Consider the following 115343-nt stretch of genomic DNA (forward strand, 5'->3'; position numbering starts at 1 on the left):
CCCAAGTACTCGGAATCCTTCGAAGGTGAAGTTATCTCCCATTACAATGCTAATCAGTAAAGAAGAGAGAATGGTTCCCAGGTATCTTGAGGTATTGAATATTCCAGATGCTACACCAATAATTTCTTTTGGTGAACTTTTGAATAAGGCCGCTTGCATAGCGACACTGTTCAACCCGTTACTAATACCGAATGCAGCTAAAGCCAGACAAACACTGATAACTGGTGAAGTCTGATCCAGTGTCACGATCCACACGGACCCAAATGTTATCAGCATTCCGGACATAAGCAATGCTGGTCGAGGTCCTGATTTATTGATCCATCGTCCTGCTATTGGAGAAGCAATGAGCGAACACAAGCCTAAGCTTAGCATGAGCATCCCTGTATGAAACTCGCTGACATGACGTACGATTTGCAAGTAGGACGGAAGCCCGAAAAAGAGAGAGTAAAAAAGTAAGTTAACGACCATGAATTCGACATTGATCCAAGTCATTGCTGGATATTTAGCGAATGTCCGTAAAGGAATAAAGGGTGCCTTCGCTTTTAACTCATATCGCACGAAAGCTCCAAGTCCAACGAAGCCAATCAGTACGACAATAACGTTATTAAATGAAATTTGACCAGATGATTTTGCGGACAATAATCCAACGAGCAGAGCAACCAGACCCACGGTGAATAGCAGAACTCCTGAGGCATCAATCAATTCAAACCATTTGCGAAAGGACATGTTGCGAGCAACGGATGTCGTAGACGGATCATCCTTAGGAATATGCTTCCAAGCTAATAAAAAGCTTGTTACCACGAAAGGAATATTAACCAAAAAGATAGCAGGCCAGCCCCACCAGTGAATGATGACCCCGCCAATAAAGGGGCCAATCGCTGCCGCTCCGGATAGGAATATGGACAAGACTGACAGTGCAGTCGCTTGTTTCTCCCTAATATGAATTCGCACAATGGCCATTCCAACCGCAAGCATCATGCTTGTTCCGATGGATTGCACAATACGGAACACGATGAGCCAACCAAAGTTTGGGGATAGTGGAGCTAATAATGATGCAACGAAGGATACAACAAGTCCGCTAAGAAATATCCTCCTCCTACCAAATAAATCGCTGGCTTTTCCCATGATCGGTTGAGCGATAGCACTCGCAATGTAGAAAGAAAAAATGATCCAGGATACCACTGTAAAGTCGAGTTGGAACACATTTTGCAGCCTTGGAATAGCAACTGAAATCATTGAAGAATTTAATGGGTTCAATAGAATCCCTAGTCCAACGGAGATCATCAACCACCTACTGCGAATACTCATTTCAATCCCCCACTCTGTATGTTAGTGTCATCATCGTACTTGAAATCATTTATTTATTCCAATGCATTTTATGTTATGATTTCATTGACTCAAGGGAATGAGCGGAGGGTGAAAAATGGAACTTCTACAACTGAAATATTTTCTCGAGGTAGCTCGTTTGGAACATATGACCGAAGCAGCACGAAGTCTGCATGTCACTCAATCATCACTAAGCAAAACGATTGGTCGCTTGGAAGAGGATTTGGGAGTCCCGTTATTCGATCGAGTAGGGAGGAAACTGCGATTGAATGAGTTTGGAAGCAGATTCTATTTCCGTGCAGAAAGGGCGTTGTTTGAATTAGAACAAGGGAAGCAGGAGATTAGCGATTTGTCCAGCCCAGAACATGGCACACTCGAATTGGCGGTGACCACAGCAAGCACATTGCCTCAGATCCTTCGAGAGTTTCGGAACAAGCGTCCCGATATCCAATTTCATGTGCAAATGCTCACCACGCAGGAAATGGTTACGCTTCTTCATAGAGGAGAGGTTGATTTTTGCTTGTCCTCACCTCCAATAAAAGGGGAAGATATTGAATGTCAAATCATGTTCATCGACCCGATTCTTGTAGCCGTTCCCAAAGGGCATCGGCTTGCTGACCGAAACAGCATATCTTTGACTGAGCTAAGGGATGAATCTTTTGTTGGGGTAAAAAGAGGCTACGGTACTCGCGATCTGGTGGATTCTATATGCAAATCAGTGGGATTTATACCTACATATGTGTATGAGGGTGACGAACCTGCAAGGCTAAGTTCTCTAGTAGAAGCGGGAATTGGCATAGCCTTTATACCAAGTACGGCAAGGTATTCTGGGGAACATATCAAATATCTCAAAGTAGAGAATCATGAGTTGGTACGGGAGATCGCTTTGTTATGGCACAGGAATCGGTACATTTCACGGGCGGCTCTCGAATTCCGTGAGGTAGTTGTAGAATATTTCGGGACGATATCCAAACAGACCCTTTAATTATCCTTCATAAAACCCAGAGAAGCAGTTCACCATCATGATCGTCTGCTTTTGATGAACAAAATTTTGGAAAAAAACAAAATTTGTCGGGGGACAACATGATCCCATAGAAAGTCGCTAATTTAGCGGCTTTTTTGTTTTATCGGTACAAGTTCTTGTCCCGAATCGAGGGCGAGAACTTGTATCGATTATCGATTAGACAAGTATATAACTATGTTTCCATGCAATTTCATAATGTTTCAAAGGATAGCTCGAGATAGCAGAGGAGGGTGCTTTAAAAAAACATGTTCCAAGCTGGGAATATTTCTGTGAGATAAAGGAATCCAGTTTTCCAAAATGCGCATTTAATATAAAAAAACAGCTGATCATACGTGTATTGAATATTATCAGTACATGAATCCGCATAAAAAAGAACTATATGATCGTCCGAATGATACTATAAAAAAACGAAAAAAAGTAAGAAGTATGAAGAGCTACCTACCACTAAATTTGCAATGAAGGCCCCTCCTCCAGATGGTGCAGAGCGGAGTTGGCTCCTGCATTCTGCCGAAAATGCTGCTGGACAATCTTCACAATTCAGACATCAAAGTCTTGGACCTGAGGCATCCTACGCCATCTCAGGACTTTTGTCTAATTTACCGCAACGACAGATATGTCGGATACGCCATGCGCACGTTCATCAAGACTTTGAGAGCCTACATCTAGACCGCTATCAATGATTCGAAGTCCTAATGCAGCATAGGGTTTTACCTGATCCAGCCAACGATTAATAGCACACTTGGGGTAATCTAAAGCCCTTAAATAAGGTCCAGATATTATCGGTATAGGGGATTGCGATTAACGGAATTGAATAGCTGTTTCAGAGCATTTATCAATCCTACCGTGAAGCAAAACTTATCACCGCTGATTTTTGCGATATTTACATGGATAGAGATATCAAGTAATATATAAAATGACTGACTGGGTCAGTACCATGAAGAAGGGGGATTACATTGAAAAATCAAATCCATAATAGTCTATATCAAAAAGGAATTAACTATGATGCGGGAACCAACTTTAATCCCGGTTCTCTTACACGCAAAATTTGGCGCAAAGATTTATTGGAGCAAGAAATTCGAATCATCAGCGAGCAGTTGCATTGCAATTCAATTCAAATTTACGGTACAGATATTAACAGATTGATGGAGAGTGCAATAGTTGCCTTACGAAATGGACTTCACGTCTGGCTTCAACCACGTTTAGTTGAAGGCAACCAAGAAGAAACACTGGCACATTTATCGATGGTTGCACAAGCAGCTGAGGAACTTCGGAAGCAATACCAGAACATTGACCTAAATATAGGCTGTGAACTTTCTATCTTTTCTTCCGGTATTATGCCGGGAAGCAATTTTGAACAAAGAGCCTCAAAATTGTTCAGTAAATGGTGGTTGCTGCCCTGGTATAACAAAAAATTGAACGATTATCTTAGAAAAGCTTGCGCAACTGCCAGAGCAAGCTTTAATGGGAAGCTTAGCTATGCAGCGGCACTTTGGGAACAGGTTGACTGGAAAGAGTTTGATATCGTTGGTTTGAATCTCTATAAGATGTCCTATAACGAATCTAAATACGTGAAGAATTTACGGAAGTTCCATCGTTACAATAAGCCCGTTACCATATTTGAATTTGGGTGCTGCACCTTCGAGGGAGCAGATAAGAAGGGGCCTTCGGGGCATGAGATTGTAGATACTACTGGGGCTGTCCCTGAAATAAGAGGCAATGCAGTGAGGAGTGAGAAAGCCCAAGCAAATTACATTTTGGAGCTTCTTCAAATCTATAAACTAGAACATATATACGGCGCATTCGTTTATGATTTTATTATGCCCAATAAACCTCATTCTCCAGACCCTCGTTATGATTTGGATATGGGGAGCTATGGTATAATTAAGGTCTATCCAGAAGACTCTGATCAGCCTTACTCAAGTGGCTATTGGGAACCTAAAAAAGCTTTTCAAGAGATTTCGAAATTTTATAAAAATAATTAAATTCAAATAAAAGGAGAGGGAGAGTACCATGGCATCACAAGAAGGGAGTAACCCGATTCGCAATGATCGAAGAGAACAAATACTTCGTGCAGCGCTACAAGTCTTCTCGCGAAAGGGTATCATCGAAACCAAAATGAGTATGGTTGCTGAAAAGGCAAGAATCAGTAAGGGTCTTTTATACAATTACTTTACATCCAAAGACGAACTTTTCACGACTCTCGTTGAATTGGCGTTAAGCGAATCACATAGAACAATGACTTACGCTTATATGTTGCCAGGAAGACCGATTGAGAAAATCAGAGTCCTTACGGAAATGATTCTCGCTGAAGGCGACGGAACCTATTTTATGCTTATACACCAGGCACGAACATCTGATGAGACTCCTGAGAAGGTGAAAGAGCTCCTTAAACAATACTCTATGGATACCTACGTTGATGAATTGCTTCCGATATTCCTAAAAGGGCAGCAAGCAGGCGAAATAATTGATATAGAACCAAGAAAACTTATAGCTGGATACTTGTCTGTCATCTCCGGCCTTATGCTGTTGGGTATACCAGAAGATGGTCATTTTCAACAACCGGATGCTGATTTGATCTTGCGAATGATAGCATCCAATCAGTAAGTACAGTTACAAACTGTGAAGTATTGCCGATTGTTGGCAATGTGAATGTCGAGGGACAAGAACATATTCCCATTGAAGTCGCTATTTTAGCGGCTTTTTTATGTTATCGGTACAAGTTCTTGTCCCGAGCCAAGGACAAGAACTTGTACCGATTGCCGTAAAGGACAAGAACATGGTCCGATTACCGATTAGAAAAGTATCTAATTGTGTTTCCATGCAATTTCATTAAGCTAACGGGCAGAATAATATAATACGCAAAATATAATTGTGTAATTATTCTGGAGGATATTTATATGTAGCTAGGTGAGTATGATTAATCAATTTAACCCTAGGTCCAGAAGAAATTTCATAGGTCATTCGGTCCTTCCCTATTGGGATCCAGTGTCCACCATCGGTAGGTTCGATTTCAAATGTAATTTCCAATATAAAGCCACGGAAATGATTTACCCTTCTTGTTTCAATCACTTCAATTTTCCATGGAGCGATAACAGGTGAGAAATCACTAAAAATCTTCGGATAATAATAGTTATGCAAATCATTCTCAATAAAAGGAGAAAGCAAGTTCATAAGCATATCCTGTAACCTAAGCTCTTCAGAGTCATGAGTTGGTTTGTCTGAAGAAAAGGTTGTTGTTTGAAAACTATTAATACAAACAAGGGATAGCATAAAAGTGAATAGGATCCTTTTCATTTTTCAATACACCTCTTAACGACTTCATCAAATAAATTAATTATATTGTTACCTTTTCTGAATAAAGTATGTGTTTGCCAAATACGCTTCTGAATTACAGCCTAGACTATATCTTATTATTCAATTGGCTCATCCAAAGAGTAGGAGACTTGGTTGTTAAAGCACAAAGTCAAAAGGATCTCCAATTGGGAGATCCTTTTATGCCACTTGTTAAATTAAATCTACTAGTTGGCCTAATAAGATTGTATTTCAGACATTACTGCTTTTAATCTGCCTAGACTATCAATTTTAAATAGTTTTTCCCTAAAAGAAATAAACTCATTAGCCGCCTTAAGAATTTCAGATAAAAATTCTTCTTCAACAACAATGTTTTTCGTCTCTTTGTAAGCTTCGTAAAGGTTTGTACCTTCAAAAATCAACGGATTTCTTTTTACTCTAAATAATATCTTGTTCTCTGGTTTTGTAATGATTCTTTTGACACTCCACTCATGGCTATTCATGGCCATAATGTGCTCTCCAAAACCCGTTTTTTTATATTCCAAAGTCATTTCTAAAACACCGATCCACATCAAGTCAATATCATCCCAATCCATAAAGTTGGTGATTGTAGTATCAGACGTTTTAATATTTACTACACCATCTAACTTATGGCCTTTATGCTTGTTTAATTGTCTGTTAGCCACCTGGATTGATAAACTATCTTTCAATGAAATAAAATAGTCTTCAATATTATCTTGACTAAAGTAAAAAGAATCTATAGTCTTCTTTTCAATGTATGTGGTTATATTTAGCATAAACTACTCCAAAAACTAAAGGTATGTTGTAACTTAATCAATAAGGGTAAAGGAGAACGAAACAATGAAAAAGTACATACTCTTCGATCATGATGGTGTTCTGGTTGATACTGAATTCTGGTATTACAAAGCAGGAGAACGTGCTCTGGCTGACATTGGATTTACCTTGGATAAAGATCAATACCTCCGCGACATGACCCAGTCATTGGGTACTTGGTCCCAAGCTAGGGCGGCAGGTATTGATGAACAGACCATCAGCAAGCAACGTGAGGTCCGCAACGTCTATTATCAGGAATATCTAAGAACAGAAGCCATAGAGATTGAAGGCGTTGTTGAAGCTCTAGCCGAACTGTCAAAGTACGTCCGCATGCCATCGTGACGACTGCAAAACGTGCGGATTTTCAACTTATTCATGAAAAGCGCCAAATTAGACAATTCATGGAATTCGTCCTTGTTCGCGAAGACTACGGGCGCACCAAGCCGCACCCGGAACCATACTTGACTGGCTTAAAGCACTTCGGAGCTACCAAAGAAGAGACCCTGGTTGTAGAGGATTCAAACAGAGGGTTGAACTCAGCCGTGGCGGCTGGTATCGACTGTGCTATTGTCCATAACGACTTCACAAAAACACATGACTTCTCACAGGCCAGCTATCGAATCAAGACTCTGATTGAACTAAAGGACATTATCCTGAATGTAACCTGAGAGAGCATTCGCCAGCGTGTCCCTTACTCACTTTAAAAGTGAAGAACAGTGCGGGCGGCGGCGCGTACTGTGATCCTGATAATGATGCGCCATGTGCGGCATCATCTGTCAATTGAACAGATCCCATTATTCCACTCTTAAATGGTGCGTTAGCTGTCGGGTGACAAAAACATAGTAACATTAGAAGCCGCTAATTATGCGGCTTTTTACATTTATGTTATCAAGTTCTTGTCAAAACACAATGACAAGAACTTGATAACATTCCCGACTGATGACAAGAACATGGTTACATTCTCGATATAATTTCATCGACGGCGGCAGACGTCCTTTTATTAAACTAACGGGCAGGATAGTTTAATAAATTCACGAATACTCTACAATTGGAATAATTTACGAAGTTCGTATTAGACTATTTACGGGCACCTATAAAACTTGGCTTTACGATCGGATAAGATATTGGTTGGAAGATGCGAAGATGTATTCCGTAATTACTCCCAAAGATATTGAATGGGTAGAGAAATTATTATTAATGTGTGAAGAATCGTTTAATGCTTTAAATTCACCGACATTTGTAATGGGCGACTTTAAAGCTGATAATGTGCTGGTTCAACGATCAACTGAGGACTGGATGTTATGTGGAATCTTTGATTTTACAACCGGATATTTTGGCGATGGCATAGCTGACCTACCAAGAATAGTTATCATGTATATAGATGAAGATGAAGAAGAACTGGCCAAGCTTTTTATCAGAGAGTTTTTCAATCGTTGTGAAGACAAAGAAGGCTTCAAATAAGATTTAAAGTTCATATGCTTCATCAAAGAGTGTTGGATTGGGGATGTGCCAAGGCAATTGGCGAGGTAACTTGGATGACAGAATTCCCTTTTCGGAATGGGCTGAAAAATATACGAAGTTTGAGATCTTATAAAATGTCGAAGGACAAGAACTTGTACCGATTGCCGTAATGGACAAGAACATGAGCCGATTACCGATTAGATAAGTATCTAACTGTGTTTCCATGCAATTCATTAAGCTAACGGGCAGGTTAGTGGAACAAGGCAGCGAGTATTTAATCCAGCTGCCTTTTTCTCAATTTAGTGCCGACTTTGTTTGGTAGAACACTCAGATGCACGAAGTGTCCATTGAGTAAGCAAGAAGGATTCCGAAAATAAACGATATTGGAACGAACATTGTGTGTATTTTAACGCCGAAGGTGCATCTATTATAGCTCCAGATTTCACAGCCCACCCCCCGTAAATAGGGTCAATGATGGGCATTATAATTGATAACCAGTAGTTCAGACGTTAACTGCTGTCTCCCAAAATAACGCTTGCCTTAAAGTGTACTATAAGGTTTAGGATGAGGAAGAACCAGCCGATTCCGTCTGAAAATAACCGATAAGGAGCGATCCGGCCAATGGCATTCACGATCAAAGAAGCTTCAGAGCGGCTTGGTTGCCCGGCTCATACGATTCGTTTTTACGAGAAGGAGGGATTGCTCCCTTACATTAAGAGAGATAAGAACGGGAATCGACTGTTCGAACAAGATCACCTAGATTGGATCCGGCTGATGACATGTTTCCGGGCGACAGGGATGAAACTGTCGTTGCTGAAGGAGATGGTGGATCTTGCGCTCGACGCCGTCAATAACAAACTGTCGATATACGAAGACATCGAGAAAAGGAGAATCCCATCCGAGAGCCAGTTGTTAATCAAAATGGAGGAGTCAGAGCGACAATAAACATAGAATGAGGGATTAACAAATGCAGCAAAGAATTTTGGGCAATAGCAATATCCTCGTCTCTTTGATCGGACTGGGAATTATGGGAATGTCCTCAGGCATTTACGGGGAGACTAACGACGAACAGTCAATCCAAACGATCCATCGCGCTTTGGACATTGGCGTCACGATGTTCGATACCGCGGACGTGTACGGGAACGGGCATAACGAAAAGCTGCTCGGCCGTGCTCTTCAAGGGCGCCGCGAGCAAGCCATTATCGCCACCAAGTTCTCGTACACCCCAAATTACGAGAGCATCAATGGCCATCCTGATTACGTTAAGAAAGTAGTGGAGGATAGCCTTCGCCGTTTAAATACGGATTACATCGATCTATACTACCAACACCGCGTCGATCCGCAAATCCCGATAGAGGAGACGGTCGGAGCGATGGCAGACTTGGTCAAGGCAGGCAAAGTTCGGGCGCTCGGCCTGTTCGAGGCTTCCGCTTCCACCATTCGCCGCGCTCATGCCGTGTATCCGATCTCCGTGCTAGAGAGTGAGTATTCGCTCTGGAGCCGTGACATAGAAGAGGAGATACTCCCCACCGTAAGAGAGCTGGGGATTACCCATGTGGCTTACAGTCCACTGAGCAGGGGCTTTATCTCCGGCGAGCTTCGCACTTTCGAGGATCTGGCCGCCGACGATCTTCGCAGATGGATGCCGCGGTTCCAAGGAGACAACTTCCGGAAGAACATTGAGGTTGTCGACAAGATTAAGGAGATCGCTATGGAGAAGAACTGTACACCATCCCAATTGGCCATTGCCTGGACGATTGCCAACGGGGCGCTGCCTATCCCGGGTACGAAGCGTATCAAGTACCTGGAGGAAAATGCGGCCGCGGCTGATATCCTTCTCATGAAGGAGGACCTCGAACGAATCGATCAGGTCAGCCCCAAGAATGTCGTTCACGGCTCGCGTTATATGAAAGAACAGATGACGCTGCTGGGCGGCTAGACTATAATCAGAAGAAGCAGTGGTCCACGGGCTCCGTGGACCATTTGTCCCGAGCCAAGGACAAGAACTTCTACCGAGCTAATCAGTATCTGTTGGCCAAATAACAAAAAAAGAGCAGGCTATCGAAAAGATAGCCCGCTCTTTTTTTACGCAAACGAATAAAAAGTTGACAAGCAGATGAAGGTGTGTGGTGAAGCCCCTTGAAAAAATGAGGAGGTTTCACCAATGAATGAGTAGCCGAATTCGCTAAAAGAAATGCGACATCCTTTATACGAGAAAGTGCAGTCGTATCTGCACCTTTTGTCAAAAAACCTGAAAAAGATTGTACTCGAAAGAAAAAGATACCCTTTGAAACGGTCATGCAACTCCTGATCTCCATGGGGGCAACCGCCTCTATAAGGAACGCTTGGAATCTCAGGGCTATGACGTAAACACCGCAAGCATTCTGCTTTTGTCCAACAGAGACATAAAGTTCTGCCGTCTGTTGTGGAATTCTTGTTTCACCAGTTTACGCAATCGTCTAAGGATATTAAGAAATAGCTCAGGAAAGAAGGACCTACGCCGGATCGCCGGCCGAGATGTGAATCCTAACAAAATACCTGCCAAGGAGACGCCTGGAACTCCGTATTTTTCAAAATATCGTTTTGCTTTTATTGCGCGTTTACTTGGTCCTTTATTTTTCTTTATCTTAACAATTTTCGAGCGGAGCTTATTAACGACCCAGATAAATGCCATTACGGATACGATATTACCTGCAATCGCGGATAAAATGAGGGGTATCGAAGGGAACCCCAGAACGATTAGCAATGGTATTGCGCCGTAGGATTCAAAAAACGTAATTAATGAAAGAATATAGATGCTTGCTATTTGTAAAAATAAATTTCCTTCCAGTCCGGGTATTAAACTTAAATAGAACTCGCGAAGTTCCTGGATCATATAGTGCCCTCCCGTGTGATGATATTTTTGAAGCGCATATAATGCGCATAGCAAGGATAAAGAAAAATGGCCATAGGAAATAAACCTGCTGAAGTTGGCAAGTCGTTGTTATCTGTTTGTGCATCTGATTACGAATGACCGCCTGTTCAGTATAATTTCCAACACTGCCACACTTGAAGAATTGATGGAGATTGCAAAGCAAATTCATGAATAAGCACATTAAAAAAAGCAGCTCTTAATCGGGCTGCTTTTTAATGGCTTCATTTATCATAGTGAATTGTCATCCACTGATATTATTTCATCAATTTTTTATCCTGACATTTACCTTCAGTTATAGATAATTTCATTTCCAGATTGAAAGTACTGTGAATTGCCTAACCTATCCCCACAAAGTTCAATGAAAGATACTTATACCCCAATTACCTTCCCAATACATTACCAAATACATGAATCGTTCATCTCGGTACCAAGGTTTAGTAAAAATCTTATCTGGCTCCCCATAAACAATCGGTGAGAACGGGATACAAACTTGCATTCGGCAGGGGTCCCCAATTAACTACAGATACAGTAAGTTTATTCTCATCTGCAGTAACACAATAGCTTACATTATCTACTGGATCCACATAATTGAACTGGATGTTAGGTTGCAGTTGTGCTTCGCGGATTAATTTGAAGATCTCATTCTTCAGATAGCTCTTCACAAAAAAACTGGAGTCATCTCATCTTCAATTTCAGGTTGCAACCTGGGGTTGCGAGGTGAAGTAACCAAAAAGTTCTTTTCATTTTCATTCGGTCACACTAATATTAGCTTATAAATTATAGGAAGGCAGTGCTGCTATGATCTTCGGAGAGAAGTTAAAAGCTGAGAGAAATAAAAAGGGCTGGACACAAGATGAGTTAGCCGAGAAGTTGTTTGTGAGTCGACAATCAGTTTCGAAGTGGGAGAATGGTCTGAACTACCCAAGCATTGAAATTATTATTAGAATAAGCGACCTGTTTGGTTTAACGATCGATGAGTTATTAAGGAGTGATGAAGAATTGACAAAACAGGTGATAAAAGAAGGTAAGCAACTGGCTCATCCGAGATTAAAATTCATATTCGATGTTCTATTTTTAGTAGGTGTTGTTCTTCTGATGGTCAAATTAGGCGTTCTCATTCTGAACAAAATTGCTTCGCTGGACATTACACTGCTTGGTGGGAAACTTCTTTGGAATCTTGGACCCCTGATTCTAATGATTATCGCGGGAATCGGTTCAAGCATGCTTAAGGAACAATACAAACAAGATTGAGATGAAACCATAAAAAAACCTTGCCGTTAGAGATGCATGTAGCGATTAATTATTTTTCTGGGCAAAGTTTTCTGGTTCGGGATTTTTCTACATTTTGTTGAAACATTAACGTTATTGGTCCAGTGTCTTATGCTGTAATCTTTACAACTAGACAAATGAAGAGGAAGTACCTATATTTACATTAATCTGAACTTAGGTTATATTTGTGTGAGCAAACAATTATTAATTAAAGAAACGAGGTACCGAAATGCTGGATATTTACTTCAAAGAGTGTTTATACTTCACAGTTAACCGTCTTGGGAGGATCCTCACCAAAATGGCCGAGGACTCGTTTGCCGCAACAGGGTTGTCTCCTACCGCCGCTTTTCTGCTCATGACACTGTATGAGAAAGACGGGATTTCCCAGAAGGAACTGGGTCAGCACCTCCATCTCCAGCCCTCCACCGTGACGCGTGTCATTGAGAAGCTTGCAGCCAAAGGATTGCTGCACAACCGGGTGGAGGGTCGGTTGTCACTAATTTACATCACGGATAAAGGTAGGGCACTTGAAGATGTCATACACCAAGGTTGGCAGCAGCTGAGGGACCGATACACAGCCATAATGGGAGATGAAGGGGATAATCTTTCCCTCCGTCTTGATGAAATAAGTAACCAGCTTGAAAAAGTCGAATGAGCAATCATTTGATTTTATAAATTAATTGCTTGCACAAACAATAGATGGTGGAGGTGGTAACCCCTATCTTAGTCTAGCAGATGCATGGAAAAAAACTTTTATGGTCGTAATTGTTTTGGCCGACATGGTGCAAGGGTTTGTCCGTTATGCTGACCGACATGTGGGCGAGTTTCCACAATGCAGGTCGTTTTCCGCTGAGTGAATAGCGAAGTGTCAACTGAGTAATAAATACGAGGAGGGACTAACAATGACTTTGAAAATTAAAGCTTATTCCGATTTTGTTTGTGCGTGGTGCTTTGTCGGAAAATTTCCACTAGCAGAGGCTATAAAAGATAAAGATGTGGAAATCGAGTGGATGCCTTACGAATTGAGTCCCAGCCCAGGGCCGACAGTTGATATCAAAAACGATCCGGTGAAGTCAGGCGGGATAAAAAGCATTATCTTCCCAATTGCTAAAGAGCTTGGCGTTACCATGAATCTACCTCCGGTTTCACCCAATCCCTATACCCATCTGGCTTTTGAGGGGTATCAATATGCGAAGGCGCATGGGAAGGGAGGAGCGTATATTCATCGTGTCTTTGGCGCCTACTATCAGGAGGAAAAAGACATCGGTAAAGTTTCCGTACTAATATCATTGGCCGCTGAACTTGGTTTTGATGAAATGGAATTCAAGAAAGCATTGGAGACAAGACGTTACCAAGAAGCTCATCAGAAAGCGCTGCATCATGCTTACTATGAAAGTGGAGTTCGAGCCGTGCCCACTTATATCATTGGTAACCAAGTGCTCCAAGGGTTCCATCGTAAAGAGGCCATTGAAATGGCAATTCAAAAAGAGTTAGATACATCTGATTTGTCTAAAACCGAAGGGGAAAGTTGCAGGATGGATGATCATTGTCTGTAAACGATGATAATATAATGCCTATCCAGTAGTAATGACTTCAATCTTCATTGCTGTAAAGGAGAGTGGGTAGGGTACTAATTCGGTTCTGGTGCACATCGATCCACTAATAGAAGATAGAGAAGACCCAATTGGTTATGGATGTAGTTATGCAAGACAGATGATAGGGTAAAATGCCTAAAAAAGATTTTAAAACGAGTGATCCACACGAAAGGAGGAGAGTGAACATTATGCATGAAAAGCAATATACTGAACCTGACCATACGGCAGTCCGGGTTGCATTGTGGCGAGCTTTGCATGTTCTTGTCGATTCACCGCCGTATGTGCTTATAGATGAGGTTGGTCTACGACTGGTTGACCCGGATAATGAATGGCGACAACGACCTGACATGGATCCTATGTTTTCCAGAGGATTCCGGGGATCCATTGTTGCCCGTGCTCGGTTCATTGAGGATTTGGTCACCGAAAAGGTCGACCACGATGTCACTCAGTATGTAATCCTCGGCGCCGGCCTCGATACCTTTGCACAGCGCCGACCGGAGATCGCCTCCAGGATACGAGTCTTCGAGGTCGACCAACCTGGCACACAGGCGTGGAAGAAACAACGTTTAATTGATCTTGGCTTTGGCAACCCCGAGTGGCTGCGCTTCGTTCCAGTCGATTTCGAAGCAGGCTGGTCCTGGTGGGAGCAACTGAGGGACGCTGGTTTCGACGTTAGCCGTCCAGCTGTGGTGGTCTCGACCGGCGTCACACAATATCTCACTAAGGACGCGATCACTTCGACGCTGCGTCAGGTTGCGAAACTCGCCCCCGGCTCCACGCTGGCCATGACATTTTTGTTGCCTTTTGAGCCGACGGAACTCGAGGAGAATTCTGAGGTTGATACGGCAGAGAAAGGGGCACGAGCTAGCGGCACGCCTTTCATAAGCTTCTTTACGCCGCCGGAGATGTTGGAGATGGCCCGAAAGGCAGGTTTCCAAGAAGTTCGGAATGTATCCTCGTCCGATCTTAACCAGCGCTACTTTACCGGACGAAACGATGGCATTTGGCTACCAAGAGGAGAGGAGTTCCTGGTAGCGACTACTTAGAGTTAAGTTTATCAAGTAAAAAACCCAATTTCTCTGCATTTTAATATTGGGACTGACCCATAACTTGAGACAATAAAAAAACACATTCAAGAGAATGCATTTTGAGTTTGGCGGATTACCGGACACGAAATTTACGCATCAGGAACCCCGAATGGCTGCTAAACATCGCTTTCCAGCTGCATAAACCCTGCTTCAGAACGACATACTATCTCGCAAGAGGTGGTAAAATTTGCAACGGACCGATCGCTATACACTTGAACGAATGGAGCAGCAGCTTCAGGAACGTTTTCGCAAGAGCTCCGATTTTGCGTGCAAGCAGCTTCAGGTGGCTGGCGAAGCTTGCTCTGCCTATTACTTGAATTCCTTAGTCGACATTGAGAGCACGTTCACCATGATGAATCAATTGGCACCCGGTGAGGAGCTCGGCTCCTTCCTTCATTCGAACGGTTGGGCCATAGATGTGTCCTCTTGGAAGGCATCTCAATATAGCGAGGCTTTGCTGCATGGAAGAATGATCTTGTTTCTCGGTGGACGCCTATCCGTGGTCGTCGATCCGTTAGTGCCAGAACTGTCCCGATCGGTGACGATTCCGAACAGCGAGAATCCGCTCCAGTCGTCGTTCGATGCATTTACAGAAGACATCGATACCAACATCGGTTTGTTGCGGAAGAAGATGATTTCCGATAATCTAGTGATCGAAACGCGCTCTACAGGTACAAAGTCCGCCAAAAAACTGGCCGTTGTTTATTTGGAAGGGACTGCGCAGGCTAAGGTAGTACAATCCATCATGAAGAAGCTGGAGGACAACCGGGGACTGGAACTGACGAATGTTCGGGACCTGACCCGAATTTTAGGGCATCCTCAATTCACCTTGACTCCGACTTATATTTCTTCCGAACTGCCGGGCGAAACAACACAAGAATTGCTGAACGGCAAAGTGGTCATTCTGATCGACCAATTTTCGTTTGCTTTTGCATTCCCTGCTATCGTAGCGGATTTATGGAGCACAACCCTCGACGTTAATTATCCGCGTTTGTTTCAGATCTTCCTTCGTTTCCTTCGAATGGGAGCGCTGGTGCTGGCAATCGTCCTACCGGGACTTTATGTCGTTCTTAATTCTGTCAATCCGGAACTGTTAAGGATTCAACTAGCTATTACGGTCGCGAAGAGCCGAGAGGGCGTGCCGTATCCTTCATTGATTGAAATGCTGCTGGTACTTATCCTGCTGGAGATGATCATTGAGGCCACGATTCGGCTGCCTAAGAATATCGGTCCCACCATTACCATGATTGGAGGCATATTGCTAGGACAGGCGATCGTTCAAGCCAAACTGGTCAGCAATCTCTTGATCATTATCCTTGTGGCATCGGCCATTTCCAATTTCGCATTGACGAGTTACATTAATGCCTCAGGCATTCGAATATATAAATACGTCGTGCTGTTCGTGAGCGCCTTCTTTGGCATCTGGGGGCTGGAAGCCGCGATCATTTGGCTGGTGCTCTATTTTGCATCGCTCACGATTAGCACGGTTCCTTTCTTAAGCGTCAGCTTAAAGGAGGAGGTTCCGGATGAATAAAATCCCGACGCTGTCCCTTTTTGTCCTGCTGCACTTGGCTTCCATCTTCGCGATTTTTCCTGAACGCATGATAGCCGCCACTTCAAAGGGCCACTGGATGGCCATTACGCTGCTGTTCGCGGTAGAACTTGGGGTCTTGTGGTTTTACCTGAAGGCTCTTTCGCTGGCCCCTGGAAAAACGGTGATCGACATATGCCGTGAAACGATGGGCGCGTGGATCACGAGGCTGATCATGCTGCCTTTTATGACATTCTTACTCATCGAATTGCTCCTGCTGACCTATTATCAGGCCGTGGAAATCAAGGCTGTGCTCCTGCAGCGTACGCCGGTTGCCGCCATTTCCGCTTTGTTCGTCCTGCTGTGCCTGTATGGCGCATGGAAAGGCTTGGTAGTCATGGTCAGGGCCAGCATGGGCTGGATCTTCCTGTTCATGCCGTTCATTCTGTTCTCGATGTTTATCAGCATCAAGAACTTTCGTTTTCACTACATATTTCCGCTATGGGATGCTGACCTGTCCTTTCTGTTTCGTTCCGATTTTTACGTCGGCACGGTTATTTTTGCAGGCTTTCTGTTTCTTGGCATGACCGCAACCAAAACAAAAATCGGATTTGGCAAAACCGCTGCCGCGGTCGGCATCATCTATATGTTCGCGATGGCTTCGGTTTATATTCCGCTGCTTATTTTCGGACAAGAAACCGTGCTTCATTTGCAATACCCGATGCTAATGGCATCGGACACCGTTGATTTGGAATGGGTAGTATTCGATTGGCTACCGAGTTTCTATGTGGTGTCCTCAAGCGGGCTTGGCGTAATCAAAGTATCGGTCTTATTGTGGATTTTGGTGGCCATCTTGCAGCAGCTATTCGCTCCGATTCTGGATCGTCGCTGGATACTGTCTGTCGTAAGTGTCCTTCTGTATCTGGCCTGCCAGTGGATGCCAAACTCAGGTACGCTGAACAGCTATCTATATGTAAATTCGTATTTCTGTTTGTATGCGACGATTGGCTTTCCGATCATCGCCTATTTTGCCGCACGCCAGCACCGAAAGAAGGTGAGCGGATGAGACGCGGCCTGCTTTTAAAAGGGATCGTAATGTTCATTATAACTTTGCTTCTGTCCGGCTGCTGGGATACGAAGGATATCAACAAGGAATATCTGCCTGCAGTCATGGGCATCGGGAAAGGGAAGACGGAGAAATATCGAATCATTCTACAAGTGCCAAACGCTTCCGGACGCACGCAGTTTCTGGAAAAGGAAGCGAAGTCGATTACGAAGGCAATCGACCTGATCCAGACCGATGCAGAGAAAAAGATCGTCCTTGTACATCTTCGACTGCTGCTGATCGAGAAAGAGTTGGCCGAGCAGGGAATCGATAATATCGTCGACTTTGCTGTTCGAGCCAACGATATCTCGATTAAGGGCATGGTGGCGGTGGTGGACGGCGATTTCGAGAAAACGCTGTACCATGAGATTTCGCCGACGCCGGAGGTCTCGTCCTACGATTTCTTCAACGAGGAGGCGGGTTGGACACCGAACCAATCCATCATCAGGATCTGGGAAGCTTATCGCAGCTTAAACTCCTATTCGGAAGAGATGGCGATTCCAATGTTGAAGAACGGGGAACATACGTTGTTCGTTTTCAAGGGAACCGCCGTCATGAAGGAAGATCGGATGATCGGGACACTCGATCAAGAAGAAACGCTCTTGTACAACTTATTCAAGGGAAGATATACGGGAGGGACCATTGAATTAGCAAGGAATACGAGTGTCTTGATCGAGAACGCCAACATCAAGCATCATCGTGAATGGTCCGAAAAAGGCCCGTCCCTTACGAGCGACATTACCCTGAACGTCGTCATTACCGAGAGCCCCAAAGGCGTGAACAATACTCAAATTGAAAAAGAAATGCGGGAGCAACTGAATCGCAAATTCAATGAAACGCTGGCGAAGATTAAGGGCTACCGCTCAGATGTGCTCGGCATAGGGTTGTTGTATCGTCAGCTACTGTCGGAGGGCGACATCACGGCTTGGAAGTCCCAATGGTTTCCAGCATTAAAACAACGGATCAACGTCGAAGTGAATGTGTTGAACGAAATCTATTTCAAAAACACGGATCAGGACCAGAACCAGGGGGGCATGCTGAAGAGCAGGTAGGGGACGACTTGGAGGGGGGAGTTGCTCAGGAGATCTGGATCCAGGAAGAAAGGAAGAACGCTTTACGCTCATCGAGCAAGCAGTGAATCCAAGACAAGTAACTAAACTATGCCAGCTCTTTCGTGTCTCTAGAAGTGATTACTAAGCATATTAAAATGCCGAAGCGAAACAGCTAATCCGTTCAGCGTACAACCGCTAGGAAGGAAAGTATAGCTACCGACAGTTCCAATTGTTCTAGTGGCAGAATGGATGAACCAAGAAGGAGCTACGTCTGATGCAAAAACTCGGGCTTCAAGTGAATATTCGCCGTAAACGCCGTTTTAACACGACATACCAAGTTGGAGAGCGTATGCCGGAGAATCTGTTGAAGAGAGACTTTACGGCGAAAAAATCGAACTAGAAGTAGGTGACAGATGTGACTCAATACCGGGTAGGCGAGCAATGGCTGTATCATTCGGCAGTTAAAGACTTATCCAACGAATAAGATTGTAGCATACCAACTCAGCCAACGACGACAATGAACTGGTTCTACGGACGTTCACAAAAGCGTTTGCCAAGCAAATAGACGTAATCGGATTGGGTCGCTCACAGCGGGCAACGTTTATTACTGTCGGGGGACAAGAACATGGTCCCATTAAAAGTCGCTATTTAAGCGGCTTTTTTATGTTAACGGTACAAGATCGTGTCCTGAACCAAAGACAAGAACTTGTACCGATTCCCGAAAAGGACAAGAACATGAGCCGATTACCGATTAGATACGTATCTAACTATGTTTCCATGCAATTTCATTAAGCTAATGGCAGGATCGTTTGATAACTGTATGGGCAAAATAGCCAAAAGATCTAGAGGATATTTCTCATGTGTTGGAGATATGAATAGTTTTATGTCTTCCTTCATTGCTAAAATCGCAGAATGTAGTGTCGAAGTCAGATGTTTGGTCAAAAAATTTATTTTTGAGTGGACAGATTCGCAATTGATATGAATCTTATTCCTTCTATATAATGTATAATTTATTCATTGCATTCAGAGGTCAAATTAGAAGGAAGGGAATTTATTTGCAAGATAATAAGTCGAGCAGTTGGGATCATGAAGAGGTTATACGTTCATTAGCCAAAACATTAAATCATTATTATGTGTTTCCCGATATTGCCAAAGAATTGGGGATTCATTTGGAACAAAAGTTAATGAGAAAAGATTATGAGGAGATTGGAACCCCCGAAGCTTTATGTGAACAAATTACGAATGAACTTCGGGAAATTAGCAAGGATAAGCATTTGAAATTGCGATACAACGAGCAAGAGAAATCTATCGATCAAATGATTAGCGAGGAAGAACAAAAGGCGGAATATCTCCTTCATGCAAAGATTGATAATTATGGATTTCACAGAATTGAACGGCTTGGAGGGAATATCGGCTATATTGATCTACGAGATTTTCACGATCCTGAGTGCAGGGGAGGCCGCAGTGCATGCAATGAATTTGGTGGCTAACACGGACGCCCTTATCTTTGATTTACGAAACAACGGTGGTGGTAGTCCTTCGATGGTCGCCTTGATAACAAGTTATTTATATGATTCCGAACCTTTTCACTTAAACAGTGTCTATTCGAGGGCGAAAAATGATTTAAGTCAGTCTTGGACGCAAGCCTATGTTCCTGGAAAGCATTATGGAAACAAACCCGTTTTTATTTTAACGAGCCACAGAACATTTTCCGCTGCTGAGGAATTTACATATAATCTGAAAAACTTAAAGCGCGCAACCATAGTCGGAGAGGTTTCGGCTGGAGGAGCGAACCCAGGTAACGTTCATCAAATAACGAAACACTTTAGTGTTTTTATTCCTGATGGACGAGCGATTAATCCCATTACCCAAACAAATTGGGAGGGAACAGGCGTGACGCCTGATGTTAAGACATCTCAAAACGAAGCATTTAAAACGGCATACAAATTTGCTCTTAATTATGTAATTAATTTCTACCAAGATAGCAAAGAATATGGATTTCTAGCAAAGGAACCGGAAAATCAATTGAAACAACTGGATCATCCAAATTAAGTTGAATAAAGAGAGAAGGTAGCTGGTCGAGCGATCAGCTACCTGTCTAATGACACAAAAGTGTCTACATTTATTATTTAAGAAAAGCTTGATTTATCAGGCTTTTTTATTTTTATGTAGATTAATTTGTGTCATCAAAAAATGCACAAAAGTGGCCACATTGTGAGATTTTGACGTAAATGTGACTACATTGTAGGGGAGCCTCCTTAGAAGAACCAAAAAGATGGCACTGAATCACCGGCCTGCCGATGGAAAAGAAACCGAACGTTTTAAAAGATGAATGGTGGGGGGGGGGGTATACCCCAAGTGCAAACCATCCGCCTCAACGGGTGGTTATGATCAACCAACGGGTAGTTTACTCCCGATTCGTCTAAAAAGTCCTTCTAAACTTTCTTGATATAGAAGTTCGCTTGCTTTTTTAGGGAAACCAGTGCTTAGGTAAAAAGGAAAAAGGGTTGAATGGAAAGTGGCAGTTTATTAATTCACATAGAATATAAACCCTATTGTTGAGTGATCTTAAAAAGTGGAAGCAGCGATAATTACATAGTGAATTTATAAAGGGCTGCTCCAAATTGAACTATTAATTATTTTACATATAGCCCCAAGGAGTCATTTTAATCTATTTACAATTGAGAGAAAATAATCTATTGGAACTGAAAAGTATTGGTATGGGAGGGCAACGTGAGAAAAAATTTCGGGAAATTTGTGAGCGCATTAATTATCGTTGGATTATTGACAGCATGTGGAAGTGAAACGACTAAAGAGCATACAGCAAACAACTGAAAATTTGATACCATCGGTTTACAAGCAAAACTGTTTGTCCTGCCACGGCAGCCAGCTACAAGGAAAGTATGGACCCAGTTTGCAAACAGTAGGAAGCCAACTTGCCGAGGAAGAAATCACGACGATTATTTCCAAGGGGCAAGGAGGCATGCCAGCCTTCGGTAAGCGTTTAGATGAAGAGGAGATAGCATCCATTTCTGCATGGTTGTCTGAAAAGAAGTAGTATAAAGAAGAGAAATGAACAAAATAGGCTCATCGTTATTTTTAAACGAAGGTTTTGCTAAATTCATTTATGATTCCAAATGAGACTGATTCACAGTTAAAGCCTCTTTGAAGATAGTAGTCATGATAACGGGCGTGACCCATAGAAGCATGTGAATAAAAGACAATTCCTCAAAAAAATTAAGAACAGCAGCAGGATTTAGGAATCCCGCTGCTGTTCTTTTAATAATGTCTTGATATCTGTTAGAATCTGTCCATTCTTCATATCTTCACCCATCCGGTAGATCTGGCGCACACGCTGCTTACCATCGATTAACAGCAATGAGGTGATGGAATGCGCGAACAATCCATCATCGAGGCGCACAATCGATAGATTATACTGAGAAGCCAGATCTTTTACTTGGTTTTCATCTCCTCGCAGCAATGTCCATCCGCTCTGATCAATTCCCATCCGCTCCGCATATTGTTGCAATACCTCAGGTGTATCGTTCTCAGGATCAAATGTAATGGAAACGAACTCGACTTCAATGCCAAACTGTCCTTGCTTCTTAAGCTCGGTTTGGAGTGCAACCATATTAGCGGTTGTCGCAGGGCAAATATCCGGACATCGTGTGAAAATAAATGACGTCAATCGTATTCTCCCGTCAAATTGTGCTTCAGTTACAGATTCTCCATGTATATCAGATAAAGAGAAAGCAGGAGAATTCATTTTAACTGGCAGAGCAGGTTTAAAAAAGGATGCAAATAACCAGTAACCGATGGCAATGGTGATAATGATTAAAGCTAAAATAATATACGAACGCTTTGAAGCTTTGCGAACAGGGATCATATTTTTTCTCCTTCGCTATATTGGTAAATTGCGGTTTTTATTGTATCGAATATCAAGGATTGTTTCTATGACTCTATTGAGCTATGTCATGCATTTGATTACCATGATCTTTCGGTTCTAGATCTTTAGCAATCATAGAGTATATCTCGTTTTCTTTTGCATGTCACAAATCTGTCGATTTTCAACCTTTGAAATGGCTCCATAGAGTTATAGGACAGAAGCATTTGAATTGCTAAAATGTGAAGGATTGACAACGGGTTGGAGGGTGGTGATGGTATGAAGCAAAAATTAGTTTCATTTATGGCAGTGGTTATCCTTTTAGGTATCGTAACGGCATGTTCGGGCGAGGAATCCGTCGATTTGGAAGCTGTAGAAGTGGAGCTTTCTACAAAACCTGAAACCGTTATAGCGGGAAGCCAGGTCGATTTACAAGCTTTGTTCACTGGAATGAATGTATCGGACAAGGCACAGGCTACCTTTGATTTTCGGATTGGAGATAAACCGATACTCATTGAAGCTGTGAATGAAGGGGATGGTGTATTTAGCGGATCGTTTACTTTTGCAGAAAAGGGGAACCAGACGGTTTTTATACACTTGTACGAGGAAGATATTCATATTACTAAGAAAAAACAGGTAGAGGTGCAATGACAGTCAGAAGAAGCATGATGACCCTTTCTTTACTATGGTTTTTTTTGGCGTTATTACATAGCAATCCTGTAAGAGCAGAAGACAAATGGCTTAATTTGCAAGCTTTATTGGACCAAGCCAAGCCAGGAGATACGCTTATATTGAAATCTGGCCATTACCAAGGCCCAATTACCATTAACAAGCAGTTGACGATACGTCCGGAAGAAGGTGGCACGATAGAACTGAGAAATATGAGTGACCTACCGGCCATCACGATAGAAGCTGACAATACAACGATTGCCGGACTCCGTATCACCGATGTCATGGTCAAGGAAACGCCGACTGTGCTCGTCAAGGGTCATCGTGCTGTCATGGACAGGCTGCTTATCCAGACTGGTGGAGATGGAATTTCAGTACGTGACGCTAACGAAGGTACCTTGACGAATAATACGATCGACTGGATTGCAGATGGCGTCGTGCAAATGTCCTACAAAGGCAATGGCGTAGATATATTCAATGGGCATCGCTGGAAAATAACCGACAATACGATTCGTGATGTTCATGACGGCATTTATATGGAAAGCAGCGATGATATCCTCGTCTCAGGTAATGTGATCGAACGCTCTCGTTATGGCGTTCACTGCATGTACACAAATCGGACCATCATCGAGCGAAACATAGGCAACCTAAATGTGACCGGAGCCATGGTGATGACTGCTCGACAAGTATCTGTTGTCGGGAATGTGTTCACGAAGCAAAGCCAGAACGTAAACTCGCAAGGAATTCTGCTATATGACACACACGAGACGACCGTGACAAACAATACGGTTGATGGCAATCGGGTTGGCCTGTATGTGGAACTATCGACCGGAAATTTCTTGAAGAACAACCGAGTGAGTTACAATTTTGTCGGTATGCAGTTGCTGGAGTCAAGTGCCAATGCCATCAAAGGCAACCAATTTATTGGTAATGTGTCAGATGCACAGGCACGAGGCAGTGAGGAAAATTGGATTACTGAGAATTATTGGGACAATTTTCGAGGCATAGATGCGGATGGAGACGGGATAAGCGATATTACATATGGTATGAATCCGTTTTTCCAGGGGCTCACAAAAAAGCGACCAGCATTTCAATTGTTATTTCAATCACCGGGCATGGTATTCCTGGAAGGACTATACCAGACGGATCGAGATCGCTGGACTACGGATAAGGCCCCGCTAATGGTTCCGCCCGGTAACGATTATCGAGACGGAGACCAGGGAGGTTTAATAAAAACCGGACTTATGGGGTTCATACTGCTAGGGTGTACAGCCATTTTAATTTTATCGATGAGGAGACGAAATACATGAGAAAAAGGATTCAACTAACCTTAATTTTGGTAGCTATGTTGCTGGTATTATCTGCTTGCGGAGGAGAGAAGTATGAACCGCAGGCTATCAACGAAAATACAGATGTATGTGTCATCTGCAAGATGGCCGTCAAAGACGACCAATATGCGACTCAAATCATAACAAAGGACGGTCAATCGCTTAAATTCGATGATATCGGCTGTTTAAACACGTGGAAGAAAGAGAACGGAACCGATACGATCGGCGCTGAATTCGTCCGAGATTTTAACAGCAAACAGTGGCTCCGTTATGAAAAAGCATACTATGCCTATGATCCTTCATATAAAACACCAATGGCTTATGGAATCGTCTCGTTTGAACAAGAGGCGGATGCCACAGCTTATATTGAAGAACAAGGCAAAGGTAAACTCATGACGGCAGAAGATCTCGCCAATCACTCGTGGGAGGTCAATCGGGATATGATGGATATGGGAGGGGAGCACGGTCACGATCATGATCATGCACCGGATCAGGAGCATGGTGATGATATGCCTAACCACAGCGCCGATGAGGAACCAGCAACCGGAGGACACGGCTCGTGAGTGAAATGGGTTATGTAGCCGTAAGAGAAATGAAGATCGGATTTCGAAATCCATGGGCCTATTCATTCATGGCCCTTTTCGCCATGTTTATGGTAAGTTTATTGATTATTAACTCGCAAGGTTATGTAAGCGGATATTCCGGCACTAGCGGCACCATGTTAAACCTGGCGTTATATTTGCTTCCTTTGATGGCGCTGATGTTGGGTTCTTTTTCCTTAACAGGCGAGAAGGAAGAGGGCAACTGGGAGCTTCTCGCAACTTATCCGCTGGGTACCTGGTCTTTACTGGCTGGCAAGTATATCGGGCTTTCCATCGTCTTGTTATCCATTGTTTCCTTTGGATTTGGATTGTCGGGAGCAGCCAGTTGGCTTTCAGGTAGTGGTTTTGATTTCTTGACTTATCAGCAGCTTCTGGTCTTTTCGATAGGTTTATCCCTGTTTTTCCTCGGATTAGCCATGCTGATCGGTACAATCGCCCGCAATCGTTGGCAAGCACTTACGATCGCGGTGGGCGTCTGGTTTTTTGCCATCATTGCATGGCCATCTATTCTCATCGCATTGCTCGGCATGATGCCATATCCCTGGATCAAACCGGCTGTCACTACATTGACATTTCTTAATCCTGCAGAATTGACGCGTCTGTTTACCGTTGTCAAATTAGGTGGAGGTTCGACGCTCGGGCCGGAGTATTACAATTGGATGGTATGGATTCGTTCCAATTGGGGAACCCCGGTGTTTATTGGCGTGATGTTGCTCTGGATCGGCACCATGTTGGCCATCTCTTTTGGCTTATGGGAAAGGGGAAGAAGTCGTGGATAATCATCTGGTTCGGTTCGATGGGGTTCACAAATCGTTTAAGGGAAAGACGGCCATCGAGGACTTGCATCTGTATATCAGACGCGGGGAGGCCGTTGCATTGTGCGGGGGGAACGGTGCGGGAAAAAGCACGTTGCTTCGCATGGTGGCTGGTATTCTGCGTCCGACGAGGGGATCCATTTCCGTCAACGGTCACGATTGGCTGGAAAACAGACAAAATTATGCTCGTCAAATCGGATATATGCCGGATGATTATCGCTTTAGTCCAGGATTAACCGCGATGGAGACTATGTTGTTTTGGGCAAGGCTTCGCGGTCTTGGGAAAACTCGCGCCAAAGAGGTGCTCTCGATGGTCGGCTTATCGGATACAGGCAGTAAACCCGTTGCTTCCTTCTCCAAGGGCATGAGGCAGCGGGTGTTGTTTGCACAAGCGCTGTTAGCAGAACCACCACTGGTGATTATGGATGAACCAACCAACGGTCTGGACCCTTTCTGGATGAACACCTTCGTAACGCTTGTGCATCAAGCAGTTTCTAATGGGCAAACGCTTCTCTTTTCAACGCATCAATTGGAAATTGCGGAAGCATTGGCGGATCGTATCGTTTTTTTACGGGATGGGAACGTGATTCTGGACAGGAAGAGGGAAGACATCCACCTAACAAACGAAACCGAGGGGATGCAGCAAGTATTTAGAGAGTTGTTTGGGATCTCTGGAGGATTCTCCAGACACGAAGATAAATTATAGTAGTGACAATTCCACTTTTTCTAAGGCTTTAATTAGGAGATAAAAGTTCAAGGATTTTGTCTAACTAGTGGGCGAGGAGTTTATATTGAATATTATAATACGCAGAATCATTCATTATATGTTATTGGTTGTTATCCTACTCGGTGGAGTATATGCAATATTCCGATTCCAAGATGCTCCCCGAAGTCATGCAGGCGTGGGGGATATCGCACCGCCGTTTTCCTCAATGGATCTTGAGGGAAAACAAGTACGATTAAAGGATTATAAAGGTAAAGGTGTATTAATCAATTTCTGGGCATCTTGGTGTAATCCTTGTGTCAATGAGCTGCCGCTACTGAACGAGGCATATAAGCTTGCAGGCGTTGACATGCTTGCAATTAACGTGGGTGAGAAATCAGGAGCAGTTCAAAAATTCGTTGAACTGTATGAACTCGAATTTCCAATCGTTATGGACAGCGACCTCAAAATTAAACAAGCATATCAAGTGGTCGGCATGCCGCTAACACTGCTGATCGATGAGGAGGGTACAATTATTGACAGACATGAAGGTGAACTGACCGAAATGGAGGATATCTTGAATTTAATGAATCGGATCAAACAGGAGTAAGGTAACAAAAACCTGTAGATTATCAAGCATAGCTTCTTAAAGGGGAATTTTTGGTTGTGTTGAACATATAGAGCAACCATAGGGGCAGTAGAATGTAAAACATCTTGGAATTAGAAGCTGATATAAAATCATGAAACAAAAAAGGAAGAACCTTTGCTAGGCTAAGGTTCTTCCTTTTTTGTTTCAACTGCTTAACGCTTCGGCAAAAAGCCAAACACATGCATTAATTTCTTAACAATTTATCCTGCAGCGCTTACGTTTTTATTCTTAGTAGAGTAATAGATGATACTTTCAATAATAAAAATAATTAGAATAGATAAACCAAACAGGGGCATTAGTATACCAAGTATCAATAAAGTGATTATAACTCCTATAGACCACGTTTTATTGGTGCGTTTAGGCCAATTCATATTTCGAGGTTTAATTTTTTTCATCCATGATACGAATCCCATAACTATTGCTGCAAGGAATGCGATACAAACAATCAAGTTTAGAATTTTATTAGCCATTCCGAATAAGTGACCTTCATGGAGAGGGATTCCCCAAGTAAACCACTTACCTATAATCCCATAATCATCAAAGTTTATTCTGGCAATTAACTTACCTGAGTATTGATCGAAATAAGCGGTTGTTTCCTGGTATGGGCTAACATCTAATCCAGTGACGCCTGTATTGCTTCCTTTGGAAACCGTAAATACGCCTTGTTCATTTGAAGGGTAAACGATCGAAAACGGTCTGACAATATTTTCGTTTTGAGCTTTGTTAATGATAAATTCTAAACTTTGTTGATTCGGATTGTTTATACTTACGGTCGCATTAGAGTGATGATCGGCATGTCCTGTATGATTTGAGGTTGGTTGATCCAAGCTTCTTGTAGCCCAAGGAATCTCATTTACATCAGATTGCGGAGGGTTATAACGTAATTCGGTTCTACCTAATTCGGGATGCTCTTGTCCAAATTTACTAATGTGACTCCCCATAAATACGGACCAAGGGATTCCTGTTAATACAATTACAACTAAAGGTAACGCAATTACAAGTCCTAAAATGGCGTGAATCTTTTGAAATTTAAGCTTGTTAGTTCTTTGTTCCGTCTTGATTGCAAGTAACCTTTTCTTAAAAGTCATATATATACCCGAGACAATCAGGAATATTGTCCAACAAGCAGTCAATTCGACCAAATATCGTATAAAAGTACTTTCGGTAAAAAGGGAACTATGAAAGTTTCGCATAAAATTAGCGTAGGTGTATTTAGCATTTTGATTGGCGACGATTTGGTTGTTGCTGTCTAGAAAAATATAGCGAGAATCGCCTTCATCATTACTGATCGTAACTCTGTGGTTGTAAGGTTCCTCCATCATGCTGATTTTTCCAATTTGATGACTTGGGTATTTGTCGCTTATTTCCTTAATAGCTTCGTCAATGCTTTGTTTTGATTTGATATCGCTTTGTCCAAAAAATTCATTTTGATAAATGTTGTTTTCGACCTCATTAAAAAATAAATAACCGATACCCGATAGGGTCAATGTTAGAAGCAGGGGTGTAATAAACCAAGCAGCATAAAAATGAAGTCTTCGGAAAGGATTAAATGTGTTCTTGTTGTTCATGTCTATCTCCTTCTATTAACTATTGTTACTTGAACTGTGTATCGATCAGAACAAAATAATATTAATGTAATGGTGTACTAAAATAAATGACTCGATCGGGCCAGTTTTGTTTCAGTATTGTGAAGAATGGTTCCTTTCAGGACGGCTTTGTGACAATGTTTATTTCTTTACACTTGTGATATTGTGTGTATGTTCAAATGAGCTAGCTCTTTCGGGTTATATCAATGATTTCTTTTATACGATAAGATAAAAAACGCAATCTGCCATAGGAAAAATAAGGTAATTACATGTGATGTTTTTTCATGAAAGTGGTGGTTGAAATGAAAGCAGCTCTACAAGAAGAGCTAGCCCTTGATATGAGTCATTTTACGGGAGGGTAAGGCCGAATACCGATATTGAACGATTTAAGCTTTCAAGTCAAGGAAGGCGAATCGGTTGCAATTGTGGGAGAGAACGGAGCAGGGAAAACAACATTTTTCCGAGCGATTCATCAAATCTTGCCAGTTCAGTACGGAAGTATTACGATTCTCGGTCGCCCGATTCTTTCTAACCGGGATAAGCGATGGGCTCGGTCTTGTATCGGTTATGTACCTCAATCACATGGGACTGGGAAATTTCCGATTTCTGCCAAAGATGCTGTGCTCCTAGGACGTTGGGGAACATCATACGGTTTTGGTCGCCGTCCGAGCAAGCAGGATGTGGCGATGGCTGGAGAGATGCTTCAGCGGGTAGGATTAGCGGAGATCAAAACATGAAATCCTTACTTGATGTTTTGCGATATAACACGGAGCAACTGGGGATTATGAAGTAGAATTAGCGTTATCTTTATAGACACAAACTGATCCGTCACGATATGACCATGTGCCGGATCTTTTTCGTGAAACAGGGATAAAAGAACTCCATAGCTACAAGGAGCTATTTAAAATAACACATAACTAAGTGAAAATATGAGAGAATCCTAGCTTGATTAGAGAGAAGGGTAGAAGTATGTCTGTTTTTATTAGGCGACTGGCATCGACATTTGTAATAACTGCTGCTTGCCTATATTTAATGTCAGTTACAGGATGGGAAGTGGTCGCATCCGGACATGAGCATATGCACGCGGAAGGAAGCGTAGAATGGCCGGACTTGTTCGACAAGCTCAAGAGATTGATTGAAATAAGCTCAGTCATGGTTCTCGTAGGAGTTAATATATTCCGTTCTGCGATATTTCCCGCGTCTGGTGGACATAAAGCGTGGTCGATGATCGAACGGATCGAGCAGATTGCAGCCCTTGTGACACTGTATGCCATAATACTTACAGGCTCAAATAATACGCTCATGCTTGTGAAAGTAACGGTTGCCGTCATATGGCTTCTAATTTCTTGGAAGGCAATTCCCCATCCCAAAATTTCGTCCGCAATTAAAGGCCTATGCGCATTGGTCATTATACCACTCTTGCATATAGAAAATGTCCAAACTTTCTTGTCGCTACAGGGCGTGATCTCCGTATTGGCTGCCAGTATCCATACAGCAGCGGGTGCTATCTGGTTTGGAGGAGGCATTTCGATCTATGCAGCATTATCACGGAAGCCAGAACTGCCGAGTCACCAGGTCAGATTACTTATTTCGAGATTTATGACATTGGCTACTGTAGCTTTGTGCAGCATTGTTTTAACAAGCCTGATTAAATTATCGCTAAGTTTAAGTATGTGGACAGAATGGAAGAGCGGGCCGAATGGCATCCTGGTCTTGCTCAAGCTGTTGTTAACCCTTGTCATAGTATGGGTTGCAACTATAGGTTACAGACGTTGGAGGAGAGCGGGGAATGACGAGATGAGCATGCGCTTCCACTACAAACAAAGCCTTCGTTTTTCATTGAGCTTAACTGTTCTCGTGCTTCTGATATCCGTTCTGATCTCAGCGCCTGCTACTGGTGGGACTGTGCTGATGGAGCCGATTTACTGGCATGTAATGGGAGAGGATGCTCACATGACGCTTAGGGTTCGGGATCAGAGCGGCGGAGCGCAGCATATCACTTTAGACATCTGGCTGCCGAGTGGAATGGGAAAACCCATTTCAACCGAGGTTATCTTTCATCGTGACAAAGAAAAGGTGGAAGCGTCGATGATTTACAAGGAAGGTGGACCAGACCCTTACGGATTCGAAGGGTTTGATAAATATACTTATGAAGCCAAGGGAAGCTATATCTCCGAAAGTGGTTCGTGGATCATGGATGTAAATGTCACTGATGAAGCCCGAAAGAAACATACCTATGAAAAGATGGAAGTTATCCCGTAGTTGCCTAAAGATTAGGAGAATCATCTAAATGTATGAAGGAGAACAGACTAAAATGGCAGACATTTTGAATATGATAGAGTGGATTAACCATGACTAAGCTAAGATCATGGTTGCTAAGTGGAGGACTTATAATCGTTCTAATATTTATGATTTTTGTTCCCTTGCCCTTTCAACCACCAGGAGGTACAAGGATGATCCTTGACCACACACTTCAGGTATATGTGGCACCTCCTTGTTTTAATGATGCGGGATTGACCAATAATTTATCTGAAACCACTTGGGATAAAGTAAAAGAGCGAGGCTACGAACCCGAATCAGCGTGTACTTCTGAGCAGATGAAACCAGTTACTTATACGACATGGAACAAAATAAAGGAACTAGCAGGACTCTCTCCATCTCCTTGGGCATGGTAACTCTAGGAGATCAATTCTGTATCTATTATGGCGGCTGCCTAGTGAAGGACGGAACTCCTGGTGGAGTAGCCTTTTCGGGTCATATCTGTCTTGTTTTCTTCGAAGTAAAATAAAAAGATACGGTTGTACCCGGAAAGGGGATTATAAGTTTGTCCTACAAACAAATCAAATGGTTGATACTGACGATTCCAACATTAACGATTGGCATATGGGAATATGTTAGGCACGAGTTTTTACTCCCTTATATTTCCATAGAGCTTGGGAACTGGCTAGCTCCTGTATTGGTATTATTGGTTTCTCTGTTGTTCCTTAACCTGGTTACGGTAGGAATTTTATAGAATCGACTTCTGGCATGAATGGAGGTTATAGGCTTAAACGAAACTGGGAGGATATCCCGTTCTTTGATATCATTCAAGCTATTGAGGGGACTGCTTCGTTATTTGATTGTGATCTTAATCATGGGCCAGGATGTTTGATTCAGTAAATTATGCTGGAGACGAACAAAAGATGGAGCTTTATATGAAGGACCAGAAAATATCCGAAGTTGCAAAAATAACAGCGAAATTGTTGGATGTCAATACCGAGTAGATGGAATATATTGTTTTCTGTACTTTATTGAAAGGTTGTGGCTGGGCACCAACTTTCCTTCAAATAATTAACGTATAACGAGCCTTCGAGAAATTCTCTAAGGGCTCGCTTTTAGTGTATTTCAATGATAAATGATCAGCTTACCGGTATTACTAATCCAGTAGGTTGTTAAAATTGTCCACGTAAGGGTACACATAAGGAGTCTCCGGAGCATCGATCGGATGAATATATTTTCCATCCACTTTCACGACATCAAGATTATTGTAGTTTGTTTTTCCGATCGTTCCCGTTATTTGAACCCATGTGTCTTTCTGCAAAGTGGCAGCATCATCATCTTCAACGATGATCCCGTAGGGAGTGGCGTCAGCAGAACAACATTGGACGGCCAACCTGGAGAGGATAAACTGATTAGCGGCCATATCGGGTTCCCGGTAGACAAACCCTGTAAGCTCAACTTTCTTTCCAGTCAAAGCGTCAGCGTAGAGACTGAAAGTTGTCAGGTATTCCATAAAACCAGTATCATTTACGGTGATATAAGGAAGCTCGTTAATTTTCTTGCCAAACTCCGCAAAGTCCTCTAAATGCTCATATTCGGGAAACGGTTCACGTTCTATTGGTATTTCTTGTTCAGCATCGAACGAATCCATTCCTTCAGGTTCATCTGTCGGAACGTCTTTTTGCAACTCCGCATCCAGTCGAACGGGGGTTAAATTCATCCCTTTTATCGAAGCGACATTACTGGCCATGATGGTATTGGGAAGGAGAACTCCCAGCAGTAATGGAAAGATGAACAATGAATAAATCCCAACATTCCATTTAAGGGATTTCGGCGGGATGCATTGGCACTCACACATGACGCTGCGTTTTCGGGCAGTTTGCATGGCCAGGTATGCTTGACTGACACTGAGAAGAAAAAGTCCGACTGCAGCTAACTGGATAAAGATTTCCATTCTTGGTGCAATATAATACATTAACGTTCCCGTTTTGACGAGATAGACAATAAAACATAAAAAGATGAGCAGGATGATTGCCCGTATCCAATAATGAACGGCTTCATTTCGCTGGTGATTCACTTGATACACTCCTCATTCAGAACATCATTTGTCCAAACGCAATAGAGAGAATAAATACGGTAACGCTTGTAAGAACGATCAGAAATATGACAAAGCGTTTGTTGAAGACAGACAGCAGCATCAATGTGCTCTTGAAATCCACCATAGGCCCAAATACAAGGAAGCTGATGATAGAGGATACGGAGAATGTCTGAAGGAATGATGAAGCTACAAAAGCATCCGAAGTAGAGCAAATCGACAATATAAAAGCAAATGCCATCATAAACAGATGGGAGCTTAACTCACCTTGTCCAAGTTGAATGAGAAGTTCTCTGGGGATAAATGACTGAATAGCTGCCGTTATAATGGAGCCGATAATCAGATATTTCCCCATGTCAAAAAACTCGTGAGCGGCATGATCCATCATGGAAAGGAATTTGTTCTGGGACTGTCCGTGTGAAGCGTCATTTGCATTGGAATGACGGGCGGTTTGAGCACTTTTCAATGGATTACCCGAGACAAATTTATAGACGACAAGCCCGATGATCAAACCAACGACCAATGCCAAGCCCATTCGGGAATAGACGATCTCTGGCTGTAAACGAAAGGCTTGGTACGTTGAGGCATAAACAACAGGGTTAACGATCGGTCCAACCAGTATAAAAACAATCCCGATATAAAGCGGCATCCCCATCACCATGAGTCTACGCACAATAGGGATCATGCCGCATTCACAGACCGGAAAGATAATGCCCAGCGTACAGGCGAATATAATGCCGAGGACCGGATTTTTCGGGCAGAACCGAGCGATCCATTGTTCTGACAGGAACAGCTGCATGAGTGACGAAACAAATACACCGATCAGGATATATGGCAATGCCTCCAATACGATGCTGATGAGCATCGTTTTAAATGTCTGGATTTTTTCCATATCGGGAACTGGTACACTTAAGTTTGAGATGACGTCTGGAAATAATGCAACATAGATTATACATAGAATAATTACGACAAATGCCAGATTGAGTCCGGACTTTGAAAGCCACTTACGCAAAACAGTTCCTCCTATAAATAGACAGCTGCTGGAGAATTGTGAAACAGGTTCAGAGTTTCATGCATGCAGTTCACCTAATACGTAATAATTACCATTAAATCATGAATGGCAGTCAATTGACAACATCTTTCATTCCATACGATTTATGAAGGTTGTCGATTTTCCCATCATCATCATCTACTTGAAATATGAGAAATCTATACCGCTTGATAATTATCCAATGGATCAAACAGAAAAGCTCTGAAGTCGGCGGACGCGTCGATAAGTATAAGAAACGATTCAGTTATAAAAAGTAGTCGTAAAGGACTGCCTATATGTGACAGCGTGAAGTGAATTTTGCACGCTGTCTTTTTTTGCTGAAAATGTACGACTAAAAGTGGATGCGCTGTTCATTGCGATTGTCTTGGGAAGAAGGTAACACTACACTTACCGATCAGAGCCGTCGTTGGACGTTCTTGACATTTCAAAGAATCCTAAACTATAATCCTATTCGTAACAATTACGATAAACATGTATAGTTTCTGTTTGTACGGTTTGCGTAAAGACTATAGATATTTCTCAGTGTTTAATTTCGTAAAAATTACATATAAAGGAGCTAAAATGACACACAGGCAGTATCTTAAGCTCTCCATTCCTCTCATTTTAACCGGTCTATCCGTTCCCTTGCTGGGAGCGGTTGATACAGCCGTTGCAGGTCGTTTGGGGGATCCGTCCTATATTGGTGGAGTAGCTGTGGGAACATTAATATTTAACAACTTGTATTGGCTATTCGGTTTTTTAAGAGTAAGCACCACAGGGTTTACGGCTCAAGCGGCTGGAGCCAAGCACGACGAGCAGCTTGCCTATGCCTTTATCAGACCTCTGCTGATTGCGATTTTGTTAGGCGTGGTGTTCATTGCGGCACAAAAGCCCATTTTGCTGGCTGCCATGCACCTCATTGGGGGCAGCGATGCAGTGCTCCAGCAAGCTGGAATCTATTTTGACATACGAATTTGGGGAGCTCCCTTCGCGCTTTTGAATTACACCATTACAGGTTGGCTGATTGGGGTGTCGAAGGTTAAATTGACCTTGGTTTCTCAATTGTTCGCAAATGTGCTTAATATGCTCCTTGGAATTTGGTTAGCCTTGCAGTTGGACTGGGGAGTTGCGGGAATTGCAGTTGCCACCTTGGTGTCAGAAATAACCAGCGTAGCAATTGGCTTCGTGATCATTCGATACAGCAAGCGATTCGCACTTGTTCGTCTCCATATAAGTGAACTGTTTGATCTCTGCCATATTAAAAAAATGGTGATCGTGAATCGTGACCATTTCCTACGTACGATTTGCTTATTGGTGATGACCAGCTTGTTTATGGTTCAAGCGGCTCGAATGGATGAAACCGTATTGGCAGCCAACGCCATATTGCTGCAGCTTCATTATTTGCTAGCCTATGTGTTCAGTGGCTTGGCTAATGCCTCCAGCATTATTGCTGGACAGGCTGCAGGTGAAGGGAATATTAACGGTTATCGGGATGCGTTGAAATTATCAGCAGTCTGGGGAGCGATCTTTGCCGTGTTGATGGGGCTTGTGCTAATCGTTGATCCGTTAGACTTTGTGTCATGGTTTACGGACGACCTACAGGTACAGTTGGCCGTAAGGGAACATATGTTTTGGATCGCACTATACAGTATAGCCGGTGTATGGGGGTTGCAACTGGAAGGCATATTTTCCGGGGTAACACAGGCTTGGGCTATTCGCAACGGCATCTTTATATCGCTGCTCGTCTACATTCCGGTTAACTGGATAGCAGGGATGTCCTGGGGCAGTCACGGGATATGGCTGTCTTTCATTATCTTTCACTTGATGCGTACTGCTTGTACCTCCATGTACACCGGAAGAGTTCAGCGGTCGATATACTCAGCTTAATTACATCTACTACAGTTATATTCAGGAGGATTTATGAAGAAGAAATTTTTATTTGCTATGTTTACGTTACTGATTGTATTAACAGGCTGCAGCCAGGCTACCAAGAGCAACCCTGCAGCAGTGGACAAGAACGAACTAGTGTTTGCCAGCACCAAAGATATTCGCGATATTAATCCTCATCTGACAGGTGGCGAACTCGCTGCACAAAATATGGTTTTTGAATCTCTGGTCATGAATACACCGGAGGGCGTTAAGCCCAAGCTTGCTGAGAAATGGGAGATCTCGGAGGATGGTTTAACCTATACGTTCTATTTAAGAAAAAACATCGAATTCAGCGATGGTGAACCGTTCAATGCGGATGCCGTCAAGAAAAATATTGATGTCGTCGTAGCCAACTATGAGAAGAATGCCTGGCTGAATCTGGTGCAGGTTATTGATTCAACTAAAGTTGTCGATGAATATACGTTTTCCTTGACACTTAAAACACCATATTATCCGACGTTGGAGGAGTTAGGGCTTACGCGTCCTTTCCGAATGATCTCCCCTAAATGTTTCATCGACGGAACAACAGCGAATGGCGTCAATGGTTATGCAGGCACGGGACCCTATATATTGGCCGAGCATAAAGATAATCAATACGCGTTGTTTAGTGTCAACGAGAACTATTGGGGAGATAAACCGAAGATTCAGCATGTTCGTTGGAAGGTCATGCCGGATCACCAGACGATTCTACTTGCTCTGCAGAACGGTGAGATTGATCTCATATTTGGCGCGGACGGCGACATGCTAGATGCCAATGCCTTCACCTCTCTGCAAGACGAGGGCAAGTATGTAACGAAGATCAGTCCGCCATCGGGCTCACGCTCGATTTTGCTGAACAGCAAGCGAGAAGCAACTTCTGACAAACTGGTTCGCGAGGCATTGCAATATGCCATTAACAAACAAACGATCGCGACCGGCATTCTCAACGACACGGAGCAAATTGCGGATGTCCTGATGTCTAAATCCACTCCGTACGCCAACATTGAGCTTAAGGTTCGTTCCTATGATACCCAGAAGGCCGAAGCTTTGCTGGATCAAGCAGGGTGGACAAAATCAGACGATGGCTACCGTTATAAGGATGGGAAAAGGCTTAACCTGATGCTGTCCTATAATTCTGATAATGCACAGGAGAAAACGATTGGAGAATCGATGCAAAATGATCTCAAAGCGATTGGCGTTGAGCTTGAACTGTTGGGTGAAGAAAAGCAAGCCTATTTCGACCGTCAAAAATCCGGTGAATTCGATTTGCAATACTCTTTGTCCTGGGGCTTGCCTTATGATCCACAAACCTATGTATCAACCTGGCGTGTGCCTTCGCATGGTGATTATCAGGCTCAGGCAGGTCTGGAGAAGAAGAAATGGCTGGACCAAACGATCAGCGATGTTCTCGTTGAGCAGGACGAAACTGCGCGGGCGGAGAAATATGAGCAAATATTCAGCTATGTGAATGAAGAGGCTGTATACCTGCCGTTGACTTATTCAGTTGTCAAAGCGATTCATGCCGAACAGATTAAGGGCGTTTCCTTCAATGTATCACAATATGAAATCCCGTTTGAGCTCATGTATTTTGAATAAGCAGAGAGTGAGTCCTTTATGAAACAGTATGTAATAAAACGCATAGCAGGTACCGTTCCGCTCCTGCTGCTGGTTACCTTCTTGGCGTTCATTCTAATTAATTTAAGAACTAGCGATCCGGCAGAGATTGCTCTGCGTGTAAATCAGATTACCCCGACGGAGGAAGTGGTCCAGAGCATGCGCGAAGAGCTCGGACTTGACGATCCTTTTCTTATCCGATATAAAAACTGGATGATGGATAGCTTTCAAGGGAGTTTGGGTACCAGCTACGTCAATAAAAAGCCTGTATTGGAAGAATTGCGTCAAGCGATTCCTCCAACGCTTGAATTAGCGGGGGCTACACTTATAATTATTGTCTTTTTCAGCGTTTCCATCGGGATAATCTGCAGCATCTTCGAGAATAGATGGCAGGATCGTTTTTTGCGGGGCTTCATTTTTTTGCTGGCAGCGATGCCAAGCTTCTGGATCGGCTTGCTGCTCATGTGGTATTTTTCGGTTTATCTGGGGTGGCTTCCGACAAGCGGGAAGAATGGGCCTTCATCCATTATCTTGCCCGCCGTCACCTTGTCACTAACCTTTTTATCCACCTATGTCAGACTGATACGCAATAATATGATCCAAAATACGCAAGAAAATTTCATTCTTTATGCCAAGCTGCGTGGGCTCAAACAGAGCACTGTGATGTGGAAAGTGTTTTCCAATTCGATCCAATCGGCTCTTACCGCGTTCGGCATGTCTATTCCGCGTCTGATTGCTGGGACTGTTGTTGTTGAAAATATATTTGCCTGGCCCGGCATTGGTCGTTTGTGCGTCAAGGCTATTTTTAACTCGGATTATCCCGTGATTCAGGCTTATATTCTGATGATGGCCGTTTTATTTATCATTTGCAATTTATTGGTAGATATTGTGGTCGTGATGATAGATCCACGTTTGCGGAGGGAAGCCAAATGAGTTTTTTCAAGCGTCTTCAACAGGATAAGTTGGGTATCACTTGCTTGTTATTTTTGGGCGTGGTCTCCCTTGCAGGGATCTTCGCCCCTCTAATTGCTCCGCATGATCCTACCTTACTTCAGGTGGATATGAAGCTTGCCATGCCAAGCGCAGAGTACCCACTCGGGACTGATCATCTGGGAAGATGCTTATTTTCACGGGTATTATTCGGCATACGCACCACGTTCTTTTATGCTCTACTAGCTATGGGTGTGACGATTTTTTCCGGGGTCGCATTTGGAATTCTAGCAGGCTATTCGAACGGAAGAGTCCGGGAAGTCATTTTGCGTTTCTGCGACGCCATGCTATCTTTCCCGTCAGAGGTGATGATTTTAGCTATTATCGGCATATTGGGACCCGGGATAATGAATATTGTGATTGCGAATATTTTGTCGAAGTGGGCGTGGTATACACGGATGATCTATAGCAGCGTTCAGCAGTATCGATCAAAAAACTATGTGAAGTTCGCTCAAGTCCATCAGGCTTCTCCAATCTATATTATGAGAAAGCATATTGTTCCCGGGATCTCCGGTGAAGTAACCACACATTCGACCCTAGAGATGGGCTGGGTGATTCTAAGTATTTCGTCCCTTTCCTTTCTTGGATTGGGCGTGCAACCTCCTGCTCCTGAATGGGGAATGATGCTGAATGAAGCGAAGAATGTGTTGTTCACCCATCCCTGGCAGATGATCCCTGCCGGTATTACCATTCTGCTTGTCATCGTCGCGCTAAATTTTCTCGGTGACAGTCTGCAGCAGGCCATGAACTCGAAATCCTACATGGCAAGCCCGAAGCAACAACGCAAGCTATTCCGCTTGGGTGAAGGGAGGAAGATGGTAAGTGACCATACTGACCGTTAAGCATCTTAATATTGTTGATCTCAAGACACAAAGAAGAATTGTAAAAGATGCTTCCTTCTCGGTGCAAAAAAATTCTTGCCTCGGTATTGTTGGGGAGAGCGGCAGTGGAAAGACGATGACTGTTCGGGAAATTTTAGGTGTAAATCCCCGCTGGATTCAATCTGAAGGAGAGATTATTTTCGAGGGCCGCAACATTTTGAAGGACAACGAAAAACAGCGGAGGTCCATTCGTGGTCAAAAAATCAATATGATTCTTCAGGATGCAATGACTGCTTTCAATCCTATCGAGAAAATGGGTTTCCAGATGAAACAAACTTTTATGCAGGTATTGGGGGTATCCAGGAGAGAAGCTGAGCGATTGAGTTTGGAAAGCTTGAAGAAATTGAATTTTTCGGATTCGCTTGCCGTTTATAAGAGTTATCCTCATGAGCTGTCCGGTGGGATGCTTCAACGCTGTATGATTGCAATTGCTCTTGTTCTGAAGCCGGACATTATTATTGCGGATGAGCCTACAACAGCTCTAGACTCCATTAATCAATTGGAAGTCGTCAATCAATTTCAGTCCTTAAAGGAAATGACGGGTACCACACTGATCCTCATCTCCCATGACCTGGGAGTTGTGCAGCGGTTGGCTGACAGCGTTATCGTCATGAAAGATGGAGAAGTATTGGAACAGGGCTCGGTCACTGATGTTTTTAATGAGCCTAAACATGCCTACACCCAATATTTAGTTAGCACGCGTCAGCAGCTTTCAGATAGCTTTATGAACACATTGCATAGCGGGGGGAACAAAGAGTATGATTACGGTGGAGAATCTCCAGAAAAGCTATAAGGCTGACCGTGGGCTGCGGAATCACACCCAAAATCATGTACTGACCGGCGTCAGCTTTCATCTTAACGATGGAGACTGTCTGGGCATTGTAGGGGAGAGCGGTAGCGGTAAAAGCACGTTATCCCGGATTCTACTTGGTTTAGAGACCAGTGACGGTGGGACCATTCGGATAGATGGTGTGCCTCATAAAAAGTGGCTTAAGCAAAACAAAGGGAAATTCAGTGTCGTGTTCCAGGATTATCGCACCTCTGTCAACCCGAACTGGACCCTGCGGCAAATTATCGAGGAACCACTCTATATGCTACGAAGCGGTAAAAACGCTCATGCCGACCATGAAGCGATCATTGCAGAGCTGATGGAGCGGGTAGAGTTGCCCCTTGACTATCTAAAGAAGTATCCGCATGAGCTAAGCGGTGGACAGTTGCAACGCGTATGCATAGCGCGTGCCTTGACCACACGGCCGCGCTATCTTGTTTTGGATGAAGCCATTAGCTCGCTCGACGTTTCTGTGCAATCTCAAATTTTATCTCTCTTAAAGGAGCTCCAGAGGGAGTTTCAATTAACATATTTATTCATAGCGCATGATCTGCAAGCCGTAGCCTATTTATGTAATCGCCTAGCCTTTCTGAGGGATGGGGTCATTATTGAAGAGCTTGATTGCAACCATTTTATGTGTGCGCAGAGCGAATATGTAAAGTCACTGGTGAGCTCGATCCTTCCCTTTCAATCGAGGTTCAACCGGACGAGTGGTCACAATGTTACTTAATGAAAAGCTCCGTTTTCACGTCCAGCATTCGAACGACTGCATGGAATTCATTCAAATAATTGAAAAAGGAAGCTCCTTAGGGCAGCTTCCTTTTGATTTAGTTAGTATTATGGATGATGGGTAAAATAGGAGGAAAATAAATGATAAGTGTTATCATTGGAATAATTTTCTATTCATTTGTAGCTATCTTTACGATTAGGTTTAGTTTCAAACAAATTAAAAATGGTCTAAAGAAAAATCAAACCAAGCGCTATAATAAAAGGGGCACTTCTTCTTTTGATAGTAGCGATCCTTACTATAGCGTTCTACAATTTAGCAAAATCATTTATTTTAATTTACAATACTTAATACAACCTGCCACGAAAAGAAATTTTCTTTGTAGCAGTTTTTTTGCGACTTTTTGTCATCATCATCACGGGGACAAGGAATTAATATATATGGTCTGCTAATCAATTAGTCAATCAAAACGTGCTTAAGAACTACCATATCAATGTTTTGCAATATTATGATTGGAAGTACTGACATCACAAGCCTGTTGCACCGAACATGGCTCAGTGGTAAATTGGTCAGGGCGGTTATGAGCAGGATGGAGGAGAGCAGGATTGGGCACTATATTATGTGGATGACAACCCAATCGGAATATTATCTCAATTTTCACAAGCATCATACATATGTACAAAATACGAGTTTTGTGAAATAGATACTAAGAAAAAAATCGCCACAGCTGATTTTTCATTTAGATTCGTATGATTCTGTATAGTTTTGGCTTTAAGCCGTTATAATCCTTTATCTTGATCGAACAACTTTTCAATTGGAATCTTTCTTCATTTAGATCCATGAATTACATTTCAGATCTCGATTAATTCAGTCTAATATCGTCATTAACTGATCATTGTCCAAGTTTGTTTATATGCCATTAAAAATCATCATAATTTGGGGTTATTTCATTATTATCACGAATTCGCTTATTTTAGCGGAATTTCGTTACTGAGATATTTTTAATCCTTTGGTTCTTAATCGATTTGAATTTTATTTCTCAACTTTATCAACTATTTTGTGCTTTTGCTTGTTATCATCCATCATCCTAATTTTTATTCACCCTCCCTTCTATATTTTAATTATTTACCATTATTTGTTATATTATGTACTTTTGAATATCAAAAAAACCGGCCATTTTCGGTCGGTTTTTCTCCCGCATGATCGGGACAATGCACGATTCACAAAATATTGGAATATATTGTGCTGTTCGGCTCATATACTCATCATGATTAGCCCGTCTATTCAAAGTCAGGGACAACGTGTAAGTCAACCACGCTTATCAATCCCATGCACCTGTGCAGTCCCCTCCTGTTTTTACTTCAGATTCGCAGACCACTTCTCGGCACGAGCCTGCAGATCATCCAGAAACTTCTGAATATCCGGCGCATTACCGGACGCTGCCTGGCTGATAAATCCGTTTATGGCTGGAGCGATGTCGCTCATATAGAACGGATTGGCTTCATCCATGAGCTCGGAGTGGCCGACTTCCGCGATCTCAAGCGCCTTTTTGACGAATTTGTCTTCCGGTGTTACGAAATCGGCATTTTTGAGCGTTGGGGTACTGGAGAAGTTTTCATACATGTATTTTTGCGTCATGTAACTGGTCAAGAACTTTAACACTTCCCATGATGCATCCACATCTTTGGCGTTCTTTGCCATGATGAACGGGTCAACCGCCACCCAGCCTTCGCCTTTAGGACCCATATTCAGCACAGGTTCAAAACGGTCCAGCAGCTCCTTGTTCTGCTTCGACCGGTATTCACTCATCGTGGAGCCGCCGGTGGAATCCAGCGCGATGGCGATATTGTTTTTCTCCAACCCAAAATTCTCGGCACCCTGGGCATTCACGAATCCAGCCGGCGGCAGCTGTGCGGCTTCCTTCAGCCACTCCAGTACTTTGACCATTTCCGGAGAATTCAGGTGCCACTTGATGTTCTTGATATTCTTCAGCGTTCCTTCCGCTCCTTTGGCGCCATATGCAAGGGTTAATGCAACAAAGGTAGATCCGTTTAATGAGTTGCCGCTCCAATACAAACCGTAATTGTCTTCACCGGTTTTCGGGTTTTTGCCGGTCATCTGCTTGGCTTTCTCCAGAATTTCGTCAGGTCCCGGCTGTGCCGAGAGAGTTTCAACGCCCCAGTCTTCAAACAGCTTCTTATCATAAATCGTCATCCGGCGGCCAAGCACGGCAGGAATTCCAAATTGTTTGCTTCCGTCCGGCGACTTGGTGCTGTAGGAATTATTCATAATGCCTTCCAGATAGATGCTTGGGTCAAAGGAAGTATCTTTTGCAATCAAGTCGTCCAGGTCACGCAGCAGCCCTTCCTGGTACCATTGCGATGCAAAGGCTCCCCCGGTATACAAGACGTCCGCATCGCCGGAGAGCAGCATGGCCGTTTGTTTGGCTTTTACGTTCTCCCAAGGGATTTGATAAACCTCCAGTTTGATGTTCGGATACATTTTTTTGAACGTTTTATCTAAATACTCGTTGAGTCCGATGGTCGGGTTGCCTGTCAGTGCATCGATCCCGTTATCCAACTGCCAGCCTGCCAGTGCAACGCGAACCGTACCTTCCATGTCCGATACTTTTTCAATCTTCACGCCGCCTGTCACATCTTTTCCCGAACTGCCTGAACAAGCGGCCAATGTAAACACCAGCACGAATGACAGAATAAGCAGCACAGCTTTTTTCATACGCAAACACCCCCACATAAATTTAGCTTCCATTCTGAATTACTGCTTGATACCGGATAGCGCAATGCTCTCGATGATATAACGCTGCAGGAACATATAAACGACGATAACCGGAATGAGGCTCGTAGTCGTTGCTGCCATAATGATCGATGGCTGCTGATTGATTCCGTTGTTATACGTAAACATGGCCAATCCAATCTGGATCGTGTACTTGGCAGCCGATTTTAAGATCAGCAGCGGCCACAGCATATCATTCCATACGCCTAAGAACAGCAGAATGACCATGGTGGCGATAATGGGCGTACACAGCGGCAGATATACCCGGCTGAATACGGTGATTTCCTTGGCGCCATCCAGAACGGCAGCTTCCCTTAAACTGCTGGGTAATTGATCAAAGAAGGCTTTGGCTAAAAAAGTACCGAACGCATAGTTCATGGCTGGCAAATAAAAAGCCAAGTAGTTATCGACCAGTCCGAGTTTACTGAACAAAAGATACTGCGGAATCATCGTCATTTCGAACGGAATCATCATCGTGCTTAGCGCCAGCAGCAGTACGAAATTAGCTCCTTTGAAGCGAAGCTTGGATAAGGCATAACCGGATAATAGTGCGGACAGCGAGCTGATGATAATGACCCCTGCGCTGACAAGCGTGGAATTGCCGATATATCGGAACATATTGATGTTGGTGAAAGCGGCTTCATAGGTTCGGATTGAAGGCTCCTCCGGCCATATTTTCGGCGGGAATGAAATATTTAACCGTGCGGCCCAATCGAAGCTCGTTACCAGCATCCATAAGAATGGCACAATCATAATGAATGAACCTACCAATAGAACCAGCGTTAGCATCAATTGTGGAAGCGTGTTTCGTTTACGGCGTACCGGCTCCTTGGGCAAGGCTGAAGTGCTCATAGTTACCCTCCTGTCTTCTGGAATAAGGCTCCCCCTACGGATCCGTAAATGGATCATGGGATTAATCCAAGCTGTCTTTACGTCGGTTGAGCAGCATGAGGAACACGGTTAAGATGAGTATGATGACGAATAACAGATAGGATACGGCCGTAGCCAGCCCCATCTGCGAAGAGAGGAATGCATTTCGGTAAATATACAGCACCACGGTCATCAAGCTTCCCCCAGGATTACCTGCGGTTCCGCCGATTAACCATACATCCGTAAACCGCTTCATTCCGCCGATGGTTCCCATGATGAGCATGAACACAAAGATCGGACGCAAGTATGGAATCGTTATATACCACCATTTCCGGTACGTGCCTGCACCGTCGACCTCGGCAGCCTCATAGAGATCCCGCGGGACGCTTTGCAAACCGGCCAGAAAAATAATGGTGTTATACCCTAGTGCACCCCACAAGCTCATCAGCACGATACTGTAACGCGCAACTTCCGGGTTCGTGAACCAGCCGACCGGATCGATGCCGAACAATCCAATCACGAAGTTGATCAGCCCTTCCTTGGACGGGAAAAACAAGAAGGAGAACAACAAGCTTGTAGCTACGCCGGACACGACGTTGGGCAGAAAATAGACCGCTTTGAAAAAGTTGCGTCCCAGATGCCATTTTAGATTATTAATCAGGCTTGCCAGAACAAACGAAAGCGCGATCCCTAGCAATACGGACCATATCCCCATGACGAACGTGTTTGTAAGCGCTTGCCAAAATAAGGAATCCTCTAACGCGTAACGATAGTTGCTCAGGCCCACCCAGTTTCCGGATAAATTGAGCCCGGATGTCTGATGAAAACTCATAAACAGTGCGGCAAACATGGGATAAATGGCAAATACGATGACGCCGATAATCAGAGGGGCGCTGAATAGATAGCCCATCCAGTCATTGCGCGTAAATCTGAACTTTCGTTTTGCCCATTTTCCATGTTCCGCAGTCCATTTCCCTTCTGGGGTGGATGACAAACCGATCCTCCTCCTTTCGTTAGTAACCGGATCCATTCCGGCAATCGGACAAGACGTTCATGTCCATTCTGTACATGGTTATGTGGATGAATCCGGATTATGTGTTATTCTTTTTTTCACAGACGTGAATGAAAGATCAACACCTTAAAGCGATTCTTTATCGGCAGTGTATGCAGCTGCCCACTTCCGGGTGTATGCCTAGGGTAAACCCCATATCGATTCGCATAAAAAAAAGCACAGCCTCCAATAGGCTGTGCTTTAAATATTCAAATGGCTTAAACTTCGATAATGATGGGCAGAATCATCGGCCTTCTCTTGGTCTCACTGTATATGAATTTGCCGACATGATCCTTCAAGGTTTGCTTGATCAGATTCCATTGGGTGGATCCGGTTTCAGTCAAATCCTTCATTGATGACGAAACGATATCGTGGATCTGACCCATGAATTCCTCCGAATCTTTCACGAAGATAAAACCCCGGGATATAAGCTCGGGCTTGGCCACCATCTGCTTTTCCGTTTTGCTGAGCGTGGTGACGATAATGAGCATCCCGTCGGAGGACAGCTGCCTGCGGTCCCGCAAAACGATATTGCCTACGTTGCCGATCATCAATCCATCCACCAGGCTGTTGCCTGAAGGGATTTTGGGACCTAACGATGCCATGCCCTGCTGGATTTGTATCGTGTCGCCATTCTGAACGATAAACACGTTCTCATTCGGGATCCCCACGGACTCGGCCAGCTGACGATGCTGATAGAGCATTCGAAATTCACCGTGAACGGGGAGCAAATAGTCCGGTTTCATCAAGGTGAGCATCAACTTCAATTCTTCTTGGCTGCCATGTCCGGATACATGCATCCCAGAAGTTACACCCGATCCATAGATGACCTGGGCTCCCAGCACATATAAATTATCGATGACATGAGCCAGATTCCGCTCATTACCCGGTATCGCCCCTGCGGCAATAATGACGGTATCGCCCGGCAGAATTTCGATATGGGGGTGCTTGGAGTTGGCTAGCCGTGACAAGGCTGCCATTGGCTCCCCTTGGCTTCCCGTGCATAACACGGCGATCTGGTCCGGCGGATAACGCTCGCTGTCTTCAGCATCGATCAGCAAATCATCGGGCATGTTGAGATACCCGTGCTCCTTGGCCACCGCAACGACATTAACCATGCTCCGGCCGAGCAGAATCAATTTCCGTTCCGTCTCTACCGCGGCATCGATGATCTGCTGGACACGGTTGACGTTCGAAGCGAACGTGGAGATGAATACCTGCTGTTTGGCCTGGGCGAAAGCCTCCAGGATATGACCGCCAACCAAGCGTTCCGAAGGGGTAAACCCGGGTCTTTCGGCGTTTGTGCTTTCCGATAGCAGCACCTTCACGCCCTGCTTGCCGATTTCTGCCATTCGGTGTAGATCAGGATAAGGTCCCTTCACAGGAGACATGTCGAATTTAAAATCTCCCGTATGGACGACATTGCCTTCCGGAGTTTGAAAAACGACGCCCACGCAATCCGGAATGCTGTGACTGGTCGAAAAAAAAGAGGCATGGATGGCACCCGCTTGAATAGTGGAATTCGCATCGATCGTGTGGAGCTCGGAATTAAGCAGAATACGATGCTCTTTCAGCTTGATTTTAATCAGCTCAATCGTAAGCTTCGTCCCATAGACAGGGATCGGCAGCTGCTTCAGTAAATAGGGAATTCCACCAATATGGTCTTCATGACCATGAGTGACGACAAGGGCTCTGACTTTATCCGCGTTGTCCAACAAATAGGTGAAGTCGGGCACAATCAAGTCGATGCCGGGCAGGTTTTCGTCAGGGAATTTCGAGCCGCAATCAATCACCACAATATCTTGATCGTACTGGATGAAGTACATGTTTTTTCCAATTTCATTCACACCGCCAAGCGCGGCGACCAGCAATTTTTGTTCGGCTATATTCATGGCTAGGTTGCCTCCTTGTCTCTACTCGCCTAGGTCCATATCTTTCGATGCATGATGTTCCTCCTATATTATTGAAGTTCTCGCAAAACTTATGCACCGTGGGTAACAATGGCTGCGCCAGTTGGGATGCGGAGTAACGACAGAAAACCTGCCAATCTCAAACGGTTTGCCATTTGTCTTTAGCGGCCAGATAGGAATTCAGACCTCATGCTTCTTTATAAGTAGAAAAAAATGAAAAAAAGACTGCCGGACAATCGGCAGTCTTCTGAATATAGCGCAAGTCGCGTCTTACGAATGCTTCCCCAGTTGTTTAGGAGCTTTAACCGGCTTATCGTCAACGCTGACAAAGATCGGATTAGAATAAAACCACAGGTCGCTGTAATTCCGTTTATTTATTTCCGCAAATCGCTGCTCGTTGTCTTCAATGTCCGTTTTCGGATCCATGAGCGGATCGCCATGGCTGGTTTCACCGGCAACATTCACGCCAAGGTTCGTTCCTCTTAACCGGAAATATTGGTCCTTTGTAGCTTTCGTCCGATATGTGATCACGTTGTATCCATCCCGATCGGTTGTCCAATCCTTGCTCGTAAACCGTTTCACCACTTTGGTCGAATCGTTGGTGCTCTTGCTGTATGCCGCCGTACCTGGTTGTGCTTTACCGGTGACATCACCCGAGATCAAATCGACATGATCCACGGCTACGGGGTCGCCGTTGTTATTTTGTTTCGGGCTTTTGAATCGGATCGTAATTTCGATAGGATTCCCTTGTTTCACTTGAAGTTTACTCCCCATCTCGGCCTGCTTATTTCCATGGCGAACGCGGAAATCCAAGGCGTTGATTAAATCGCCGTGCACGGAGAACGATTTGCCTGAACGCATGCCGTTCAGCACGCTTTGCATATCCTTTCCGTTCACCCATGTGTAATTCTTGGCGTATTGTCCGGGCCAATAACCGCTGGAGTATAAACGGTTATCACTTATCTCAAAATGAGAATCCGAGTTCGCAAAGTTCCAAAATTCGCGTCCTTCGCCGAGCAGCGCATCCCATACGCCGCCAACTTTGGCAATCATGTAATCAGCGCCTCCGTAAGTTCTGTTTTCCGGCGTAGATAAATTTAGCCCGCCACGATCCGGTTCCATCTGATTCCCGGGCATTCCCTCCATCCCGAATACGACATTCGGCGCGATGTTGTTGAAATCCCGTATGTCAGCGATCGTATAGACGGTTTTTCTGGAAGGATGATTAAGCAATGCATAACTTCTGTTGGCGTAGTTTTTTTGGAGCCAGGCCAGTGCTGTTCGGGCATCTTCGGACGTCGTATAGGCCCGGCTGTCTGTTTTTTTCCAATCGGCGACTTCTTTGGGATCAAACATCGCTTCATCTCGATCCGTAAATAGATACTCGAACTGACGGGCTGCCCTAAGGCTCGCCTCTGAACCGAATGAGCCTGCTATAATGCCGACTCCCACATGTTCGTATGTAGGCATGTCCCATTCAAAACCCGAATAGATAATGTTATTCTTGTATTTCCCAGCTGCCTGGAGCTGCTGAATCTTAGGGATCTGATACAGCGCCATTCCTTGGGAGAACGGAACAGGTCCGCCGGCAAGAGGATTTCCCTCATCATCCCGTTTAGAAACTCTAAGATGGTCCGAAACGGCGATCCAATCCAAACCGTACTTTTCGAACCCGTTGTCCAACAATTCCTGCAAGGATTGACTGGCATCATCGGACTGATACGTATGCGCGTGATACTCCCCAGTCATCCATTTGCCGTTGCTTTCCTGCTTAAACTTAGACCCATCCGACTTCGCATGAACAACCATGCCTTGGGAAAGGATGGACAAGCTGAGCGCCAAAACCATGATGGTTTTCTTCTTTAGCTGCATCTCATGGCACCTCCGAGTTGATATCAATCGTAAAAACTACTTAAGTGTAAGCCTTCTTGATTAAGAGAATGTTATGATAAATCGATACATTTGTAAGAATAGTCCTCGCTATCTTATGTCCGTAAGAATAAATAAACTATCGGCTTTGTAACTCGAAATAAGCAAGGTTATCATCCGTTAGGTTACATATATTATATTATGTAAACCACTTATAAAGAGAATGACTACAACCTGCATTCGGTGTAGTCATTTCGATGAGCTTCTTCTAAAATTACATTTCTTTGGATAAAGTTCGACGTACCAACTTTACCTGTCCATTCACCCCCGAAGGCAAAGCATTCTTGCCATACAAGTTCTCCAGCGTATTGGCTGCACGGATGGTAAGCTGATGAATCCCCTTTTCCACATAAGGCGTTATATTCCAATGATACGGCGGCCACAGCCGGATGCCAGCGTTTGTATCATTCACATATAGGCAAGCCGTCTCCCTAATATCTTCGGCTTCCAGCCATAACTCCTCGTCCGGTGCTAAGTTGACCTCAGTCAGGTCTACCTTCTGGGAGTAATCACCCGCTCCTGCATAATAAGGATAGCCGGCAGAAGCCCAAGAACCAAACATATGTTCCGAGCACGCATTTAACCTCACCCCATCTTCTATTTCAAACGGGCCAATCAAATAGGCTGGGAATGAAATCGCCGGCATCGGCTCCAGTAAGGAAACCGTCAATATCTCGAGCTCGTTCTCGCCCGCTACCAAATGAGCCGTGATATCCAGGGAAGCATAGTTTGAATCCTGCCAATCGGATGACTTCAGCGCATTCTGCCTGACCCCATTCACGAAGATTTCAACATTGCGCCTGCGCTGCAGGAAGCCGATATGGGCCGGTATTTTCTGCTCCACATCGTCCAGAATCAACTCAAGCCTCGGCAATGGATAGACATCTGGTGGATGCGAATGATCTTCGCCATTCGGTGTTTGCAATTGTTCGATCAATGCCTGCGTCATGGTAAACGTTGTACGGTACGTGTTCACTTGCCCAGGCATCGTAGCGTTCATCCTGGAGTTTCGGTCATTCAGCGTGACCTGCCACTCGTCCAGTAATAAAACGTTGGGTTCAAGAGACTGAAAACGCCACTTATCTTCGAGAACAATTACATCCTCGGATTTTCGTACCCTATCGAACGTTTGTTTGCTTTTGTTAAATAAGCTCTCCTCAGGGCCAACCGATAAAACTCGCAGCTCTCCAGGTGCATAGGTAAGAACGGAATCGCCGGCTACTCGGCGAATGTTCCCGCTTTCCAAGTCCCACTCTACAATTAGGTTCCCGGTTTGTCCTGCATCAAGCTTCATGGAAACGTCATGCTCCGTCCAGTTCATTAACCATACAAATACATGATCACCGAACACGCGTTCTACATAGATCAAATCCTCATATTGTCCTTCAAGCAGCATCCATCGTAAGGCAGCAGCTTTCTTTAATAACCCGCTTACCGTTTCACACAAGGGTTCGAGCAGATCTGGAGTCTGCTCCTTTATACGGCCTCCGGACATCTCTGGATCGGCAAGTATCCGCTTTTCTCCGGAATCGAGATGTTCCTCGATCAATGTGTCTTCGTGGTCCGTGTCCTCCAACGAATATAATAAAGCATACCCTTTGCCAACGTGGCGTAAAGCCCCATGCTGCGGGTTCGGGCTAAAAAGCTCATGCATTTGCTTTGCCAGCTCCGGGTCCTGGCGCACGGACTCGCTATGCCGTGGAATTGCCCCTACGGCAACCAGCGTTCCGCCTTGCTTTACATAGGCAACCAGAAGAACGGCAATGTCCCTTGACATGACCTCCACCTCGGGCATAACCACAACCGAATATACGTTCCCGTCACCACTGAATCGTACCCCTTCTCCATCAACAAGGGCAGCATCACGAAGCTGACATTCATCAACATAGTCATAATCAATGGAATGGCGCAGCATGCGATCCGACACAAGCGAGAACAAGGTATCGGATGAAGGAAGCCGGTTAGATCGTCCTGATGCGAACATATTTTCGTATACCGTATGAATAGGCGATAATAAAAGAACCTCCGGGGTTCGTTTTCCGCTTGCGCCGAGCAGACTCAATCGACCGAGATAGTCGGCAAAAGCGCGATAATGTGGCCAATGCGGTGCATGTTTGAACTCCGTGGGAGGAAAATCGGTTTTCCGATACCCTGCAAACGAATAATAGAACGCATGCGGAATAAACAGATTAACGCCCAGGAAAGCCATGAAATTGGCATCGAGCCGCCTTTGACGCATGGAATAGCCGTGACCGCTGGCACCAAAGGCCTCGCAGATCACGCGTTCTTTATTATCCAGCCCGGCTACGGAAGCCGCCGTCTTCACGGACACGATCCGGTGCGGATTCTCTTTGGTGCCGATGCCGGGCGTCAAATAATCCACGCCTGCATAGTGGAACTGCTGCAGGACGCGCGTCTGATTGCCTTGCGACCTGGCTTGCCCCCAGACCGGCTCCTCCAGCGTATGACCGATGTACAGCAGTCCATGCCCTTCGCACCATGAGGAAATCGCTTGATGATACCCCTCCACATACCAGCGCGTAATCGAATCATAATATTGCTGTTTCGTTGCCCGGCTGCCGTCTGCCATGTTATATAGCAAGGCGCCTAATCGCGGGATGAGATCATACCCGTTCTCTTGCCGGTACCGCTCACCCATTCCTTCAGACCAGGCAAAGACCATGCCAGGCAGGGTAGCGCCTACATCGTGAACAGCCGTCCGGATCGCTTCCACACCGAAGAAACCGTCGTGGATCATGAGCCCCGGCTCGTCGGTAAAGACGCCTTGTATCGTCGTTCCGAAATATTTCTGCAAAGACAGAAACGGTTCATAGGACATCCGGATGAACGCCTGGACCGCCTGTGGATTCAACGTATCCAAGTAGTACCCATTGGCAAACGTGATGCCTTCCGCAATTTCGCAGGACCAGCAGGCCAGCACGACATAAGAGTCTTCCGCATTCGGTGGCGTCCAATCCTGTCCCCATTCATGCGTGAGGTCCTCGGATTCTTCATGGAGCAACCATTCTCCGTCAGACTCGATGGCACGATAGGCCAGAATGGCAATCAGCTCATTGTTCTCATAGCGTGCAAAATCCAGCTTCAAGCTTTCTTGCCCGGAACCGCCGTAACATCGCTTTTCCTCCACTCTTAAGTAACGCATGCGATATTCCGGATGCTGTCGCGTCAGCTTGCCGCCCACCGTCCCGCTTGGCCAATTATCCTCATCGTACAGCCAGACGACCATGTTGCGTTTTTGGCATTCCACGGTGCAGAATTCCAAAGCTTCCATAAAAGCCTGCGAGAGGTATGAGGCTTGCATTCCATGACGCGCATGCAGAACAACGCCTCCGACGCCCGCTTCAAACATCGATTGAATCTGGCTTTCCAATTCCGCTTTCTTGAGCTCGTGATTCAGAAACCAGAAAGGCTGCGGACGGTACGTTGCATCCGGATTCTGGAATTGCTGCTTTAACCGCATGAGATCCATTTCGATTTCTTCCTTAACATGAAGGCTGTTCACCTACATCACCTGTCTTTGTTCGAATTTGATTCGGATCCTGACATGAGTAATCGAATGAAGAATCCTCCGACGACGGAACGATTCTGAAAGTTCATTTGCTTGCCGCTGATGGTGTCATACCAATCGGTCACCGGAACGCGAGCGGAGGTTTCATTCATGAAATCCCATAGGGGCGCGATCATGGACTCAAACCCGGCCTGCGTGGTGCTCATGGCTGCACACCATACCAGCCAATCGGATTTCGTATACGTATCGCGGCTGTCCAGGGGAAGCCCGTAACGGTTCTGTAGATGCTGGTAATACTCCAGCTCCCGCGCAGCCACTTCGGTAGGGAACAGATTGAACTCCAGCAGCCGATCCCACACCAAATTGTATTTCATGCTCCAGGAATCGTCGGCGCTGTCGAACGTAAGCTTGTAATGGTCACCGGCATCGGCCATGGACATCCATTCATTCGCCATGTTCCGTGCAGCTTCGTGATAAGCTGCGCCTTCCGGGAGACCGAGCCGATCGCACATGTAGGAATATGCGGCAATGCCCAAGATTGCCTTGATGGACAGATTGGCATTATGCGCCAAATGTCCGGCGAAGTCATCCGTGCACAGCTGATTGTCCGGATCGAGTCCATTCTTCAGCAAATACCCAGCCCATACGGTAAGGGGCTCCCAGTGCTCACTGGCAAAATCCGCATTACCTTCATACTTGCATACCGCAGCCGCCATTAGGAGCATATTACCGCATTCCTCAATCGGCATCTGGTATTCCAGCTTGTTCTCGCCATACACTTGACCGTTGGCTTTCGGGTACGTGCCCACGTCATGGGGCGCAAAATCGAACGTCCATTCATCGCTCACCGCATACTTAAAAATCGGACGCATCATGCCCTTGATCAGCTCAGGGTTATATCTCAGGAATAACGGAATCGACGGATAGCTGACATCGACCGTCCCGATGCATCCGTTGCTGAAATTCTCCTTGGATAAAAACAACACGCGCCCCGCTTCGTCAGCAACCAGTTTATGCGCGGCAATCGCCTGCCGATAGGTCAGCGCCAAAATATCCCGGTACCGATTGCCGCCTGCGGCTTGGCTCTCCGTCATGAGTTCGCGGTTAAATATCTCGCATCGCCGCATGATCGTTTTATACTGATCGGCTGCCGCTAACAGCATGTCATGGAAGGTCCATCCGTTTCGCTTCCAATAAGCATCCAGCGGCTTGCGGAAATATTCAATCGCATGGATATCGTCATACGCCAGCATCAGATATTCGGATACCCATTCATCCCCGACGGTACCGCATTCGATTTCGGCTGCCATGACGGGAACGTTATCGGAGACGGGGCGCGGTTTCTGCGAATCATCTTGGGCAGGTAATTGACCTGTACTAACATACTGCTCCCGGGTCGTTACCGAATGAATCACCGTCTGTATCCGCGATGAACGCGGCACCGCCAGGACCATATACCCCCAATCAATTCGGGTGTCATCACCGGCAAGCTGCAGGATCGGCTGTTCGACAGTCCCCATCGACATCGCATTCAATCGTCCGTCGATCACGCGGTGCTCCCAGGTCACCTGCTGATCCGGCGTATGGACGCACCATTCGCCCGTTACATCGATGTAAATCTTAACGTCATGCGCTTGCCCATCCAATGAACGCACGTGAAAAGTCAGATAGGTAACGGGCCGGGATAACAGATCGAGATCGTCCAGCAAAAGCGGGGTGGTAAACTGAACTTGAAGTTCAATGCCTTCTCCTTGAAACGTATACCGGGTCGTTACGGGCTCAACCGTCAGATCGGTTTGCTCAAGCGCTTCAGGCTCAAGTCGTTCTGACTCCTGCGTGATAACTTTTCCCATAAATCGTCGCGATACGCCATCAATGATGGCTACTCCCGTCATGCCCTGAATCTTGTTCGTCCAATGCCGGGTATGGTCATCATATAGGCGGTCTGAAGAGGACCATACGCTGAAATAAGGATCTACGGTAACCAGCGGCACGGATGGGGGTCTGAAATTCGTTGTCATCTAACGTCAACTCCTTCATGTCTTCTTTATTCTTCAAGCTGCCTGGATCTCCTTGCGATTTGGAAATATTGGTTCAATAAAAAGCGAAGGCTTCGCCCCCTTGGATGACAAGGTCATGCGAAGCCTTCCTAATTAACGGGCTCCCCTGATCATGGATATGATTAGTTCGGCATTTGAACGGTCACAACGTCTTTGCCCTTCAAATTTTCGTTCGTGAACTGCATCGCCTTATCGTATCCGGTCTTTCGGAGCTGTTCCCGCAGTTCGTTGATAATGCTCATGGCGGCTTCATCAGATTTGGCAAAAACCGCTTCCTTCCACGCATCGCCCATCCGATCCATCGAAGGCTTCAGCATTTCCCATTCCGGCGCTTTGGTGATGACATCGCCGGGGTTGTACGCCGTTATGACCTGAATGCCGTTCGGACGGAGGATTTTGCGAGCATTCTCCATCGCGTCCAGCCTTTCTTGTTCCGCCCAAATGTCTCCTCCCGCAGCGGAATTGATGCGGTCAAGCCCTGTCAACGATTCCAGACCGATGCTAATGCCTTCGTTCTTGCGCAGCTTCATGTTGGTGTCCGTGCTGAATTTGTCAAACCATTCCTGATTCGCGACAGGCTTGCCGTCCTTCATGTCCCAGTGAACGCCCTGCACCCCGTACCTAGCCAGCATAAAGCCTTCATCGGAAGCCATGAAGTCGAGGAACTTGAGCGCAGCATCCACGCAAGCGCCTTTACAGTTCTTGGTGATCGCCGTCACATTGTTGCCTTGAATTCCGAGATCGACAGGCCTGTCCGGTTCGACGTCAGCGCGCTCCAGCGGGCCGAGCGGAATGTAGTCGCTGCCCGGATGCGAAGAGACATACTCCTTGGAAGCATCCAGTATAGCCGGGTAGTGGGCGGCCAGGATGGCGATGCGGCCTTGATTGATTTTTTCCTTGGCAATCGGGTCCGTCTGGGTGAAGGCTTCAGGATCCATCAGCCCTTCTTCAACCAGCTTTCGATAGAACAGGGTGTATTCTTCGTAGCCCTTGGTGAAGAAGTTATGCTCAAGCGTGCCGTCGCCTTTGTCGACGTAACTCGCCCCGGAATAAAACATGGTGTTGCCGATGCCGACGGCCCAGCCGTTGCTGAAACCGCCCAACGGAAAGACCGGCTGGCCGTTCTCTTGCAGATTGGCATCCTTGATTTTTTTGAGGAAGTTATAGAAGTCGTCCTTCGTCACGACGGATTGCGGATTTACGCCAACCTTCTCGGCGATGTCTTTGCGCACATAGAAGCCGTAAAGCCAGTCCATTCCATCTTCGTTGGTCGCCGGCTGATTTTGCAGCAGCAGATACTTTTTGCCGTCGTAAGCGTTAATCGCTTTTTCATACAATGCCGGCGGGACATTTTCTTCCGCGATGGATTTGGACAAGTTCGGATAATCCTTCAATTTCTCGGAGATATCGACCAATTGTCCTTCCTTGGCCGCCTTGATGATTCCGTCCAGTTCCCCGCCCCAGGCAGGTCCGGTATAGATATCGGGCAAATCCTGGGTTGCGAAGATCTGGTTGACCTTCTCCGTCTCGCTGCCCTTGGTATATTCCCACTCCAGGGTAACGCCCGTCTTCTCCTTGATGACTTCTTCGACCGGCGTCATCGCATCGGAACCGTTTGAGCCATTCCAATTGTGTAATATTTTGAGTTTGTATGAGTTCTCTCCTTCTGCGCCTTCTCCGTTATCTCCGTTCCCTGATGAATTCGTGCAGCTGATCAGCAAACCTCCAACCATGATGGACACGAGCAATGCGGATACGCCTTTCGACCAAATCCTCTTCAAACCAATCGCCTCCTGGAATATGGATATCAATGATCTTGGTAAAGCATTGGACAAATTCCGGGTCAGGATGACCTAACCTTTAACCGAACCGATCATAACCCCCTTTACGAAATATCGCTGCAGGAACGGATAGATGCACAGGATCGGGAAGACCGTGATGACAAGCAAGGCCATGCGAAGCGATTCGGGCGTCGCGCCTGCCCCGCTGGTGCCGCCTACCGTCTGACCACCCTGCTGCGCTGCGCGCTGCATCGAATTGGATAATGCTTCTGCTTCGGTCAGCATTTCCTGCAATAAGGTCTGCACCGGGATCAAATCCTTGTTGGATACGTAGTAAGCGCCCGAGAACCAATCATTCCAATGAGCCACTCCGATGAAGAGGGAGATGGTTGCCAGCACCGGTCCCGAGAGCGGCAGTATGATCCGAACGAAGATTTGAAAATCGCCGTAACCGTCAATCCGGGCGGATTCCTCCAGCTCCTCCGGTATGCCTTGCAAGAAGGTGCGGATGATGACGATGTGCATGAAATTGAACAGCATCGGCAACACGTACACCCAAAAGGAATTGATCAGATGCAGCTTCTGCAGCGTAATGAAGAACGGGATGAACCCGGCGCTGAAAATCGTCGGCAGAAAGATGTAGAAGGTAAAAAAGGAACGGCCGGGCAGCGTCTTCTTGGAAAGCGCATAGGCCATGAGCGTACACAGCACCACATGCAGGAATGTACCGAGCACGGTGCGCATGAGCGTAATTTGGTATGCCTTCCATATACGGGCGTTATCGAACACCTGGGCATAATTCTCCAGCGTGAATTTACGGGGAAGGAAATAGATGGCCCCCATCATCGAATCTTTGCCGTCATTCAGGGAATAAGCCAAAATGTATATGAACGGGTAGATCATGGAGAAGCCGATCAATGCGAGAAACGTGTAGTTAAACACCGAGAAGAAAGACCATTTGCGTTTCATTACGTCACCTCCTTAGAACAGGGATACATCACTGACTTTGCGGGCGATCCGATTGACCGTCAGAACCAGGATGAGCCCGATGATGCTTTGGAATAGCCCGACGGCCGCGGCGTAGCTTAGGCGTCCTTCCCGGATACCGGAATTGATGGCGTGCACGTCCAGAACGCTGCCCATGCTGGCAGTCGCCGGTCCGTTCAGGAGCAGGAGTTGTTCATACCCCGCGCTCATCAGATTGCCCACCGCGAGAATAAACAAGATGATGGCCACATTGCGGATACCTGGAAGCGTCACGTGCCACATCTGCTTGAAGCGCCCCGCGCCATCCATCTTGGCAGCTTCGTAAAGTTGCTGGTCGATGCCCGCAATGGCGGCCATAAAGATAATGGAATTCCAGCCGATGTTCTTCCAGATATCGGAGCCTACAATCATCTGATAGAACCAGGTCGGATTGTTCAGGAACTGGATCGACTCGGCTCCGAACGAGCCCAAGAGGTCATTGACCGGACCGCCGTATGGGGTCAGCAGCCGCTGCATCAGGGTGACGACCACGATCCAGGATACGAAATAAGGCAAGTAAGACAGGGTCTGAATCGTCTTCTTGAATTTCATCTTCCGCACTTCATTCAGCAGGAGCGCAAGAATGATCGGCATCGGAAATCCGATCAGCAGCTTCATGAGGCTGATGATGACCGTGTTGCGGATGATGTCCCCGGACTGATAATAATTGAAGAATTGTTCAAAGTACTTGAATCCGGCCCAGGGGCTGCCTGTAAACCCGCCTATGAAGGTGTAGTCCCTGAAGGCAACTTGAACTCCGTATAAGGGCACGTAGGAAAACAGAAAAAACCAGACGATGCCCGGCAGCATGAACAAGTAAAAGAGCTTGTGCTGCCAAATTCGTTTGAATACTCGGTTGCTTGTCCATCGTGACTTGTTCACATTCCCACCTCTCCTTTCTCACATGGGGCGGCGATGCCGCCCCGTTCCTCTATAGTTCCGGTACATTCAACCGCAACGTGATGATTTCAAACGGCGTGAAGGATAGCGCGATTTCAGACGGCTCGTTCAGCTTCAGCTGCGTAAGGCGGTTCTCCAGCAGATCGGCAATCCAGGCCTCGGCGGCTTGAAATCCAAGCCGAAGCAACGTGCCCGCATGCGTTCCTGAAGTTTCATACAGACGAACGATGATATCGTCCCCGTCCTCGGCTTTTTTGACGGACTCCACCATGATGTGCGGATGATCGGGCCGGAGAAACGCTTGGGATAAAGGCAGCTTTCTTGTCTCCTGATCCGATACGTCAGGCAAGGACACCGTGCGAAGCGGGACGTTCAGTTCATGGCCTCTTCGGTAGATTTCGGCTTGCACATGATTCCCTCGGTGCGGATACAACGAATACGTGAATCGATGCTCCGCGCGGTCCGCCTCCGGATCGGGATAGGAGCTGCTGCGGAGCAGATGGAGATCCAGCACGTTATCGATGGCACGATGGCCATACTTGCAATCATTGAGCAGCGCCACCCCGTAATCCGGCTCCGATAAGTCCACCCATTGATGAGCGCAGATCTCATCCTTCGCAAAATCCCACATCGTATTGCGGTGGGTCGGTCTGCTCAGGCTGCCGAACTGGATTTCGCATTGAACCTGATCCGTACGTATATTAACGGGGAACGACGTTCTTAACATTTTGCCGTTCTCCCTCCAATCGACGTCCGTCTCGAAATCGATGCGCCGGCTGCCCGCCGTCAGCACGACGGTCTGGGTCAGCGAGGACTCCCCGTAACCGTACTCGAAGACAAGCCCGATTCTCGGCCCCTCCCGAAGCTCCTGCATGCTCAGAAGGTGTAACGGTGTACCCGGATTCGCCGCATAGTCATGGCGGAAATCCCATGCGTCCCCGCCATCATGATAAACGCGAAGATCATTGCCTAATCGTCCCTGCTGGATGACTTCGCGGTTTTCCGCTTTATCCAGAACCGACAGGATAGCCCCGTTTTGATCGAATGTCACGATGACCTTGTCGTTCTCCAGGCTTCGTCCTTCAGCTGCAGCGTCTGCGCCCGCCTCTGGCGTTTTAGTCAAGATTTCTGAGGAAGATGCGGCTTCTCCATCCGCTTCCTGGCCGACATCATCCAATAAAACAGCATATCCCATCGATGGAACCTGGACGTGATGCCAGCGTCCGTTCATGCGCAGCCACTCTAGCCGCTCCCAAGGCAGCGAATTGAAGATGACGGTTTGCGAGGATGGCGTTTCACTGTGTGCGATATGGCCAGCTAAATAGTTGTAGGTGTCGGCAATCATGGTCTCCGTCTGCCCAAGCAGCTCTTCATACCGCGCCAGCGACTCATCGTACACCCGCTTGATCGAAGAGCCCGGAAGAATATCGTGGAACTGATACAGCAGGACCTCCTTCCAGATCGTCTCCAGCGTCTCAGCTGGATAATCCCGTCCTAGACGGGCTGCCAGCACGGAAGCAAACTCCAGCTCGCGCAGCGCTTTCTCCATCTTCCGGTTGTATCGCTTGCTCCGGGCCTGACTGGTCAAAGTTCCTTGATGCTTCTCCAGGTAGAGCTCCCCGCGCCACGTCTGGAATGACTCGCGCTCTTCATTCAACCGTTCGAAGAACTTCCACGAAGGCTCTTGCTGGACGGGAGACAAACCGAGCAGGTTTTTCTCTCGAGCCAGCCGTTCCAAATGCTCTTCGCCCGGACCGCCGCCGCCGTCTCCAATGCCGAAGAGCATCAAAGCATGGCCGGATACGTTCTTATCTAAATACTCTCGCTCCGCCTTGGCGATGGAACGAGGGGCTGCCGGGCTATTGTACGTATCTTCAGGAGGCATATGGGTCAGTACAGCGGAGCCGTCGATGCCTTCCCAGAGGAAGGAATGGTGAGGGTGCCGGTTGTACTCGCTCCAAGAGAGCTTTTGGGTCATCATGTAATCCACGCCGGACTTCTTGAGCAGCTGCGGCAGGCTGGCGGAGTAACCGAACACGTCCGGCATCCAGAGCGATTTCATCTCCAACCCGAATTCCTGTTGAAAATATCGCTTGCCGTATAAGATCTGACGAACCAGTGATTCCCCGCCAGGCACATTGGTATCCGATTCTACCCACATGGCTCCCTGCGGTTCCCATCTTCCTTCGCGCACCCGTTCCTTGATCTGTTCATACAGTGCCGGATAATGCTGCTTCATCCAGTCATATAGCTGGGGCTGGCTTGCCCCGAACACGTAGTCCGGGTAGCGTTCCATCATGCGAAGCACGGTCGAGAACGTTCTGGCGCCTTTCCGGATCGTTTCGCGGATCGGCCATAGCCAGGCCAAATCGATATGCGCGTGACCCACGGCGCTGATCGTTAAGACCGGATCGCCGCCTTTCAGGCTCAATGGTTCAGCCAGCTTCTTCTTCGCCTCCGCGACGCGCTCCGGCGAGAAATCCGTGAGCCGTAACGAAACGTCATACAGCGCCTGATAGCTTCTCTCTTTGCGCGCGGTTCCCGCCGGGAGCTGCTCGGCAGCTTCCAAGAGTACCTCGACATCGTAATATAGGCTTCGAATATCTTCCCGGCAGCTGGCGATGACGGCTTCTTTCAAAGTTCCTCCCTGGTATTTGCCAAAGAGATCGTTATTGCCCGCATCGGCCCAAACTTCAATATCCGATCCGGTCAGGAACATGTCATGAAGCCGGACGACGCGCTTGCCGGGGAGCCCTAAGGAAAAATCGAATTCCGAATTCACGGTGGTCAATCCCTGTACTGGCGATCCGTTCGGATCCATCAAACACAACTCGCCGTTAATGTCCAGCAGGAGGACGAGGTCCTCCTTCCGGCTATGCTCCGGAACGCTCCCGGCAAAACGGAACCAGGCACAGTCCCACAGATCCCCCCATCGCTGCCCATGGACAAGCGTCATTTTCGTTCCCGTCTTTCGATCCGAGTACGATATGGGTTCAGGCGTAACCCATGCCGTCACTTCCAACTCGGCAACCGGCACATAGATGGCTTCCCGGAGTTTGTTTAACATTTGTTTCAACGGTTCAAGCCTTATCGGTTCGTATGGCATGATGATCTGCTCCTCTCTATTGCATCAGTCGGCTGCAGGTTCCGTCATGGATTGGGCTATCCAATCCACTTGAATCACGGCCTGGTTCGCCGCGCCGTGTTCGTACTGCAGCAGGACGGTTAACGACTCCTGATCCCATACCCAGTCGGCAGGCATCGCTTGATTCCCGATAACGTACTGGACGGACGCCGGCTCGGTCGGACAATACAGCCTCGCGCTGGCCTGCATATTGGCCGGTCCCTTGGCTGTGAATCGGAACCCGGCGTCCGATTGGTCGAGCTCCTCGATTCTGGAGGAAGCTGCGATGATGGACACTTTGCCTCCGGAAGGACGTCCGGCTTCAACATCATAGAGAAGCGCCTGTTTCCCGGGGCTTAACGTAATTTGATCATGAACGGTGAGCTTTGAATCGAACAAGTCCACGACAGGACCCGAGATCGTCAAGTCTTTATCGGTGACGGATTCCTCCAGAACCGAAGCAATGATATAAGGACCGCGCCGCAGCTTGAAATAATGCTTGGTATGCCAGGGCGGTTCCTTGCCGAGAATCGCTTCGATGGCAGACTGGACGGAGCGGCGCAGCGTGTCTGCCCCTTCCTTCGACAAGGCCAGGTCGGCCGGATGCTGATCCAGCCAGCATACAATGCCTTTTCCCGCCTGATGGATTCCTTCGGCTTTTCCCTTCAGGTCAAGCTGCTCAAACAAATGCTCCCGGGGGGAGTTATATTTCGAGCCGAATGCTCCGCTTCCGAGCTCCGCGTTCCACCAGGCGCGTATGCCGTGGTACGGATCGCTGTCATCGCCGACATAGATCAGTGCGCCGCCATCCCGCACCCACTGCGCAAGGGCATTATGAATGTCAGGATACTCCGGCTTGATGAATTCATAGCTCAGCACAAGGACGCGATACGGAGCCAAATAACCGGGATAACGTCTCACATTATCTAGCTGAAGCGGGCGAACCGGGATGCCATGCTTCAGCAGCGGCAGCGTCAGACCGTAAAACGGAGAGAAATCGAGAAGCTCCGTGTCGCCCGCCTCCTGAAAGCCTTCGGGATCCGTGCCGTCATATTTCCCGGCATCGGGCGCTCCAGGTTCAGGCTTCATTCGCTGAAACATCGCGGAGTCTGCAATCAGAACGCCGACTTGCAAGTCGTCTTCCGCCGATTCGATCACTTTCTGGTCCATGTTGCCAAGCGTATGCATGACCTGTAGCAGCGTCGTTGCATAGTCGGACGGGATGGACTCTTTGCCTGAACCGTCTTCGGAAGGGTAAGTCCCTTTAAAGATTCGCCGCGGCCATGGCGAGACTTCATAATGGGAGACCCCGGGATGCAGCAGTGAGGCGACCACGGTTCTTAGATAGTTCTGCTTGTAATCCGCCCACGTGTGGTTCGGATTGTCTTCGATCGGGTCATGCAGGAACCACATGCGTCTGTCCGTTCCACGAACCAGTTCCTGCATCACGCCGTATTCGAGGTAAGCGGTTTCAAACGTCCGCTCCTTGCGCAGCCCTTCATATACATTCGGCGTCCGGGAGGTCCCCGTCCAGATCTGTGCAATGTACCCGTCTATGGACGGGAGCTCCACGAGCGCCGATTGCGGACTTACGATTCGCCATTGGGTGTAGTTGATCAAACTATGGGTCGGAACGTAAAAGCGAAGGATTCGATCATAATGCTTTAACGCGTAATCCTTCATCTCTGCGCATAACCGGTCGAGCACGCGGGTATATAAATACGCTTTCAATTTGGAGGCGCGGTATTGTGCGTCTGGCGAAGCATGCGGCGGAATCCAAGGCTCCTTGTAAAACAGCAGCCATTCCCGTTTGAACGCTTCCGAATAACCTCCGTTCACCCAAAATTCAGGCTCTTCCAGATGAATGGCCTCCACGCCCGCATCCACCGCGACGCGTATTCGGTCGGCGATGAAGCGGCCAAAGGAAATCGTAGGCACCATGTAAGGAATGACCGGTTGTTTGCCATGCAGGATCATCTCCCCATGGCGATCCTTCTGGGCTTCATCCCAATGGGGTACGCCGTCTATCTCCCCGTCCAGGTAGCTGTTGTATTGCCCCCAAGCGACACCGGTCATCAGATGGACGACGTATCCTTTCTCTTTCCATTTCTGAATCCGCTCTGGCATGGTTTCGTCAATCCCATAAACCATCACGAAGTCTGTCTGAAGATCATAGTCGGGGTGATACGGTGCAGACTCTTGAAACCCAGTTCGTTCTTCCCTGCGATCTCTCGGCACGTTTTATACCTCCCTGCTCAGGTTAAATGTACTGTCGCTTCATAACCTCCATCATTTTCTAGAATATAATATATAATATTAATATATTCAATATGTTTTTTATTCGAATTGAAAAAGCCTTCTCCGTTGGATGACGGAAAAGGCTTTTTCTTGGGGCGTGAATATTAAGTTCGTGGAACCTGGCCGGATGTTTGGCGAACCACAAGCTCAGGCTCAATCAGCATTTTGCTGTAACTCTTGCCTTCGCCCGAGCCGCGCAGCACTTCCAGAAGTTTGCCGGCGGCCTGATATCCCATCTCCCGCTCAAACTGCTTGACATGGGTGAAAATACTGAATTCCTCCACGATTGAAGTCGGATCGTCGAAGCTGACGATCGATACGTCCTCCGGGACCCTAAGCCCCGCTTGCTTTGCCATCTGATAGATCTGCACGCCCAGTCTCCCGTTTAGCGAAATATAGGCGGTTACCATGCGATTTCGGATGTAACGGTATAACGGGTGGGCTTCAGCATCCTTGAGCACGTTCAGCGGTTTGAAATCCGTAATCATATGCGCCGGATTGATGAGCGCGCCTTTGTCTTTCAATGCATCGATGTACCCTTCGATCCGCTCCTGAACCGTCACGGTCTGAAGGGGAGAATCCGAGCAGATGGCGATATCACGATGCCCAAGCTCCCATAGATGCTCAACGGCGAGCCTGGTGCCCCGCCTTCCATCGGCGGCAATATAATGGGTCTCGACACCAGGCAAATACCGGTCGATCAATACAAAAGGAAAACCGGACAGCTTCATGCCCAGTATCTCCTCGTTGTAGTTCTCCTCGTCGATCGGGAAAATCAGCAGGCCTTCGGCTCCGAGAGCCTTCAGATCCTTGATGGCGTCTTTTTCCTTGTCGAGTTTGCCGTCGGTCAGCATGATCATGCTGCGGTAACCTTCATCATTCAGAGCCTGCTCGATTCCCTCGATGAGTCTCATGGCAAAGTAATCATGAATCGTGGGCATAATCACGCCAATCATGCCCGTTGCCAGCGTCCTCTCTTTTCCCTTGAGCGACGAAGCCAACGGCTGGTTACCGGGTGAGAAGTCCGCTTCTTCCGCAACAAAACTTCCTTTGCCCGGCACGCGGGCAATCAATTTCTCGTTCGCTAATCCCGTCAGCGCATTGGCAACCGTGATCTTGCTGACATGAAACTGGTCCATCAGTTCCTTCTCTGTCGGAATGCGATCACCGGGCTTCATATTTTCTGATGCTATGACGTGTCGGATATAGTCCTGGATTTGCTGATACAACGGAATTCGATCATTTGTACTCATTCTAATCACATCACCAATTCATTCATGATATTTGAAATATATAATATATCCTTACACATACAAGCGCAATAAACAAGCATGAGCTGACAACGACTGTTACGACAACCCCTTGATACGATAGCGTTTAAACATGCCTGATTTGCAAGAATTATAGCAAGAATAATAGGAAGTTTTGTCGAACCTCTTGTAAAGTTATATTTGAATATATTAAATATGTGTTGGTAAGCGAAGTGCTGCACGATGATGGTGCCAAAAAGGAGGGGTGAATGTTAACGGATGAGCACGCGCTTCCAATTGACAACAGACCATAACAAGGAGTGAATTCGCCATGGCTCGTAGATTGACGATTCTCTGTTTAGCCATCCTTTGTGCTTTTTCATTAAGCGGCGGCGCAGCTTATGCTTCGGATACGGATGTACGGTCAGCCAAGCCTGACGGTTCCAATAACCGCGAACTGCCAAGTTTCAAGAAGCCGAAGCATTTGGATGCCGCAGATATTTATGATGCGCCAGGTGACATTAAATTGCTGTTAGGAACCTTGCAGGGAATCGTTAACCGGGAACAGCCCCGAATCTATTTGATCGAGTCCCAGGAAGAAGGGAAAATGACCTGGCTCGAAGATATAAACGTGCCTTATACGCTTCATGAAGACTATTGGGACGTATTCGCTGCTTATCGCGGCGAAGCCAAAGGCATGATTGTATATGATCCGGAAGTTCCCGACACGATTAATGTCGCCACCACCCTCGCAGGACTGAAGAAGGCGGTCGTTGCCAGTCCGGAGCTGGCCGCCCAATTGTCCAAAGCCCCTTATAACTTGAAGACGCTGGATGATTTGCGCGGCAAATTCGATAACCGGCTCGAAGCTTACACCTGGCAATACGAGAATTTGTGGAAGCAGACGAATCATCAAATGTTAATCGGTCTGGATCCGGATACGGCGATCCGAATTCCTTCAGGCCTGCCGGAATCCTTTGTAACGATTGCAGAGGAAAAGGAGCAGATTCGCGATGCAAGCAATCGTGATACTTACCAGCTTGATGTATCCTCCCTCTTGGGAAAATCAGAGGTATACCTTCGGTTTGACGATGCATTCACCCAGGACGGCTGGGGCCCTGCCGTGCACGAAGTAACGGTCAAGGCTGACGGCAACGTGATCGCGAGTTTCATCGCAGGTACACCGGAAGAAGAGGCCTATCTATATGATCGGCAAAATTCCAAGTTCAGTGAAGGACAGGGCGGTCACCGCTTCGCCGATAACGGCAGTTATTTTGTGTACGAATTCACCCCTCCTGCCGGAACCAAGAACCTGACCGCCGAAGTGGATATGTGGAACCAGTATAAGGTTTCTGCGGGAAATATCCGTCCGCTATCTGCTGAGCAGCAGGAACCCTATGGTTATTTAAGAGATTACGCGGTAGCCAACAAAGCGATGGTATTCTGGCTGGATTCCAATGTGCCTGAGCAAAAAGCGCTGTTCGAAAAAATTCTGTCCGGTGTGAAGCCGGGCACCCCGTACCTCGGCTGGTTCAGCAACGATGTGGAAGGCGAGTTCAGTTCGGTCGAGATCGCTTCCCGTTATGGCGTTTATGTGCTGGCGGCCGACTGGTTCAGCAATCTGACCGTCTTCTCGGGAACCAAGCCGAACTTCAAGCTGGCGAAAACCCCTCCGCAGCCGGCCCTGGAGAATAAGATTTACGTAACGTATACTTTTACGGAAGGCGACAACTTCCAATACAACCAGCATCGCATGCGCGTCATGTGGGATGACCCGGCTCGAGGCAAAGTCCCGATCAACTGGACCTCCAGTCCACTGCTTTATGAAGGTGCTCCAGCGATGTTGAATTACTATATCAACTCGGCTACTGAGAACGATCTGCTGATTGCCGGACCTTCCGGTGCCGGATATTTTTACCCAAGCCCTTGGCCGGATGCAAGCTTCAAGCAGTTCTTGCGGGCAACCGAGAAATACCTGAAAAAGACGGGAATGACGATTCCTTATGTTCTGAATCGTGTCGATAGCGAGAATGTGCCGTTATCTCCGTTTAAAGCCAAAGCATATGAGGAGGAATATAACGTACCCGGTTTATTTATTAGCTATGAAGACAGATACGGGGTTGAAATCGTTGGCGACAGCCTGCCCGTTTCAACGATCCGCGGGATCAGCACCGTGCAGGACGGATTGCAGGTCCTGAATGAGGCCAAAGCGAATTGGGACGGCAAGTCACCGCTCTTCGTTTCCCTCGGCATGCTTGCCTGGAGCATGACTCCGTCGGATGCGCTGGCTCTAACCGAACAGCTTGGAACAGACTTCAAAGTTGTACGCGCCGATCACTATTTCTCCTTGATCCGCGAAAGCTACGGCTTGCCGGCAAGCAAGAAATGATGATGTCTGGTTAAGCGGCTGCACATTTATTAAGGCAGCGTCAGGCCAAATCTAATCGGGTCTGCGCTGCCTGTTTCATTAATGGTTCTCCCCACGTCTTAGTGCCGGATCTGTTGCTATAATTCATAGCATTAACTATATGTAGTTAATATCATTAATTAAATATAATTAATGTCATAAATTAATTTATTAATGTTGTTAACTAATGATTTCATTTGTCTTTCATCTTACTGAAATCTGAGTTCTGCCTCCAATAATATTGTACTGACTTCGTTTATACTCCGTCTCTCCCCGCACTATTTCATCTCTTCACCACTTAAAAAGGAATAACGATTCCTTGCCTGCTCGGAGTCTGGAAAAGAGGTTAAATTATTTCTTGGGTAATCGCAAAAACCACATCGTTTCGACAGCCGATCTGATGTCCGATTCTCTTCCCCACTGTGCAGTCGACAATCACATGGCGATAAGATCCTCTCCTCCATACGATTCGCAGCCATATTACGGCTGCGTGCTTTCTCGCTCCATACATAAAAAACGCCAAATGGTAAATACTCACTGTATCGAATTAGCTTGTATTCCCGCATATGGAGATTAGTATTATGGCCACCACGAAAAAAATATCCCTTATCGACGTTTACTTCATCATGCTGCTTTCCTTGGGCATTACCAATCACGTTGTTCTGATCCCGCTTCTTCTGCAGAAAGCGGGCCGGGACGCATGGATGGGCACGCTGCTAACTATGATCCTGCATATTGGCTGGGTGTACATCTTGTTTTTCATTATGAAGCGGACCCGTCAACAATCCATCTTCGCATGGTTCAAAGACAGCTTCGGCCCCGTGATTGGCTGGATCTTCGTTAGCTTAACAACGCTCTATTTTTTCTGGATGACCATGGTGATCATAAGAGAAACAACGACATGGATTCGGGTCACCTACCTGCCGTCAACGCCCAAAACCGTCATCTCGCTCACCATTATGCTGCTGTGTGTTTATGTGGCGAACAACGGTATTCGCTCGATCGCCATCATATCCGGAATCCTGCTTCCTATTGTGTGGATATTGGGCCATTTTGTAGCCGTGTCGAATCTTCAATATAAGGACTATTCATTGTTGACCCCCCTATTCGTGGATGGTTACACGCCTATGCTCAAGAGCATGCTCGTGGCCGGCGGTGGATTCATGGAGATGATTGTGCTGATCTATCTTCAGCATCACATGAAACGAAAGATGAAATACCTCTCGATCGTCATATTGTCGATATTGCTGGGAGGACTCACCCTGGGACCGCTTATGGGAGCTATCGCCGCATTCGGGCCAGTTCCCGCGATGGAATCACGCTATCCCGCATACGAGCAGTGGATGCTGGTCACCATTACGAAATATATAACCCATGTCGATTTTCTGGCTTTGTACCAATGGATATCGGGGACATTAATCCGTATTTCGCTGTTCCTGTTTATCATGGCGGACGGTATTCCTTTTAAAAAACCCAAACGACGCTTGTGGTACTTGTTAGGGGTGGGTGTAGCCACATCCATCATCTCGATGATCCCGGTTATCGATCGGCAAATCGAGTTATTCGTGCTGGGCAAATATTCGCCATCCTACCTGGTCTTCCTTTCTGCGCTGACGCTGTTGATTGCCATTGCTGTCACATTTCGAGCCAATACCAAAGGGGGATAGAAGATGTCAAACTACAGAAATCGAAATAGCATGTTCCGCCGAAAAAAGAAACCATCCTCGGTCGCAGTGGACAGGCTACCTGCATCCGACGCATTGGATGAGGAAGCACTGCGATCCATGTTTGCCAACTCCGCGGATGTGATCATCAAATCTTTCCCGGGAAAGCATGAAGATGCTATCCCCGTAGTGCTGCTGTATAGCGAAGGAATGATTGATGCCATGGTGATGACCCAATATGTGCTGCCGGATCTGGAAGAAAAACTGGAACACTTCACGGATTGGGAGCCTTTAGCCAGAGAATTGGATAAATCGATGGAATGGAGCAAATTGAAGCAGCCTGCCGATGTCGTTAAGCTTCTGTTTGCGGGACGAATGATCCTTTTTTTTTCAAGAGAGAAATGCTTTTATTCCATCGATATTGCCTCGCTTCCCAATAGACAACCAGAAGAGTCCAATACGGAGGTCTCCATCAAAGGGGCTCGAGATGCATTTACGGAAGATCTGTTGATGAATGTGGCACTCGTACGAAAAAGATTGCGAACGGCCACGCTCCACAATGAGCAAATGATGATTGGCGATCGCAGCCAGACCAGAGTAGCCCTTCTGTATATTTCCGATATCATACGCCCGGAAGTCATCAACGAGGCAAAGTCGCGCTTAAAAGGCATCCATGTCGATGCGCTAGTAACCAGCGGTCAGCTGGAGGAGGCACTTTCCGATTCGACCCTCTCCCTGTTTCCGCTCATGGACTACATTGGGAGGCCGGATTTTGTCGTGGAATGTTTGCTTAAAGGACGATTTGTCATCCTTGTGGACGGGTCGCCGATGGCGTTGATTGCGCCTTGCAACTTGCTGGAGTTGTTAAAAACGCCGGAAGACTCCTTTTTTCCTTATCATTTCGTCATCTTTGAGCGTCTTCTCAGGCTCCTTGGCCTCGTACTCGCCATTATGCTCCCGGGATTTTGGATTGCCTTGATATGCTACAACATGGATCAGCTTCCCTTTCTGCTACTTGCGACCGTCACGGTCTCCCGTTTCGGGATTCCGCTGTCGGCGCCAATGGAAATGTTATTGATGCTGGGCATGTTCGAATTATTCAGGGAGGCAGGCATCAGGCTGCCGAAAGCTGTCGGTCAAACCATCGCGGTCTTAGGCGGCCTCATTATCGGGGATGCTGCCATACGCGCTGGCTTAACGTCGCCCGCCATGCTGGTCGTATCTGCAACGACGGCAGTCGCGACGTTTACTTTGGTAAACCAGACACTGAGCGGAACGGTCAGCATTATTCGGCTGTATGTGCTGATTTGGTCTTCCTTGCTTGGCATGCTGGGATTTTTTATTGGTTTATTCAGTCTCATTGCATACCTCTCCGTATTGGAATCCTTCGGACTTCCGTACCTTGCTCCTCTATCGCCGCTGACATTCAAGGATTTGATGAATGCCCTCTTGAAAAAACCGTGGGCTTTCAACAAAAACCGACCGGAAATGCTGCAGAATATGGATAACACTTCTGAAGAAAGGGAACCAACGTGAGATGAGAAACTGTACCCTTATCATAAAATTAATATGGTTAACGGTAATGCTCAATATGTTAACGGGCTGCTGGGACATCAAGGAGGTACAAGACATGAATTACATCACCGCCATCGGCATCGATCAAGAGGACGGTGATTTTGTCGTATACACCCAAATGATGGATTTTACGGCGGTCGCCAAAAGTGAAACGGGAAAAGCGGAAAAGCCGCCACAAGTGTGGACTTCCAAAACCAGAGGCAAGACGTTTGACATGGCGGTCAATGCCATCTATGATTCAGCGCAGTTACGCACAAGCTGGAGCCATATCTCATGTATTCTCATCAGTGATACCGTCTTGAAATCGAAGGTTCTAACCAAATTGGATACGATCGGTCGTTATCAGGAAATTCGTATGACGCCGTGGGTATATGGAACAAACGAGTCTATCGAGCAATTGTTTAATGTTCCTGCTTTCTTCAATCTCTCTCCGTTAAATACGATAGCTCATGAGCCTTCCGAAGAGTATAAACAGAGATCCTATATCGTACCGATTCGATATTTTGATTTTATGGCGCTGATCACCGAACCGGCCAGTACGGTACTGCTTCCTAATCTTTCGATCGATAAAGGGACTTGGAGCCTGAATCAAAAAGAAAATCCGAAGCTGATGATTAACGGAGTATTCGCTATATCCGAAGTGGTATCGAAAGGTTTCTTTCCTAACGACAAGCTCACCGGTCTACGCTGGATGGAACCCGATACGAAACGCTCTCACGTCATGATTACAAATAAGAGCGGGGAATACGCTGGGAACGTCGTTTTGTCGAATCCTAAAGTTCGCAAGGAATTGAGCATTGTCAACGGAATGCCCCAATTCCGCATCAACGTGAAGTTAGAAGGTAACGTGGTAGAAGCGCTCGACGACATGAACAAAACCGAAATGGAAAACCAGGCGGCCGCGGAAGTACGGGAGGAGATTATATCTACGTTTAAGAATGGAATTGCTTTAAAGACAGATCTGTACAGCTTGGAGCATGTTTTGTTTAAGAAAGACACCCGACGTTGGAAAAAAATCCACCAGACGTCAGTCCAACCGCTGGATGCGGGTTCTTTGGAAACGGTACATGTCGAAGTCCATCTGGATCATGCCGGCATGAAGCTGCTCCCCCATCAAGATGGACCCGCTGCGCCGAGAACCAAAAAAGAGGCGGGATCCTGACGATCTGCCGTTAAATGAACCCATAATAAAGGCAGCCGGCTCTTGGTGTCAAGAACGGCTGCCTTTGCTTTGAAGCAGGTAGTATTCTTATGTCATATATAATGAAGATGAAATAAATGTTGTTTGTTACGTTGATCGTACGCGCTTGGCTACACGACAATTTCCACACCTTCATCCTCAAACAAGTCATCATAAGCAACGTAGAGGCCTATGGCTGAGGCGATTAATACCAAAATGGCTGCGATGAACGCCAATTGTTTAACCGTAGCTTTGTTTGATCTCCCTTGCTGTCTTCGTTTACTTTGCACTCCTCGGCCCATATTGCATACCTCCCGCTTTCATGCCGTTACAATAAAATATGATTCGGACATGAAAATGTTGTTAGGCAAAGCACGCTTAATAAATCGTATGGATAAAAGGTGAAACGACAAACCCGGGGATTGATGGTGCTACGAAATGAAATACCGGGAGAATCTTTTTATCATAATGCAAGAGCGTGCTCATGAACAACTATAGGTCGTTAAAATGAAGCACCAAGCCCGTCTTGTCGTCGGATTTTTTGAATCTTGCGTGGGTTAAACATTCCGGGTCAGCCTCTTCGATATCCTGTAATTCTTGCGTATACTGCTCAAGGCCGTATAAGAGTATACGCTTCGCGATGTAGTCCCAATAGGATCGATCACTCGGCACATCGTTCACAGGCCAGAATAACCCATCCGTTAATAGAATCAGATGGGCGATTCGGGATCTATTGATTTTTCCGTATTCAAGAAAATCAACGGCACGGGGATCCCCGTTCAAGACGCCGTAGCCTCCATTTACGTTGCTCTTAAAGCGGTTTTCCCTAATGATATCAATTACCGTCCCGTGGAGTTCTTGCTGACGGGTCAGTCCCTGATTCACGCCCTCCTCCCATTTCGCGATGGCTGGAGTTTCCAAATGAGCGACTTGTCTCCAGGTTAACGGCCGGACCTCCCCGTCCTGGTACACGGCAAGGATCATGCAGTCACCGGTCTGCAGGAATTCCACGCGTTCCTCCTGAATTCGTACGAGAGCAAGAGCCGTTCCCCAGAGCCCGTCTTTTTTCTCCATGTCGACATGGGCTTGCTGCATGAGTTCTCTTAACTTATCGTTTGCTGCCGCAGCATGCTCCGCAAGCTGTTCCACTTGATCCAGTGATTCAAAAAAGTTCTTCACCGCTTGGGCAGCAACATACCCTCCCGTTTCCTTCTTATCGCTGAGGTAGGGAACTACGGAGGATATCCCGTCTAACACGCCGTACAATCCGGCCTGCTCATGAATTATGAGTGCATCTTCATTTAAGAAATGGATCCCCTTCAGGGTGTACTGCTCAATGGTTACCATAAAAGCCCCTCCTACACAATGAATTCTGTTTTATTGCTGGATTCGTTATTTTCGCCTGGCCGTATTCCAAAATAGCAGACAAGTTACGAGCATTGCGAGCAGAAAGCTGCTAATGGCCGGGACGACAAGCTGCAATACATAGAGCGGTCCCCTCCCTTCTACAACCGTCAACATGGCCATGAACATTACAAGGATATAGACCGTAACGAATACGCGCCAAAAGGTTATAACCGAATGCGCATGCGCTCTTTTCGTGGGCGCTACGTACAAATGACGGTGAACCCACCATGCAGTCAGGATCAAGCCTAATAGGGTGCTGCCGTGTTGGCCTAACTTGTACACCGGAATTTGTACGGTACCGATATGCAGCATTTCCGTAAGGAGGGGAATCTGATTGACGATCCATGCTCCCGTGTGCGTGAACTGATCCCATAGCAGATGCGTGCCAACGCCTGCTAGTCCTAAGAGGATTACGGCCAGCCACCCTATTGTAGAGACGGGTAGTTTCCCGTCCCGCTGCCAGCGGTACGGGAACCATGAAGGTAAATAAACGTGCAGAACCGGACGTATGACCTTCTCAAACACAACGTACAGCAGCAATATCAACGGGAGATTGAATAAGAGAATACCCGGACCCTCATGCCCCCATACGCCAGCCGCCCGAAAGCGGATGAAATACTCAAAATCCGGCGCCATGCACCCGATAATGAGTGCGGACACGGGTAACGACTTCTTCTTCCACCACGGCATCGTGATGACGGGGTGCGCGAATGTAAAAGGCATAATCTCTCCTAACTGCTGATTTTATGTATAAACGATTTTTTACTATTCTAGCATCAACACGCTTTGAAGGGTTACGATATTTTCGGCAATTCAAAAAGGACAGGCTTCCGCCTGCCCCACAAAAACCAAGATTTACAGCAGTTCACGTGCGAGCAGGCGATACACTTCCAGCCGCTTTTCCTGCGAATGCGGAATGCTGCATATCATCGCTTCCTGGAATCCGTAGTGCGCTTGCTCTTCCTGCAAGCGGGCTGCGATATCTTTTGCCGCTCCCACCAGATGAATTTTGCGCCCTTCCTGGATAGCCATCCGGTCAATTTCAGTTAAAGATACATTCTGAGCCTCTTCGGGTGTCATCAGCTGCGTAATTCGGCCCTTGCTCATCATCAGCCGGAAAATATCCTGAGGCAGCGCCTCATACTCCGCTTCTTCCTTTGTTTCCGCTGTTGTCACCATATAGGATACGTTGATTTCAGGCTTCTCCATGAACGGAGATGGTTGGAAGTTATCACGGTAATGGTCCAATATGTCTATGCTCATCGCTCCGTTAAAGAACTGTGCGAAGGAGTAACCGACCCCCATCTGTGCCGCTTGCAGCGCACTGTTGCCGCTGGAGCCGAGCAGCCACACTTCAGGCAAGGCGACTCCCGTAGGTGCGGCGGCATTCGTGGCATACAGTTCATCTTCCGGCACCTGATCGCGAAGAAGCTGCATGGTGACGGAGAGCTTGTCATACATGTTATGAAGCATCAGCTGCCGCCCTTCGGACAGAGCGTACATGGCACTCGTATCGCCGCCTGGCGCTCGCCCTACGCCAAAATCAATCCTTCCGGGCGTAAATGCGCTTAACGTCTTAAATACTTCCGCGAGCTTCAGCGGAGAATAATGCATCATCATGACGCCGCCGGTGCCGATGCGTATCCGCTCGGTTTTTGCCGCAAGCCTGGCGGCCGTCACTTCTGGTGCGGAGCTGGCAAACGTATGTCCTCCATGATGCTCGGCCATCCACATTCTGCTGTATCCCAATCCATCGGCCAGAACAGCCAGTTCTTCGGCTTTCATCAATGCACTTTCCGCCGTGTTGCCGCTGGTGACGGGAGCTTGATCCAGTACGCTTAATCTCATATGATATCTTCCCTTCTTCGATTCGATTAGATGACCATTTTGCTGCCGATCCATTCCTCCAAGGCGCTAACCTTGTCCTTAAAGCGTTCACCGCGCATTTCCTCCGACAACGAAGCGATAGTCTCTCGCTTTAATACAGCTTTCCAGGAAGACTCGGCTTCTTCCATCAAATCGGACAGCAAGCAGCAGCTTTCTTCTTTTTGCAAGTCGAGCATGTCCACGAGAATTCCGTGGGACGAGTATAGGGACTGTTGTCCTTCCACCGCGAGGTAAACGTCGTATACACGGATCTCCTCAGGTTTCTTTTTTAATCTGAAACCGCCCTTGATGCCGGGAACAGACGTGATCAGATCAGCGGTTACCAGCTTTCTCAACAATTTCTGAAAATAGGTCACGGAAGTTCCCAGCTGCTGGCTAATCGCTTCCCCGGGCAGCACCGCCCTGTCCGGCAGCATGTTGAGCAGAACCAGGGCATATACGGACTGTTCCACGCCGGTTTTCATATGCATAAACAGCACCTCGTTTTACGTATGGATTTGGTTTAAAATGCTATTCATATTTAAAGCGGATATTCAATATCCACGTTATATCATATATCAACCGGATTCAAATGTAAAACCAAACGGTAGCGTTCATCTCATATAAAATGCTGGACGGGATCGAGCTGATGGCATGACCTAGTTCAGCCACGTTTGGATATGACTTCATCATGACTAAAGCATGACAGGTGTAAGGCTTTTATATGACAGAAGTAACTGTTTCGATAGACTGCCAAACCCTATACTCATAGAAACGCATGACAAAAAAACACCGCTCTCATTGAAAGCGGTGTTCTTGTCTTAATCAATCCGGATCCCTAAGTGCCTGCCTGAGCAGCGGAATAGCCTTGGTCCGGTCATTCATGCCGATTTTCTCATAGATGACGCTAATGTAGTTGCGAACCGTACCTTCCGTGATATATAACATATCGGCGATTTCGCGGTTGTTCTTATATTCCGTCATCAGCTTTGCAATTTGCAATTCCCTGGGGGTCAGATTATAGTTCTGCACTGGAATCTGTGGAACTCCGGTCGTTCTTAACCGGGCCGCCAACTTTGCAGCCACCTTGGAAGGGAGCATAAGCTCGCCACGAATCGCCTCGCGGATCGAGGCGATGATTTTATGGGACGTAAAGTCTTTAAGCAAATATCCGGATGCTCCTTTGGCCAGTGCCTCTATAATGAAATCCTCTTCGGTGAACGTCGTGAGGATCAGCACGATCGTTTCCGGATTGGACTGCTTAATCTGATGCGTTGCCGCAATTCCGTTCATAACAGGCATTTCGATGTCCATTAACACAAGCTGTGGACGCAGCTGCTCCACCAGCTCGCAAGCGGTCTGCCCATTGTCCGTCGTAGCAACGACTTCCATTTCGGGCTCCATATTGATAATGGTCTCAAGGCCTTCACGGACAATGGTTTGATCCTCTGCAATGAGTATGCTTATGCTTGACATTTCTGATCACTCCTTAAGCGCGGAGCGGGGCATGGTGAGTAATAACACACAGCCTGCTCCATCCTTCGTGCTGACCTGGAAGGTGCCGCCCCTTCGCCGGGTCGTTTGCCGCATCATGGTCAATCCGAATCCAAGCCGTTCGGACGTAAAGGGCAGCCCGTTATTTTCGAGCGTAAACTGGATAGCGTCTTCAGTCTCGATCAACTCAAACCGGAAGAATGTGCATTGCCCGTGACGAATACCGTTCGTGATCCCCTCCTGCAAGGCATGGCGGATCAGCTTCTCGGCCTCCGGCTCGAGACTGCCATCGGAGACTTCAATTGTGTGCTCCACGTTGACTTCCGCATATTGCTCGGAGTCGTTGATGATTTGCAGCAAGGAATCCCGGAACGTTGTTGAAGCAGCCGCTTCCTCAGCAAGCATATGCACGGATTTCCGCATTTCATGAAGCCCTTTGCGGAGCAGATCGGACGCGTGCTTCAATTTCTCCGTCGATTCCGGTGCGTTTTGGGAAGACATTTTCAGACCGAGCTCTAACTGAACGACGCTGGCTGTTAGAATATGTCCTACGTGATCGTGAATATCGCCGGCAATTCGGTTCCGCTCGGCGAGCACGGATATTTCCGACAACGCTCTGGCCCGTTCTTCCAAAGAATGCTCAAGCTCAATGGTCCTCGCCTCCACTTCGCGTTCCAGCGTTGCATTCCAGCGTGCCAGTTGGAGATGCAGTTCAAGGCGTGCCAACAGCTCCTGCTTGTCGACGGGTTTCGCAAGATAATCATTACCGCCGTGTTCGAAACCGGCAATCAGATCCGTCATTTGACTTTTGGCGCTGAGGAAGATGACAGGCAATTCCCCAGAATTGTATTGCCTGCGTATTTCTTCTCCTAACTGGAGACCGGATACGTACGGCATCATGACATCCAAAAGCGCAATGTCCGGTTTGTATCCATTCTTGATCCATTCCAGGGCCTCTTGCCCGCTGCAAGTCGATCTGAGTGAATACTTTCCTGCCAGGAACTGCAAGAGTACCTGGACGTTAATCGGATCGTCATCCACGATGAGCACTGAAGGCAGTTGTTTATTGAAGTCTGGCTCCCCCTCAGGTTCAACAATCTCCCAATGTTGGAATGACTCCGTCGGAATGTAATCTGCGACAGGCGAAGGAGGGCTCTTCGGCTTTCCTTCGCCAGCCATGGGGAGCGTAAAGCTGAACGTCGAGCCTTCACCAAGAACGGAGGTTACTCCAATCCTTCCGTCATGCAGTTCAACTAGCTTCTTAGTAATCGAGAGTCCGATCCCCGTACCGCCTTGTTGAGATCGATCCAGAGGATTAATTTGTTCGAATGATTCAAAAATACGGTCCAGATCAGCTTCTGCGATGCCGATTCCGCTATCGGTTATCTGAATCGAAACTTGTCCTTGCAGCCTCTTTGCCGTGACGGTAACCGTCCCGGTTTCCGTGTAAGCGATCGCATTTCCAATTAAATTATGCAAGATTTGCTGCAACCGATTCTCGTCTGCCCTCACGTACATATCGTCCGGCAATTGATGGGATAGTCGAAGCCCTTTCTTCTCGGCTAATGGGTTGAGCACTTGAAGGGTCAGCTCGACGGCCAGACGCAAGTCAACCGTCACGATGACCAAACCGATTTCCTGGTGCTTGAGCTTTGAGAAATCCAATATATCGTTGACCAAATGGGCAAGCCTCTGGCCACTGACCTTCATGAGCCGCAAAAGATCGATGACGGGCGATGGCAGTTTGCCGGAGCTTCCGTCGATCAATGCATCGGCCAGACCGATAATGCCATGGAGCGGAGTACGCAGCTCATGCGATGTTTTTGCCAAAAATTCATCCTTCAGCTTGTCTAATGTCAACAAACGCTCCGACAATCGCTCCACTTGGGAAAATGCCCGGGAGAATTTCATGGACAGCAATAATGCCTGCAAAAATACAAACCCGAGCACACCGAACTGCAGCAACGCCGGCGTTGTTAAGACTCCATTACGGTTTAAGGTATCATTGACCGCCGTCAGGAAAATCAGGGTAAATCCGAGTATGAGGAGGACAGCTCCTTCTTGTCGTTGCCTTGCTACCTGAATGGATGCATAGACGGCATAGAGGACAAGCCCGATGGAATAGATCTGAAATGGGATCAGGGAATGATCATACACCCGAATATCTGTTGTAAGCACCAGTAACGTTAAGAATATCGTGAAAAACTGCGTCAAACGCCATATCTTGCGGGATAGAAATTGAGGAAACAAGTAATATATATATGAGATCAAAAATAATTCGCCGACGTAAATCGTTAAATACGATACTCTTGCAAACCATTCCCATGAGAACGCTGGGAATATTTCCAGTATAAATCTCGAACCCACCAGCATCGTTCGAACAGCCATGCACATACAGAACAATCCGAAATACAACGGAGTAACGTCGTTGCGCCTGAGCACGTACAAGAGAACATGATACACAGCGATCACCAGCAATGAACCGATGACGAGACTGTCTCTTACAAGCTCTACCGACTTCTCCTGTTGCAGTTGCTTGGCGTCTCCAAGCTCAAAGGCATTATTAATCCCGCCCTTGGGATACGTAAAATTGGCGACCTGAACCAGAAGCGTCAATCGTCCGTCCGAGTCCGGCTCAACGGGTACGACTACAGACGGACCATACTTCGGAATGGATGCCTCGTGCGTAGATGCTGGTATACCGGCCGATGCCGCCAGGGTATCGTTGACCCATAGGGCGTATGACGAATAGATGTTGCGCAGCTTGAGTGCAATCGGCTCTTCAGAATCAAGCCCGCTAATCGTCAAACGATACGTTGCATATCCGTCGGCTGGAAGCTTTCTGCCGTTCACTGAATAATTCGTCCAATACTCGGGCATATCGACGTACGCACTTACGGCAGGAAAGGTCCCCTGTTTCAGATCGTCCGGATCCAGCAGTTGGTTCCAATAAAATGCCCACTTTCCGTTCAGCGCAATGGACCCGTCAGTGCCGAAATCCCATCCTTCCAGCTGAAGCTCACCGTTCTGTACGCTCAAGGACGACTTCGCAGTTGCCATATCCGAATGGCCGGCTAAAGATAGGAATAGGTAAAAAAAAACAGGGCAGCCGCGTGTTTACGCCATCTCATGCGAGAATGGACGCAACATCGATATAAATTTCATCGCCTAACCGGGCATTCCCCAGCAGACGAAGATGTCGCTTGGATGTAAAATCTTTGGGTTCGTAACTGTTGGGTGCTTTAGCGGGGGACAACAGCTTTAGTTGGATATAGGTTTCCGCTACAAGTTTGCTGCAGAAGAAGTCGCGGAACGAAGTAGTGATGCCGAACTTGCCCTCGATGATCTCCCAATACATCTGTTTTTTATCCGGGAACACGGCATCATGCACTTGCTCGATAAAATGATCCAGCAGCTCGTACATTTCGGGTGTTCGATCTGCATGCAGATGACGGATCGCAAACATCGTATCGTAATGGTTGCTGACATCGGTTGACAATCGATCGCGTAATTTCACGAGCTGAGGACCTGATTTCTTGATATGTAACCACGTATCCTCCAGATTATCGAGCGATGTGGATTCCCATAACAGCACTTCATCGTTCGGAGCGCGCACGACCATCGCAACATGTGACCACGGACAATGTTCCAGCGCTTCAATTCGAAGACTTCCCTTGGCTACCCCATGAGCGAGTAGAATATCTCCGGTCTGAAGCTTAGGTTCAATCTCATTATAAGGAACGGTATTTTGGTTCATATTATCCCCCTAGGCTGGTGAAATTCACCATGAATTTTGTCCTTCAGTTTAATACTAAACGGAACCCATAAATTGTCAATCACTGAAATTGGGCTATGGCATCGTCTTTGTCCCTTCTCGAATCCATTTTTAGTAGATATAGGTGATTATCGGTTCGTACAGATCTGCTTTCGGTTGTCGGTTTACGCAAACAGGCCTGCCCGGATTTGCTACAAGGCAGGCCTGTGTATTTTAATGGTTTTCGATTACATATTCTGGCGCTTCTCCTGTCACGCTTCCTCCCATAACCGCTTCAGATTGTCCAAACCCAATTGGGTTCCTTCCCTGCAATCCTCCATGCCCTCGAATTCCAGCGTTATATCCCCGTCATAACCGGATTCTTTAATGAGTCGAAGGATTCGCCGCACATCCAGATCCCCCTGCCCGAAGATAGCGCCTCGTAGGTAATTGCCATGGGAGGTTCTGAACCACTTCCCCCCGCCCGGATCCTGATCAAACGGACGATAATAGAAGTCTTTCACGTGGACGAGCGAGGCCAGCGGCAAGTTGCGTTTCACGCCGACCAGCGGCTGCTCGTCAACACATAGAAAGTTGCCGATATCCAAGGTCGTCTTGAAGTTCGGACGGTCGACTGCCTGCAGCACGCGCTGCACCCGGTCGCTTGCCTGCACGCTCACGCCATGGTTTTCGATTGTGGTCGTGATGCCGGACCGGGCCGCGTAATCCGCGATTTGACGGCAGCCTTCCACGATCATGTCCAAATGGGTTTCCACGTAATCGATGCCCATCTTCTCCGGCGGCAGCGTAAACGCCGTTACGTCATGCCGCATATGCTTCATTCCCAGCCGGTTGACCGTATCCACGTGGCGCTTGATCCGTTCGACCTCCGCATCGAAGTCGTCCCTGTTCTCCTGAACGAAATTAGCGGGCATGGAATAGTTGGATAGTGCGATGCCGGCTTCGGCCGCCCGTTCACGCACCGCATCGGCAAGTCCGGGATTGTCCTCCAGCGTAAATCCATAGGGCACGATCTCCATATGCTGTCCGCCGTTCTCCGCGATCCAATCCACCACATCCAGCACCGTCATCTCGCCTGCACGGATAGCCGGCAGCAAGCTGTAGGTGCTCACACCAACCCTCATTGCATGATTCCTCCTTTATTTGCTTCTTCCATCGTAAGCTTCCTGATAGATTACCAGGTAGCGGGCTACATTCATGGCCTCCAGCTGCTTCACGTAGCTGTCCCAGTCTTTATCCAGATCGGCATCGCCAATCACGAAGCGTGCCATCATTTCATCCACGTAATCGTTGATCGTTTTGGACAGATCCGCTACCTCGGACGCCTGCTCGTTTGTCAAAAACAACGGCGGAACGGTGCTGACATCGGTTGGTTTGTAAGGTTCGTATTTATTCTTCGTCTCGTTGTACAATACGACTTCCAGATCGTCGTCTCCTTTGGCAACGGCGCTCAGGCGGAATTCATTTGTCCGCAAACTCGGGCCGGTTTGTATCCAGGCAATATTTTGCACCGTACCGTATGATTTTAGCTCCGACCAGACCGCTGGCTCCCCGTTGATGCCGACCTCGCCGTCCTTCGCTTCCCTCCATTCCTGGTCCGGACGGCCATAGACGCTGCGCAGCGTATGCTCCCGCTCGTACAGGCCATCTGCCCAGCGCAGGGCTAGCTCAGGATGCTTGGCCTTTTTCGTGATGACGAATGCACCCGGGTTTAATCCGGTGGAATCGAGAGCCGCATAGCGAACGCCGTTAGGACCTTTGAGCGGCGGCACCGTCTTATATTCCAACCATCTGCCGCTTTCGCCGAGGAGTTGCGTAAATATCCCCTGATGGCCGCCGGTTGAAGCACCCAGAATGACCGTATCGGGATTCTCCCCGATCTGGATCAGCTGATTGTCATCCTGCGTGAACGACTCTGGAGCGAGTAATCCCTCGGCATACAGCTTGTTCATATACCGCAACCCTTCCCGCCACTCCGGTTTGTTGAAGGCGACGTCAAGCTTGTCGTCTCTAATGAATATATGCTTGTAACTTGAGCCGTAAACCGGATTATAAATGAAAGAGTTCAACAGGAACGCATCGATGGAGGAGCTCCAGGATTTCGGTGAGATCGATAGCGGAATTTCATCCTGGATTCCGTTTCCGTTCGGGTCCTGTTCTTTGAAGGCCTTCAGCACCTCGTACAGCTCATCGGTGGTTTCCGGCATCTTCAGATTGAGTTTCTTCAGCCAAGGCTCATAAATCCACATCTTCTGGCTCATGGAGCAGTGGTAGCATTCATTCACTTCCGGAAGCGCATAGATATTGCCGTCCAGCGCGGTAATCGTGGATTGGATCTCGGGATTATCCTGGAATAATTTCTTGGTGTTCGGCCCCTGCTTCTCGATCAAATCATTCAACGGGAGAAAGGCGCCCTGCGAGCCGTAAATCATCTGCTGCGCCGGGGATATGTTCAATCCCAGGATGAGATCGGGATAGTCCTCGCTGGCAAGAACGAGATTCAGCTTCTCCTGCATGCTCTGCTCCGGAACGACCTCCCACTCGATGTGCACATTCGTTTTTTCTTCGTACCATTTGGTGAAACCGTTCGTTTCGAAATTCTCAACCAGCGGATTTCCCCGCACCATCACCTTCAAAGTGGTTTTCTCTTGAACCAGCGGATAGGTTCCCGGTTCGGATAATACAATTGCCTCGGTACCCGTATTTTGTGCTTCATCCGCGCCTTTCGGGCCCTGTGACCCGGTACAGCTTGCAAGAAGGATACTGAATACGGTGATAGCACCCATAATAACCCGTGTTCTTTTTCTCATAACGTCCCGCCCTCCTGAAATGATGGATGTACTATCCTTTTAACGAACCGATCATGACCCCTTTGACAAAAAACTTCTGCAGGAACGGGTAAACGATCAGCAGCGGAACCGATGTCACCACGATCAGCGAATATTTCAGCAGCTCCCGCAGACCTTGCCGGGCCGCCGCGGTTTTGGCGTCGCCGAGCATTTCGATATTGACCTCGTTCTGCACCAGAATGTCGCGGAGCACCAGCTGCAGCGGGTACAAATCCGCGCTTTTTAAATAGATCATGGCGTTGAAATATTGGTTCCAGTGGCCGACGGCATAGAATAAAGCGATGACGGCCAGGATGGGACCCGAAAGCGGCAGCACGATGCGCCACAGGAACCGGAAATCCGTACAGCCGTCCAGCTGCGAAGCCTCCAGCAATTCCGTAGGGATTGTCGTCTGGAAGTAGGTCCGCATGATGATGACGTTCCACACCGACAGAGCGCCGGGAATGAGCATCGACCATACCGTGTCAATCATGCCGAGATCCTTCACCAGCAGGTAAGTCGGGATCAGTCCCCCATTAAACAGCATCGTGAACACGAACAGCAGCATGAACAGGCCGCGGCCCCGAAAATCTTTGCGTGACAGCGGGTAAGCCGCCATGACGGACAGAATGAGATTAATCGAGGTGCCTGCCAGCGTATAGAACAGCGTGTTCATGAAGCCTTTGGCAACCATCGTGTTTTTGAACACCGCACGGTACCCCTCGAGCGTCGGTTCGACGGGCCACAGCCATACCTTTCCCGATAAAACCGCGCTGCTGGAGCTGAAAGAAGCACTGACTACATAAATCAACGGATATAACACAACGATCAAGAAAACGGATAAAATGACATAGTTCACCACCGTAAAAACGCGGTCCGAGCCGGATTCCTTCATGGCAGGTGATTGCATACATGTCCTCCTTTCCTTACCATAGACTTTCCTGCTTCAGCTTTTTGGCCGTCTGATTCACGATCAGCAGCAGCGCGAAGCCGATGATCGCTTTAAACAAGCCAATCGCCGTGGCATAAGAGAAATTCATCGCTTGGGATACCAGTCCAACCTTGTACACATACGTGTCGATGACCTCGGAAGATCGCAAGTTCAGCGCATTCTGCATTAACAGGATTTTCTCGAAGCCGGTCTCCAGCATTTGCCCCGTATTCAGAATGAGCAGTATGATGGCGATGGGCATAATGCCCGGCAGGTCAATATGGCGCATTCGCTGCATCTTCGAAGCGCCGTCGATGACGGCTGCTTCATGGAGTGCCGGATCAATCCCTGAAAGCGTTGCCAAAAAGATGATGCAGGAAAACCCGACGTTCTGCCAAATATGGGACCACACGTAGATCGACTGAAACCAGGAGGCCTCGGCCATGAAATGATACGGACCAGCGCCGATCCAGCCGAGCATCGTATTGATGAGTCCCGTTCTCGGGTCCATAAACTGCAGCATCAGGCCCACCAATACGACCAGAGAGATGAAATAAGGCGCGTATGTAACCATCTGGACGGTGTTCTTGAAACGCCGGTTTCTTACATAATTCAATCCGAGCGCGAGCAGAATGGGAAACGGGAAACTGGCTATCAGCGTGTATAAGCTGATCGAGAACGTATTCTTAAGCAATCGCCAAAATTCATGCGATTGGAAGAAACGTTCGAACTGGGCAAATCCAACCCATGGACTGCCATTGATTCCTTTTGTGACGTTGAACTCTTTAAACGCAATCTGCGCGCCGTACATCGGCACATACTTGAAGATGATGATGTACAATAACGGGAGCAAAAAAAGCGCGTACAATTGCCAGCTGCGGATGATACTCTTCCAGCCACTCAGCAGTTACCACTCCAATCTTCAATGGGATTCGTCCCGATCCGGTCCGTGATTGGAGTATATACAGCCGGCTTGTTCCGCGTAAATCTACATATTTCCGGTCAACTATTCAGAATTTTAGAATGGGCTGTTATTCTTCAATCCGGTATTACGCATTTCTTTAGATTAAGCATCATCTCCGGCCCGGTGAAGGCGTCTGTACTCGGTGGCGCTTATCCCGTTTACGCGTTTAAACGCCCGGCTGAAGGTGTTGAGCGACAAATAGCCGCAAGCTGCAGCGATGTCGCTGATCGGCTTGTCGCTCGTCGCCAACTCCCGCTTTGCCTCATCCATTCGGAGCTTCTCAAGATACTCCGAGAAATTCAAGCCCGTCTGCTCCTTGAAGAAGTACGATACATAAGCTTCGGACGTATGGGTTTCCCGGGCGAGCGCGGATAAACTCAGATCGCTCTCCCCATAGTGCTTCTCGATATAGCTCAGCAGCCGGTTCGTTAAATGAGCATTATGGCTCTTCTTCCTCTCCTCGTTCTTCTGACATAGGCGAACGAAAGCGGCATAGAGAATATTCATGGCTTCAGCAGGGGATAACACGGGATTTAACGCTCGGATGACGGCATCCGTTTCCTCCGTTCTGTAGCTACCATCATTCCCTGTCTGTTCGTTGCACTTCATCAGAGTACCGCTAAGCTCCTGGACAAGGAGCTTCTCGACGGCCATCGGCATTTGCCGATCCGACTTGTTCTTCTCTTTGATCTGACGAAAAAGCTGCCTTGTCTCATCCAGATTGCCGGCCTTCACAAGCTGGATTAACCGCATTTCTTCGTCTGCCGGGTAATAATAGGCAAAGGCCGGCATTTCCATCTCGGCATGATAGAAGATAGGAGACTTCTCGCTCCATCCCGCATGATGCAGGACGAACTTGGCCTCCCCGTAGGAACGATACAGCTCGGCAATATTGGACCGGAACTCGCCTACGGCCATGTACAGGCCCGTGCCGGAAATTCCAATCAGATGCTCATAAATCGACTGTAGATTTCCACGCATTTGTATCGTGAATTCCTCTTTGTCCGCTGCCGTTCCCGACAAGACCAGAACCAATTGATTTTCACCAAAGTCATGCAGCAGCGCCCCTTCTCCGCATAATGATTGAATCCGGTCGCGGATGTTGATTTTCACAATATCGAGCTCCATCAGCATTTCTTCCATGAATGGCTCATGGTATCCTCGAATATGAAGAAGCGCAACCGCATGGTAAGATCCCCGGAGCTGGACCTGCGCGTGTTCCATGGCAGCCTCCAGCTCCTGCATCGACATGAAGCTCCCTTTCAGAAGACGGTCAACCAAAACGTTTCGCAGCATCGGAATCTGCTCTTCCAACCGCTCCTTCAGCGAATCATGGCTTTCAACCAGCTCGGAAACGGAATGGCCGATATAATCAACGGCGTTACGCGAAGCAGCATGAGCTGCTTCCGATCGGGTTGAAGGCAGCAGCTGAAGGATTTTGAGGAGCGGCCTGCTGCTTCGATATGCCAAATAACCGGCTACGCCTAACCCCAACAGCAGAGCTGTAACGAAGATGGTTAACGTCAGCTGCTTGATATAATATACCTTTTGGAGCACCACAGATTTAGGTTGGGCCGATACATAGCTCCATCCGTTGTAGTCAGATGTGGATTGCGTCACAAGCATCTCCTGTTCATCCCATTGGATATGGTTATCGACACTTCTCATGGGAAACGCTTTCATATAATCCTGTTCTTTCAGGCCGATAGAGCTGATTAGGTTTCCGTTAGCATCCGCTATATAGGCAAAGCCCTCTTGTTCCGGATCGACCTTGCGGAGCATGTCCTGGATCTGCCTATTGTTAATCAGGACCGTAACGACCCCGCTGCTGCTTTTGTTCCCGAAGGATTGCATATAACTCACGACGGAGTATGGTTTGCCTTCATAAACAACCGAATGTCCCGGCGTATACGTTTTATAATGATACTGCCCGAACAATGCTTCCCTCCATTCGCTTGACGATTGGCCTTCATAACGCAGCAGCAAACGATAATACTGGTCTGCCGTATACACCTTGCGGGGAGAGATGACCATGCTGCTGTTCTTGTACGCGACGAAATAATCCACGATGAAATGATTAACCAGTTTGTAGTTAAACAAGCTCTTTTCCAAATCCCACAGCCGGTATGGGCCTGTGCTGGCAAATGGTTCTTTCTCGAATTGAAAGGATTGGATCTTGGATTCGCTCGACATCTGCCGTGCAATGTTCTCGATTTCGGCAAATCGCTGATCCAGCGCTTCCTGAATTTGTTGCAGTGCCGCAGAGGTGCTCTTTACCGTCTCGTTTTCAATCAGCTCCGAGGTTTTCCCATAAGCAAACCATCCAACCAATAGGGAGCCTACCAGAATGACGGCATACGGTATAAAAAATCGAAACAACAGCCCTGCCTTTTCTCCCGAAACGGATTTCACCGGCATCTTCCCCCTTTCTTCCCTTCAGATATGATCCAATATATCAAAGATGGATGCGCATAGTCAGTAGACCGAAAGGCACTGATTCCCCCCTTATTAAGCGTCCGTAAACGCAAAAAGAACCGCCGATGCAGAGCCCATTCGACCCTTCGGTTTAACCCCGTTACCTAGCTTCGGCATATCCTTATCCGGCATATTCGCAAGGGTAAGGGCATCCCGCTGCTGCAGGTATGCATGATCTGTTCATGGGCAACATGCACGGCTCCACCGGAACGATGAATGGATTGAATGGAACTGGAGACTGTCGTAAATTCAACCGTAAATTGGTTATCCTCATCACTATCCCTTATACTGGATAAGATATTATCATTTTCGAGAGGAGACCATACCGATGAATGTGAACGAATCTCTGAAAAATGCGTTGTTTACTAAGGAATTTACCCATAACCCTTATCCGGTGTACGAGAAATTGAGGCAAAGCGATCCCATTATGAATCTGCAATTTCCGGATGGTCGTCACGGGTGGCTGATCAGCAGTTACGCTGAAGCCGTCGAAGCGCTCAAGGATGGCCGGTTCAGCAAGGACGTCACGAAGGCAATGGGCGTGGAACAGACCAGCGTATTCAGCACGAATATGCTGTTCTCCGATCCGCCGGATCACAAACGGCTTCGCGGATTGGTCCAGAAGGGTTTCACGCCGCAGAGAATCGCGGATATGCGCAGCCATATTCAAGAGATCGCGGATAACCTGTTGGATGCCGTCTCCTCCAAAGACACCATGAATCTTATTGACGAATATGCCTTTAAGCTTCCCATAATAGTAATCAGCGAGATTCTCGGCGTACCTGCCGAGGATCAGGACAAGTTCCGGGTATGGTCCAATTCCATCATCGGCGCTTCCAATCAGCAAATGAACGAGCAGGTTGTCCAGCATATGAACGAATTCATCGCTTATTTGAAGGATTGGTTCGCCAAGATTCGTGAACAGCCCGGCGATGATATGATCAGTCAGCTGGTTATTGCCGAGAACCAAGGTGACCGCTTATCCGAACAGGAGTTATACGGCGTCGTTACCCTGATGATCATAGCCGGTCATGAAACGACGGTGAACCTGATCGGCAATGGCGTGCTTGCATTATTGGAGCATCCGGAGCAGCGGAAGCTTCTGCAGGAACAACCGGAACGGATTCATGGCGCCATTGAGGAAATGCTTCGCTACAACGGTCCCGTAGAATTCAGCACTTCCCGATGGGCAGCGGAGGACTTGGAATTTCACGGCGCTCGTATGAAGAAAGGCGACTTGGTTGTCATCGCCCTTAATTCCGCTAATCGCGATTCCGCACAATTCGAGAATCCTGATCTGTTCGATATCACCCGGGAGAAGAGCCAGCACTTAGCCTTCGGCAAAGGAATACACCTTTGCCTCGGAGCACCGCTCGCCAGGCTGGAAGGTGAAATCGCAATTAACACGCTTCTTCGCCGTTTTCCCGATTTTGAGCTTCAATGCAATATCGACGAGCTGGAATGGAGGCCGGGTATGATCGTGCGCGGCGTGAAGGAGATCCCCATTTCACTTCGTTCTTAAAAAACAGCAGAATATATGTACACCTAGTAAAAAGGCGAACCCTAGAAGTAGTTCGCCTTTTGTTTGTGGATATGTTCAATTAAGTTAACATATATAATATTATGTAAACTAGTTAACTGATGAACAACGAGCTTTAGTCCTTTACCGAAGCGATTAATATATATCACTCGTTTTATCCACCCGGTGTTTAAGTTATTGATATGGTAATAATGGGTAAAATTAGAAAGTATCACTCTGTAAAACGATGGACTTCAGAATTTTATAACGGAAGAGGATGAGACGAATGAAGTCTTCTAAAACCTATGAAAATCAACCACAGCGCTCAAACTACGCCGAACGCAACCTATGGGCCGGCATCTTGTTCGGGTTAGGGCTGGTCGGATTTATCGATGAGGTGGTATTTCACCAATTGCTGCATTGGCATCATTTCTACGATAAGTCTACAAGCGATATCGGCCTTGTCTCTGATGGTCTGTTTCATGCGTTCAGCTGGTTTGCTACCATTGGCTCCACGTTTCTGATTGCCGATCTGCACCGAAGAAACGCGTTTTGGGCTAAACGATGGATTGGAGGCATTCTGTTAGGCGGTGGCGCTTTCCAGCTTTACGACGGCATCATCCAACACAAGTGGATGCGACTGCATCAGATTCGTTATAACGTCGTAATAAGACCCTATGATTGGGTCTGGAATCTGATTGCTGCCGGCATGATCATCGCTGGCATCATACTCATTGTACGAACTCGAAACCGCGTTCCTTCCCGGAAGGCCGCATCCTAAGATGAGTAGCCATTCGTTTCATCATCATGGTGCCGGAATGTTCGAAGGCGCTACTCTATGGCACCCTTGGGAATGGATTTTGAGTTTCTTCCTCGCTGGCCTAATTCTGCTCTATTGGACAGCTGCTGCGGTTTCCAACCGACGCCACCGCATATGGCCTGCCCATCGTTATGTTTGCTGGATTGCGGGATTGAACTGCATAGGTTTGTCGCTGGCTGGCCCGTTGGCCCGGCTTGCCCCTGCGAATTTCCCGATGCATATGCTTGGGCATCTGCTGCTCGGCATGCTTGGGCCACTGCTGATTGCGTTTTCTGCTCCAATGACGCTTCTGCTTCGGTCAATCAACGTGCTGTTCGCTAGAAAGATAAGCCGATTGCTTAAGAGCAAGCTCGTCCACTGTATCTCACATCCATTGGTGGCCGCTTTGTTGAATATCGGCGGCTTATGGATCCTCTACACCACCGGGTTGTTCACGGCCATGCATTCTAGCCTAATTCTTCATATAGCCGTTCATTTTCATGTGTTTGCAGCCGGATATCTATTTACGGTTTCTTTGATCTGCGTGGATGTGGTTCCCTACCGCCGAAGCTTTCGGCTTCGTGCGTTCATCCTGATCATTGCCATGGCGGGACACGGGATACTCTCCAAATACTTATATGCCCATCCGCCCGACGGCGTCCCTTCCGAGCAGGCAAAGCTTGGTGGAATGCTGATGTATTACGGCGGCGATGCCGTGGATCTTGTTCTCGTGTTGTGGTTGTGTATGCAATGGTATAGGTCGTCCCGTCCGCGATCGGCATCGTTTCATCCAATCTCGGATTAATCGCCGCTTACCGGATTATGCTTGGTGTCACTGGTCTCCTCCGGCAGGCTGTTGGATATGCTCGGTACATTGCGCGGCTTATATTCAATGAGTTCCGAAGAGTATATGGCTACAGTCATTCTTCCCCCGTTCCCGAATGCCCGAATGAGTATGGGTTGATTATAGGCGTTCTCAAAAACAAAGTCCGGGCCTCCCCAGCTAACCGTCGCGTCACGTCCAGGCAGCACGTAAGGGACGTTCCGGCTGTGAGAGTAGCGCTTCACAATCTGCAAACCTGCACGGTCAATCGCATTATACAGAGTCGAAGAAACCTGACAGATTCCGCCTCCCACTCCTTCGGACAATTCGCCTCTTACGATCACGCCGGCACGTTTGTAACCCCTGTCCACCGTTCTCATGCCGACGACCTCATTGAACGAGAACGTTTCCCCGGGGAATACGACTGCGCTGTCAATCGCTTGAGCAGCCAACGAGATGTTATGGGAACGATTTTTGTTATTGGAATTAAAATAGGTTACATAGTAGCCGATCGGCTTGACGCGAATGGAAGCCAGCAGCTCGGTATCCACTTTCGGATATATCGGATACCTCGGCGCTTCGATGGAAGAAGCCCCGGTGCCGTACCAATACGAGTAGTATAGCTCCAATAGCTTGCGGCGGTCCAGACGATGGCCGTTCTGACCCGGAACGATCTGGCCGCTGCTGCCAATCTTGGCATTTCGGGCCTCCATATAGGTCTTGCGATCAAGTTTATCCACCCATTGATCGTATTTGTCCATATCCAGCAGCGGGAACACATCAAGCGCATGTTCGCTTCGATTCACGCTTTCCATGACTTTGCCTTCCTGGGTAATCGTTAAATTGTCGTTCTCCGGTTCAGTCCCTTGCAGGAGCATGAACAGTAGGCTAATGACCGACATCCATTTCAAGTGGGTTCACCTGCTTTATCTTTGTGTTTTCCTCGTCTTCGTGCGTTTTTCCTGCTATGCCCGTTTACACATCTCTTTGGTATTATGATTGCATTCTAGGTAAATCATTCAAATTGTTTTCTTAACCAAAAAAGAAACCCGCACATTCTTTGTGCGGGTTCATGACATAAGTACAATTTTATAAAGAGGCTTGTGTCTCTTTCCTGCGGCTAATAGGCATGACGAGAAACAAAAACGAGCTGACGGCCAGTAATTCCGCGATCCCGATGACGGTGCCCATCGGAGCTGCCGTCGTTCCGTCTCCAAGCCCGACAAGAGGGCTGGCGGCGGCGCCTAAGAGCAAAGGCAGCAAGCCGAGCAATGCAGATGCGCTGCCTGAGGTATGGGCTTCCTGCTTCTGCATCGCCAGTGATGTTGTCGTTGCGCTAACCATCCCTACGGCCGAGACGATCAGAAACAGCATCGGGGCTATGAGAAACAGTCCGCCGCCAAGCCATGTAATGGCAAGCAGCGATGTGCCGCCAAAGACTGCAATAAGAAGTCCCGTCGTCAGGAGTCTGGTTTCTCCTGTGCGGGAAACCAATCTGCCGGTAATTTGGGAGAACAGGACGATACCAACCCCATTAACGGCAAAGAATAGGCTGTACATTTGAGGAGACACCCCGAAGATATCCTGCAGTACGAAGGGCGATCCCGAGATATACGCGAACATCGCGGCCGATACGAACGCTTGGGAGAGCGCATATCCGATAAACACGCGATCCCGAACCAGCGTTCCAAAGGTTTGAAAGGTTTGCCTGATCCCGCCGTTGGCCCTATTCTCCCGGTTCAACGTTTCCGGCAGACCACACCATACGGCAAGCAGCATCAGCAATCCGGTCAGAAACAGGACGACGAATACGCCGCGCCAAGACACAAAGTTCAGAATAAAGGCTCCGAATACAGGAGCGATAATCGGAGCCAATCCGTTAATTAGCATCAGCAACGTGAAAAATTTGGTCAGCTCCGAGCCGGTGTATAAATCGCGCACGACCGCCCTGGATATGACGATGCCGGCTGCTCCGCTTGCTCCCTGCACGAAGCGGAGCGCAACCAGAACCCAAATCGACGGTGCAAATGCGCACAGTAAGGAGGTTACTGAATAAATAATCAGGGATATAATCAGCGGTGCTTTTCTCCCCCGTATATCGCTGAGCGGCCCGGCTACGAGCTGTCCAAGCGCCAGTCCGAGCAAAAATGCCGTCAAGCTTAATTGGGCTAACGATGCCGGCGACCCTAAACTTTCCGAAAGTTTAGGCAGTGCAGGTAAATACATGTCAACGGAGAGTGGTCCAAATGCCGATAGGGATCCGAGAATCAAGGCAAACTGGAGTCTCTTTCCGCGAGTCACGACCATAGCTGAACCGGTTTCTTTGGTGGAAATCGACATACTGACGGATACTTCCTTTCTCTTGAAACACATTGATGCGTAGATGATATGATGCTGGCAATCCTTCTTGGCTGCCAAGCAACTATCCTATCATAGGTTATTTTTTTGTATATTACCATCCATTTTTACTAGGCCAGCGGGATGCGCAAAGTAAACGTTGTGCCAATGCCCAGTTCGCTATGTACCGTAATTCTCCCGCCATGATCTTCTACAATTTTCTGGCACAGGGACAACCCGAGTCCTGTTCCTTCTTCCTTGGTCGTATAGAACGGATCGAAAATTTTGGCTAAATTTTCATCGGCGATCCCTTTGCCAGTATCCTCGATCTGAACAACGGCCATCTCCTCTTCTGCTTTAAGCGAGATTCGAACGGAACCGGTGTTTTCCATCGCCTGGAACGAATTACGGATCAGATTGATCAGTACCTGAATGATCTTGTCCCGGTCCATCACGATTTGGATCGGTTCATCGCTTAAGTCGAGCAGAAACACATGTCCGTGCGAAGCCGCTTCGGATTCACATAAGGAGTAAACGCGCGTCATGCAATCCGATAGGGACTCAACCCTCATATTGCTGACATGCGGCTTTGAAAAATGTAAAAATTCAGCCGTCAGCTCCCCTACCCGCGTGATTTCTCCCATGATAACCTCGTACCAGGGTTGTATATTATAACTTTGATTTTTGGAAAGCTGTATAAAGCCTTTAATCGAAGTCAGCGGATTGCGTATCTCGTGGGCCATTCCGGCAGCGAGCTCCCCCACCATCTTCATTTTTTCCGTTCGGATCATCTCCTCCTGGCTTCTCATCCAGGAATTGCGGCGCATCTGGAAAATCCGGTCCTCCGCCGTACTGATGATCTCCTGATACGTTAATGCTTCATGCGGGTAGCAAGTAATGCTATACGTCACCTGTACGCCGATGTGCTCAAAATTGAACATGGTACTGTCGATGTTGACATGCTCCGGAAGCAGTACGGCGAAGCGGTCTCCTGCATAGCGCGAGGCGGCCAGCATATCGTTCAGGAACAATCTCCGCAAAGCACGCGAGAATCTGATCAGTATCTCATTTGCGGTGGAAATGTCCTTCGCATTTAACGATTTAAAGTTGTTGATATCAAGCAGCACCAGCTGAAACGGCTTGTTGACCTCAATGAGCTGCTGGACTTTATGCAAATACCCATCATAATTCAATAGACCGGTTAATGCATCATGGTACGTTAAGTAATCATTCTGCTTATATAAATTCTTCTTCTCTGATTCCAGAAAGTTTACAAAGTGGAATGAAATCACAATCACAAAGGAAGCCAAACAATCAAACACGGAGACCAGAACATTGTATTTCGTAAACGGCACGTAAGTCAGACGGATTAAAGAATACTGAAGAATGATCAGGAAGCAGAGCGGCATCGTTTCCTTAAAATGTTCTTTTTTATGAATAATATTGATGATCAGTATGTAATACAGCAGGATACACCAGTTTAATTGACTCACATAGTGAAACGCCCCAAGGAACAGAAATTCAACATAACGAAGCCATTCGTACTTACGATCAAAAACGACGGATACGTACAATAAAGTTGCCGTGAGCAGCATCAAAGGAATGGACGTTTGATAACCGAGATAAACCGACGACACCATGATAAAAACCGATATCAAGGGAACAAATAGGAGCTTAAGGACTACGAACGACACAGCAAATCACTCCTAAATCGCTATTACTGGCGCATATTGCAGAAATCAAAGAGGCAAGTTCCACCAAATATGGTACACCATATATATGCGTCTGAACAGCAGGAAAACATGACTTTCAACAAAGCTGCCCTCTATTTTTGCAAAAAATGCCGTTATTCTGCTGTCAATTGCTATTTTCAGCTAAATTTCCTCATACCGAATCGATAGAATCCGGTCGGTTACCGGATGATACGAAACCGTAACATACACCCCGATTTCAAGATTCCCTTTCTTAAGCCACAACTTGAACTTCTCCTCCGCCAAAACACTGGATATCTTGGTTCTGCCCATATACAGGTAGTCCACGACGTCCATATCATATTTACGCTTCGTTTCGGTCACGGCTAAGGTCCCCCACTTGGCGAAGGCAGGCTCTTTTCCGTTCACGGCATGAATCAAAGACTGTGCAATTTCGGTCAGTTCTCGCTGTCCGATTTCTGTGGAAGACTGATTTGCTGTAGTTAAGAGATATTGCCAATCCGCCTTTTCAAATACCAACAGCTGCAGCGTATTGAGCGGACCCCTGTAGTATTTAGCAGCTGTCTGCTCTGTCAATTTTAATGCTTGAAACGATAAGTGTTCCAGCTGCTGTCTATTTTCAAGGGGATATAACTCGATCCTGTAGTCGTTCTCGGGTTTGAATTCGTTTCGATAGTGGATCTCCAAATGCTCGTCAAGTCCGGCATGCGTGCCATAACAACGACCATATCGATGCGTAAAAGCTACGGCAGGCATTTGCGGCGGGAGATGGATTTCTCTGCCGAAACGCTTCTCGCAAGCCCTTATTGCTTCCTCCGCAAGCTCGGCACCGCTTTCAAAAATAGCCTGCTGAAACGGAAAATCCGAAGATTCCATAGTCACTTGATCAGCAACGGGTGTGATCCCGAGCGACAAAATGCTAGCGAATAAAAGGGTGCCCAGCATGTTACTCCTCCTCCTAGAAAGATTGGCAGACTTGCCTGAGTCTAAGATTCCCGCTGGCGCTCTTCTTATTCCCATTTTGGGATTCGTTGGATAATTCCCTTGAAAAATACACACACTGTGACGGACTATGCATGAGATTCGAGGTGAGTACGCGTGGGGATGAAGCAGATATTAAAATCTATTTTTGTGGTCACTCATGAGCATTCTGAAACCGGCACATCTCTATATAATCAACAGGATCCCAACCCCCAGGAAGAAGTTTCGCTGACGCTGAAGCATGTCGTGGATCAATTTGACGATTCGGCCGACTTTGTCCATAAAATCTATCTTCATGGGCGCCTTCATGTTATGTATTTCAGTCATTTGGTCAATGAGGATCGGTTGGAACGGGATCTGCTTCCTCCCATTTTGAATACCGACAACCCGCTAGATTTGTTGACGGAGCAGTCCCAATATGAGCATGTAACGGATTCGAAGACCTATGTGGAAGGTATTCTTAGCGGTATGGCCGCGTTTTATTATGAAGATCAAGCTTTCATGATCGATGTTATTTTCCCGACATCCCGGACGGTGGCTGAATCCGAAACGGAATCCATTATTATCGGACCGCACGAAGCATTTACCGAACAAGCCTATACGAATCTGTCTTTGATCCGGAAGAGAGTGCAAAGTTCTCATCTCAAGGTCATCAAACTTTCTGTCGGCGAAGTTACGAAATCGGATATCTATGTTCTGTATATCCAGGACATCGCGAATGAGAAATACGTCAAAGAAGTAATAAAGCGGGTCGAGGCTATAGAGATTGATGCCATTCACGATACAAACATGTTGATCCAGTGCATTGACGATGATCCGTACTCGATTTTTGCGCAATATTTGACCTCAGAGCGGCCGGATACCATTGCCTCCAAGCTGGTTTCGGGACGAGTCGTTGGAATTATGGACGGAAGTCCCACTGCGTTTAGCGCGCCCGCCAACTTTTTTGAATTTTTCTCGTCTTCCGACGATTATTACCAGAGGTGGAGCATTGGTACGGCGACCTTGTTCTTAAGGTTTGCAGCCCTCTTGATAACAGTGACGTTGACCGCCCTATATGTCTCGGTTACCTCGTTTCACTATGAAATGATTCCCGAGAATCTGATCCTTACGCTGACGGAGTCCAGAAGCAAAGTGCCGTTTCCTCCCATTTTCGAAGCGCTGCTCATGGAGACGACGATCGAGCTGCTGCGAGAGGCCGGGGCCAGGCTGCCTACCAAGATTGGACAGACTATCGGTATCGTAGGCGGTATCGTCATCGGCCAGGCGGCAGTGCAAGCCGGATTAACCAGTAATATTCTGATCATCTCCGTCGCCTCTTCGGCCATCGCTTCCTTTGTCATCCCGAATTATGTGATGAGCGCATCTTTTCGCTTGTTCCGTTTCGGGCTTATCGTATTGGCCGGTTTGTGGGGGAATATGGGACTAGCGCTTGGCTTGGCCTATATGGTCATTCACTTAAGCGGCTTGACGAGTGTCGGCTCCTCCTATCTAACACCCATCGCACCATTCGAGCCTTATGACTGGAAAGACGTATTTCTAAGGCTTCCCTTTTCCACATTGGCCAAGCGGCCTACGCAAGTCAAAGCCAAAAACAAGGTCAAATTAAAAATGAAAAGGTGAGGCAACTTGAAGGAAAAACTATCCCAATTTCATACTGCGATCCTCATCTACATGATTCAAACGGGGGTCTACGTATTCAGCATTACGCAGGTGGAAGCTCAATATTTTGGTACAAACGGCTGGCTCATTACGATCCCGGCTTCCATCCTGGTCTGTCTGAACATTTATCAGATGTACTGGGTGTACCGGCTGGGCGAAGGACAGTCGATATTCGACATATTGGAGAAAAGCATCCCCAAATTCATACTAGCCCCCTTCTATCTGGCGATCAGTACGGTATGGGCTTTAATCGGCTGTCTCGTGGCCAAGCAGTACGTGCTGATCTTTCAGATGTTTGCATTCCCGACAACCAACCCGATGGTATTCAAAATAGCGATCGATATCCTTGCTTTCATGCTGCTGACCAAGGGATTGTACAATATCTCCAAAGCTTCCACGGTCTTTTTTTGGTGTACCATTTGGATGAGTTTGCTGCTGCTGTATTATGCAGGGGAATTTCGTATTGAAAGATTAACCCCCTATATATTTAAAGATAGTTCCAACGTGTTGGAAGGAATGTTTCAAATCTATTTGGCATACTTGGGTTATGAGTTATGCTTACTGTTGTTTCCCTATACCGATAAGAAAACCAAATTGTTCAGGGCCGTCATCTACGGAAATTTGATACGTTCGGTATCCTATACCCTCCTCGGCTTTGTTTCGTTTGGCGTCGTTGGCAGCGATATGCTGAAGATCATGCTGTTCCCGTTACTGGATTTGCTGGCGTATATCAAACTTCCGTTTATCGAGCGAATCGAGAATCTTTTTTACGGCTTCTTCCTGTTCACGACCCTCATTACGCTAGTGCTTTATTTCTGGGCAGCGGGCGAAAGCACCCAACGTGTCTTTCCAAAAATCAAGATGAATGTGCAGTATTTCTTTATCATTCTTGCAGCACTGCTGATATCCTACATACCCGCCGTATTGAACCGAATCCGGGAGTGGCTTCTGTTTCTGGGTTACATCCAAATCGGGTTTGCTTACATCATGCCGTTGATACTAATTATGCTGCTCCTGTGGCAGCGCAGAAAAAGGCAGCGTGATGCGCAATGTTAAAAAAATATGCATGCTTGTTCCTACTCTTATGCATCCTTCCTCTGGCAGGCTGCGGCGATCAACGCATCCTGGAAGATCTGGGGTTCATCCAGACGACCAGCTATGATATTCTGCCGGATGGCAATTTAGCCATTTCAGTCTCCATTCCGCAAGCGGATCCGGAAACTTCCGCCAAACGGGAAGTGCTGACGGCAATGGCCAAGAGCAGCAAAGAAGCAAAGATGATCATGTCCAGACAAACCAGCATGCTGCTGGTAAGCGGGCAATTGCGGAACGTACTGTTCGGGCGTTCGATGGCGGAACACGGGCTGCACGGACATCTGGATACCTTGTATAGGGATCCTTCCATATCGTCTCAGGTAAAAATAAGCGTGGTTGAAGGAAATGCCGGCGAACTGTTAATAGACGATTACAAACAGCATCCGCGAACAGGACGGTATATCGACATGCTGTTAGAAAAGGAAGCACTCGGTCAGACCATTCCCAAGGTAACGCTATTTAACTTTGCCAGGGATTATTTCGATCAGGGCGTTGATCCGGTTGCTCCGATAATTAAGAAGCATGACAAGAACTACATTACGACGAATGGAATTGCGTTATTTAAAGATGATCGCTATGTTGCCAAGATCGAGCCGCAGGATGCATTGATTTTCTCCTTTCTGAAGGGCAAGTTCAGAGAAGGTCAACTTAACATTGATCTGTCGGAGGATCCTAAGGACAAGAAAGAAGTCGTCATGTTCAGTTCATTGATCAGCTCACGAAAAGTCAAGGTCGTGCGCGGAGACCAGGGCATTGACAAAGTGATGTTTTACGTCAAGGTTTCCGGGTCCGTTCTGGAATACATCGGCGATGCCAGATTAAGCAATGACCGCGAACGGCATGAGCTGGAGCAGCGAATCAGCAAATATATTACGAAAAAAGGAAATGCCATGATCTCGATGATGAAACAGCATCAGGTCGATAGTCTCGGAATCGGTAGGTACGTCCGTAACCGGATTGGCTATGAGCAATGGAAAAAGATGGATTGGCGGCAAGAATTGCAAAAGCTGCAGGTCGAATGCGTGATTGACGTCCATATCAAAGATTACGGGAAATTTAGATAATGCTTGGTATGACCCCTTTCGGGGTCTTTTTTATTGACTGAAAAAAATCGTTTCTTTTGAGGGTTCGATAAATTTGTAATATTAATGTCATATATTATAACATTAATATTGACTATTTCTTTGTCTAATGCTACATTTATCCAAAATAAACACCATTAAGCAGCATGGTAGTCGAAACTCTGTACAATTAATGTTATGATTATTAACACAATTGAATGCAAAAGGAGTGGCTAGGATGCATTTAACTTACCAGGAGAGAGACAAATTAATGCTTTTTCTGGCAATGGAATTAGCACAGAAACGATTAGACCGCGGGTTGAAGTTAAACTACCCGGAAGCGGCCGCACTCATTTCAGGTTTTGTTGTCGAGGGAGCTCGTGATGGTAAGTCCGTAGCCGAATTAATGGAGGAAGCCCGTCATGTGCTGTCCGCGGATCAAGTGATGGACGGCGTTGCCCATCTCCTCAGGGAAGTTCAAGTCGAAGCTACCTTTGTGGATGGCACCAAGCTGGTCAGCGTTCATGACCCGATTCAAGGCACACCAACCTCTTCCGGCATTATTGCCGGTGAATACGACCTGCGAGACGAGCCGATTCAGCTGGTGCCTGATCGGCCCCGCATTACGCGTGAGGTTACAAATAGCGGCGACCGTCCGATTCAAGTAGGGTCGCACTTCCATTTTTACGAATGCAATCCCGCCTTAATATTCGAACGTAACGGAACGCAAGGATACAGGCTCGATATCGCCTCCGGTTTGTCGGCAAGATTCGAGCCCGGAGAAATCACGAAGGTGACGCTTGTTCAAATTGGCGGGAGCCAGGAAATTCACGGTTTTGCAGGTCTGACGAACGGAAAAACCAATGGGATGGTGAGCTTATGACAACAATCGACCGCGCGACTTATGCCAGCATGTATGGACCTACGACAGGGGATCGGGTCAGGCTTGCCGACACCTCCCTCTGGCTTGAGATTGAAAAGGATTATACCGTTTATGGGGATGAATGCGTCTTCGGCGGCGGTAAAGTGATACGTGACGGCATGGGGCAGCATCCGCTCGCTACCCGCGCGGAAGGGGCACTGGATCTCGTCATTACGAACGCTATCATTGTGGATACCTGGGGAATTGTGAAAGCGGACATCGGGATTAAAGACGGATACATTAGCGGTATCGGAAAAGCAGGAAATCCGCTTATGATGGATGGTGTCACCGACGGCATGATCATCGGCGTGGGCACGGAAGTTATTTCCGGAGAGAACTTGATCGTAACGGCCGGCGGCGTGGATTCGCATGTGCATTTCATCAGTCCGCAGCAAGTCGAAATCGCGCTCCAGAGCGGAGTCACTACATTCGTTGGCGGAGGCACCGGGCCCGCAACAGGCACATTGGCAACCAATTGTACGTCGGGGGTATGGAACCTGCAGCGAATGCTGCAAGCGACCGATGCACTGCCGATCAATATGGTTTTTCTGGGACGCGGAAACAGCAGTCGTCCGGAAGCGCTGGCCGAACAAGTCCAGGCAGGGGCGGCTGGACTCAAAATCCACGAAGACTGGGGCAGCACGCCCTACGTCATCGACAAGTGCCTGAGCGTTGCCGAAGAACTGGATGTACAAGTCAACATTCATACCGACACGTTGAATGAAGCCGGTTATGTTGAAGACAGCCTGCGCTCCTTTAACGACCGGGCGATTCATACTTACCATACCGAAGGTGCGGGTGGCGGTCACGCGCCGGATCTGCTGCGGGTTGCTTCCATGCCGAATGTCCTCCCCTCCTCGACCAGTCCGACCATGCCTTATACGGTGAATACGGTTGACGAGCATCTGGATATGCTGATGATCTGCCATCATCTGGATCCGCGTATTCCCGAGGATGTTGCCTTCGCAGCGTCACGGATTCGTGCGGAGACGATCGGGGCGGAAGATATATTGCATGACATCGGGGCGATCAGCATGACCAGTTCCGATTCGCAGGCGATGGGACGGGTTGGTGAGGTCGCAATCCGCACATGGCAAACGGCCGACAAAATGAAACAGCAGCGCGGTCCGCTCGGGCCGGATTCCAAGTCGGACAATTTCCGCATCAAGCGATATATCGCCAAATATACCATTAACCCGGCCATGACCCATGGGATATCCGATTATGTCGGTTCCGTCGAGGTAGGAAAAATGGCCGATCTCGTACTGTGGAAACCCGCCTTCTTCGGAGCTAAACCGGAGATCGTGCTGAAGAGCGGCATGATTGTCCATGCCGTCATGGGAGATCCCAACGCTTCCATCGCTACACCGCAGCCGTATATGTACCGGCCGATGTTTGGCAGCTATGGTGGCGCACAAGCAGCGCTATGCGCCACCTTCGTTTCGCAAGCCTCCCTGCAATTAGGGACGCTGGATCCACTGGGCTTGAGGAAGCAGCTCCTGCCTGTCCGGAACTGCCGAACCGTGAGAAAGGCGGATCTTGTTCATAATGGGGAGACGCCGGAAATCATGGTCGATCCGGCGACCTACGCCGTAACCGTTAACGGCGAGAAGCTGACAAGCGCCCCATCGTCTCATCTGCCGTTATCCCAGCGCTATTTCCTGGTATAATGATCAAGTTCCTTGCAACCTTAATAAGAAACTCCAGCTATAATCCAATAATAAACAAAAACCATGAGCGGCTCGGTTTGCTGCTCATGGTTTTTATTTATTCATAGCTTCTCAGCAGCGCATGCGAACATGCCGTTTGAAGATCCCTCCAGCAGCGATTGATTTCGGAATCTTCCATCGCAGCGGATAAACCGAACAGCGGAAACAGTTGCTGGCCGCAGGATAAAGCGGCATGGGCTGTTTCGATGCTTTGGGACGTAACCTGTGCTTCCGTGACATTCGATAAGGCACCGTTGGCGATCAGCTCTGCCCACGACGCTTCTACTCTCTTATAAAAATTAGCAACCGATAACAGAAATGCCGCTTTATTCTCGTTCAGTTTGCCGATCACATGGGAAGAACTTCCCCGCTTAACCGCAAGCGATTCCGCCGCTTCAAGGAAATGCTCCGCGATTCCGATTGCAACACTGGCAAAGGATACTTGAGCAAACGGAAGGAATGGATAACGATAGATCGGCTCGTTCTCGTACCCTTTCATTTCCGTAAGCGAGAATGTCATCTCATCCGGAACGAATGCCTCTACAGCGGATATGGTGTGGCTCCCTGTTGCCCGAAGGCCAAAGGCGTTCCAATCCTGCTGGATTTCGATCTGGTCAGGATTCATAATAAAGGACCGGATCTTGGGTTCGCCTTGATCCGCAGTCGGTTCGCCAGAGGCATCTTGTAGCGTGGAACCCTGTTGAATAACTGCGTTGGCCGTAAAGGTCGTGGCATAAGTAGACCCGCTGCAATACTTCCAGCTGCCAGTCACGATATAACCGCCGTCCACCTGTCTGGCGGTACCTGTCGGCATGCCGCTGCCCGCAATCACCGCTTCACGGTGCGCAAACACCCGGCGGCTGATATCCGGACTCATCAGTGCGGCAAAGAATCCCCCGCCTGCTCCTATCGTAACCAGCCATCCCAGGTTGCCGTCGATGCGGGCACTTTCTTGAAAGATGCGCGTTGCATCCGGCAGAGTGGTCATCCTTCCTTCCAGCACGTCGGGAACAAATAGGTGAAACAAACGATGATCATATATGGTGTTCAGCACGTCGGGAGTTACTTGTCCGTGTTTGTCCATCCCAAGCGTTTGTTCTCTTATGGTTTGAATCTCTTGTTCCTTAAAAAACATGTCTCCACCGCTTTCCGTGATCATTTCTCTTTAAAAAAGATCGTCTGTTCTTTATGGAATCATAATCTATGCATTTAGTAATCTATTCTTTAGGAGCCGTTTCATCGATCTGGATTAACGCCTTTTCCAAGGAGCGCATCAAAGACACTCGTTGTATTTTATGATCCTCATAAGTGCTCAACAGGTGATTAATTTCAGTTTGAATATTGCCCGTTAAGGCTTCCGAGCCAGACAATTCAGATAATCCTAGGCTTTCTGCATCTAGCTGCCGCAATTCCTCCATGAAGCCTGTCTCCGTATAATTCATTTCCATCATCTCACTTAGCAGCGACTTCAGCTTCGCAGCCTTAGCCAGGCGTTGTTCATGACTCCACTGCTCCTTTGGACCCGATGCATCCGCAAGCGAAACGCTGTAGTGCCGCATGGCATCCAGCTCACCGGAGTATGTTAAAGCACCTGTCTGAATCAGATGACGAATGCGATACTCGATGAAAGAGTCGGAAACGGTTAATTCCCCCTGTCCGATGACTTCGCCAATAACCCGAGCGGATTTCTTGAAGAATCCATGCCTGGCATCAAGGCGGTATACGGTTTTCAGAATTTCTTCATCGTAGTAAGACAATGGAACGGTGCACAGCATGTCACCTTGAAACACCCGAAGGAACCCGTCTTCGCTCAACAGGCGCTCCCAGTCTGCCCGATAACCTGCCTGCGCTTGCGGCGACAATGGAACCGGCTCGGCTGCATCCAGAACATGCTGAAGCTGGTTCGCGTTCATTTCAAATGTTCCTTTGAACCGCTGATTTGGATTTTGCTGATGAAGCACGCTTGTCGCATTCACCAATCTTACCTCAGAATGATCCGGCATTAAGGTCAGCAACCTTCGCAGGGCCAGCTGTTCCGCCGCGGCATCGCCGGCCCAGATCAGGCATGGCATCTCTTTCATCTGCTGAGGCCAGGTCAGCCACGCGAACGCTGCCTGCACCATCGTTAATTTCCTGTCTTCCGCATGCGCGGTGCTATAACGTTCCTCAAACCACTGCTTTCGGGTGGAGAACGAACGGGCGAAATCATGATCGTTCGGAAGCGGTCCGGCCATAAGATGATCGCCTAATGTCACTACGATTTCACCGGGTTTCGACTGGAGCATGATCCTGAGCGATCCTGCCGTCGACTCATCAAAGGCAATATGGATTCGCGATACGTTCCCCCGATGAATCGGCGATTCCCGCAGGTAGGCTTCATTCCCCATCGCCCACTCTTTATCGAACGCGTCAACGAAGAGCTCAAGACTTTGATGCTTACCATCTGCAAGCAGCTTGGCCGATTCTGTATTCATCCGGTCCTTCAGCTTCAAGAGCTTTTCAGAGAAATGGTTAATGGCCGTGCTCTTTCCCTTTCGATATTCCTCCAGGGTCATATGCTCGCGGAGTGGAACAGACGGATCGTACATACTCTGTCCTTTCCATCCGGAATATGCGAAAGTACGAGCGATTCCGATAACCCCCATCGCATCAAGCCGATCCGCATCTTGGACAATTTGGCCTTCCAGCGTTTGCATAGCACTCCCTGTTCCGCCTGAGAATGACATCGTACCGACGATCTCCAGCACATGCCCCTGATCAGATGCTTCTACGCCGGCTTGTTTCAACCAATGGCGAACCCGCTCGTAACCTGCTTCTTTTGATTCGTTCAATTTCTCGTCGGCTACGTCATGGAGGACTGCCGATAACTCACATATGTATACGTTGGCGCCTTCAAGATGAGCCAGTATCCGGGCGATGCGGGTGACACGCTGAACGTGCCACCAGTCGTGGCCGCTTGCATCCCCTTCGTGTACGGCGCGAGCAAAGTCTTGGGCTTGCCGAATGATATGACTCTGAGTTTTCATTTGATTCTACCTCTCCTATCCCGGGTTCCGGTCTATAAGCTCTATTATTCCCGATTTACCTATACGCCGCAACATGGAGTAAGTTATCGGCAGTTGTATCCCCCATGCGAATGGGGGCATATGATAAACAGAACTGTGTTGATGCCCCATTACAACCGTATAGTGTCACCTTCGGTTAGGATACAGAAAGGAACATGACGGCCATGCTGGTGTTTATTCTACCTGGATCATATCCTCATTTAAGCGAAAACACCGTATCCTCGGTTTTGCGTGTTTTTTTAAATGCCCGTCCTATCGTGATTCAAAACGAACAGGAGTCTGCAGCTATCATGAACGAAGCGCTGTCCGATAACCTGGATTCGCCATGGTTCATGACGCTCTATGCCGGAGATACGGTACAGCCTAAGGCGAAGAAAGAATTCGAACGATGGCTGCAAACTTACGCTGACAGCTCCGCTGGCTTTATACTGACTTCCGTAACCAAAACAGACCAGCCAACTGTATTTCAGAAAAGACCTGTTCCAACCTTCACTCCCCCCCGCGGCCCCCTGTTATGGCGTACGAACAGCGTGATGAATGGACAGACACCGGGTTTTACCAGTAATGATCAGCTGCCGTTTCAGAAATATGTGTTGATTGATAAACAGATCCAGCTCTCCAGCCACTATGAATGGACGGAAGTAGATTCTGACGGGATCTTATACCATCATTGTGCTGCCCCTCCCTGGATGAAGGAAGCAGAGGAATGGAACGCAATCTCTCCGCTTCTTCAAGCTCCATCCCGCGTTCAGACTATCAATGAAAAACAAAACACGCCTATAGTTACCATTGCGCTGTGCACATTTAACGATGGCGAATACTTGCCATGGGCTATTCGTTCCGTATTGTCTCAGACGATCTCGGATTGGGAGCTGATCATAGTTGATGATCATTCAAGTGATGATACTCCAAACATCCTGACGGGATTACCGGTAGATAAGCGTATAAATAAAGTGAGACTGCATCAAAATCTGGGTAAGGCTCATGCCCTGAACCAAGCGCTTCAAATGGCAAGGGGGGCCTGGTTCCTTGAGCTGGACGCCGATGATTGGCTGTCACCCGATATTCTGGAAGTTCTTCTACTAGAAGCAAAGAGGGAGCCGAATGTTGGTGTATTGTATGCGAATCATGTTGAATGGATCGAGCGTATGAATAAACAGCTCCTGTACCAGGGGGTCCGAACGGGACCTTCCCATTTGTCCGCGGAGAGACTCTTGGCAGAAGCTATGGCAATAGCCCCAAGAATGTTCAATGTCTCTGTAATCAAGCAGCTAGGAGGATGGAACACCTCGGTCCCTTTCGAAGGACGTCTATACGAAGATATCGAGATGTTATCCAAGGTTTCAAGCTTCCATCCAGTTTACATTTCTCAACCGCTATATCATAGAAGAATTAGGAGCTCAAGCATGACGCATCGGCATCTTAATCACTATGAGAAATGGAAGAACTCGATGAGCGATATGTTGAAATAGATATCGCAAAGTTCCTTTTCTCAAGTTATTACTAAGGAAGTATGCGAACCAATGATATATTATCGTTGATGATAGTGACCTGCCTTGAGGATGGCAAATAGTTTGAGCTTACAACCTGAACCGTGATCAACCCGCCTGCTGCCGATAATAACTGTCCCTGAAGGAACTGATTGGCCTGGATAACCTCTACAGTCCGTCCAAGGAAAGTTGCCAGTATTTCCGAAAAATCCATCCACTCTTCCCTCCCTGTCCATCATTATTCAATAGATAAAATATTACTTAACGGTATTATGGCAATACTTCCGTTAGGCTCCGAGATTTGAATATAATTGTCTCCAATAGACACCAATGAACCGAAAATCGAACCAGCCGGGGTTTCGATGGTTATTCGAGTATTCAGGCGCGAACTTAAATAAGCAATGACATTATTCCAATCCGCATATCCATAATTCTCCACTTGCTTCTGAAGAGCGTTTACCCGTATGGTAAGTCGTCTGAGCTGTATTTTGATTTGAGATATGCTATGAATCAATCTCCGACGCAACCGATTTAGCTTGCTCAGGACCGTTATCGGCTTTTTAGCACGCTTATGTTTTCTCTTGCCAACAATGAAATTGCAATCTTTTTGATGGCTTCGGTTCCAATATCTCCTCATGCTAGCTGCCTCCCTCCATATAGTCACTGGTACAATATGTATAAATCCATCCAATGGAAACCTGAACAGCCAAAGATAAGAAAAGGGCCTACAACTATAGATCCGATAAATTGTTGCAAGATATTTCAATGCGGAAATCATACGTTACCCATTTTGATAAAACCCATGCCGGATGGTGTTCTACCCATACAGATGCATGGGGTGATACATACTTTGTTAAAGAGACAATCACACACGAGAGAGGAGGCTACTCTTGAATAAAATCACGAACAACCGGCGCAGATCTTCTACGAATCGCACGAGTCCCCGTCAGATTAAGCTTCGAAAATCAAACTATAAATTATACAAAAAGAAACGGTCCGTTCAGCCGGTACCTCCGATTTTCCTATCACATACAACTCATCAACAATCCGTTACCACTTTTGAATACGAGGCTGCCCCTGTCCCTGCTGCGCCCCAGGTAACGGAGATTTTTGCAACCGGGATAGCGCCGTTATACGACATTATTCGTTTTCCCGTCATTGATTGGCAATTCAGATGGCAGCGGCCGCAGCAATTATCCGAACAGTTCGCTCAACAGGGACATCGTGTTTTCTATGTAACAACGGAGATCATCGGTTTGCGCAAGGAAGAGGCTTCCAAAGAAGAGGTAGGACGTTTTGTCTCGATTAAGAACATCGATCGAAACGTATGGCTCGTTACTTTGTGCGCGCATAAACCTCTAAATCTATATAAAGATGAGATGAGCAGCTGGGATATCCAGTACCTAAAATGGTCTATAGAGCACGTACGAGACAAATTCGGGATATACCAAGTGGTATCGATTGTCGATTTACCGTTCTGGACTCCTCTTGTCACGGCCATGGAGCAACATCATATCGTGTATGATTGCATGGATCATCATGCGGGTTTCACGACCAATGATCCTGCCATGCTCCATCATGAGGAACGCCTGCTTCGGGTGGCCGGGCTTGTCGTAACGTCCTCACAGCATTTGTACGATTGGGCTATTGAACATAATCCATCCACGGTCCTTATCCGCAATGCCGCTGATATCTCTCATTTTTTTAATCCGCCTGAACCATCGTTGACGGAGCTGAAGTCCATAAAGCAGCCGATTATCGGTTATTACGGGGCGATATCCGATTGGTTCGATATACGCCTGATCGAAACAGTGGCCAGAAACAGACCCGAATGGACATTCGTTCTGATTGGACACACCTTTGGTTGTGATACCACTGACGTCGAGAAGCTGGACAACGTCGTACTTTTGGGCGAGAAGCCCTATCACGAGCTGCCAATCTATTTACATCGATTCCAAGTTGCATTAATTCCTTTCATGAAGAATATGCTCACCAAGGCTACAAATCCTGTCAAACTGTACGAATATCTTGCGGCTGGAAAACCAGTCGTATCTACCGACCTGCCAGAGGTTGATGCCGTTGCTTCCGATATGGTCTCCATTGCAGATACGCCGGATAAATTCGAACAGGCGATTCATGAAGCACTTCAGGAATCCGGTGCCGAGCAGATCAAACGAAGGCAAGAATTCGCCCGTCACAATAACTGGGTTCAAAGATACCAAGTTCTAAACGACCACATCACCCGATATCTGTTTCCTAAGGTTAGCGTCATTATTGTCGTTCACAATAAATGGTCTTACACCGAGCAATGTCTCCGCAGTTTGCTGCAAAAGGGACATTATCCAAACCTGGAAGTTGTTATCGTCGATAATGCCTCGACGGATCAAACTTCTTTCCGCCTTAAAGCTCTTAACAACCCGCTGGTTAAAGTTATTTCGTCTCCGGAAAATCTTGGTTTTTCCGCAGGGAACACACTCGGATGCCTGGAATCGACAGGAGAGTATATGATCCTGCTTAACAACGATACACTTGTGCCTGATGGCAGCTGGATTACCCGATTGCTCCGGCCATTTCATGAAGACCCGCAAATGGGAATGACGGGCCCGATGTCCAATTATGTGGGTAATGATCAAGCGCTGGATCATTTCATCGGCGACGCGGTATACGGTGCCGATGTTCGTTGGTTACAGGATTTCTATGAGCTGTACCGTCAGAAAATCAGATATACCGATTTGCTTGGATTTTTCTGTGTAGCCATGAAGTGTAGTGTATGGGATAAAGTCGGTTCCCTTGATCCGGCCTACGGAATTGGCATGTTCGAGGATGATGATTACTGTGAACGGGTCCGCAATGCAGGTTACCGTCTGGCTATCGTCGAGGATGCTTTTGTATATCATTACGGCAGTGCCACCATTAAAGAGCTGAAGCCGCAGGCATACGATTCGTTGTGGGAAAAGAACAAGGCATACTACGAGCAGAAATGGAACAAAAGCTGGAGATTGCCGAAAGGTCCTCACAGCCTGTTTCATTTGACGGATCATCCGCAGGAAATTGCCAACCGGATTCATGTAACAGGGAAGAAGTTCGCTTTAGTTCTGGGCGATAAAGAATGGAATACCCATTCCAAACGCTGGCAGAATATCGTCATGGGATTGACGGAGGATGAGAACTTGTATGTCATCGTCTATGCACATGAATATCACGGCAACCCGATCATCGGAACTCGCAAGGTGGGGCCAAGACTGTATTTCACAAACCGGATCGATTTATTCTCTCAAGTCACATTTGATCATGTAATATATTGCGGTTCAACCGACGTTTACCCCTACCTGCGTTCCGACCATTTTGTAGCGGATTCGCTTTGTTATCATGATCATCGGCTCAAAGCTCTTCAATCCAACTTGCCCAATATCAAGGTGTTTAGGGATGCTCTTGTGACTCATACCGTACGTAATGTCATGTCTCTTACAAGGGATATATCGACCGTATAGTATAAAATGGAACTCCCTAAATAACTGGAGAATAAAAGCCCATCCATGCTTCTGAAGTTCGTTCAGAAGCATGGTCAGGGTGTTTAATTTGAATGAGGCTCTTTTTCCATTTTCTTTAAGTAACGCCGAATGACTTCTGGATGACGACCTTGAAAGGGAGTTGTGGTTATCTCGTATTCCGAATGCTTAAAACTCCAATCTGGCACGCCTTCGTTTTCAAGTAAATTAACGTCTTTTCTCCGGTTGTCATTAAATTTGATCTTACGTCCCATAGCATAATGATAATGGTATATAAACACATCGCTTCGCCCTCTTGGAATACTCCATATGCTCTGCCCTTCTGCCGCCTCAAGCGTGCAATGATGCTTCTCATTACGATAACGAATCCCTTTATTCGCCCTCCACATTCTCGTTATATCATTGGACCATCGCTCATCCCCTGGGCTATTCACTCGAATGGTCCACGGATCTCCCCAAAAATTGACGAACGGGAACTGATATATATCCACGTCAGCGTTGGCCATAAGCTCCGGCAGTGCTTGTTGAAAACGATCATCCATCAATTCATCGACATCCAGATTCATAATCCAGTCTCCTTGAGCTTGATCGATCAGGAAATTACGTACTTGGGATTCATTCCAATCATCGGTGTAAGGCATTCCATTCTGCTGCAAACGAAACAACCGCATTGGATAACGATCCTGCAGGCGTTCAATATGCTTCAAAGTGCCATCTGTGCTTCCTCCATCTACAATAATGATTTCATGAGCAAAACGGCTCACGCTTTCGATATATAAGGGGACGAACGTTTCTTCATTCAAAACCGGTACAATGACCGACAGCTTCATGGAATATCCTCTCCTTCCTGTTCTGGCCCTTACGCTTAACCTCTGCCGATCAGATTGCGCATAGACTGAACATCCCCCCTTGCCTCCGTGTATTGTTTGTATAAGGCATAGTTGGTTTCATAATGGGGATTGCCTTCAGGTCCGACAAACGGGTGCCAGAAGTGCACCATTTCTCCGTCCAATCGAACGTGGGTACCGATAAGGGTGTCCACTGCGTATGCGAAGGCCTCATCCTCCCCGCCCCAACCGATAAACCGTTCATCATATCCCCCCACCGCATCAAACGAATTTCGTTTTAATGCATTCAACCCTCCCAGATAATAAGCGCTGTTCTCATCTCTATTTCCCAGTATCGTTGGGATCGGCCAATCCGCTGTTTGAGACAGGATCCTTTGCGAGATGTCCTCCGGCAGCCGTAAAATACGACTGAACGGGATAACCCATTGACGGTCATTCACGTAAGATATCGTTTCCAGCACGAGGTTGGGATCATATACAATATCACAGTCGGCAATCATGAATACATCTCTGGTTGCTTGGCGGGCTGCACGGTTAATGGCTTTCGACCTGCTGAATGGATTACCGGAGACTTCACCGACACATACTTCTATGCCCGGCATCGTCCGTGAGTAGAAATCCAGCGCCCACCTGAACGCAGCATCCCTCGGCCCGCCATGATCCGACTGGTAGGGAATCAGAACGGAAACTTGGTCAAACATCTTTTTCTTCCTCCTTACCTGCAGAGCTTGACTAAATTTGAAACAAAACGCGGAGCCATCGGCTCATCGCATGGTCGATCCTCCAACCTGACTCTATATTACTCCTGCACCTTAACCCGATTTCTCGAAGTTCATCCGTCCGACTTCTCCAATGGTTAATCTTGTGTATAAAATCTTCGGGAGAGTCACTATCCAGTATCAGTCCATGGGCAGCCGGGTGAGCTGCATCTTTTGCATTACCGACATTCGTGGAAAGAACGGGGACCCCGCAAGCATACGCTTCCAGCACAGTAGCCCCGCTTCCTTCATTGGCTCCCGTGTTCAACAACAAGTTCAACTTATGATAAAAACCCGGCATGCTTTCGTAAGTGTGAGCACCAGAAGTTTCGATAAAAGCGATTCCTTTGTCACTCTTGAAATGCTCTTTAATCCGCATATACAAAGTATTGTAGTTTTTAGAGGTTTTCGAGGGATCACCGGCCCAGCCGATCACGAATGGAGCATTGTCTATTCGAGCTATAAGCAATGGCTGAAACAATTTGTCATCCACGAAATGACCGATATACTCCACAGATGCATTTGGTGCTATGGCCTGCAAGATGGAGGCCAGTCTCCGATTTATAGCGCCCAGCTTTCCGATTCTAGGAATGACCAGCCTGAGAAAGTCAGGATCGGGAACGAGTTCATCCTTCCATTCCCTATAGGTTTCGTAGTGTTTACTGAAGTAATAATAGGAGACGGCTGCCGCTGAATCGATGCGGATATTCTTGAAAACGCAATAAGCCGCAATGCCAAGACACATGGCGGATATGTGATCATATTGGTGATTCAACTCTCCACTGCTTTTGTGCTCAAGATAGAGATCCAATTCGCTCATAGACATGAGGTCCAACGATGGATGATATTGCTGAATAACCTTCGCATTCTTACCCAGGATCCACCAGGGCACGTCATAGATCAGCAAGTGCCTTCCCATAATGTCGACCTCCTTATCCGCTCGTAATAGAGTATATTCGACTCCTCCCCGACAAGTTTGCAGGAACATGCAAAATGATGAATACGTCCACCATGAACAATAAAAAGCTACCCATGGCGTAGAATGAAACCTACACTAAAGGCAGCCGTATAATTCCAATGAATTTGACTGATAACTAAACTTTTTTATCGATAATATGTTTATTGGCATCGATCTCTTGAATTTCTTTTCTCAACGCTCTCATCTCTTGAAGCATGGCATCCATTCTAATGATGATTTTGGATGAATTGATGGCGTAACGAATGACAATGATGGAAACTACGATACTTATCACAATCATGAAAATCTCTACAAAATCCATATAGTCAAAAAAACCTCCGTATTATGATGGCTGAATGAATTCCTTAAGCAAGCCCTGCATCATGGCAAAAATCAGTTCGGAATCCTGCAGCTTATTCTCCTTTATCCCGCGCCAGCAGTCCGTGACGCTCATACGTACCACGTCAATGCGCTCGTATCCCTCGAGCTGCTGGCCGGATTGGCTTATTACCTCATCGGTATAATAGACATGTGCGATCTCGTTGCACATCCAGGACGCCGGGTACAGCTTGCCTAGGTAGTGAAGCTTACCGCAGATGAAGCCTGTTTCCTCCAGCATTTCACGTCGAGCCGCCGATTCCAGGTCCTCTTCCTCGCCTACGCCGCCGCCAGGCAGCTGAATAACGTAATCATCCACGGGCGTTCGGTATTGACGGATCAGCAGCAGCTGATCACCATCCTTTGCCAGAATAACAACGGACACATAATTTTTCTTGGTATAATACACTTTGCCTGACGTTTCCTCGCAAATCGATATTCCGTTATGGCGGATCAATAACTCGCTATTTACCATACGGGCAGATGCTCCTTTTCAAGACGATTGGTCATTTCCTCCCGTCGAATTCTTCTTTCAGGATGGAGAATAAATAGGAATCATGATAACGGCCCTTAAACCATAAGTGCTGCCGTAGATGTCCCTCCTGCTTCATACCGATGTGACGCATGACGCTAGCAGACCCGACGTTTCCCGGCCGACAGGTGGCATAGATCCGGTTGACTCCCAGTTCCTTGAAGCCGAAGCGGCACATGACCCTAGCGGCCTCGGTAGCATAACCCTGCCGCCAATAAGCAGGATTCAGACAGTACCCAAGCTCGGCATTCGTATCCGATCGATGAAGCTCCACGCCTCCGATCAATTGGCCGCCATCCTTTAATACGATCGCCAGCTCGTAGCTGACACGGGGGCTCTGCTCTATCATTCGGCGGATTTCCCCTATATACTTCCATGTATCTTCTTCCGTATTGGGTCCCCACATCGTATACTCGGTCACTCTTGGATCTGAAGCATAGGCATGAATACTCGCAAAATCCTCATCCCGGAAATCGCGGATCGTCAGTCTAGGGGACTCTAACTGCATAGGTACCTCACTCCTTCATGAAGCCTCCGGCACAGGCGGAGGTGATTTTTTCCAATTATACCACGCTGTATGTCGCAGATAAAAAAAGAAGCCGGGCAGCCTATCACCCAAGCTTCTTTCAATATCTCACATTAAGAAATTCCTTCCAGTTTCTTCTCCCTGTCATGCGTTTTGAACTTATGAATATAACGGGAAAGCACGCCATGTCGCGGAGAGGACAGAAAGCTGATGATAAATACGATTCCGGTTGCGAATGCCATGGATCCCGAAATGGAGGTGTCCAGCCATACCGCGATATAATAGCCCATAAATGCCGATATGACGCCAAAGGCCCCGCTTAATGCCAGCATGATGGAGAGTTTATCGGTCCACAGATAAGAAGCTGCGGCAGGCGTAATTAACATAGCCACCACCATGATCGCCCCTACGGCATCAAAGGATGCCACCGTTGTGATGGAGACGAGCGACATGAACACATAATGCATAAGCACGACGGGAATGCCGATGCTGGCCGCCAGAGCCGGATCAAAGG

At 47.2% G+C, this 115343-nt stretch carries 99 protein-coding genes and 2 pseudogenes (2 of these 101 cut by a window edge); 51 read left to right on the forward strand and 50 right to left on the reverse strand.

The genetic code is table 11. From position 1 onward, the window contains the following. On the reverse strand, window positions 1-1308 hold the 5' portion of the coding sequence (locus tag BMX45_RS19620) for an MFS transporter (RefSeq protein ID WP_090911138.1). It extends 81 nt beyond the left edge of the window; the window shows 1308 of its 1389 coding nt (coding positions 1-1308); the start codon lies at window positions 1306-1308; its stop codon lies beyond the left edge, outside the window. Between the two features lie 115 nt (window positions 1309-1423). Between BMX45_RS19620 and BMX45_RS19625 the strand changes: the two genes are divergently transcribed. The 4 genes from BMX45_RS19625 to BMX45_RS19640 all read left to right on the forward strand — a co-directional run bounded on the left by BMX45_RS19625 (window position 1424) and on the right by BMX45_RS19640 (window position 4954). Next, window positions 1424-2311: a LysR family transcriptional regulator gene (locus BMX45_RS19625; protein WP_090911139.1), complete on the forward strand. Its 888-nt coding sequence runs from the start codon at window positions 1424-1426 to the stop codon at window positions 2309-2311. Window positions 2312-2824: 513 nt separating this feature from the next. Further along, window positions 2825-3016 (forward strand): LysR family transcriptional regulator substrate-binding protein, encoded by a 192-nt coding sequence (locus BMX45_RS19630; RefSeq protein WP_302847925.1) that lies wholly within the window; start codon window positions 2825-2827, stop codon window positions 3014-3016. Between the two features lie 287 nt (window positions 3017-3303). Further along, the gene (locus BMX45_RS19635; RefSeq protein ID WP_090911140.1) at window positions 3304-4332 is read left to right on the forward strand and encodes a hypothetical protein; all 1029 of its coding nucleotides are present in this window, start codon (window positions 3304-3306) and stop codon (window positions 4330-4332) included. Between the two features lie 28 nt (window positions 4333-4360). Further along, window positions 4361-4954: a TetR/AcrR family transcriptional regulator gene (locus BMX45_RS19640; RefSeq protein WP_090911141.1), complete on the forward strand. Its 594-nt coding sequence runs from the start codon at window positions 4361-4363 to the stop codon at window positions 4952-4954. Window positions 4955-5227: 273 nt separating this feature from the next. Here BMX45_RS19640 and BMX45_RS19645 read toward each other — a convergent pair whose 3' ends face one another. Continuing rightward, window positions 5228-5644, reverse strand: a complete 417-nt coding sequence (locus tag BMX45_RS19645; protein WP_090911142.1) for a DUF3888 domain-containing protein — start codon at window positions 5642-5644, stop codon at window positions 5228-5230. A gap of 233 nt (window positions 5645-5877) precedes the next feature. Next, complete coding sequence (locus tag BMX45_RS19650; RefSeq protein ID WP_071221803.1) at window positions 5878-6438, reverse strand: hypothetical protein; 561 nt, start codon at window positions 6436-6438, stop codon at window positions 5878-5880. Between the two features lie 64 nt (window positions 6439-6502). Between BMX45_RS19650 and BMX45_RS31890 the strand changes: the two genes are divergently transcribed. The 5 genes from BMX45_RS31890 to BMX45_RS19670 all read left to right on the forward strand — a co-directional run bounded on the left by BMX45_RS31890 (window position 6503) and on the right by BMX45_RS19670 (window position 9875). Beyond that, a complete protein-coding gene (locus BMX45_RS31890) occupies window positions 6503-6817 on the forward strand; it encodes an HAD hydrolase-like protein (RefSeq protein ID WP_254778139.1) in 315 nt (104 codons plus the stop codon). Then, window positions 6814-7143: an HAD family hydrolase gene (locus BMX45_RS31895; protein WP_254778140.1), complete on the forward strand. Its 330-nt coding sequence runs from the start codon at window positions 6814-6816 to the stop codon at window positions 7141-7143. Before BMX45_RS31890 ends, BMX45_RS31895 begins: the two co-directional genes overlap by 4 nt. 475 nt (window positions 7144-7618) lie before the next feature. Next, on the forward strand, window positions 7619-7936 hold the full coding sequence (locus BMX45_RS19660; protein WP_090911143.1) for a phosphotransferase: 318 nt from the start codon (window positions 7619-7621) through the stop codon (window positions 7934-7936). Between the two features lie 621 nt (window positions 7937-8557). After that, the gene (locus BMX45_RS19665) at window positions 8558-8881 is read left to right on the forward strand and encodes a MerR family transcriptional regulator (protein WP_090911144.1); all 324 of its coding nucleotides are present in this window, start codon (window positions 8558-8560) and stop codon (window positions 8879-8881) included. Window positions 8882-8903: 22 nt separating this feature from the next. Further along, a complete protein-coding gene (locus BMX45_RS19670; RefSeq protein WP_090911145.1) occupies window positions 8904-9875 on the forward strand; it encodes an aldo/keto reductase in 972 nt (323 codons plus the stop codon). An 82-nt stretch (window positions 9876-9957) separates the two neighbouring features. On the opposite strand, the gene BMX45_RS31605 is transcribed toward BMX45_RS19670, so the two are convergent. Next, complete coding sequence (locus BMX45_RS31605) at window positions 9958-10236, reverse strand: hypothetical protein (RefSeq protein ID WP_217648127.1); 279 nt, start codon at window positions 10234-10236, stop codon at window positions 9958-9960. A gap of 59 nt (window positions 10237-10295) precedes the next feature. Further along, window positions 10296-10811 carry a small multi-drug export protein gene (locus BMX45_RS19675; protein WP_175495159.1) on the reverse strand — a complete coding sequence of 172 codons (516 nt, stop codon included), beginning with the start codon at window positions 10809-10811 and terminating at the stop codon, window positions 10296-10298. 837 nt (window positions 10812-11648) lie between these two features. Between BMX45_RS19675 and BMX45_RS19680 the strand changes: the two genes are divergently transcribed. From BMX45_RS19680 to BMX45_RS19725, 11 genes are all read left to right on the forward strand, one after another. After that, entirely contained in the window at window positions 11649-12101 is a 453-nt protein-coding gene (locus BMX45_RS19680; RefSeq protein WP_090911146.1) for a helix-turn-helix domain-containing protein, read from the forward strand. Between the two features lie 316 nt (window positions 12102-12417). Continuing rightward, window positions 12418-12774, forward strand: a complete 357-nt coding sequence (locus BMX45_RS19685; protein ID WP_254778141.1) for a MarR family winged helix-turn-helix transcriptional regulator — start codon at window positions 12418-12420, stop codon at window positions 12772-12774. A 247-nt stretch (window positions 12775-13021) separates the two neighbouring features. Then, window positions 13022-13675 carry a DsbA family oxidoreductase gene (locus BMX45_RS19690; protein WP_090911148.1) on the forward strand — a complete coding sequence of 218 codons (654 nt, stop codon included), beginning with the start codon at window positions 13022-13024 and terminating at the stop codon, window positions 13673-13675. A gap of 227 nt (window positions 13676-13902) precedes the next feature. Further along, a complete protein-coding gene (locus BMX45_RS19695; protein ID WP_090911149.1) occupies window positions 13903-14760 on the forward strand; it encodes a class I SAM-dependent methyltransferase in 858 nt (285 codons plus the stop codon). Between the two features lie 229 nt (window positions 14761-14989). Continuing rightward, window positions 14990-16336: a spore germination protein gene (locus BMX45_RS19700; protein ID WP_090911150.1), complete on the forward strand. Its 1347-nt coding sequence runs from the start codon at window positions 14990-14992 to the stop codon at window positions 16334-16336. Beyond that, a complete protein-coding gene (locus tag BMX45_RS19705) occupies window positions 16329-17399 on the forward strand; it encodes a GerAB/ArcD/ProY family transporter (protein WP_090911151.1) in 1071 nt (356 codons plus the stop codon). The genes BMX45_RS19700 and BMX45_RS19705 overlap by 8 nt, the downstream gene beginning before the upstream one ends. Next, a complete protein-coding gene (locus BMX45_RS19710; RefSeq protein WP_090911152.1) occupies window positions 17396-18490 on the forward strand; it encodes a Ger(x)C family spore germination protein in 1095 nt (364 codons plus the stop codon). The genes BMX45_RS19705 and BMX45_RS19710 overlap by 4 nt, the downstream gene beginning before the upstream one ends. 274 nt (window positions 18491-18764) lie before the next feature. After that, window positions 18765-18890: a hypothetical protein gene (locus BMX45_RS32155; protein WP_302847926.1), complete on the forward strand. Its 126-nt coding sequence runs from the start codon at window positions 18765-18767 to the stop codon at window positions 18888-18890. A gap of 655 nt (window positions 18891-19545) precedes the next feature. Further along, on the forward strand, window positions 19546-19980 hold the full coding sequence (locus BMX45_RS19715; protein ID WP_175495161.1) for a hypothetical protein: 435 nt from the start codon (window positions 19546-19548) through the stop codon (window positions 19978-19980). Then, window positions 19973-20542, forward strand: coding sequence for a S41 family peptidase (locus BMX45_RS19720; protein ID WP_175495162.1), 570 nt, complete (start codon window positions 19973-19975; stop codon window positions 20540-20542). The genes BMX45_RS19715 and BMX45_RS19720 overlap by 8 nt, the downstream gene beginning before the upstream one ends. Window positions 20543-21284: 742 nt before the next feature. Beyond that, window positions 21285-21548, forward strand: a complete 264-nt coding sequence (locus BMX45_RS19725) for a c-type cytochrome (RefSeq protein ID WP_254778142.1) — start codon at window positions 21285-21287, stop codon at window positions 21546-21548. 198 nt (window positions 21549-21746) lie between these two features. Here the strand turns inward: BMX45_RS19725 and BMX45_RS19730 are convergent, their stop codons facing one another. Beyond that, window positions 21747-22376 carry an SCO family protein gene (locus BMX45_RS19730; protein ID WP_090911155.1) on the reverse strand — a complete coding sequence of 210 codons (630 nt, stop codon included), beginning with the start codon at window positions 22374-22376 and terminating at the stop codon, window positions 21747-21749. A gap of 276 nt (window positions 22377-22652) precedes the next feature. Between BMX45_RS19730 and BMX45_RS19735 the strand changes: the two genes are divergently transcribed. From BMX45_RS19735 to BMX45_RS19760, 6 genes are all read left to right on the forward strand, one after another. Next, entirely contained in the window at window positions 22653-23024 is a 372-nt protein-coding gene (locus BMX45_RS19735) for a hypothetical protein (protein ID WP_090911156.1), read from the forward strand. Further along, the gene (locus BMX45_RS19740) at window positions 23021-24352 is read left to right on the forward strand and encodes a right-handed parallel beta-helix repeat-containing protein (protein WP_090911157.1); all 1332 of its coding nucleotides are present in this window, start codon (window positions 23021-23023) and stop codon (window positions 24350-24352) included. Before BMX45_RS19735 ends, BMX45_RS19740 begins: the two co-directional genes overlap by 4 nt. Before the next feature lie 35 nt (window positions 24353-24387). Further along, the gene (locus BMX45_RS19745) at window positions 24388-24933 is read left to right on the forward strand and encodes a nitrous oxide reductase accessory protein NosL (RefSeq protein WP_254778143.1); all 546 of its coding nucleotides are present in this window, start codon (window positions 24388-24390) and stop codon (window positions 24931-24933) included. Beyond that, window positions 24930-25751, forward strand: a complete 822-nt coding sequence (locus BMX45_RS19750; RefSeq protein ID WP_175495163.1) for an ABC transporter permease — start codon at window positions 24930-24932, stop codon at window positions 25749-25751. The genes BMX45_RS19745 and BMX45_RS19750 overlap by 4 nt, the downstream gene beginning before the upstream one ends. After that, window positions 25744-26493, forward strand: coding sequence for an ABC transporter ATP-binding protein (locus tag BMX45_RS19755; protein WP_090911159.1), 750 nt, complete (start codon window positions 25744-25746; stop codon window positions 26491-26493). The genes BMX45_RS19750 and BMX45_RS19755 overlap by 8 nt, the downstream gene beginning before the upstream one ends. A gap of 196 nt (window positions 26494-26689) precedes the next feature. Then, complete coding sequence (locus BMX45_RS19760) at window positions 26690-27100, forward strand: redoxin domain-containing protein (RefSeq protein ID WP_254778144.1); 411 nt, start codon at window positions 26690-26692, stop codon at window positions 27098-27100. Between the two features lie 239 nt (window positions 27101-27339). Here BMX45_RS19760 and BMX45_RS19765 read toward each other — a convergent pair whose 3' ends face one another. After that, the gene (locus BMX45_RS19765; protein ID WP_090911160.1) at window positions 27340-28707 is read right to left on the reverse strand and encodes a PepSY-associated TM helix domain-containing protein; all 1368 of its coding nucleotides are present in this window, start codon (window positions 28705-28707) and stop codon (window positions 27340-27342) included. Between the two features lie 395 nt (window positions 28708-29102). On the opposite strand from BMX45_RS19765, the gene BMX45_RS19770 reads away from it, so the two are divergent. The 5 genes and pseudogenes from BMX45_RS19770 to BMX45_RS19790 form a co-directional block, all read left to right on the forward strand. Then, complete coding sequence (locus BMX45_RS19770) at window positions 29103-29462, forward strand: ATP-binding cassette domain-containing protein (RefSeq protein WP_175495164.1); 360 nt, start codon at window positions 29103-29105, stop codon at window positions 29460-29462. 340 nt (window positions 29463-29802) lie between these two features. Beyond that, the gene (locus tag BMX45_RS19775) at window positions 29803-30987 is read left to right on the forward strand and encodes a hypothetical protein (protein WP_217648128.1); all 1185 of its coding nucleotides are present in this window, start codon (window positions 29803-29805) and stop codon (window positions 30985-30987) included. A 191-nt stretch (window positions 30988-31178) separates the two neighbouring features. Beyond that, window positions 31179-31400 (forward strand): hypothetical protein, encoded by a 222-nt coding sequence (locus BMX45_RS19780; protein WP_090911163.1) that lies wholly within the window; start codon window positions 31179-31181, stop codon window positions 31398-31400. A gap of 149 nt (window positions 31401-31549) precedes the next feature. After that, window positions 31550-31711 (forward strand): annotated as a pseudogene (locus BMX45_RS31900) (sensor histidine kinase); the annotation flags it as partial. Between the two features lie 23 nt (window positions 31712-31734). Next, a pseudogene (locus tag BMX45_RS19790) lies at window positions 31735-31988 on the forward strand (Rrf2 family transcriptional regulator); the annotation flags it as partial. 152 nt (window positions 31989-32140) lie between these two features. Here BMX45_RS19790 and BMX45_RS19795 read toward each other — a convergent pair. Beyond that, complete coding sequence (locus BMX45_RS19795; protein WP_175495165.1) at window positions 32141-33061, reverse strand: TIGR03943 family putative permease subunit; 921 nt, start codon at window positions 33059-33061, stop codon at window positions 32141-32143. A gap of 16 nt (window positions 33062-33077) precedes the next feature. After that, window positions 33078-34091 (reverse strand): permease, encoded by a 1014-nt coding sequence (locus BMX45_RS19800; protein ID WP_090911165.1) that lies wholly within the window; start codon window positions 34089-34091, stop codon window positions 33078-33080. A 561-nt stretch (window positions 34092-34652) separates the two neighbouring features. Here BMX45_RS19800 and BMX45_RS19805 point away from each other — a divergent pair. From BMX45_RS19805 to BMX45_RS19830, 6 genes are read left to right on the forward strand one after another with little or no spacing between them, the layout of a single operon-like run. Next, window positions 34653-35996 carry an MATE family efflux transporter gene (locus BMX45_RS19805; protein ID WP_175495166.1) on the forward strand — a complete coding sequence of 448 codons (1344 nt, stop codon included), beginning with the start codon at window positions 34653-34655 and terminating at the stop codon, window positions 35994-35996. 33 nt (window positions 35997-36029) lie between these two features. Further along, window positions 36030-37613 carry a nickel ABC transporter substrate-binding protein gene (gene nikA, locus BMX45_RS19810; RefSeq protein WP_090911167.1) on the forward strand — a complete coding sequence of 528 codons (1584 nt, stop codon included), beginning with the start codon at window positions 36030-36032 and terminating at the stop codon, window positions 37611-37613. 18 nt (window positions 37614-37631) lie between these two features. Further along, complete coding sequence (gene opp1B / locus BMX45_RS19815; protein ID WP_090911168.1) at window positions 37632-38564, forward strand: nickel/cobalt ABC transporter permease; 933 nt, start codon at window positions 37632-37634, stop codon at window positions 38562-38564. Next, the gene (opp1C, locus tag BMX45_RS19820) at window positions 38561-39463 is read left to right on the forward strand and encodes a nickel/cobalt ABC transporter permease (protein ID WP_090911169.1); all 903 of its coding nucleotides are present in this window, start codon (window positions 38561-38563) and stop codon (window positions 39461-39463) included. Before opp1B ends, opp1C begins: the two co-directional genes overlap by 4 nt. Next, window positions 39444-40295, forward strand: a complete 852-nt coding sequence (locus BMX45_RS19825; RefSeq protein ID WP_175495167.1) for an ABC transporter ATP-binding protein — start codon at window positions 39444-39446, stop codon at window positions 40293-40295. The genes opp1C and BMX45_RS19825 overlap by 20 nt, the downstream gene beginning before the upstream one ends. Then, entirely contained in the window at window positions 40261-41061 is an 801-nt protein-coding gene (locus tag BMX45_RS19830) for an ABC transporter ATP-binding protein (protein ID WP_090911170.1), read from the forward strand. The genes BMX45_RS19825 and BMX45_RS19830 overlap by 35 nt, the downstream gene beginning before the upstream one ends. 1353 nt (window positions 41062-42414) lie before the next feature. Here BMX45_RS19830 and BMX45_RS19840 read toward each other — a convergent pair. The 13 genes from BMX45_RS19840 to BMX45_RS19900 form a co-directional block, all read right to left on the reverse strand. Beyond that, entirely contained in the window at window positions 42415-43794 is a 1380-nt protein-coding gene (locus BMX45_RS19840) for an extracellular solute-binding protein (protein WP_090911172.1), read from the reverse strand. Between the two features lie 39 nt (window positions 43795-43833). Next, window positions 43834-44703: a carbohydrate ABC transporter permease gene (locus BMX45_RS19845; protein ID WP_090911173.1), complete on the reverse strand. Its 870-nt coding sequence runs from the start codon at window positions 44701-44703 to the stop codon at window positions 43834-43836. 61 nt (window positions 44704-44764) lie between these two features. Continuing rightward, window positions 44765-45715, reverse strand: coding sequence for a carbohydrate ABC transporter permease (locus BMX45_RS19850; RefSeq protein ID WP_009592680.1), 951 nt, complete (start codon window positions 45713-45715; stop codon window positions 44765-44767). A gap of 275 nt (window positions 45716-45990) precedes the next feature. Next, window positions 45991-47664 (reverse strand): ribonuclease J, encoded by a 1674-nt coding sequence (locus BMX45_RS19855; protein WP_090911174.1) that lies wholly within the window; start codon window positions 47662-47664, stop codon window positions 45991-45993. 288 nt (window positions 47665-47952) lie between these two features. Continuing rightward, a complete protein-coding gene (locus BMX45_RS19860; protein ID WP_090911175.1) occupies window positions 47953-49554 on the reverse strand; it encodes a CehA/McbA family metallohydrolase domain-containing protein in 1602 nt (533 codons plus the stop codon). Window positions 49555-49825: 271 nt separating this feature from the next. Next, entirely contained in the window at window positions 49826-53134 is a 3309-nt protein-coding gene (locus BMX45_RS19865) for a glycosyl hydrolase (protein WP_090911176.1), read from the reverse strand. A 5-nt stretch (window positions 53135-53139) separates the two neighbouring features. Further along, the gene (locus tag BMX45_RS19870; RefSeq protein ID WP_090911177.1) at window positions 53140-55161 is read right to left on the reverse strand and encodes a glutaminase family protein; all 2022 of its coding nucleotides are present in this window, start codon (window positions 55159-55161) and stop codon (window positions 53140-53142) included. Between the two features lie 161 nt (window positions 55162-55322). Further along, on the reverse strand, window positions 55323-56981 hold the full coding sequence (locus BMX45_RS19875) for an extracellular solute-binding protein (protein ID WP_090911178.1): 1659 nt from the start codon (window positions 56979-56981) through the stop codon (window positions 55323-55325). Between the two features lie 72 nt (window positions 56982-57053). Beyond that, the gene (locus BMX45_RS19880; RefSeq protein ID WP_090911179.1) at window positions 57054-57950 is read right to left on the reverse strand and encodes a carbohydrate ABC transporter permease; all 897 of its coding nucleotides are present in this window, start codon (window positions 57948-57950) and stop codon (window positions 57054-57056) included. Window positions 57951-57962: 12 nt separating this feature from the next. Continuing rightward, window positions 57963-58889 carry an ABC transporter permease gene (locus BMX45_RS19885; protein WP_090911180.1) on the reverse strand — a complete coding sequence of 309 codons (927 nt, stop codon included), beginning with the start codon at window positions 58887-58889 and terminating at the stop codon, window positions 57963-57965. A 49-nt stretch (window positions 58890-58938) separates the two neighbouring features. Further along, the gene (locus BMX45_RS19890) at window positions 58939-62013 is read right to left on the reverse strand and encodes an alpha-mannosidase (RefSeq protein WP_090911181.1); all 3075 of its coding nucleotides are present in this window, start codon (window positions 62011-62013) and stop codon (window positions 58939-58941) included. Window positions 62014-62037: 24 nt separating this feature from the next. Beyond that, window positions 62038-64269 carry a hypothetical protein gene (locus BMX45_RS19895; RefSeq protein ID WP_090911182.1) on the reverse strand — a complete coding sequence of 744 codons (2232 nt, stop codon included), beginning with the start codon at window positions 64267-64269 and terminating at the stop codon, window positions 62038-62040. Window positions 64270-64433: 164 nt separating this feature from the next. Continuing rightward, window positions 64434-65582: a GntR family transcriptional regulator gene (locus BMX45_RS19900; protein WP_090911183.1), complete on the reverse strand. Its 1149-nt coding sequence runs from the start codon at window positions 65580-65582 to the stop codon at window positions 64434-64436. Between the two features lie 328 nt (window positions 65583-65910). Between BMX45_RS19900 and BMX45_RS19905 the strand changes: the two genes are divergently transcribed. The 4 genes from BMX45_RS19905 (at window position 65911) to BMX45_RS19920 (ending at window position 72387) form a co-directional block, all read left to right on the forward strand. Beyond that, window positions 65911-67968 (forward strand): GxGYxYP domain-containing protein, encoded by a 2058-nt coding sequence (locus BMX45_RS19905; RefSeq protein WP_090911184.1) that lies wholly within the window; start codon window positions 65911-65913, stop codon window positions 67966-67968. Window positions 67969-68567: 599 nt separating this feature from the next. After that, window positions 68568-69653 carry a GerAB/ArcD/ProY family transporter gene (locus BMX45_RS19910; RefSeq protein ID WP_090911185.1) on the forward strand — a complete coding sequence of 362 codons (1086 nt, stop codon included), beginning with the start codon at window positions 68568-68570 and terminating at the stop codon, window positions 69651-69653. Between the two features lie 3 nt (window positions 69654-69656). Next, window positions 69657-71186 carry a spore germination protein gene (locus tag BMX45_RS19915; RefSeq protein ID WP_090911186.1) on the forward strand — a complete coding sequence of 510 codons (1530 nt, stop codon included), beginning with the start codon at window positions 69657-69659 and terminating at the stop codon, window positions 71184-71186. Between the two features lies 1 nt (window position 71187). After that, the gene (locus BMX45_RS19920; protein ID WP_090911187.1) at window positions 71188-72387 is read left to right on the forward strand and encodes a Ger(x)C family spore germination protein; all 1200 of its coding nucleotides are present in this window, start codon (window positions 71188-71190) and stop codon (window positions 72385-72387) included. Window positions 72388-72536: 149 nt separating this feature from the next. Here BMX45_RS19920 and BMX45_RS31400 read toward each other — a convergent pair whose 3' ends face one another. The 13 genes from BMX45_RS31400 to BMX45_RS19980 all read right to left on the reverse strand — a co-directional run bounded on the left by BMX45_RS31400 (window position 72537) and on the right by BMX45_RS19980 (window position 88088). Further along, the gene (locus BMX45_RS31400; RefSeq protein WP_175495168.1) at window positions 72537-72707 is read right to left on the reverse strand and encodes a hypothetical protein; all 171 of its coding nucleotides are present in this window, start codon (window positions 72705-72707) and stop codon (window positions 72537-72539) included. A 190-nt stretch (window positions 72708-72897) separates the two neighbouring features. Next, the gene (locus tag BMX45_RS19925) at window positions 72898-73752 is read right to left on the reverse strand and encodes a protein phosphatase 2C domain-containing protein (protein ID WP_090911188.1); all 855 of its coding nucleotides are present in this window, start codon (window positions 73750-73752) and stop codon (window positions 72898-72900) included. 45 nt (window positions 73753-73797) lie between these two features. Further along, window positions 73798-74535 carry a DUF4184 family protein gene (locus BMX45_RS19930; protein WP_090911189.1) on the reverse strand — a complete coding sequence of 246 codons (738 nt, stop codon included), beginning with the start codon at window positions 74533-74535 and terminating at the stop codon, window positions 73798-73800. A 132-nt stretch (window positions 74536-74667) separates the two neighbouring features. Further along, the gene (locus BMX45_RS19935) at window positions 74668-75660 is read right to left on the reverse strand and encodes an LLM class flavin-dependent oxidoreductase (protein WP_090911190.1); all 993 of its coding nucleotides are present in this window, start codon (window positions 75658-75660) and stop codon (window positions 74668-74670) included. A gap of 26 nt (window positions 75661-75686) precedes the next feature. Beyond that, a complete protein-coding gene (locus BMX45_RS19940; protein ID WP_090911191.1) occupies window positions 75687-76169 on the reverse strand; it encodes an RrF2 family transcriptional regulator in 483 nt (160 codons plus the stop codon). A 334-nt stretch (window positions 76170-76503) separates the two neighbouring features. Further along, on the reverse strand, window positions 76504-77154 hold the full coding sequence (locus BMX45_RS19945) for a response regulator transcription factor (RefSeq protein ID WP_090911192.1): 651 nt from the start codon (window positions 77152-77154) through the stop codon (window positions 76504-76506). A gap of 6 nt (window positions 77155-77160) precedes the next feature. Then, a complete protein-coding gene (locus BMX45_RS19950; RefSeq protein ID WP_254778145.1) occupies window positions 77161-80232 on the reverse strand; it encodes an ATP-binding protein in 3072 nt (1023 codons plus the stop codon). Window positions 80233-80299: 67 nt separating this feature from the next. Then, window positions 80300-80929, reverse strand: coding sequence for a hypothetical protein (locus tag BMX45_RS19955; RefSeq protein ID WP_090911193.1), 630 nt, complete (start codon window positions 80927-80929; stop codon window positions 80300-80302). Between the two features lie 269 nt (window positions 80930-81198). Next, a complete protein-coding gene (locus BMX45_RS19960; RefSeq protein WP_090911194.1) occupies window positions 81199-82071 on the reverse strand; it encodes a sugar phosphate isomerase/epimerase family protein in 873 nt (290 codons plus the stop codon). 15 nt (window positions 82072-82086) lie between these two features. Further along, on the reverse strand, window positions 82087-83757 hold the full coding sequence (locus BMX45_RS19965; protein ID WP_090911195.1) for an ABC transporter substrate-binding protein: 1671 nt from the start codon (window positions 83755-83757) through the stop codon (window positions 82087-82089). Between the two features lie 31 nt (window positions 83758-83788). Then, the gene (locus BMX45_RS19970; protein WP_009590217.1) at window positions 83789-84685 is read right to left on the reverse strand and encodes a carbohydrate ABC transporter permease; all 897 of its coding nucleotides are present in this window, start codon (window positions 84683-84685) and stop codon (window positions 83789-83791) included. A 16-nt stretch (window positions 84686-84701) separates the two neighbouring features. Beyond that, entirely contained in the window at window positions 84702-85559 is an 858-nt protein-coding gene (locus BMX45_RS19975) for an ABC transporter permease (RefSeq protein WP_254778146.1), read from the reverse strand. Between the two features lie 213 nt (window positions 85560-85772). Next, entirely contained in the window at window positions 85773-88088 is a 2316-nt protein-coding gene (locus BMX45_RS19980) for a helix-turn-helix domain-containing protein (RefSeq protein WP_090911197.1), read from the reverse strand. Between the two features lie 385 nt (window positions 88089-88473). Between BMX45_RS19980 and BMX45_RS19985 the strand changes: the two genes are divergently transcribed. From BMX45_RS19985 to BMX45_RS19995, 3 genes are all read left to right on the forward strand, one after another. Next, window positions 88474-89667, forward strand: coding sequence for a cytochrome P450 family protein (locus tag BMX45_RS19985; protein ID WP_090911198.1), 1194 nt, complete (start codon window positions 88474-88476; stop codon window positions 89665-89667). A gap of 283 nt (window positions 89668-89950) precedes the next feature. After that, complete coding sequence (locus tag BMX45_RS19990; RefSeq protein WP_090911199.1) at window positions 89951-90445, forward strand: DUF2243 domain-containing protein; 495 nt, start codon at window positions 89951-89953, stop codon at window positions 90443-90445. 1 nt (window position 90446) lies between these two features. Continuing rightward, window positions 90447-91268 (forward strand): cytochrome c oxidase assembly protein, encoded by an 822-nt coding sequence (locus BMX45_RS19995; protein WP_090911200.1) that lies wholly within the window; start codon window positions 90447-90449, stop codon window positions 91266-91268. On the opposite strand, the gene BMX45_RS20000 is transcribed toward BMX45_RS19995, so the two are convergent. From BMX45_RS20000 to BMX45_RS20015, 4 genes are all read right to left on the reverse strand, one after another. After that, on the reverse strand, window positions 91265-92188 hold the full coding sequence (locus BMX45_RS20000) for a VanW family protein (RefSeq protein ID WP_254778160.1): 924 nt from the start codon (window positions 92186-92188) through the stop codon (window positions 91265-91267). The two genes, BMX45_RS19995 and BMX45_RS20000, sit on opposite strands and share 4 nt — an antisense overlap. A 187-nt stretch (window positions 92189-92375) precedes the next feature. Next, window positions 92376-93626 (reverse strand): multidrug effflux MFS transporter, encoded by a 1251-nt coding sequence (locus tag BMX45_RS20005; protein WP_090911202.1) that lies wholly within the window; start codon window positions 93624-93626, stop codon window positions 92376-92378. A 128-nt stretch (window positions 93627-93754) separates the two neighbouring features. After that, entirely contained in the window at window positions 93755-95317 is a 1563-nt protein-coding gene (locus BMX45_RS20010) for an ATP-binding protein (RefSeq protein WP_090911203.1), read from the reverse strand. Window positions 95318-95497: 180 nt separating this feature from the next. After that, window positions 95498-96280, reverse strand: coding sequence for a DUF3889 domain-containing protein (locus tag BMX45_RS20015; protein ID WP_090911204.1), 783 nt, complete (start codon window positions 96278-96280; stop codon window positions 95498-95500). Window positions 96281-96439: 159 nt separating this feature from the next. On the opposite strand from BMX45_RS20015, the gene BMX45_RS20020 reads away from it, so the two are divergent. The 5 genes from BMX45_RS20020 to ureC all read left to right on the forward strand — a co-directional run bounded on the left by BMX45_RS20020 (window position 96440) and on the right by ureC (window position 102726). Continuing rightward, complete coding sequence (locus BMX45_RS20020) at window positions 96440-97939, forward strand: spore germination protein (RefSeq protein ID WP_254778147.1); 1500 nt, start codon at window positions 96440-96442, stop codon at window positions 97937-97939. A 6-nt stretch (window positions 97940-97945) separates the two neighbouring features. After that, window positions 97946-99034, forward strand: coding sequence for a GerAB/ArcD/ProY family transporter (locus BMX45_RS20025; protein ID WP_090911206.1), 1089 nt, complete (start codon window positions 97946-97948; stop codon window positions 99032-99034). Beyond that, the gene (locus BMX45_RS20030) at window positions 99028-100137 is read left to right on the forward strand and encodes a Ger(x)C family spore germination protein (protein ID WP_090911207.1); all 1110 of its coding nucleotides are present in this window, start codon (window positions 99028-99030) and stop codon (window positions 100135-100137) included. The genes BMX45_RS20025 and BMX45_RS20030 overlap by 7 nt, the downstream gene beginning before the upstream one ends. Before the next feature lie 235 nt (window positions 100138-100372). After that, window positions 100373-101017, forward strand: a complete 645-nt coding sequence (gene ureA / locus BMX45_RS20035) for an urease subunit gamma (protein WP_090911208.1) — start codon at window positions 100373-100375, stop codon at window positions 101015-101017. Next, complete coding sequence (gene ureC, locus BMX45_RS20040) at window positions 101014-102726, forward strand: urease subunit alpha (RefSeq protein WP_090911209.1); 1713 nt, start codon at window positions 101014-101016, stop codon at window positions 102724-102726. The genes ureA and ureC overlap by 4 nt, the downstream gene beginning before the upstream one ends. Before the next feature lie 97 nt (window positions 102727-102823). Here the strand turns inward: ureC and BMX45_RS20045 are convergent, their stop codons facing one another. Next, window positions 102824-103849 (reverse strand): acyl-CoA dehydrogenase family protein, encoded by a 1026-nt coding sequence (locus BMX45_RS20045; RefSeq protein ID WP_368087171.1) that lies wholly within the window; start codon window positions 103847-103849, stop codon window positions 102824-102826. A gap of 133 nt (window positions 103850-103982) precedes the next feature. Continuing rightward, window positions 103983-105791 carry a DUF3658 domain-containing protein gene (locus BMX45_RS20050; protein WP_090911211.1) on the reverse strand — a complete coding sequence of 603 codons (1809 nt, stop codon included), beginning with the start codon at window positions 105789-105791 and terminating at the stop codon, window positions 103983-103985. A 194-nt stretch (window positions 105792-105985) separates the two neighbouring features. Between BMX45_RS20050 and BMX45_RS20055 the strand changes: the two genes are divergently transcribed. Next, window positions 105986-107302: a glycosyltransferase family 2 protein gene (locus BMX45_RS20055; protein ID WP_254778149.1), complete on the forward strand. Its 1317-nt coding sequence runs from the start codon at window positions 105986-105988 to the stop codon at window positions 107300-107302. 31 nt (window positions 107303-107333) lie between these two features. Here BMX45_RS20055 and BMX45_RS20060 read toward each other — a convergent pair whose 3' ends face one another. Further along, window positions 107334-107534: a hypothetical protein gene (locus tag BMX45_RS20060; RefSeq protein WP_009590225.1), complete on the reverse strand. Its 201-nt coding sequence runs from the start codon at window positions 107532-107534 to the stop codon at window positions 107334-107336. A gap of 24 nt (window positions 107535-107558) precedes the next feature. Continuing rightward, the gene (locus BMX45_RS20065; protein ID WP_090911212.1) at window positions 107559-107957 is read right to left on the reverse strand and encodes a hypothetical protein; all 399 of its coding nucleotides are present in this window, start codon (window positions 107955-107957) and stop codon (window positions 107559-107561) included. A gap of 253 nt (window positions 107958-108210) precedes the next feature. Here BMX45_RS20065 and BMX45_RS20070 point away from each other — a divergent pair, with 253 nt between their 5' ends. Then, on the forward strand, window positions 108211-110811 hold the full coding sequence (locus BMX45_RS20070; RefSeq protein WP_090911213.1) for a glycosyltransferase: 2601 nt from the start codon (window positions 108211-108213) through the stop codon (window positions 110809-110811). An 83-nt stretch (window positions 110812-110894) separates the two neighbouring features. Here BMX45_RS20070 and BMX45_RS20075 read toward each other — a convergent pair whose 3' ends face one another. The 7 genes from BMX45_RS20075 to BMX45_RS20105 form a co-directional block, all read right to left on the reverse strand. After that, complete coding sequence (locus tag BMX45_RS20075) at window positions 110895-111659, reverse strand: glycosyltransferase (RefSeq protein ID WP_090911214.1); 765 nt, start codon at window positions 111657-111659, stop codon at window positions 110895-110897. A 35-nt stretch (window positions 111660-111694) separates the two neighbouring features. Then, complete coding sequence (locus tag BMX45_RS20080) at window positions 111695-112378, reverse strand: galactosyltransferase-related protein (protein ID WP_090911215.1); 684 nt, start codon at window positions 112376-112378, stop codon at window positions 111695-111697. A 31-nt stretch (window positions 112379-112409) separates the two neighbouring features. Further along, a complete protein-coding gene (locus BMX45_RS20085; RefSeq protein ID WP_090911216.1) occupies window positions 112410-113354 on the reverse strand; it encodes a glycosyltransferase in 945 nt (314 codons plus the stop codon). A gap of 175 nt (window positions 113355-113529) precedes the next feature. After that, window positions 113530-113715 carry a hypothetical protein gene (locus BMX45_RS20090; protein ID WP_090911217.1) on the reverse strand — a complete coding sequence of 62 codons (186 nt, stop codon included), beginning with the start codon at window positions 113713-113715 and terminating at the stop codon, window positions 113530-113532. A gap of 21 nt (window positions 113716-113736) precedes the next feature. Next, window positions 113737-114246 carry an NUDIX hydrolase gene (locus BMX45_RS20095; RefSeq protein ID WP_090911218.1) on the reverse strand — a complete coding sequence of 170 codons (510 nt, stop codon included), beginning with the start codon at window positions 114244-114246 and terminating at the stop codon, window positions 113737-113739. 31 nt (window positions 114247-114277) lie between these two features. Next, the gene (locus tag BMX45_RS20100) at window positions 114278-114811 is read right to left on the reverse strand and encodes a GNAT family N-acetyltransferase (protein WP_090911219.1); all 534 of its coding nucleotides are present in this window, start codon (window positions 114809-114811) and stop codon (window positions 114278-114280) included. 131 nt (window positions 114812-114942) lie between these two features. Next, on the reverse strand, window positions 114943-115343 hold the end of the coding sequence (locus tag BMX45_RS20105) for a metal ABC transporter permease (RefSeq protein ID WP_090911220.1). 502 nt of this gene lie beyond the right edge of the window; the window shows 401 of its 903 coding nt (coding positions 503-903); its start codon lies off the right edge, out of view; the stop codon is at window positions 114943-114945.

It is taken from the genome of Paenibacillus sp. cl141a, assembly GCF_900109305.1.
Taxonomy (GTDB): Bacteria; Bacillota; Bacilli; order Paenibacillales; family Paenibacillaceae; genus Paenibacillus_AQ; species Paenibacillus_AQ lautus_A.

Excerpts from the sequence above, each read along its gene's own strand:
- BMX45_RS19625 (WP_090911139.1), top strand. The coding sequence starts at position 1,424 with ATGGAACTTCTACAACTGAAATATTTTCTCGAGGTAGCTCGTTTGGAA.
- BMX45_RS19630 (WP_302847925.1), top strand. The coding sequence starts at position 2,825 with ATGGTGCAGAGCGGAGTTGGCTCCTGCATTCTGCCGAAAATGCTGCTG.
- BMX45_RS19640 (WP_090911141.1), top strand. The coding sequence starts at position 4,361 with ATGGCATCACAAGAAGGGAGTAACCCGATTCGCAATGATCGAAGAGAA.
- BMX45_RS19645 (WP_090911142.1), bottom strand. The coding sequence starts at position 5,644 with ATGAAAAGGATCCTATTCACTTTTATGCTATCCCTTGTTTGTATTAAT.
- BMX45_RS19650 (WP_071221803.1), bottom strand. The coding sequence starts at position 6,438 with ATGCTAAATATAACCACATACATTGAAAAGAAGACTATAGATTCTTTT.
- BMX45_RS31890 (WP_254778139.1), top strand. The coding sequence starts at position 6,503 with ATGAAAAAGTACATACTCTTCGATCATGATGGTGTTCTGGTTGATACT.
- BMX45_RS19660 (WP_090911143.1), top strand. The coding sequence starts at position 7,619 with ATGTATTCCGTAATTACTCCCAAAGATATTGAATGGGTAGAGAAATTA.
- BMX45_RS19665 (WP_090911144.1), top strand. The coding sequence starts at position 8,558 with ATGGCATTCACGATCAAAGAAGCTTCAGAGCGGCTTGGTTGCCCGGCT.
- BMX45_RS19670 (WP_090911145.1), top strand. The coding sequence starts at position 8,904 with ATGCAGCAAAGAATTTTGGGCAATAGCAATATCCTCGTCTCTTTGATC.
- BMX45_RS31605 (WP_217648127.1), bottom strand. The coding sequence starts at position 10,236 with ATGACCGTTTCAAAGGGTATCTTTTTCTTTCGAGTACAATCTTTTTCA.
- BMX45_RS19675 (WP_175495159.1), bottom strand. The coding sequence starts at position 10,811 with ATGATCCAGGAACTTCGCGAGTTCTATTTAAGTTTAATACCCGGACTG.
- BMX45_RS19680 (WP_090911146.1), top strand. The coding sequence starts at position 11,649 with ATGATCTTCGGAGAGAAGTTAAAAGCTGAGAGAAATAAAAAGGGCTGG.
- BMX45_RS19685 (WP_254778141.1), top strand. The coding sequence starts at position 12,418 with ATGGCCGAGGACTCGTTTGCCGCAACAGGGTTGTCTCCTACCGCCGCT.
- BMX45_RS19690 (WP_090911148.1), top strand. The coding sequence starts at position 13,022 with ATGACTTTGAAAATTAAAGCTTATTCCGATTTTGTTTGTGCGTGGTGC.
- BMX45_RS19695 (WP_090911149.1), top strand. The coding sequence starts at position 13,903 with ATGCATGAAAAGCAATATACTGAACCTGACCATACGGCAGTCCGGGTT.
- BMX45_RS19705 (WP_090911151.1), top strand. The coding sequence starts at position 16,329 with ATGAATAAAATCCCGACGCTGTCCCTTTTTGTCCTGCTGCACTTGGCT.
- BMX45_RS19710 (WP_090911152.1), top strand. The coding sequence starts at position 17,396 with ATGAGACGCGGCCTGCTTTTAAAAGGGATCGTAATGTTCATTATAACT.
- BMX45_RS32155 (WP_302847926.1), top strand. The coding sequence starts at position 18,765 with ATGCAAAAACTCGGGCTTCAAGTGAATATTCGCCGTAAACGCCGTTTT.
- BMX45_RS19730 (WP_090911155.1), bottom strand. The coding sequence starts at position 22,376 with ATGATCCCTGTTCGCAAAGCTTCAAAGCGTTCGTATATTATTTTAGCT.
- BMX45_RS19735 (WP_090911156.1), top strand. The coding sequence starts at position 22,653 with ATGAAGCAAAAATTAGTTTCATTTATGGCAGTGGTTATCCTTTTAGGT.
- BMX45_RS19740 (WP_090911157.1), top strand. The coding sequence starts at position 23,021 with ATGACAGTCAGAAGAAGCATGATGACCCTTTCTTTACTATGGTTTTTT.
- BMX45_RS19745 (WP_254778143.1), top strand. The coding sequence starts at position 24,388 with ATGTTGCTGGTATTATCTGCTTGCGGAGGAGAGAAGTATGAACCGCAG.
- BMX45_RS19765 (WP_090911160.1), bottom strand. The coding sequence starts at position 28,707 with ATGAACAACAAGAACACATTTAATCCTTTCCGAAGACTTCATTTTTAT.
- BMX45_RS19775 (WP_217648128.1), top strand. The coding sequence starts at position 29,803 with ATGCACGCGGAAGGAAGCGTAGAATGGCCGGACTTGTTCGACAAGCTC.
- BMX45_RS19780 (WP_090911163.1), top strand. The coding sequence starts at position 31,179 with ATGATCCTTGACCACACACTTCAGGTATATGTGGCACCTCCTTGTTTT.
- nikA (WP_090911167.1), top strand. The coding sequence starts at position 36,030 with ATGAAGAAGAAATTTTTATTTGCTATGTTTACGTTACTGATTGTATTA.
- opp1B (WP_090911168.1), top strand. The coding sequence starts at position 37,632 with ATGAAACAGTATGTAATAAAACGCATAGCAGGTACCGTTCCGCTCCTG.
- opp1C (WP_090911169.1), top strand. The coding sequence starts at position 38,561 with ATGAGTTTTTTCAAGCGTCTTCAACAGGATAAGTTGGGTATCACTTGC.
- BMX45_RS19830 (WP_090911170.1), top strand. The coding sequence starts at position 40,261 with ATGATTACGGTGGAGAATCTCCAGAAAAGCTATAAGGCTGACCGTGGG.
- BMX45_RS19840 (WP_090911172.1), bottom strand. The coding sequence starts at position 43,794 with ATGAAAAAAGCTGTGCTGCTTATTCTGTCATTCGTGCTGGTGTTTACA.
- BMX45_RS19845 (WP_090911173.1), bottom strand. The coding sequence starts at position 44,703 with ATGAGCACTTCAGCCTTGCCCAAGGAGCCGGTACGCCGTAAACGAAAC.
- BMX45_RS19855 (WP_090911174.1), bottom strand. The coding sequence starts at position 47,664 with ATGAATATAGCCGAACAAAAATTGCTGGTCGCCGCGCTTGGCGGTGTG.
- BMX45_RS19860 (WP_090911175.1), bottom strand. The coding sequence starts at position 49,554 with ATGCAGCTAAAGAAGAAAACCATCATGGTTTTGGCGCTCAGCTTGTCC.
- BMX45_RS19870 (WP_090911177.1), bottom strand. The coding sequence starts at position 55,161 with ATGACAACGAATTTCAGACCCCCATCCGTGCCGCTGGTTACCGTAGAT.
- BMX45_RS19880 (WP_090911179.1), bottom strand. The coding sequence starts at position 57,950 with ATGAAACGCAAATGGTCTTTCTTCTCGGTGTTTAACTACACGTTTCTC.
- BMX45_RS19890 (WP_090911181.1), bottom strand. The coding sequence starts at position 62,013 with ATGCCATACGAACCGATAAGGCTTGAACCGTTGAAACAAATGTTAAAC.
- BMX45_RS19900 (WP_090911183.1), bottom strand. The coding sequence starts at position 65,582 with ATGAGTACAAATGATCGAATTCCGTTGTATCAGCAAATCCAGGACTAT.
- BMX45_RS19905 (WP_090911184.1), top strand. The coding sequence starts at position 65,911 with ATGGCTCGTAGATTGACGATTCTCTGTTTAGCCATCCTTTGTGCTTTT.
- BMX45_RS19910 (WP_090911185.1), top strand. The coding sequence starts at position 68,568 with ATGGCCACCACGAAAAAAATATCCCTTATCGACGTTTACTTCATCATG.
- BMX45_RS19915 (WP_090911186.1), top strand. The coding sequence starts at position 69,657 with ATGTCAAACTACAGAAATCGAAATAGCATGTTCCGCCGAAAAAAGAAA.
- BMX45_RS19920 (WP_090911187.1), top strand. The coding sequence starts at position 71,188 with ATGAGAAACTGTACCCTTATCATAAAATTAATATGGTTAACGGTAATG.
- BMX45_RS31400 (WP_175495168.1), bottom strand. The coding sequence starts at position 72,707 with ATGGGCCGAGGAGTGCAAAGTAAACGAAGACAGCAAGGGAGATCAAAC.
- BMX45_RS19925 (WP_090911188.1), bottom strand. The coding sequence starts at position 73,752 with ATGGTAACCATTGAGCAGTACACCCTGAAGGGGATCCATTTCTTAAAT.
- BMX45_RS19930 (WP_090911189.1), bottom strand. The coding sequence starts at position 74,535 with ATGCCTTTTACATTCGCGCACCCCGTCATCACGATGCCGTGGTGGAAG.
- BMX45_RS19935 (WP_090911190.1), bottom strand. The coding sequence starts at position 75,660 with ATGAGATTAAGCGTACTGGATCAAGCTCCCGTCACCAGCGGCAACACG.
- BMX45_RS19940 (WP_090911191.1), bottom strand. The coding sequence starts at position 76,169 with ATGCATATGAAAACCGGCGTGGAACAGTCCGTATATGCCCTGGTTCTG.
- BMX45_RS19945 (WP_090911192.1), bottom strand. The coding sequence starts at position 77,154 with ATGTCAAGCATAAGCATACTCATTGCAGAGGATCAAACCATTGTCCGT.
- BMX45_RS19950 (WP_254778145.1), bottom strand. The coding sequence starts at position 80,232 with ATGGCAACTGCGAAGTCGTCCTTGAGCGTACAGAACGGTGAGCTTCAG.
- BMX45_RS19955 (WP_090911193.1), bottom strand. The coding sequence starts at position 80,929 with ATGAACCAAAATACCGTTCCTTATAATGAGATTGAACCTAAGCTTCAG.
- BMX45_RS19960 (WP_090911194.1), bottom strand. The coding sequence starts at position 82,071 with ATGAGGGTTGGTGTGAGCACCTACAGCTTGCTGCCGGCTATCCGTGCA.
- BMX45_RS19965 (WP_090911195.1), bottom strand. The coding sequence starts at position 83,757 with ATGAGAAAAAGAACACGGGTTATTATGGGTGCTATCACCGTATTCAGT.
- BMX45_RS19970 (WP_009590217.1), bottom strand. The coding sequence starts at position 84,685 with ATGCAATCACCTGCCATGAAGGAATCCGGCTCGGACCGCGTTTTTACG.
- BMX45_RS19980 (WP_090911197.1), bottom strand. The coding sequence starts at position 88,088 with ATGCCGGTGAAATCCGTTTCGGGAGAAAAGGCAGGGCTGTTGTTTCGA.
- BMX45_RS19985 (WP_090911198.1), top strand. The coding sequence starts at position 88,474 with ATGAATGTGAACGAATCTCTGAAAAATGCGTTGTTTACTAAGGAATTT.
- BMX45_RS19990 (WP_090911199.1), top strand. The coding sequence starts at position 89,951 with ATGAAGTCTTCTAAAACCTATGAAAATCAACCACAGCGCTCAAACTAC.
- BMX45_RS19995 (WP_090911200.1), top strand. The coding sequence starts at position 90,447 with ATGAGTAGCCATTCGTTTCATCATCATGGTGCCGGAATGTTCGAAGGC.
- BMX45_RS20000 (WP_254778160.1), bottom strand. The coding sequence starts at position 92,188 with ATGTCGGTCATTAGCCTACTGTTCATGCTCCTGCAAGGGACTGAACCG.
- BMX45_RS20005 (WP_090911202.1), bottom strand. The coding sequence starts at position 93,626 with ATGTCGATTTCCACCAAAGAAACCGGTTCAGCTATGGTCGTGACTCGC.
- BMX45_RS20015 (WP_090911204.1), bottom strand. The coding sequence starts at position 96,280 with ATGCTGGGCACCCTTTTATTCGCTAGCATTTTGTCGCTCGGGATCACA.
- BMX45_RS20020 (WP_254778147.1), top strand. The coding sequence starts at position 96,440 with ATGAAGCAGATATTAAAATCTATTTTTGTGGTCACTCATGAGCATTCT.
- BMX45_RS20030 (WP_090911207.1), top strand. The coding sequence starts at position 99,028 with ATGTTAAAAAAATATGCATGCTTGTTCCTACTCTTATGCATCCTTCCT.
- ureA (WP_090911208.1), top strand. The coding sequence starts at position 100,373 with ATGCATTTAACTTACCAGGAGAGAGACAAATTAATGCTTTTTCTGGCA.
- ureC (WP_090911209.1), top strand. The coding sequence starts at position 101,014 with ATGACAACAATCGACCGCGCGACTTATGCCAGCATGTATGGACCTACG.
- BMX45_RS20045 (WP_368087171.1), bottom strand. The coding sequence starts at position 103,849 with ATGGACAAACACGGACAAGTAACTCCCGACGTGCTGAACACCATATAT.
- BMX45_RS20050 (WP_090911211.1), bottom strand. The coding sequence starts at position 105,791 with ATGAAAACTCAGAGTCATATCATTCGGCAAGCCCAAGACTTTGCTCGC.
- BMX45_RS20055 (WP_254778149.1), top strand. The coding sequence starts at position 105,986 with ATGACGGCCATGCTGGTGTTTATTCTACCTGGATCATATCCTCATTTA.
- BMX45_RS20060 (WP_009590225.1), bottom strand. The coding sequence starts at position 107,534 with ATGGATTTTTCGGAAATACTGGCAACTTTCCTTGGACGGACTGTAGAG.
- BMX45_RS20065 (WP_090911212.1), bottom strand. The coding sequence starts at position 107,957 with ATGAGGAGATATTGGAACCGAAGCCATCAAAAAGATTGCAATTTCATT.
- BMX45_RS20075 (WP_090911214.1), bottom strand. The coding sequence starts at position 111,659 with ATGAAGCTGTCGGTCATTGTACCGGTTTTGAATGAAGAAACGTTCGTC.
- BMX45_RS20080 (WP_090911215.1), bottom strand. The coding sequence starts at position 112,378 with ATGTTTGACCAAGTTTCCGTTCTGATTCCCTACCAGTCGGATCATGGC.
- BMX45_RS20085 (WP_090911216.1), bottom strand. The coding sequence starts at position 113,354 with ATGGGAAGGCACTTGCTGATCTATGACGTGCCCTGGTGGATCCTGGGT.
- BMX45_RS20090 (WP_090911217.1), bottom strand. The coding sequence starts at position 113,715 with ATGGATTTTGTAGAGATTTTCATGATTGTGATAAGTATCGTAGTTTCC.
- BMX45_RS20095 (WP_090911218.1), bottom strand. The coding sequence starts at position 114,246 with ATGGTAAATAGCGAGTTATTGATCCGCCATAACGGAATATCGATTTGC.
- BMX45_RS20100 (WP_090911219.1), bottom strand. The coding sequence starts at position 114,811 with ATGCAGTTAGAGTCCCCTAGACTGACGATCCGCGATTTCCGGGATGAG.